This is a genomic window from Hymenobacter rigui, assembly GCF_003944715.1.
Classification (GTDB): Bacteria; Bacteroidota; Bacteroidia; order Cytophagales; family Hymenobacteraceae; genus Hymenobacter; species Hymenobacter rigui.
The window spans coordinates 1-85,804 of record NZ_RWIT01000017.1 but is presented as its reverse complement, the minus strand read 5'-3'; the positions used below and the strand labels follow the sequence as shown (position 1 = coordinate 85,804).

68 protein-coding genes and 1 other RNA gene are annotated in these 85,804 nt (G+C 60.5%); 40 read left to right on the top strand and 29 right to left on the bottom strand.

Features of this window, described 5'->3' with window-relative positions; translation table 11 throughout:
- The first annotated feature begins 14 nt into the window (after positions 1-14).
- The 6 genes from EI291_RS20090 to EI291_RS20065 all read left to right on the top strand — a co-directional run bounded on the left by EI291_RS20090 (position 15) and on the right by EI291_RS20065 (position 6,556).
- Positions 15-155 (top strand): hypothetical protein, encoded by a 141-nt coding sequence (locus EI291_RS20090; RefSeq protein WP_240635616.1) that lies wholly within the window; start codon positions 15-17, stop codon positions 153-155.
- A gap of 19 nt (positions 156-174) precedes the next feature.
- On the top strand, positions 175-2,517 hold the full coding sequence (locus tag EI291_RS20085) for a xanthine dehydrogenase family protein molybdopterin-binding subunit (RefSeq protein ID WP_125424074.1): 2,343 nt from the start codon (positions 175-177) through the stop codon (positions 2,515-2,517).
- Positions 2,518-2,648: 131 nt separating this feature from the next.
- Positions 2,649-3,827 (top strand): XdhC family protein, encoded by a 1,179-nt coding sequence (locus EI291_RS20080; protein WP_170172736.1) that lies wholly within the window; start codon positions 2,649-2,651, stop codon positions 3,825-3,827.
- A 12-nt stretch (positions 3,828-3,839) separates the two neighbouring features.
- Positions 3,840-4,430, top strand: coding sequence for a nucleotidyltransferase family protein (locus tag EI291_RS20075; RefSeq protein ID WP_125424072.1), 591 nt, complete (start codon positions 3,840-3,842; stop codon positions 4,428-4,430).
- Between the two features lie 86 nt (positions 4,431-4,516).
- Positions 4,517-5,950: an MFS transporter gene (locus tag EI291_RS20070; protein ID WP_125424071.1), complete on the top strand. Its 1,434-nt coding sequence runs from the start codon at positions 4,517-4,519 to the stop codon at positions 5,948-5,950.
- 90 nt (positions 5,951-6,040) lie between these two features.
- Positions 6,041-6,556: a DinB family protein gene (locus EI291_RS20065; protein WP_125424070.1), complete on the top strand. Its 516-nt coding sequence runs from the start codon at positions 6,041-6,043 to the stop codon at positions 6,554-6,556.
- 106 nt (positions 6,557-6,662) lie between these two features.
- On the opposite strand, the gene EI291_RS20060 is transcribed toward EI291_RS20065, so the two are convergent.
- The 3 genes from EI291_RS20060 to EI291_RS20050 all read right to left on the bottom strand — a co-directional run bounded on the left by EI291_RS20060 (position 6,663) and on the right by EI291_RS20050 (position 9,665).
- Positions 6,663-8,345 carry an amidohydrolase gene (locus tag EI291_RS20060; protein WP_317127674.1) on the bottom strand — a complete coding sequence of 561 codons (1,683 nt, stop codon included), beginning with the start codon at positions 8,343-8,345 and terminating at the stop codon, positions 6,663-6,665.
- Positions 8,346-8,373: 28 nt separating this feature from the next.
- Positions 8,374-8,817, bottom strand: coding sequence for a hypothetical protein (locus EI291_RS20055; protein ID WP_125424069.1), 444 nt, complete (start codon positions 8,815-8,817; stop codon positions 8,374-8,376).
- Between the two features lie 74 nt (positions 8,818-8,891).
- Positions 8,892-9,665, bottom strand: coding sequence for an AMP nucleosidase (locus tag EI291_RS20050; RefSeq protein ID WP_125424068.1), 774 nt, complete (start codon positions 9,663-9,665; stop codon positions 8,892-8,894).
- Between the two features lie 245 nt (positions 9,666-9,910).
- On the opposite strand from EI291_RS20050, the gene EI291_RS20045 reads away from it, so the two are divergent.
- The 3 genes from EI291_RS20045 to EI291_RS20035 all read left to right on the top strand — a co-directional run bounded on the left by EI291_RS20045 (position 9,911) and on the right by EI291_RS20035 (position 12,668).
- Complete coding sequence (locus EI291_RS20045) at positions 9,911-10,309, top strand: type I restriction enzyme HsdR N-terminal domain-containing protein (protein WP_317127673.1); 399 nt, start codon at positions 9,911-9,913, stop codon at positions 10,307-10,309.
- A 108-nt stretch (positions 10,310-10,417) separates the two neighbouring features.
- Positions 10,418-12,250, top strand: a complete 1,833-nt coding sequence (locus EI291_RS20040) for a PAS domain-containing sensor histidine kinase (RefSeq protein WP_125424066.1) — start codon at positions 10,418-10,420, stop codon at positions 12,248-12,250.
- A 10-nt stretch (positions 12,251-12,260) separates the two neighbouring features.
- Positions 12,261-12,668 (top strand): response regulator, encoded by a 408-nt coding sequence (locus EI291_RS20035; RefSeq protein ID WP_170172735.1) that lies wholly within the window; start codon positions 12,261-12,263, stop codon positions 12,666-12,668.
- Here the strand turns inward: EI291_RS20035 and EI291_RS20030 are convergent, their stop codons facing one another.
- The 4 genes from EI291_RS20030 to EI291_RS20015 form a co-directional block, all read right to left on the bottom strand.
- Positions 12,669-14,567: an LTA synthase family protein gene (locus EI291_RS20030; RefSeq protein ID WP_125424064.1), complete on the bottom strand. Its 1,899-nt coding sequence runs from the start codon at positions 14,565-14,567 to the stop codon at positions 12,669-12,671. It abuts the gene before it with no gap.
- 72 nt (positions 14,568-14,639) lie between these two features.
- Positions 14,640-15,239, bottom strand: coding sequence for an SMI1/KNR4 family protein (locus EI291_RS20025; RefSeq protein WP_125424063.1), 600 nt, complete (start codon positions 15,237-15,239; stop codon positions 14,640-14,642).
- Positions 15,240-15,388: 149 nt separating this feature from the next.
- A complete protein-coding gene (gene ald, locus EI291_RS20020; RefSeq protein ID WP_125424062.1) occupies positions 15,389-16,519 on the bottom strand; it encodes an alanine dehydrogenase in 1,131 nt (376 codons plus the stop codon).
- A gap of 167 nt (positions 16,520-16,686) precedes the next feature.
- Positions 16,687-17,460 (bottom strand): DUF1573 domain-containing protein, encoded by a 774-nt coding sequence (locus EI291_RS20015; protein ID WP_125424061.1) that lies wholly within the window; start codon positions 17,458-17,460, stop codon positions 16,687-16,689.
- A 287-nt stretch (positions 17,461-17,747) separates the two neighbouring features.
- Between EI291_RS20015 and EI291_RS20010 the strand changes: the two genes are divergently transcribed.
- On the top strand, positions 17,748-20,171 hold the full coding sequence (locus tag EI291_RS20010) for a thiamine pyrophosphate-dependent enzyme (protein WP_125424060.1): 2,424 nt from the start codon (positions 17,748-17,750) through the stop codon (positions 20,169-20,171).
- Between the two features lie 99 nt (positions 20,172-20,270).
- Here the strand turns inward: EI291_RS20010 and EI291_RS20005 are convergent, their stop codons facing one another.
- Entirely contained in the window at positions 20,271-20,834 is a 564-nt protein-coding gene (locus tag EI291_RS20005) for a hypothetical protein (protein ID WP_125424059.1), read from the bottom strand.
- A gap of 117 nt (positions 20,835-20,951) precedes the next feature.
- On the opposite strand from EI291_RS20005, the gene EI291_RS20000 reads away from it, so the two are divergent.
- Positions 20,952-21,953 carry a long-chain-fatty-acid--protein ligase gene (locus EI291_RS20000; protein ID WP_125424058.1) on the top strand — a complete coding sequence of 334 codons (1,002 nt, stop codon included), beginning with the start codon at positions 20,952-20,954 and terminating at the stop codon, positions 21,951-21,953.
- 271 nt (positions 21,954-22,224) lie between these two features.
- Here EI291_RS20000 and EI291_RS19995 read toward each other — a convergent pair whose 3' ends face one another.
- From EI291_RS19995 to EI291_RS19955, 9 genes are all read right to left on the bottom strand, one after another.
- Positions 22,225-22,725, bottom strand: a complete 501-nt coding sequence (locus EI291_RS19995) for a YetF domain-containing protein (RefSeq protein ID WP_125424057.1) — start codon at positions 22,723-22,725, stop codon at positions 22,225-22,227.
- Positions 22,726-22,794: 69 nt separating this feature from the next.
- Positions 22,795-23,973 (bottom strand): sigma-54-dependent transcriptional regulator, encoded by a 1,179-nt coding sequence (locus EI291_RS19990; protein WP_125424056.1) that lies wholly within the window; start codon positions 23,971-23,973, stop codon positions 22,795-22,797.
- Between the two features lie 243 nt (positions 23,974-24,216).
- Positions 24,217-26,850 (bottom strand): glycoside hydrolase family 5 protein, encoded by a 2,634-nt coding sequence (locus EI291_RS19985; RefSeq protein ID WP_125424055.1) that lies wholly within the window; start codon positions 26,848-26,850, stop codon positions 24,217-24,219.
- 186 nt (positions 26,851-27,036) lie between these two features.
- Positions 27,037-27,492: RNase P RNA component class A (rnpB, locus tag EI291_RS19980), an RNA gene on the bottom strand.
- 524 nt (positions 27,493-28,016) lie between these two features.
- Complete coding sequence (locus tag EI291_RS19975; protein WP_125424054.1) at positions 28,017-29,873, bottom strand: M1 family metallopeptidase; 1,857 nt, start codon at positions 29,871-29,873, stop codon at positions 28,017-28,019.
- A 190-nt stretch (positions 29,874-30,063) separates the two neighbouring features.
- A complete protein-coding gene (locus EI291_RS19970) occupies positions 30,064-30,456 on the bottom strand; it encodes a RidA family protein (protein ID WP_125424053.1) in 393 nt (130 codons plus the stop codon).
- 76 nt (positions 30,457-30,532) lie between these two features.
- Positions 30,533-31,507 carry a helix-turn-helix transcriptional regulator gene (locus EI291_RS19965; protein WP_125424052.1) on the bottom strand — a complete coding sequence of 325 codons (975 nt, stop codon included), beginning with the start codon at positions 31,505-31,507 and terminating at the stop codon, positions 30,533-30,535.
- Between the two features lie 108 nt (positions 31,508-31,615).
- On the bottom strand, positions 31,616-32,731 hold the full coding sequence (locus EI291_RS19960; RefSeq protein WP_125424051.1) for a Smr/MutS family protein: 1,116 nt from the start codon (positions 32,729-32,731) through the stop codon (positions 31,616-31,618).
- Positions 32,732-32,836: 105 nt separating this feature from the next.
- Positions 32,837-33,796, bottom strand: coding sequence for a YfiM family protein (locus EI291_RS19955; RefSeq protein WP_240635614.1), 960 nt, complete (start codon positions 33,794-33,796; stop codon positions 32,837-32,839).
- A gap of 189 nt (positions 33,797-33,985) precedes the next feature.
- On the opposite strand from EI291_RS19955, the gene EI291_RS19950 reads away from it, so the two are divergent.
- Positions 33,986-36,811, top strand: coding sequence for a DUF4961 domain-containing protein (locus tag EI291_RS19950; RefSeq protein WP_170172734.1), 2,826 nt, complete (start codon positions 33,986-33,988; stop codon positions 36,809-36,811).
- Positions 36,812-36,913: 102 nt separating this feature from the next.
- On the opposite strand, the gene EI291_RS19945 is transcribed toward EI291_RS19950, so the two are convergent.
- Entirely contained in the window at positions 36,914-37,762 is an 849-nt protein-coding gene (locus tag EI291_RS19945; RefSeq protein ID WP_125424050.1) for an N-acetylglucosamine kinase, read from the bottom strand.
- Between the two features lie 361 nt (positions 37,763-38,123).
- Here EI291_RS19945 and EI291_RS19940 point away from each other — a divergent pair, with 361 nt between their 5' ends.
- Entirely contained in the window at positions 38,124-39,215 is a 1,092-nt protein-coding gene (locus tag EI291_RS19940; protein WP_125424049.1) for a T9SS type A sorting domain-containing protein, read from the top strand.
- Between the two features lie 77 nt (positions 39,216-39,292).
- Here EI291_RS19940 and EI291_RS19935 read toward each other — a convergent pair whose 3' ends face one another.
- The 3 genes from EI291_RS19935 to EI291_RS19925 form a co-directional block, all read right to left on the bottom strand.
- A complete protein-coding gene (locus EI291_RS19935; protein WP_125424048.1) occupies positions 39,293-40,369 on the bottom strand; it encodes a SusE domain-containing protein in 1,077 nt (358 codons plus the stop codon).
- A 91-nt stretch (positions 40,370-40,460) separates the two neighbouring features.
- A complete protein-coding gene (locus EI291_RS19930; RefSeq protein ID WP_125424047.1) occupies positions 40,461-42,062 on the bottom strand; it encodes a RagB/SusD family nutrient uptake outer membrane protein in 1,602 nt (533 codons plus the stop codon).
- Positions 42,063-42,074: 12 nt separating this feature from the next.
- Positions 42,075-45,092, bottom strand: a complete 3,018-nt coding sequence (locus EI291_RS19925; RefSeq protein WP_125424046.1) for a SusC/RagA family TonB-linked outer membrane protein — start codon at positions 45,090-45,092, stop codon at positions 42,075-42,077.
- 947 nt (positions 45,093-46,039) lie between these two features.
- Here EI291_RS19925 and EI291_RS19920 point away from each other — a divergent pair.
- The 15 genes from EI291_RS19920 (at position 46,040) to phhA (ending at position 62,108) form a co-directional block, all read left to right on the top strand.
- Positions 46,040-47,461, top strand: coding sequence for an alpha/beta hydrolase-fold protein (locus EI291_RS19920; protein ID WP_125424045.1), 1,422 nt, complete (start codon positions 46,040-46,042; stop codon positions 47,459-47,461).
- 322 nt (positions 47,462-47,783) lie between these two features.
- Positions 47,784-49,199: an anthranilate synthase component I family protein gene (locus tag EI291_RS19915; protein WP_125424044.1), complete on the top strand. Its 1,416-nt coding sequence runs from the start codon at positions 47,784-47,786 to the stop codon at positions 49,197-49,199.
- A 116-nt stretch (positions 49,200-49,315) separates the two neighbouring features.
- The gene (locus EI291_RS19910) at positions 49,316-49,882 is read left to right on the top strand and encodes an anthranilate synthase component II (protein WP_125424043.1); all 567 of its coding nucleotides are present in this window, start codon (positions 49,316-49,318) and stop codon (positions 49,880-49,882) included.
- Positions 49,883-50,046: 164 nt separating this feature from the next.
- Positions 50,047-51,039, top strand: a complete 993-nt coding sequence (trpD, locus tag EI291_RS19905; protein ID WP_125424042.1) for an anthranilate phosphoribosyltransferase — start codon at positions 50,047-50,049, stop codon at positions 51,037-51,039.
- Positions 51,040-51,212: 173 nt separating this feature from the next.
- Positions 51,213-52,025, top strand: coding sequence for an indole-3-glycerol phosphate synthase TrpC (trpC, locus tag EI291_RS19900; RefSeq protein ID WP_125424041.1), 813 nt, complete (start codon positions 51,213-51,215; stop codon positions 52,023-52,025).
- Between the two features lie 158 nt (positions 52,026-52,183).
- The gene (locus EI291_RS19895) at positions 52,184-52,831 is read left to right on the top strand and encodes a phosphoribosylanthranilate isomerase (RefSeq protein WP_240635613.1); all 648 of its coding nucleotides are present in this window, start codon (positions 52,184-52,186) and stop codon (positions 52,829-52,831) included.
- 53 nt (positions 52,832-52,884) lie between these two features.
- Positions 52,885-53,793 carry an ABC transporter substrate-binding protein gene (locus EI291_RS19890; protein WP_125424040.1) on the top strand — a complete coding sequence of 303 codons (909 nt, stop codon included), beginning with the start codon at positions 52,885-52,887 and terminating at the stop codon, positions 53,791-53,793.
- Positions 53,794-53,877: 84 nt separating this feature from the next.
- Entirely contained in the window at positions 53,878-55,074 is a 1,197-nt protein-coding gene (gene trpB, locus EI291_RS19885; RefSeq protein ID WP_125424039.1) for a tryptophan synthase subunit beta, read from the top strand.
- Positions 55,075-55,195: 121 nt separating this feature from the next.
- A complete protein-coding gene (gene trpA / locus EI291_RS19880; protein ID WP_125424038.1) occupies positions 55,196-55,975 on the top strand; it encodes a tryptophan synthase subunit alpha in 780 nt (259 codons plus the stop codon).
- 171 nt (positions 55,976-56,146) lie between these two features.
- Positions 56,147-57,160 carry a 3-deoxy-7-phosphoheptulonate synthase gene (gene aroF, locus EI291_RS19875; protein ID WP_125424037.1) on the top strand — a complete coding sequence of 338 codons (1,014 nt, stop codon included), beginning with the start codon at positions 56,147-56,149 and terminating at the stop codon, positions 57,158-57,160.
- A gap of 194 nt (positions 57,161-57,354) precedes the next feature.
- Positions 57,355-58,716, top strand: coding sequence for a helix-turn-helix domain-containing protein (locus EI291_RS19870; RefSeq protein ID WP_125424036.1), 1,362 nt, complete (start codon positions 57,355-57,357; stop codon positions 58,714-58,716).
- A gap of 267 nt (positions 58,717-58,983) precedes the next feature.
- Entirely contained in the window at positions 58,984-59,370 is a 387-nt protein-coding gene (locus tag EI291_RS19865) for a hypothetical protein (protein ID WP_125424035.1), read from the top strand.
- 30 nt (positions 59,371-59,400) lie between these two features.
- A complete protein-coding gene (locus EI291_RS19860) occupies positions 59,401-59,934 on the top strand; it encodes a hypothetical protein (protein ID WP_125424034.1) in 534 nt (177 codons plus the stop codon).
- A 368-nt stretch (positions 59,935-60,302) separates the two neighbouring features.
- Positions 60,303-61,037, top strand: a complete 735-nt coding sequence (locus EI291_RS19855) for a phenylalanine 4-monooxygenase (RefSeq protein WP_125424033.1) — start codon at positions 60,303-60,305, stop codon at positions 61,035-61,037.
- A gap of 321 nt (positions 61,038-61,358) precedes the next feature.
- Positions 61,359-62,108: a phenylalanine 4-monooxygenase gene (phhA, locus tag EI291_RS19850; protein WP_125424032.1), complete on the top strand. Its 750-nt coding sequence runs from the start codon at positions 61,359-61,361 to the stop codon at positions 62,106-62,108.
- A 191-nt stretch (positions 62,109-62,299) separates the two neighbouring features.
- On the opposite strand, the gene EI291_RS19845 is transcribed toward phhA, so the two are convergent.
- The 6 genes from EI291_RS19845 to EI291_RS19820 all read right to left on the bottom strand — a co-directional run bounded on the left by EI291_RS19845 (position 62,300) and on the right by EI291_RS19820 (position 68,461).
- Positions 62,300-62,785 (bottom strand): Mpo1 family 2-hydroxy fatty acid dioxygenase, encoded by a 486-nt coding sequence (locus EI291_RS19845; protein WP_125424031.1) that lies wholly within the window; start codon positions 62,783-62,785, stop codon positions 62,300-62,302.
- A 347-nt stretch (positions 62,786-63,132) separates the two neighbouring features.
- The gene (locus EI291_RS19840; protein WP_170172733.1) at positions 63,133-63,996 is read right to left on the bottom strand and encodes a dienelactone hydrolase family protein; all 864 of its coding nucleotides are present in this window, start codon (positions 63,994-63,996) and stop codon (positions 63,133-63,135) included.
- A 120-nt stretch (positions 63,997-64,116) separates the two neighbouring features.
- Positions 64,117-65,433, bottom strand: coding sequence for an ABC1 kinase family protein (locus EI291_RS19835; RefSeq protein ID WP_125424030.1), 1,317 nt, complete (start codon positions 65,431-65,433; stop codon positions 64,117-64,119).
- Between the two features lie 139 nt (positions 65,434-65,572).
- Positions 65,573-66,241: a TetR family transcriptional regulator C-terminal domain-containing protein gene (locus EI291_RS19830; protein ID WP_125424029.1), complete on the bottom strand. Its 669-nt coding sequence runs from the start codon at positions 66,239-66,241 to the stop codon at positions 65,573-65,575.
- A 57-nt stretch (positions 66,242-66,298) separates the two neighbouring features.
- Positions 66,299-67,606: a cryptochrome/photolyase family protein gene (locus EI291_RS19825; protein WP_125424028.1), complete on the bottom strand. Its 1,308-nt coding sequence runs from the start codon at positions 67,604-67,606 to the stop codon at positions 66,299-66,301.
- A 141-nt stretch (positions 67,607-67,747) separates the two neighbouring features.
- Positions 67,748-68,461 carry an SDR family NAD(P)-dependent oxidoreductase gene (locus tag EI291_RS19820; protein ID WP_125424027.1) on the bottom strand — a complete coding sequence of 238 codons (714 nt, stop codon included), beginning with the start codon at positions 68,459-68,461 and terminating at the stop codon, positions 67,748-67,750.
- Positions 68,462-68,621: 160 nt separating this feature from the next.
- Here EI291_RS19820 and rhuM point away from each other — a divergent pair, with 160 nt between their 5' ends.
- The 3 genes from rhuM to EI291_RS19805 all read left to right on the top strand — a co-directional run bounded on the left by rhuM (position 68,622) and on the right by EI291_RS19805 (position 74,169).
- A complete protein-coding gene (gene rhuM / locus EI291_RS19815) occupies positions 68,622-69,536 on the top strand; it encodes a virulence protein RhuM/Fic/DOC family protein (protein WP_170172732.1) in 915 nt (304 codons plus the stop codon).
- Between the two features lie 394 nt (positions 69,537-69,930).
- On the top strand, positions 69,931-73,380 hold the full coding sequence (locus tag EI291_RS19810; RefSeq protein WP_125424026.1) for a pyruvate carboxylase: 3,450 nt from the start codon (positions 69,931-69,933) through the stop codon (positions 73,378-73,380).
- An 81-nt stretch (positions 73,381-73,461) separates the two neighbouring features.
- On the top strand, positions 73,462-74,169 hold the full coding sequence (locus EI291_RS19805; RefSeq protein ID WP_125424025.1) for a hypothetical protein: 708 nt from the start codon (positions 73,462-73,464) through the stop codon (positions 74,167-74,169).
- A gap of 70 nt (positions 74,170-74,239) precedes the next feature.
- On the opposite strand, the gene EI291_RS19800 is transcribed toward EI291_RS19805, so the two are convergent.
- Positions 74,240-74,689 carry an META domain-containing protein gene (locus EI291_RS19800; protein WP_125424024.1) on the bottom strand — a complete coding sequence of 150 codons (450 nt, stop codon included), beginning with the start codon at positions 74,687-74,689 and terminating at the stop codon, positions 74,240-74,242.
- Between the two features lie 247 nt (positions 74,690-74,936).
- On the opposite strand from EI291_RS19800, the gene EI291_RS19795 reads away from it, so the two are divergent.
- The 9 genes from EI291_RS19795 (at position 74,937) to EI291_RS19750 (ending at position 85,509) form a co-directional block, all read left to right on the top strand.
- Positions 74,937-76,130 carry a M20/M25/M40 family metallo-hydrolase gene (locus tag EI291_RS19795; RefSeq protein WP_170172731.1) on the top strand — a complete coding sequence of 398 codons (1,194 nt, stop codon included), beginning with the start codon at positions 74,937-74,939 and terminating at the stop codon, positions 76,128-76,130.
- A 490-nt stretch (positions 76,131-76,620) separates the two neighbouring features.
- Complete coding sequence (locus tag EI291_RS19785) at positions 76,621-79,167, top strand: type IA DNA topoisomerase (RefSeq protein ID WP_125424021.1); 2,547 nt, start codon at positions 76,621-76,623, stop codon at positions 79,165-79,167.
- 55 nt (positions 79,168-79,222) lie between these two features.
- Positions 79,223-80,116: a hypothetical protein gene (locus EI291_RS19780; protein ID WP_125424020.1), complete on the top strand. Its 894-nt coding sequence runs from the start codon at positions 79,223-79,225 to the stop codon at positions 80,114-80,116.
- A 29-nt stretch (positions 80,117-80,145) separates the two neighbouring features.
- The gene (locus tag EI291_RS19775) at positions 80,146-80,355 is read left to right on the top strand and encodes a DUF2905 family protein (protein ID WP_240635612.1); all 210 of its coding nucleotides are present in this window, start codon (positions 80,146-80,148) and stop codon (positions 80,353-80,355) included.
- Positions 80,356-80,824: 469 nt separating this feature from the next.
- The gene (locus EI291_RS19770; protein WP_125424019.1) at positions 80,825-81,808 is read left to right on the top strand and encodes an aspartate carbamoyltransferase catalytic subunit; all 984 of its coding nucleotides are present in this window, start codon (positions 80,825-80,827) and stop codon (positions 81,806-81,808) included.
- 82 nt (positions 81,809-81,890) lie between these two features.
- Positions 81,891-83,189, top strand: coding sequence for a dihydroorotase (locus EI291_RS19765; protein ID WP_125424018.1), 1,299 nt, complete (start codon positions 81,891-81,893; stop codon positions 83,187-83,189).
- 83 nt (positions 83,190-83,272) lie between these two features.
- Entirely contained in the window at positions 83,273-83,689 is a 417-nt protein-coding gene (locus tag EI291_RS23580; protein ID WP_125424017.1) for an Imm50 family immunity protein, read from the top strand.
- A gap of 60 nt (positions 83,690-83,749) precedes the next feature.
- Complete coding sequence (gene purE / locus EI291_RS19755; RefSeq protein ID WP_125424016.1) at positions 83,750-84,271, top strand: 5-(carboxyamino)imidazole ribonucleotide mutase; 522 nt, start codon at positions 83,750-83,752, stop codon at positions 84,269-84,271.
- 23 nt (positions 84,272-84,294) lie between these two features.
- Positions 84,295-85,509, top strand: a complete 1,215-nt coding sequence (locus EI291_RS19750; RefSeq protein WP_205701639.1) for a 5-(carboxyamino)imidazole ribonucleotide synthase — start codon at positions 84,295-84,297, stop codon at positions 85,507-85,509.
- Between the two features lie 17 nt (positions 85,510-85,526).
- On the opposite strand, the gene EI291_RS23065 is transcribed toward EI291_RS19750, so the two are convergent.
- Positions 85,527-85,804: hypothetical protein (locus EI291_RS23065; protein WP_205701638.1), on the bottom strand; the 278-nt coding region annotated here is incomplete at its 5' end.

The following is an 85,804-nucleotide window of genomic DNA, read 5'->3' as shown; positions in this document are numbered from 1 at the left end:
CCGAAAAAGCCCTGGTGGGCCAGCCCGCCACGGAGGCTACCTTCCGGGCCGCCGCTGCCGCTGCCTTACGCGGGGCCCAGCCCCGGGAGCATAACCGCTTCAAGGTGGAGCTGGCCCAAAATACGCTAGTGCAAGCCCTGCTGAAAGTAGCCTGATCCTGACCCTACCTGTACTATGGACTTCTCAGAACCAACATTTTTTGAAACCAACCCCAAACCGGGAGTGGTAGGGCAACCGCTGGACCGCGTGGATGGTCGGGCCAAGGTGATGGGCCAGGCCAGATACGCCGCCGAGTTCAACAACCTGCCCGGTTTAGCCCATGCCGTGCTGCGTACCAGCGACGTAGCCAAAGGCCGCATTCAAAGCATTGATGCCAGCGCCGCCCTGAAGCAGCCGGGCGTGCTGGCCGTGCTCACGCACCAGAATGCCCCCAAGCTGGCCAAAACCCCCAACGATGCCGAAGGCAAAAAAGCTATTGGCGCGCCCATGGGCTTCCTGCCCCTCACCACCGACCAGATTCACTACGCCGGGCAGCCGGTGGCCGTGGTAGTGGCCGATACGCTGGAGCGGGCCCAGTACGCCGCCACGCTGCTGAAAATTCAGCTGGCAGCGGAAGCGCCGGTGGCTTCCTACGAAGACAAAAAGGCGCAGCTGTTCGACCCTGAGAAGGTGCAGGACGGTAAAACCAAGGGCCACACGGTGCGCGGCAACCCCCAGGAGGCGTTTGCGGCCGCCCCCGTGCAGCTTACCCACAAGTACACCCACGCCATCAACCACCACAACCCCATGGAGCCCGGGGCGACTACCGCCCACTGGGAAGCCCCCGACCGCCTGACGGTGTACGAATCCACGCAGGGGGTGTCGCGCACGCAAAAGTCGCTAAGCACGATGCTGGGCTTGTCGGCGGAGCAGGTGCGGGTGGTGACAAAATTTCTGGGCGGCGGTTTCGGCTGTAAGGGCTCTACCTGGCCGCACACCGTGCTTACGGTGCAGGCTGCCAAAGCTGTGGGCCGGCCGGTAAAGCTGGCCCTTACGCGCCCCCAGATGTTCACCAGCATGGGCCACCGCGAAGACCAGACCCAGACGCTGAAAATTGGGGCTACCAAGGATGGAAAGCTTACGGCCCTGATCCACGAGAAGACCTCCACCACGTCGCCCTGGGACAATTACGCCGAGCCTAACAGTAAGATCATCAACCTGCTGTACGAGTGCCCCAACTTTGAAGCCTCCTACCAGCTGGCCCGCGCCAACGTGATGACCTCCACGTTTATGCGGGCTCCGGGAGAGGCTCCGGGCTCGTTTGCCATTGAGTGCAGCATGGATGATCTGGCCTATCAGCTGGGTATTGATCCGCTGGAAATCCGGCTGCGCAACTACGCCGAGAAAGACCCCAGCACCGGCCAGGCCTGGAGCAGCAAAAGTCTGAAAGAGTGCTATAGCCGCGGTGCCGAGCTGTTTGGGTGGAGCAAGCGCAACCCCAAAGCCGGTGCCACCCGCGACGGCAAGCTGCTGGTAGGGTGGGGCATGGCTACGGCCAGCTACCCGGTGCACAACTCCCAGGGCACGGCCCGCGCCCGCCTCTACGCCGACGGCCACGCCGTGGTGCAGGCCGGCGCTACCGACCTGGGTACCGGCACCTACACGGTAATGACGCAGGTAGCGGCCGATGCGCTGGGCCTGCCCGTGGAGAAAGTACGCTTCGAACTGGGCGACACCAAGCTGCCCACGGCTCCCAACTCGGGTGGCTCAGTGGCGGCCGGTACGGTGTCGTCGTCGGTGTACATGGCCGTGCAGGATGTGTGGCAGAAGCTCACCAAAGTGGCTGTGCTGGATAAAAAGTCGCCCCTGTACCGCGCCAAACCCACCGATGTGGAAGTGAAACAGGGCCGGCTGCAGCTGAAATCGAACCCGCAGAAGGGGGAGAGTTACGCTGATCTGATGAAGCGCGCCGAAATGCAGGACGTGGAAGGCAACGGTCAGGGTCGCTACGGCAGCGGTTACGAAGATGCCCAGTCGGCCGCCAACGCCGACCCTACTAAAAAGGACGAAGCCGGGCACCACTCCATGCACTCCTTCGGGGCGCACTTCTGCGAGGTGAAGGTGGACCCCGAGCTGGGCACCGTGCGCGTTACGCGCTGGGTGAGCGTGCACGGCGCGGGCCGCATCCTCAACGCCAAAACGGCCCGTTCCCAGATTATCGGGGGCAGCATTTTTGGCATCGGTTCGGCGCTGATGGAGCAAACCGTGCGCGACCCGCGCATGGCCCGTTACACCAACGCCTCCCTGGCCGATTACCACATTCCCGTAAATGCCGACATTCCGGACATGACGGTGGAGTTCATCGATGAGAAGGACCCCTATATCAATGCCATGGGTGTGAAGGGCATCGGGGAAATTTCGATGGTGGGCGTGGCGGCGGCCGTGGCCAATGCCGTGTTCCACGCCACCGGCAAGCGCATCCGCAGCCTGCCCATCACTCCGGATAAAGTGCTGGAAACAAAATCGGTGCAGGCGTAAATAACCCCATCATTCCGGGCAAAGTGAGGATGCAGGTATAACCTTCAGGTTGTACTTCTACATTCCCTGCTTTGTCCGGAATGTTAGTTTCAGGCCAACGCCGCCGCATCCTCGTCCGTACTGCCTTTATCATGACTGAACTACAACGTCTGCTGACTGCCTATGATGCGCACCGCGCTGCTGGTCGGGCTTGTGCCCTGGCCTCGGTGGTAGATGTGGCTGGCTCGGCTTATCGTCGGCCTGGTGCCCGCATGCTCGTTACGGATGAAGGCCAGCTGACCGGAGCTATCAGCGGGGGCTGCCTGGAAGGCGACGCACGCCAGCGGGCCCGCCGTACCATTCAGCAGGGCCGCCCCACCGTGGTTACCTACGACTCTACGGACCCCGACGATGACCTACAGTTCGGAGCCGCACTGGGCTGCCAGGGCATCGTGCAAATTCTGTTGGAGCCCCTGGATTTTCAGGACCCCAATAATCCCATTGAACTGCTGCGCCGCTGGGCGGAACAGGCTGCTACCCCCGCCGTTATTGCTACCGTCTTTGCCACGGCAGGCACGGCTTCTGAGGTAGTGGTTGGTCAACGGCTGGCGCTGTTGCCCAGTGGTGCTTTCGAGGGAACCATACCCGCGCAGGCCGAACTGTATCCGCAACTGCTAACGGCGTGCCAGGAGGCCTTGAGGGCCGGGCAACCGGCTACGCATCATTACGGTGCTATTCGGGTAAGCCTGGAAATATTGCGCCCCCCGGTGCGTCTCACGGTGTACGGGGCCGGCAATGATGTGCAGCCGCTGGTGCGACTGGCGGCCGGTCTTGGCTGGCAGGTGCGGGTAGCCGATGGCCGCCCGGCTCAGGCCCAGGCCACCCGTTTCCCCGATGCTGCCACTGTGGAAGTGCTACCCCTGACGCAGGTGAAAGAGCAGCCGTACGACGGCAGCCTGACCCTGCTTATGACGCACAACTACTACTACGACCTGGAAGTACTGCGCCATCTGCTGCCAGACGCTTCCACCCGCTACATTGGCTTGCTGGGGCCCCGCAAGAAGTACGAGCGGCTGCTGGAAGACCTGCATAAGGACACACCCGATGCCGCCGCGCAATTGCAGGGGCGCATTCACAGTCCCGTGGGCCTGAATCTGGGAGCCGAAACCCCGGAGGAAATTGCCCTGTCCATCATTGCCGAAATTCAGGCGGTGCTGACAGGCCGGCCCGCCGGCTTCCTGCGCGACTCGCCCCACCCGATTCATCCGCCCCTGCGTGCTACTGCGCCGCTGGTGCCGGAAGGCAGGGTGGATGCGGTGTGCGGCCTGTAACGCCCGGTTCTGATGCCTGCCATTATTCTGCTGGCCGCCGGGTCTTCTTCCCGGCTCGGGGAGCCCAAGCAGTTGGTGCCGTTTCGAGGGCAGACCTTGTTACGCCGGGCCGCTGAAACGGCAGTGGCTGCCGCGGCTGGTGCGCCGGTGGTAGTGGTTACCGGCGCGCTGCATCAGCAGTTGCTACCCGAACTTGCCGGCTTACCCGTGCATAGCGTGCGTTGCGCGCAGTGGGAGCGGGGCATGGGAGCGTCGTTGAAAACCGGTCTGCAGCAGCTTGGGCAACTTATTTCTTCCCCAACTGATGTCATCATTCTACTCTGCGACCAGCCCTTTGTAACGCCAGAGTTGCTGCTCCAGCTGGAAACCACGCATCAGCAAACTGATCAGCCCATTGTGGCCTGCACCTATGCAGATACGCGCGGAGTACCGGTGTTTTTTGCGGCGGCCATGATGCCCGCTTTGCTGGCCCTGCCCGATGGCAGCGGAGCCGGGTACCTGCTGAAACAGCACGCCGCGCAGGTCATGGAAGTGTCTTTTCCGGCTGGGGTACTGGATGTAGATACGCCGGAGCAGGTAGCGGCTTTGCGGGCGTTGGAGTAGTGAGGAGCGGCTCGAAATAGCGGCGGGCTAACCCCAACCGCTAAATCCCGTTAACTTGCTCGCAACCTACCTCAACCATTGCTTCTATGAGCGACGCTACCGCCGCCCCTGATCTGTACCACGTGCCGAAAGACGACAAGCGCATTACCACCGGTTGGACATTCTATGACTGGGCTAACTCGGTGTATCCGCTGGTAATCACCTCTAGTATTTTTCCCATTTACTGGGGCTCGATGGTAAAGGCCGTTACCAACACCGACAGCGGCAAAACTCCGGTTGAGTTTCTGGGAATGCACATCCCGGGTACTTCTTTACAGAATTATTCGGTATCGGCGGCTTTTCTGATCATTGCCCTGATAAGTCCGCTGCTTACCTCACTGGCTGATTTCTCCGGCCGTAAGAAGCTGTTTCTGCAGATCTTCTGCTACATCGGGGCGTTGTCCTGTGCCGGGCTGTATTTCTTCGAACCCAGCACGTTCACTATCAGCGTATTTGTGTTCATAATGGCTACGGTAGGCTTTTCGGGGTCTATTGTTTTCTACAACTCCTACCTGCCTGATATTTCGTCGGAGGAGAAGTTTGATTCGCTGTCGGCCCGGGGGTTTTCCATGGGCTATATCGGGTCCGTACTGCTGCTGATCCTGTGCCTGATGCTCATTCAGGGACCCACGCTTTCCGGCACGCCTATGTTCGGGCTCACGGCGGGCGAAGCTACGCGGTATAGCTTCCTTCTCACGGGCATCTGGTGGGCTGGTTTCGCCCAAATTCCCTTCTTCACGCTGCCTGCCGACCCCGGCCGTCCTGCCGGCGCGGCCTCCGATTCGGGCTGGCTGCTGAACGGCTTCCGGGAACTGGGCAAGGTGTGGGAAGAAACCAAGCAGCAGCCGAATCTGAAACGCTTCCTACTGGCCTACTTCACTTACAACATGGGGGTGCAGACGGTGATGTACGTGGCCACCCTGTTTGGCGACGAAGAACTGCACCTGGACAGCAAGTCGCTCATCATCACTATTCTGCTGCTGCAGATTGTGGGTATTCTTGGAGCGTACCTATTCGCTAAGCTCTCGGAGCGCATCGGCAATACCCGCGCCTTAAGTTGGGCGGTATTCATCTGGATGCTGATTTGTATTGCCGGTTATTTCGTGCAGGCCGGCTGGAGCTTCTATGCGCTGGCGGCTGTAATCGGCCTCACGATGGGGGCAGTGCAGAGCCTGTCGCGGAGTACATACTCCAAAATTATTCCAGCCAATACCCCAAACTCCGCTGCTTATTTCAGCTTCTTCGATGTCACGGAGAAGGTAGGTATTGTGGTTGGCCTAGTGGTATTCGGTGGTATCTCGCAGTTGACCGGCGGGAATATGCGCTACAGCATTCTGGCGCTGATTGTGTTCTTTATTCTGGGGCTGATATTCCTGCTTCAGCTGCGGGGTAAGAAGCTGCGGGAGGATAACAATACCACCACTGAGGAAATACCTGGCCCGCCGTCGGCTACACCCAACGTGGCAGTACCGGCCCGCTAAACATATTGCCCGGTATTGGTTACTTGCACGAGCATCGGGATGCGTCCCGGTGCTCGTGTACCTTTTCCCCCAACCTAACCCCAGCTGTGCATGCATACTTCCTCTTTCCAGCAGAATATCCTGGCTGAGCTCGACCACGAGCTGGCTACCACCCGCAAGCTCCTGGAGCGCGTGCCTTACGATAAGGCCGACTTCCAGCCCCACCCCAAAAGCATGAAGCTGTGGCAGCTGGCTTCGCACATTGTAAACCTGCTGGCCTTCAAGCAGCTATTCGTGCAGGCTGATTCCCGCGACTTCCTTGACCCCAACGGCCCCAAGCCCGGCCCCACGCCCAGCAGCTCCGAGGAACTGCTGGCTCGCTTCGACCAGTATAGTGCCAGTCTGCGCCAAGCCCTACAGGACTCCGACGACGAGCAGCTGACCGGCAGCTTCCGCCTGCACCGCGGTGAGCAAACCATAATGGAACGTCCGAAAGCCGCCGCCATCCGCATTATGGGCCTCAATCACAGCATCCACCACCGCGGCCAGCTGTCGGTGTACCTACGCCTGCTCGACATCCCGCTGCCCGCCATGTACGGCCCCTCCGCCGACGAGCAGGGGTGGTAATTTTAGAGAACTGAGATACTAGAAATGAGAAGTGAGACTTTCGTTCCGGAGCCTAACTAGGCCATCAGAACGAAAGTCTCACTTCTCATTTCTAGTATCTCAGCTCTCAGTTCTTAAGTAGAAACACCCGCTCTCCGGCAATCCAGGTTTGTTGTACCTGGGCGGTGCGCAGGGTTTCTTTGGGGGCTTTCAGCAAATCAATGGGTAGCAGCACGAAGTCGGCGGCCATGCCGGGGCGGATGCTGCCTTTCTGCTTGTCCTCAAAGGCGGCGTGGGCGGCCCAGGTAGTCATTCCCCGCAGGGCATCCTCCCGGCTCAGGGCGTTTTCCATCTGGAAGCCGCCGGCCGGGTAGTTTTTGGCATCCTGCCGGGCCACGGCCGAGTGGAACCCGAACAGCGGGTTGATGTCTTCAACCGGGAAGTCGGAGCCCAGGGCTACCTGGCCATACTGCTTGCGCAGGTCGTTATAGGCGTAGGCAGTTTTGAGGCGCTCGGCCCCCAGCCGCTCCCCGGCCCAGTACATATCGGAAGTGGCGTGGGTGGGCTGCACCGAGGGCACAATGCCGTACTGGCCAAACTTGGGTATATCCGTTTTGCTGACCACTTGGGCGTGCTCAATGCGCCAGCGCCGGTCCTTCTGGCCCTTGAGGGCTTCGCCGTAAATGTCCAGCAGCAGGCGGTTGGATGAATCCCCAATGGCATGGGTGTTCATCTGAAACTTGCTGGCAGCCAGTTCTTTTGCCAGGTTGCGGAAATCGGCCACCGATGAAAGCAAAAAGCCGATTTCCCGGGGCCGGTCGGCGTACGGATGAATCAGGCAGGCCCCCCGAGAGCCCAAAGCCCCATCGGCGTACACTTTAAAGGAGCACACCGTGAGGCGGTCTTTGAAAACAGGGCCGTTTTTGAGGTAGAAATCCTTGTTTTCCTTGGTCGGGGCCAGCATGGCGTACAGGCGCAGCTTCAGCTTGCCCGCGTCCTGCATGGCCGCCATCCGGTCGATGTTGCCTTTGTCGAGGCCGGCATCGGCGAGGCTGGTGAGGCCCACGGCCACGCACCGTTTCTGGGCTTCCAGCAGGGCGGTTTCAGCCTCGGCCGCCGTGGGTTCCGGAATTTTACCGGCCACCAGCCGCACGGCGTTATCTACCAGCAAACCCGTGAGCCGGCCGTTGGCATCCTTGGTGATGGTGCCGCCGCTGATGGGCGTACGGGCCGTAACGCCCGCCAGATCCAGGGCTTTCTGATTTACCAAGGCCGCGTGCCCATCTACCCGAATGATGAAGACGGGTATATTCGGAAACAGTGCATCCAGCGTGTCCTTGGTGGGAAACTGCTTATTGGACCAGTCGTTCTGGTCCCAGCCCCGGCCCGTAAGCCAGGTAGCCTGCGGATACTGCTGACGCTGCTGCTGCAGCTTCTGCACTACCTCGCGCCACGAGCCGGTGCCCACCAGATCGGCGTCGCGCAGGCCCAAAGCGTAGCGGTAGAAGTGGCAATGCGCATCGTAAAAGCCGGGATAAATGAACTGCCCTTTGGCATCTACTTCCTGTTTGGCCTGGAATTTTGCCTTGATTTCCTCAGCGGTGCCAACGGCCACGAACCTGCCATCCTTCACGGCAAAAGCCTGCGCCGTACTAAACGCCGAATCGACGGTGTAGATGGTGGCGTTGTACACCAGCAGGTCGGCGGGCTGGCGGGAATTGCTTTGACAGGCACCGAGCAGCGTGGCGGCGGCCAAAGCCGGCAGCATACCGGCCGCGGCTTGCCGCAAAAAGGAGTAGGAAGGCATCATGCCACGAATGTACGTAGCCCGCTGTCAGTTACCGCACCTGTTGCGACCGGGCTATGCGGGCACATTTGCGCAGCCAGAGGCGGGCCGCGGCCTCATCGGTAAAACGTTGCAGGTAATACGCTAGATTCTGGCCATCGGGCAGGGGCGGAATGGCCGGAGTGGCCAGCACGCCCGCCAGCTGGTTAGGCGCCATCAGAAAAGCCAGGTAAGTAGTGCCGCCGAGACGCGGAGCCAGCTGCGGGAAAAACACATCCAGCATCCAGAACACGTCAGTCGCATCGATGCCGGCGGCGCGACGGGTGGTGTCAATCAGCCAATAGTGGCAGTCGTACTGCTGAGCTGCATCGAGCAGGCAGGCGTAGCCCTGGTGCATCTCGAAAGGCATCACGGAGCGCTGCCACTGGCCCAGTAGCGTGCGGCGGCGGCCTTCGTAATTGACATGCAAATAGGGAGGGGAGGCAACCAGGGGCATAAGTGGGTAGGCTGAAAAAGAGCGGGGCCTGCGCTTCAGCAAGCACAGGCCCCGCAAATAGCAGCTTTTTTCGGTTATTCAAAGCGCATGTGCTTCACCGACTCGCCGGAGTTTTTCAGCTCCAGCAACGATTCAATGCCAATCTGCAGGTGGGCATTTACGAAGTCGGTGGTTACTTTTTTGTCGCTCTCCGAGGTTTTCACACCTTCCGGCGTCATCGGGTTATCCGATACCAGCAGCAGGGCACCATGGGGAATTTCGTTCACGAAGCCCACCGTGAAGATGGTAGCCGTTTCCATATCCACGGCCATGGCCCGGATCTGGCGCAGGTATTCCTTGAAGTTCTCGTCATGCTCCCACACGCGGCGGTTGGTGGTGTACACGGTGCCGGTCCAGTAATCTTTCTCGTGCTTCTTGATCATGCTGCTCACGGCCCGCTGCAAACGGAACGACGGCAGGGCCGGAATTTCGGCCGGCAGGTAGTCATCCGAAGTACCCTCGCCCCGAATAGCGGCAATGGGCAGGATCAGGTCGCCGAGCTTGGTTTTGTTTTTCAACCCGCCGCACTTGCCCAGGAACAGGGCCGCCTTAGGCTTCACGGCCGAGAGCAGGTCCATAACGGTAGCGGCCATGGGAGAGCCCATGCCGAAGTTGATGATGGTGATGCCGTTGGCCGTGGCCGTTTGCATTGGCTTGTCCAGGCCGCGTACTTCGGTGCCGAACTGCTCGGCAAACATGTGTACGTAGTTGATAAAGTTGGTCAGCAGAATGTACTGCCCAAACTCGTTCAGGGCCACGCCGGTGTAGCGGGGCAACCAGTTCTCGACGATGTCGGATTTAGTTTTCATAAGCGAAATATAGGGTTGTTGCTTGGAGAAAGGCTGCGAGCTGGCCGGTTGCGGCCTACTGCCGTAACCCCGAGCCCTCAGCCGGAAAATTTCAGGTACAAAAAAACCGTCGGAACCCAGCGGATGGGGTGCGACGGTACGGGGCGAAAAGCGGGAGTTGACTGCCCAGGGCCGTACCTTTGGAGGTGATGCAAGAATTGAACCTGCCGCCTTTCGACTGCAAAGTTATACAATCCGGCGAAAATTTGCTAATCTGGGACGTGCTGCGCCGCCGCAATGTGGTGCTGACTCCCGAGGAGTGGGTGCGCCAGCACGTGGTGCATTACCTGATGGCGCACCGCGGTTACCCCAAGGGCCTGCTGAGTCTGGAGCGAGGCCACCGCTACAACCAGCGCCAGAAACGCACCGACCTGATTGCCCTGGACGCCGCGGGGCAGCCGCTGCTGCTGGTGGAATGCAAACGGCCCACCGTGCCCATCACGGCTGCCGTGGCCATGCAGGCCGCCACCTACAACCAAACCATTGGGGCCCCACTGCTACTGCTCACCAACGGGCTGCAGCATTTTTGCTGGCGCGTTGATTTCGAGCAGCGCACCAACGAGCAGCTGGCCGAGGTGCCGTGGTATTCCGGCACTAACCAATAGGAAATTACCTGTGTCGGTGGTAGGCGCGGAGTTGCGGTAATTTGCTTTCTTTAGGTTTGGTTCTGCCTACGGGCCCGGCCGGCCCGGCTGGGGCATTGTTTTTTGCCCATGATACCTACTGCCACACTACCCGAGCAAGCTCAGTTTCACATGAATCCGCGGGCCGTGGTGGTGCTGGACGCGGATGGCAACCTGCTGCGGGTTACGGCCGGCTTTGCCGGCCTGGTGCAACGGCCGGCCAGCGAGTTGCTGCACACTAACCTGGCTGAACTACTTCCCGGCCCGGAAACCCGCCTGCTGCCTCAGCTACTACGGGAGGCCTTGTCCGGCCGGCCTGTTGATTTTACGGCTGAGCTGCCGCTGCAACGCGGGACTATTACCGTGCTGCTGCTGCCCCGGCCGGCCGCTGCCGGGCAGCCGGCCGGGCTCTACGGTGTGGCCCAACCGGTTGGGCCGGAGGCCGCTACCCAATTGCTGCTGGAGCGGCAGCGGCAGCTGGCTACCATTCTGGATACTACTGCCGACGTGGTGTTTGTGCTGGGGGTAGATGACGGGCAGTATCGGTTTCTGTATGTAAACCACGCCTTCGAAACTACTACCGGCCTGCCCACCGGGCAGGTGGTGGGGCGACTGGTGACGGAAATCATTCCGGAGCCGGCCTTGGGAGAGGTTGTGCAGTATTACCAGCAAGCCGTTGCAACCCGCCAAACCGTTACCTGGCAGGAAACCTCCGAGTACCCGAATGGCCGCAAAACGGGCGAGGTGAGTGTTACACCCGTATTCGGGGCCGACGGGAGCTGCCAGCTGGTAGGTACCGTGCACGACCTCACCCGGCAGAAGGAAGCGGAGGCCCGGCTGGAAGCCAGCAACGAGCGGTTTCACTACGCCCTCAAAGCCACCACCGATGCCGTATACGACTGGAATATTGCGGCCGATACGCTGTATTGGGGCGAGGGATTCGAAGCCCTGTTCGGCCACCGGCTGGCCCAGAACCCTGCGCCTTTCCATAAGTGGGGTGATTATGTGGCCCCGGCCGAATATGCCCGCGTGGTGGCCGGGCTGCGGCACGCGGCCTTCGAAACTTCCAATGTGTTCTGGCAGGAGCGTTACTGCTTTCAGCGGGCTGATGGCTCCTGGGCCGCCGTGTTCGATAGGGGCTATATCCTGCGGGATGAGCAGGGGCGGGCCTTCCGTATGATTGGGGCCATGCAGGATGTATCGGTGCAGAAGGAGGCCGAGGAGCAGCAACGGCTGTTGCTGAAGCGGCTGGAAAAACAGAACGCCGACCTGCAGCAGTTCACCTACATCGTGTCGCATAACCTGCGGGCACCGCTGGCCAACTCCCTCGGGTACGCCACGCTGTTGGGGAAGGTAGATAAGAACTCGTCCGTGTTTGAAGAGTCGCTTCGGCACCTGCACACCAGCCTGCAACTGCTGGACGCAGTAGTGGCCGATGTAAGCAGCATCCTGTCGGTGCGCGACCAGCAGGGCAGCCTGCGGCCCGAGTCGGTAGTGCTGGCCGAAGTATGCCAGCAGGCCCTGCAAAGCCTGGAAACTCAGTTGGCGGCCTGCGGCGGGCAGGTGTTATGCTACATCCCCGAGCATCTTGCAGTAATGGGCAGCCGGGCATATTTTCACAGCATTTTTCACAATCTGCTCTCCAATGCCATCAAGTACCGCGCCGACGCCCGGCCCCTGCGCATAAACATAGACGCCACCCGGCAGCCGGATGGGCGGATGCAGATCAGAGTAGAGGATAACGGGCAGGGCTTCGACCCGGAGCGGGGCGACGTGTTTCAGCTGTACCGGCGCTTTCACCCTGATACGCCGGGCCGGGGCATTGGCCTCTATTTAGTGAAAACCCACGTAGAATCCATGAACGGGCACATCAGCGTCCGGAGTGCGGTGGATGCCGGTACTCAGTTTACGCTTCTGTTCTAGCTTTATGCTCGTGAAAACCTACCTCATCGATGATGATACGCTCAGCATCTACCTGACGGAGCAGCTGCTGCGGGCGGAAGAATTTTCCACCTCTATTAGCACGTTTCACTCGGCGCAGCAAGCACTGGGTCGACTGGTACAGGATACGGCCGGTACGCCGCCGCAGGTAGTATTTCTGGATCTGAATATGCCTCTGATGAATGGCTGGCAGTTTCTGGATGCTTTGCAACCCTATCGGCAGGAATTGCTCGGGCGCTGCCACATCTACATCCTCACTTCCTCACTGGCCCTCACTGACCTGGAAAAAGCCCGGGAATACGATTTGGTTTCGGGTCTAATTCACAAGCCCATTGATACTGAGGAAATCCGGGCCATTCAGGCCAGTCTGGAAAGCCCGGACATACCCGAGCCGATGTAGCTAGCGGTACAGCCGGTTATCCAGCAAACCATCGGAAAAATATTGAGTGGCTGCTTTCAGCTCATTACCGTACTGCCGGAGCAGGCGCGGGTCGGGGGTAGAAAGTGCCGCGTCGGGCAGCTGGTGGGTGCGGTAGGGGTAGAGGCGCACGGCGTTGTCGGCCGTCAGCTCCGTCACGAAGTCCCGGTGCACCAGAAACAAAGAGCCCCCGCTCAGAAACAGCGCCCGGCCCGAAGTGCGGGAGTCGAACACCGAATACCCAAACGGCAGCAGCTGCCGCCCGGCGGGCACGTTCAGAAAGTCGAGCACCGTGGCGGGTACATCGGCCTGCTGGGTGATGCGGTGCACATCGGCCGGGGGCAGCGGCCGGCCCGGGTGAAACAGCAGCAAAGGCGTCTTGTAGTTGCCCAGCGTGTTCTGGTAGTCCGGCCGGTCTGATTGAGAGGTGTGGTCGGCCAGCAGAATGAACAGGGTGTGGCGGTACCAGGGCTGGCGGCTGGCCGTTTTGAAGAACTGCCGCAGCGCATAATCGGTGTACCCGATTACCCGGTGAATGGGCTGCGTACCCGCCGGAAACCGGCCGGCGTACTGCCGGGGCACCTCAAACGGCTCGTGGGAACTGAGCGTGAACAGGGTGCTGAAAAACGGCTGCCGCTGCTGGCTCAGCTGCCGCGCGAAGTACTGTAGGTAGGGCTCATCCGCAATGCCCCAGTGCCCGTCGAAATCGGGGCTTTTCTCGGCGCCGGGGTATTCGTTCAGCCCAAAATACTGCTGCACCCCGGCAATGCCGCTGAAGGTATTGAAGCCCATGGTGCCATTCTGCGCCCCATGAAACATGGAAGTAGCATAGCCTTCCCGGCCCAGAATTTCGCCCAGCCCATGCAGCTCGTCCGTCTGGAAAGGGGAGGTGATGAAGGGGTGCTCGTTCAAGGAAGGCAAACCCGCCAGCACGGCCGGCAACGACTCAATGGAGCGGCGGCCGTTGGCGTAATGCTCCCGGAAAAACAGCCCCTGCGTCGCCAGCGAATCAAAAAAAGGCGTGTAGCCCCGGCCATTGTTCTCAATGCCGGTGTACTCGGAGGCGAAGCTTTCCAGCAGCAGCACTACCACATTGTCGCGGGGGGCACCGGGGCGGGGCCGGGGTGGCAGCGGGGCCAGGGCCTGCTGCACCGAATCGGGGGAAGTGAAGAACTCCCGCCGCTCCAGCGTTTGAGCGCCCAGGCTTTTGAGGAAGGTGAAGGTACTGTTCAGGGCCACGTGGCCCAGCACCGGGGGCGTCTGCATGAAGGCGTGGCCGGTGCGCAGGGGCTTGAGCTGCACGCCGCCCCGAATTCCCAGCACCACCAGCCCGCCCAGCACCAGCACCTGCCCCAGGTAGCGCAGGGCCGCCGTGGTGCGGCTGGTTGGTACCGCTGGCGCGGGCGGCGCGGTGGCCGGCCGGGGCATCGGGTACAGATACCACAGCGCCGCCAGCAGCAGCCCGAACGGCACTAGCAGAAACCAATACTGCAGCAGCAACTGCCCGGCCTGCCGGCGCACATCGTCGCCAATGGTAAATAGTTCGTTGCTGGTGCGCCGCCCGATAAACCGGAAATACTCCACGTCAATCAGGTTGAGCGCCACGCCCAGGCTGTTGAGCAGCAGCCACACCACCCGCAGCATCCGCTGCCACAGCCGGTGGCGGCTGGGCACCAGGCTCAGCACCAGCCACGGCAGATTCAGCAGCAGCAGGCCCGCAATATCAAACCGGAAACCGTGCCAGAAGGCCAGCGCCACCTGGCCGGGAGTGGCCTGAAAGGCTGCCTGATTTAGCAGATAGAAGCCCAGGCGCAGGAGCAGGTACACGCCCAGCAGCAGGGAAAACCGACGAACCAGCAGGCGCAGAAACTCGGAAGGCATACGGCAGACACAAGAGGCAACGCCCCCAACAGATGCAGAGCGGGAAAAGAAACGGCGGAAAGACGCGGCCGACTACAAGGGCTGCAGCCGAACCTGTTGCCCGTCGGGCAAGTCCTTGATCTGCCGGTGAAACTCGGCCAGCCACGCCAGCCGCTCCGTTACGGATACGGCTTTGGCGCTGGGTTTGGATTGGCCCTTGGTGGCAATGCACAGGGGCGGATACAGGCTCAGCAGCTGGCCAGGCTGCAGTATGCCGCCCGCCTGCTGAAACGCCCGCAGTGGCTCCATGCCTAGGGCATCGAGCGGAAATTTCTCCACCCCAAACAGGAAGTGCTTGAAGTCCACTTCCAGGTCGGCCAGCTCCCCGGTTTCAGTGTCCAGCCACAGCACGGCGTCTCCGCGCAGCAGAAACTGGTTGCCGGCACAGTCCTGCGCAAACGGAATGTCGGCTTTCTGGACTTCGGCATACGTGCGCCATAAGGCCCGCTCGCCCTGCCACACGCTGGCCAGGGAGTGCCAGCTGGGGGCCGATACGCAGCCCCGGATGTGCAGCCCGCCGAAGTAGGCTACCACGCCATTCTGCTCGCGCAAAAACGCCTGCAGGTAGCCTGGCAGCTTGGCAAACGTCACCAAATCCGTCAGCTCGCCGCCGGTATAGAGGATGCCTTTCATGGTCAATTAAAAATTGAGAATTAAAAATTAAAAGCGGCAAGGATGACGCAAAACGGAAGGTCCCGCTGCCATTAGGCGGGCACTATTAAAAATGGAGCGTTCCGGCGGGCTGCCAGAACGCTCCATTTTTAATTTTTAATTGTCAATTTTTAATTGGCAACAGCGGCTTCCATTACCGATTCAACCGATTCCAGGGGCAAACCCCAGGCGTCGGCTACGCCTTTGTACACCACTTTGCCGTGCACCACGTTCAGGCCGAGGCGCAGGGCCTCGTCGCGGCGGCAGGCTTCCTGCCAGCCTAGGTTGGCCAGCTTCACGGCGTAGGGCAGCGTGGCGTTGGTCAGGGCCAGGGTAGAGGTGTACGGCACGGCACCCGGCATGTTGGCCACGCAGTAGTGCACAATGTCGTCGATGATGAAGGTGGGGTTTTCGTGGGTGGTGGGCTTGCAGGTTTCAATGCAGCCACCCTGGTCCACAGCCACGTCTACCAGCACGGTGCCGGGACGCATGGTCTTCAGCATGTCGCGGGTGATGAGGTGGGGAGCCTTGGCACCCGGAATCAGCACTGCGCCAATGATGAGGTCGGCGGTTTTGATGGCTTCGCGGATGTTGTACTCGTTGGAGTACTGGGTTACCACGTTTTTGGGCATGAAGTCGTCCAGCTCGCGCAGACGGTTCAGGCTGATGTCCATTACGGTTACTTTGGCACCCAGACCAGCGGCAATTTTGGCCGCCTGAGTACCCACGATGCCGGCACCGAGTACCAGCACTTCGGCGGGCTTTACGCCGGGCACGCCGCCCAGCAGAATGCCGCGGCCTTTCAGGGGTTTCTCCAGGTATTTGGCGCCTTCCTGCGGGGCCATGCGGCCGGCTACTTCGCTCATCGGAATGAGCAGGGGCAGCGCGCGGGTGGGCAGCTCCACGGTTTCGTAGGCCAGGCACACGGCTTTGCGCTCAATCATGGCGTGGGTCAGTTCCTCGCCCGAGGCAAAGTGGAAGTAGGTAAACAGCAGCTGGTTTTCCTTGATGAGAGGGTACTCCGAGGCAATCGGCTCCTTCACCTTCACAATCATTTCCGCCTTGGCGTACACGTCCTCGATGGTGGGGAGCACCGTGGCGCCCGCCTGCTCGTACTCGGCATCCGAGAAGCCGCTGCCGTTGCCGGCGGTGGCCTGCACGTACACCTCGTGGCCGTGCTTACGGAATTCAGCTACGCCGGCCGGGGTCAGGCCAACGCGGTTTTCGTTGTTCTTAATTTCTTTCGGTACGCCGATTAGCATGGCTCGAAGCGGGTGTGAAAATGGGGTGGATGAGGATTGCCCGGAAAAGGCGGGGCAAAGATACGCAGCCGAGCGAAGTCAGCCAGAAAAAGTAAAAAGTCAACGTGCTTCCACAGCCCCGTTGCAGGCTACAGAAGCACGTTGACTTTTTACTTTTTCTCGCCGGTTTACTTAAATGGTACCGAAGCGCCGCTTTCCTTCACCATGCTGTTGGCATTCAAATCCTGCACAATCAGGGCTTTCAGCGTGAGTTTGGCGTCGCCGGTAATGTCGTTGCTGGTAATTACCACGGGCTCATTCTGGTTGCCCAGTTTGCGCTGGCTGTACACCAATTCCACCACGGCGCTCTGGCCGGGTTTGATGGGCGAAGGCACGTTTTTGTAGCCCACGCAGTAGCACTGCGAGGTGATGGCACCCAGCACCAGATCCTGCTTACCGGTATTCTTTACCGTGAACTTGGTGGAGGCCGTCTGGCCGGCTTCCATTTTGCCAAAATTATGCACCGTGCGGTCCAGCGTCAGGCGCGGCGACTGAGCCAGCTGAGCCGGAGTAAGCGAGGATTTCATCTGCTCCTTGTTCAGCACGTTGCCTTTGATGGTGAGCACCGTGCTGGGCGTGGTGGCGTTGCTGGTTACCGTAACGGTTTTGTTGAAGATGCCGGGGCGGCCGGCACTGCTGTACACGGCTTTCACAATGCCGGTTTTACCGGGCAGCACGGGCGTCTTGGTCCAGTCGGGGGTGGTGCAGCCGCAGCTGGCCTGTACGTTGGCAATGATAACGGGCTGGTTGCCGGTGTTCTTGAACCGGAACTCATGCGTAGCCATGGTGCCTTCGGGCACGCTACCGAAGTCGTGCAGCTCTTTTTCGAAGGTGAGCACACCCTGAGCCTGAGCGGCCACGGTTACCAGCGCGGTCAGCAGAAGGGAGAAAAGGTATTTCATGCTTGAAAGAAAGTTGAAAAGTCAAAATCTGTCATCCTGAGCTTGCGAAGGACCTTCCTACGCCAACTCAGCAACCAGCAGGTAGTACTCCTGACGTAATAAGGTCCTTCGCAAGCTCAGGATGACGGACGGGCTGGTTCTACTACTCCCAAAGATAGCCACAAACCGGCTACCACCGCATCGGCGGCAAATCCGTACTTTTGGGAGCCCGTTAACCGGTTGGGCTGCTTTCCCACCCTTTTCTGTACTACCGGTTCCACCCACCACCCGCTACTACTCCGCATTTTATGTCCACTGCCGAAACCGCCGCCGACGTGCAGACCAGCGTCGCCTCCCTCAGCAAAGAAGACCTGCTCCGCGACTACCGCCTGGGCTGGGAAAGCCGCCACGCCTCCCTGGCCGGCCGTAAGGAAGTATTCATGGGCAAAGCCAAGTTCGGCATCTTCGGCGACGGCAAGGAAGTGCCCCAGCTGGCCATGGCCCGCGCCTTCCGGGCCGGCGACTGGCGCGCGGGCTACTACCGCGACCAGACGTTTATGCTGGCCATCGGGGAGCTGACGCTGCAGCAGTATTTCGCCCAGCTCTACGCCCACGCCGATGTGGAGGCCGAGCCCAGCACCGCCGGCCGCGCCATGAACGGGCACTTCGGCACCCGCCACCTCGACGAGGACGGCAACTTCAAGAACCTGGCCGAGAGCAAAAACTCCTCGGCCGATATTTCGCCCACCGGTGGCCAGATGCCCCGCCTCGTAGGGCTGGCCTACGCCTCCAAGCTCTACCGCCAGAACCCCGAGCTGCACCAGTTCTCGCAGTTTTCGGTGAATGGCAACGAGGTGGCGTTTGGCACCATCGGCAACGCCAGCACCTCGGAGGGCATGTTCTTTGAGGCTATCAACGCCGCCGGCGTATTGCAGATTCCGCTGCTGGTGAGCGTGTGGGATGACCACTACGGCATTTCGGTGCCTGCCGAGTACCAGACCACCAAACAGAACATCAGCGAAATCCTGAAGGGCTTCCAGCGCGAAGGCGAGGGCCAGGATGGCTTCGAGATTTTCCGGGTGCGCGGCTGGGACTACCCGGCCCTGGTTGATACATACCAGCGCGCCACGGAGGTGTGCCGCACCCAGCACGTGCCCGTGCTGATTCACGTGCAGGAAGTAACCCAGCCGCAGGGCCACAGCACCAGCGGCTCGCACGAGCGGTACAAGAGCAAGGACCGCCTGAGCTGGGAAGAGGAGCACGACTGCCTGCGCAAGCTGCGCGAGTGGCTGCTGGTGGAAGGCCACGCCTCGGAGCAGGAGCTCGACCAGATTGAAGCCGAAGCCAAAGAAACCGTGAAGCAGGCGCGCACTGCCGCCTGGAACGAGTTTTTTAACCCCATCAAGCGGGAAGCCGCTGAGGTGGTGGAGCTGCTGAACCGGTTGGTGAAGGACAACGGGGCCGAAAATCAGCTTCATGAGCTGGTAGAATCCCTGGCTCACAACCCGGCCCCCATCCGCGCCGATTTGGTGCGTACCGTGCGCCGCGCCCTGCGCCAGGTGCGCGGGCAGCGCAGCGGAGCCCGCCGCGAGCTGCAGAACTGGCTGGAGCAGGCCCTGGCCGAAAACGCCGACCGGTACAACTCTTACCTGTTCAGCCAGAGCGAGGAAGCCATTGGCAACATTGAAGAAGTGAAAGCCGTGTTTGCCGCCGATGCCCCGCAAGTGGACGGCCGCGAGGTGCTGCAGGCCTGCTTCGACGCCAACTTCCAGCGCGACCCGCGCATCTTCGCCATTGGCGAGGACGTGGGCCGCATCGGCGACGTGAACCAGGCCTTTGCCGGCCTGCAGGAAAAGTTTGGGGAGCTGCGCGTGACGGATACCGGTATCCGGGAGTGCACCATTGTGGGGCAGGGCATTGGCGCGGCCATGCGCGGCCTGCGGCCCATCACCGAAATCCAGTACCTCGATTACCTGCTCTACGCCATTCAGATTCTGAGTGATGACGTAGCCTGCCTGCAGTACCGCACCAAGGGCGGCCAGAAGGCTCCGCTGATTGTGCGCACCCGCGGCCACCGCCTCGAAGGCATCTGGCACTCGGGCTCGCCCATTCAGATGATTCTGGGCTCCATCCGGGGCATGCACCTGTGCGTGCCGCGCAATATGACGCAGGCCGCCGGCTTCTACAACACCCTGCTGCGCTCCGATGAACCGGCCATTGTGATTGAGTGCCTGAACGGCTACCGCCTCAAGGAGCGGATTCCGCAGAACGTGGGGGAGTTTACGCTGCCCCTGGGCCAGCCCGAAACCCTGAAAAAGGGCGACGACCTGACCATCGTGACCTACGGCTCGATGTGCCGCATTGTGCTGGACGCCGCCAAGCAGCTGGAGGAAGCAGGCATCAACGTGGAAGTAATCGACGTGCAGACCCTGCTGCCCTTCGACGTAGACCACGTTATTGCCGACTCGCTGCAGCGCACCAACCGCGTGTTGTTTGCCGATGAGGACGTACCCGGTGGGGCCACGGCCTACATGATGCAGCAGGTGCTGGACGAGCAGCAGGCCTACCGCTTCCTCGACTCCCAGCCGCGCTGCCTGGCTGCCCAGCCCCACCGCCCGCCCTACGGCTCCGATGGTGACTACTTCAGCAAGCCCAACGCGGAGGACGTATTCGACGCCGTGTACGAAATCATGCAGGAGGCCGACCCCAAGCGGTTCCCGGCCATCTACTAAAATGGGGCTATAACGGACTGTGGGCCGCCGCCTACGAGGAAAGCATTGCTTCTCGTAGGCGGCGGCCCACAGCGTCCTTACCACTTGCGGCTACTGGTATCAGGGCTGGAGGGTGAGGGCATCGGTGACCACCTCATTGCTGACGTGCAGCGCCCGGTCCTTGATTTTGATTTTGAAGCGGAGTACGGTACCCGTCCTGAGTACTGAGTTCTTGAACAGCTGCAGCGAGTAGTCGATGTCGCCTTTCAGGGGTGCTTTCCGGTCGCCTTGCTCATCCGGCGTAAGGCGGGGGTAGCGGCCATCGTAACCAGGGTCATTGGGCGAGAAGACAATATCCTGAAAGTTACCGCCGGCATCCCGCACCTGCAGCCGGCAAATGTAATTGTAGCCGTCGGGGTTGAGGGTGTTGTCGGGCTTCGTGACGTTGAAAGGCGGATCTGTGTCGGTGGAGCGCAGGCCCAGGTCACCGTCGCCATCTTTGTAGCTGACGGTAATCACCACTTTATCGTAGGTGCCGGTGGCATCCGTAATGCGCTCCTGTGTGATACGCTTGAACTCAATTTCCGGCGTATCGGAGTATTCCGGGGGACTGATGCAGGAACCCACCACGAGTGCCGTGGCTGCCAGTAACAGAGTAGTGCGAAGCGTACGAAGTAAGATCATACAAAAGCTGAAAAACGGCCAGGAAACACGCCCCTGCCGGGTGGGAAGGTACAACATCTGAACGAACGAAGCGCCGCCCACATTGTTCTATTATTCCGCTAACCCTAAGCTCGCCGAATGAGTTTCCGCGAAGATTACCTGCGTCAGTTGCCCACTGTAACCTCCGCCACGGCTCCGGCCGCCGCTCTGGCTCTGTTCCGGTACCAGGCACAGCACTGCGCACCTTACGCGGCCTATCTGCAGGCGTTGGGCTGCCGGCCGGAGCAGGTGCAGCGGCCGGAGGATATTCCGTTTCTGCCCATCGAGTTCTTTAAAACCCAGGATGTGCGCACCGATGCCGCCGACTGGGAGCCGCAGGAAACCTTCCTGAGCAGCGGCACCACCCGCCAGAGCCGCAGCCAGCACTTCGTGCGCGAGCCGCTGCTTTACCGCCAGCACGCCGCCCGCATCTTCGAGCAGTTCTACGGCCCGCTTACCGGCTGGACGTTTCTGGCCCTGCTGCCCTCGTACCTGGAGCAGGGCAATTCCTCGCTAGTGGCCATGGTGGAGTACTTTGCTCAGGCCTCGGGTCAGACGCAGCCCGCCTTTTTCCTGCGCGACCATGAGGCGCTGCTGGCCGCTTTGGCTGAGGCCAAGCAGGAGCCTAACCGCAAGGTGCTGCTGCTAGGCGTGAGCTACGCGCTGCTGGATTTTGCCGCCGCCTATGCCGGCCGGCCCGAACTGCACGGCCTCACGGTTCTGGAAACCGGGGGCATGAAAGGCCGCCGCCGCGAGATGATCCGGGAAGAACTGCACCAGGAGCTACAACAAGCCTTCGGGCCGGTCGGTATCCACTCCGAGTACGGCATGACGGAACTGCTGGGCCAGGCCTATAGCTTCGGTGACGGCCGTTTTCATGCGCCACCCCAGCTGCGCGTCCTGCTACGTGACCCTTCCGACCCATTCTCCGTATCGGCTGACCGCGCCGCCGGGGCCCTCAACGTCATCGACCTGGCCAACGTGGACAGCTGCGCCTTCATCGAAACCAAGGACCTAGCCCGGATGCACCCCGATGGATCGTTTGAAGTGCTGGGCCGCTTGGATAACTCCGACGTGCGCGGCTGCAATCAAATGGTGTAAGATCAAAAAATGATATCTAATTATGGCGGTGCTAAAAATCAAGAATAGCAGTTATGGTCAAGCAGATTCTTTTTGGAATAGCAGCTGCTCTGCTTGGGGCTTGGGTGTGTACGTCTCTCAGTTTTTATAGCAACGGAGGGACTTCTTTATTCGAGGATATCGGGTGGGCATTGGTAGGGGCACTATTAGGCTTGATTGGCGGCGTATAGCTCGCCAGAAAAAGAGTCAGAAGCTAAGCGCTTTCTTCCGAAAGCGCTTGTTTTCCAGATATTCAAGTCTTCTTCACCACCGTAATCACGCCGTCGTGCTCCAGGCGTACTTTTTCCAGGGTGCTGAGGTCGTCGGTGTTGGCGGCGGCCCGGATGCCGGCGCGTAATTCCGGCTCGCTCACACTGGCCCGACGTAGCTCGTGCTGGTGAATGGTGGTGCCCTCGGCCAATACGGAATCGGAGCCTTTCACCAGCCGGCGCAGGGTGGGCGAGAAGTATAGCGCGTAGGCCAGCGCCCGGTGTACTGCCACCAGTGCCGCGGCGGCCACGAAGGTGATGCCCATAGGCGCATCGGCAATAATAACGCGGCTGAGCAAGGCCCCGAACATGAACTTCACCACCATATCCAGGGCGCTGTTGCCGCCGAAGGTGCGCCGGCCTGAGAGCCGTAGCAGCACCAGCGCCACCAAAAACACCAGCACCGCCCGGGCGCAGGTCTGGGCCACGGTGATGGTATCGGCCGTGGCCTGCATACCGAGTAGTTGATCGAAAAAGGCTTCCATAGATACGTAAAATGCCGGCCCGGGCGGGTCGGCATTTTACGTACGCAGGTGGCGGTGGTAGTGGCTGAATTACTTGCCGGCAAAGGCGCGGGCGTCGGCTTCCGTGATGGTGTCGTCGCTCATAATCACCAGGCGCTCTACCACGTTGCGCAGCTCCCGGATGTTGCCGCGCCAGTCGAGGCTCTGCAGGTACTTCAGGGCCGCGGCATCCACTTTCTTGGGCTTGTTGCCGTAGTCCTGGGCAATGTCCTTGAGGAATTTCTCGATGAGGGCCGGGATGTCGTCGCGCCGGTCGTTAAGGGCGGGCACCTGAATCAGGATGACGGACAGGCGGTGGTAGAGGTCCTCGCGGAAGTTTTTGTCGGCAATTTCCTGCAGTAGGTTTTTGTTGGTGGCGGCCAGCACGCGTACGTTCACCGAAATTTCCTTTTCACCGCCCACGCGGGTAATCTTGCTTTCCTGTAGGGCGCGCAGCACCTTGGCCTGTGCCGAAAGGCTCATGTCGCCGATTTCGTCCAGAAACAGCGTGCCACCATCGGCCTGCTCAAACTTGCCGATGCGCTGCTTCACGGCCGAGGTGAACGAGCCCTTCTCGTGCCCGAACAGCTCCGACTCAATCAGTTCCGACGGAATGGCGGCGCAGTTCACCTCCACCAGCGGGCCGCCGGCGCGGTTGCTGAGCTCGTGCAGCTGCCGGGCCACCATTTCCTTGCCCGCGCCGTTGGGCCCGGTGATGAGCACGCGGGCATCGGTGGGGGCTACCTTCTCAATGGCCTTGCGCACGGCCGACAGTGCCTCGGAGTCGCCAATCATTTCCGAGTTCTTGGCCAGCTTTTTCTTGAGCGTTTTGTTCTCAGTGCTGAGCTTGGTGGTTTCGGTGGCGAGCTTGCTGTGGTCGAGGGCGTTACGCACGGTTACCAGCAGACGGTTGAGGTCTGGCGGCTTTTGCAGGAAATCGTAGGCGCCCTTCTTGGTGGCGTCCACGGCCATTTCCACGTTGCCGTGGGCCGATACCATGATGAACGTGGCCCCGGGGGCCAGAATGCGGGCCCGCTCCAGCACCTCAATGCCGTCCATCTTGGGCATTTTCACGTCGCAGAGCACCACGTCGTACTTGTCGCGGATGAGCATGTCGAGGCCGGTGGGGCCGTCCTCGGCCTGGTCTACCTGGTAGCTTTCGTATTCCAGAATTTCCTTCAGCGTGTGCCGAATGGCCTTTTCGTCGTCGATAATGAGAATGCGGGGCATAGAAAAAGGAAGGGTGTAGGATGCGAAAGGTACAAAACGCGCCGCCGAATTGCAGGGTTTAGTAAGCCTGAAACATGCACGGAGCGCCCTGTTACTCCGGTCCGACGGCGGAGCCGTCCGACCGGTTGCCATTCGCGCCGTTTCCAACGTCATTGTTCTGGCATCAGCACGCAACCAACCGGTCGGACGGCTACGCCGTCGGACCGGAGGCGTGTCCGCAACAGTTCCTTGCTCAGTCCAGAGCTACCGCAACTCTACCGATTCAATATCCAGATACGGCCGCTCTGAGGTGGCTGACGCGGCGGCGGGGGCCAGCAGAATCTGTAGCACTTCGGCCTGGGCCAGCGGCAGGGCAGCGGGGCCGTCGGCACGGAACGTCATCGGCAGGAAGCTGGGATAGGGGCGCGGCAACAGCACCTGCTGGGCCGGCTGGAACGCCGTCAGCGGCACCCTGATTTCCTGCAGCTCCGGGCCCACGGCCACTTCCGTGGCGTAGGCCGCGGCGTCGCGGGTGGTGAGCACCAGCCGCACCGGGCCGGCTCCGCCACCGCACCGGGCCCGCAGCACCAGTTCCCGGAAAGTGCCGGTTTCGGCGGCGCGGGCGGTTAGCCGGTCGCTAAAATAGGCGCGCAGAAAGGCCACTGGGGCCTGCGGATCGAAGAAGGCGGGCGGACTGGCCGGGGTGGGGGCCTGGAGCAGGCGCAGTGCCAGCTGGCCGCTGCCGGTGGTTATGTAATCGGCCCAGCCGCCTCCGTTGACGCCGCCGGTTTCCACCCGGTTCTGGTCCTGGGCGGCTCGGAACAGCGGGAGCGAAGCGCCGGTGGGCACAATGGAGGATTCCCAATGGTCCTGGGGAGCATAATCCCAGCTGAGGGGGCTGCCGGCAAAGCCACCGGGGAAGGTGGTGGTTTGCCGGTTCCGCTTCACCACCACCCAACAGCGTAGCTGACCGGGGTAGAGCAGCTCGGCCGGCACGGTGGCTTCGGCGGTAGTGAGGGTGGGGCGGCGCATCAGAATCGTGCGCGTCGGGCCGTAGAAATGCTGGGCAATCAGCAGCACCGAATCGGTCGGCTCCGCCCCAGCCACGGTAGCACGCACCAGGGCCGGCTGACCGGCGGGCAGTTGAGCCGGAGCCTCGTGCAGCACCTGCACCGGACCCGGAGTAGGAGCCGGGGCCACAAACTCGCCCAGCCGGATAGCGCCCAGCGGGGTTTGCGCCGAGTACGCCGCCGTGCTTTTGCCCCGGGCCGCCACCACGTACACGCCGGGTTGCAGGGCTACCGTACCGTCGTTGGCCTGGCCCTGAAACGTGTTGCCCTCATTCAACCCGCGCACCGTGAAATCAGCGCCCACGCCCGGCAGCGCAAGGCGCAGGGGCTGGGTATTCCATGCAATGCGCGTGACGGGCTGGCGCAACGAGGTTTTGGCGAATGGGTCTCGCACCTGAATGGCATCGGGCATTACCTCCAGCCGCCATACGCCGGGGACCAGCCGGTCAAGGAAGTACGCACCCGTGCCCTGGTACTGCACCACCGGTGAGGAACCCGTACCGGCTACGCGGCGCAGCGCGGTGGGCTGGCGCGGGGCTGTGGTGGTGGTGCTGGTGTAGTAGAACTCTGCGGGCGTGTTCAGCTCGCTCAGGCTGTTGCGGTAGCTCACCCGGAAACCGTCGAAAGTGGAATCCTGGGGGTACGTGGCAAATTGCTGGTTGCGCTTCACCTGCCGGAATACCCGGCCTGCAATCAGCAGGCTGATGGCTTTGGCGGGTGTGTAGGCCAGGTTCAGGTAGTGCGTCTGGTATTCGGTGTTGGCGTGGGCTAGGGCCAGCGGGTCGTAGGCGAACTGGGTGGCCCACTGGAAGCCAGCGCTGCGGAAGCTGCGGGCCATCAGCGGGTACATCACCGGCTGCAGAATATCGGCCGATTCAAACTCGTACACCAACCGGGGCTTGCCGGCAAAGCGCGGGTCCCGGGCGTACGGAATCGGGTACTGCTGCACCAGCGGCAGCAGGTTGCCGCGCAGCGTGTGTCCGTTCACCAGCGCCGAGGGGTACCACTGAAACGTGAAGCCCTGCACCGGACTGCCCAGAATGGCGTTAGCCACGGCCGGGCTTTCGGCCAGGTTGTAGAAGATGGGCTTGCGGTAGCCGGTGGAGCGCATGGCGGCCACCATCCGCTGCACAAACTCGCTTACCTCGGCCTCGGGCTGGCGGTAGTGGGGTTCGTTGCACACCTCGAAGGCGATGATATCGGGGTCTTCGCGGTTGAGCAGGCCGGTGTATTGGTTGCGGTGGTTGAGGAACTGCCGCAGGTAGTTTTCCTGGGCCCGGATGGCGCGCGGATGGTTGTAGGCGCGGGCCTTGGGGTAGATGGCCGAGAAGCCAGTCTGGGCCGTGTCGGGCTCAGGGTAGCCGTTGCCCCAGTAGGCAATGGGCGTCAGCACCGTTTTAATGCCGCGCTGCTTGAGTCGCTGCAACAGGTAATCGAGCAGGCGCAGGTGCTCATTCGCCAGCACGTTGCCCAGCGTGTCACTTATTTCCACGTCCCAGACGTGCACCCGAAACGCGGTGATGCCCAGCCGGGACAGGTGGTACACATCTTGGTCAATACCCTGCTCGGGCGACACGCCCAGGCGGCGGTGCGCCCGGTAGGAGTGGGCAAAGGGCGTGGTATAGTTGACGCCGAACAGGGCCACTTCCTCCTTCGAGCCCTGCCAGCGCAGCACCCCGGCCGCATCCACGTACACGTTGGCCGGTTTGGGCGGGTTTTTCTGAGCGAAGGCGGGCAGGAAGGTCAGCAGCGCCAGCAGCCCGCTAAGGCTCAGCGGCATCCAGAACCAGCGGCAGCGACGAGCCACCAGGGAAATCAAATCAGGCATTATGCAAACGATTGTGTATGCGAAATAACACTAATTGCCCCGATTTTCCGGGATACTATAAACTAAAGCTAGGTTTAGTTCCCCTCCTTTCTAAGGAGGGGAACTAAACCTAGCTTTAGTCTACAACCAGCGGTAGGCAGCAACCAAAACGGCCGCCGCACCCGAAGATGCGGCGGCCGTTTGAAGTGGCGTGATGAGTCTGTAAGCCGGGTTTTGTCCGCCCGCCCGAAAGCACGCGGCCCCACCATTTATCTAGGCCCGAACTTGCGCGCGGGCTCCATCAACCTACCCGCCAGCGCCGGACGAGCCGCCCGGTGCGCCCCCGAAGGGCCGCGTACTGGCTTATTTGGTCTTTCAACCCCTGAGGTTTACCCAGCCGGACTGGTCACCCAGCCGCTGGTGCGCTCTTACCGCACCTTTTCACCCTTACCAAAAGTGAGATGGTGAAATGGTGAGATTGTGAAATTCACAACTTCACCTTTCACAACTTCACCGCCTGGCGGTACTTTTCTGTGGCACTGGCTGTCCTGAGAAGCTTTACGCCGCCCAGTCCTTCCCGTTAGGAAGCAGGGTGCTCTGCGTTGCCCGGACTTTCCTCGTCGCCATTCTTGCGTTTGGCGCCGCGGTGGGGCGACCCATCACTGCGGGCAAAGGTAGGGGGTTATTCAAAGAGAAAAATTTCTTTTATTTCTTCAGTCATCTTCGTCCTCTGAATCATCTGGATTTGGGTATTGGGAGAGCTTAATTCCCAAGCCAATTTTACCTGCTAACCGGATGAGTTCAGTGGGAAATAGATTACTCTGAGTTACTTGGTTGAACATCTTAGTCCAGATACCAAAATCAAGGTGGAAATTGCTGTTATCTAGGTCCCGACATTTGTTGCCTAAAAGCTCCAAGTCTTTCTGGTAGCGTTTGAGGAATAGTATCGTATCTGCAACTCTGCAACCTGTTCTTCAAATTGATGAAAGTCGCCTTCACCAGCGACAATTCCGAACCCAGAACTATTCCAAATTCGCTTGCCCGACTCAGATAGTGTGCCTTGTTTATGCACACTAGTATCGTCGATTTCAAGGTTAAGGCTGGTTTCTGTAAGGGAAGCTATAAGTGACTCGATGTCAAAATTTTGCGCTGAAAAGCGTAGAATACAAGCCATTGTGGTTATCTCTTTACTTCCCCTCCCACACATTATCCTTCGGGTAGCTGTCGGGCACGAGGGTGGCGCCTAGCTTCACCTGCTTCACGGCTTTGGTGGTAGTCAGGGGTACGGTTACGGTTTTCGCGCCCTGTTCCCACACGCCGATGGTGCGGTGCAGCTTCTCGGTGGAGTTGTCCTGGTAAGTTACGGTGAGGTCCACGGGTACGGGCTTGGTGCCTTTGGCTTCCACTACCACATCGTAGCCCGCCGATGTTTTGGTCACCTGCTGGATGGCCAGGTCGGGGTAGCCGCCGTCGAAGAACCAGCGCTGCCAGAACCAGTTGAGGTTGCGGCCGGCCCCGGCGTTCATCGAGTTGAAGAAGTCGTAGGGCATGGGGTGCTTGCCGTTCCACTGGCGGATGTAGGTGTGCAGGGCCTTCGTGAACAGCTCGTCGCCCAGCAAATCCTTCACGTAGAGGTAGCCCAGGCCCGGCTTGGGGTAGGAGTTGAGGAAGAACGGCGTGCCCGTCTGCTGGGTGCTGAGCGTGACGATGGGCAGGTCCACCTCGGTATCAGCGGCGGCGGCGTAGGGGGCAATGCCGTAGTCATCGTCGAGCTTGGGGTCGATGATGCCCGAAATCAGCCACTCGCCAATGGTGGCCCAGCCCTCATCCATCCAGCCGTACTTGGTTTCGTTGATGCCCATGTAAAACGGGAACATCGTGTGGAAGATTTCGTGGTCGGTGAGGGTAATGGCGTCTTCGCGGGTGCTGGTGGGGTTGTCGTTCACCATCATTGGGTACTCCATCTGGTCCAGCCCGTCAAAAATGGTTTCGTGCGGGTAGGGGAAGGGCCACTTGGGGAAGGTGTAGCTCATGGCCTCAACCGTTTTGCGGGCGAAGTGAATTACCTCCTCGTAATCCTTGTGCTCGGGGTTGTACACGGCATCCACGCGGGTGCGGCGCTTAATGGCGGGGTCCACTACCAGGCTGCTGGCCTGCCACACGTAATGGTCGGCGGTGGCAAACACAAAGTCCGTCACGTTTTTCGCCTCGAAGTGCCAACTGGTTTGGGCCGTGGTAATGTCCTTTGCCTTGAGGTCGGCGGCGGTGATGATGCTGGTGATGCCGTCTTTGGTTTCGGCCTCGCGCAGGCGCTGGGCGTATTTCTTGTTCAGCACTTTGTCGGCGTTGGTCAGGTCGCCGGTGGCCCACACCACAAAGTTGCGGGGCACGGTCACGTCCACCGAGAAGTTGGCGAAGTCGTTGTAGAACTCCTGGCTGCCGATGTAGGGGTTGCGGTTCCAGCCGTCAATGTCGTCGTACACGGCCACGCGGGGGAAGAAGTAGGCCACGAAATCAGCCCCCGGCTCCACCTCGCCGGTGCGCATGTGCGAGCTTTTGTTGAGCGTGTACGAGTACGTAACGGAAATCTGGGCCGTTTGCTTCGTTCCAATTGCCCGCCGAACCGGCACCGCCAGATTGGTAAAGTCTGCCTTGAGCTTGGCTACATCCACTGCCTGACCGTTGATGGTCAGCTTTTCAATCTTCATACCCTCGCCTTCGTCCTCGGGCTTGATGCCACCGGCCCGGGGCGCGCCCTTCTGGTAATAGTTGGGGTAGAGCTTGAACCACAGCTGCCGCAGTGAGTCGGGGCTTTGGTTGTGGTAGGCAATATCGGCGGTACCTAATACGTGACGGGTACCGGGGTCGAAGCTCACCTTCAGCTTATAGTCGGCCGAGTTCTGCCAGTAGTTGGGGCCGGGCTGGCCGGTTTCCGAGCGGGTGCCTTTGGCATATGTGGCCTTCAGGTTGCGCGGTACGGGCAGCTGCTGAGCGGCCAGCGTGAGGGGGAGGAGAGAAGCGGCGAGAAGCGCGGGGAATTTCATAAAGCGGACTGGTTTCAGCCGCAAAGTAACCAGATGCCCTCGGAGAGTTGCGCACAAAACTATCTGGCTGAACAAAGCACAGAAGCTGACGCCCTTTTGCGGTGATAAGTGTTCCTCGCTTTGCCTGGTACCACAAACACAAAAGGCCCGACAAACTGCCGGGCCCCGGAATGAAATAGTGGTAAGAGACTTATTTCACCACGGTAGCTTCAAGCTCTACCGTTAGCGAAGCAAACAAGCCTTTTACCTCCAGCAGAGTAGTCGCCTGCTTGATGCCGTGCTTGGCAATCCAGTTCTGATACACGTCCGAGCACGAGGTAAAAAACTCCATGGTGGAGGTGGTGAATACATTTAGCCGAACAATGTTGCGCGGCTCGTAGCCCGCCTCTCCAATTAGCTGCTCCAGGTTCTGAATAGTTTGGAGCAGCTGACTGCGCATGTCGGCGGTGCTGGGTGCTCCATGCTCATCGATGGCTACCTGCCCGGAGCAGTACAGCGTGCCCTCGGCCTGCTTGATTTCGACGGCCTGCACCGAGTTGGTTCTCTCGCCCCATTTCCACGGGTCAACGGTTCGCTTTTCCATTTTTCTGCCTTTTTAGGTTGGGTGAAAACGTGTTGGTCATTTGACACCACAAACCTCGGGTCCTCTCCTGACAGCCCTATGTCAGCATGTTTTCGGGCGGGCAAAAAAAAGTATACGCCCGCTGCGCCAGCTCGCGCAGGTGTTCCTGCAATGCGGGGGGCTCCACAACCGTAACGGCCCCCGCGTACGGAAGTAGCCAGGCCGCCACGTACGGCAACGAACCGATAAACAGAGTTATTTCCAGGCGGCCATCGGGCAATGGCTGCTCATGCGCCCAGCCGTACTGGTGTTTGGTGTCGTGGAGCTGTTGGGCCAGGGCGGGCAGCACGGTACTAGCCTGGAAGTGAAGGACTACTTTTTCCCTGCTGCGGCGGGAAGCCTCCGCGGCCCAGTATTGCTCCAGGGTTTCGGGGCGGGCGGTAAAGGTTTCAGGGCCGAGCGTGGCCTGCTGCACCCGGTCGAGGCGAAAGTTGCGGAACTCCTGCCGCAGCCGGCAGTACGCCACCACGTGCCAGTGCCGACTCAGATACAGCCCAATAGGCTCAATGTCGCGGGTGCTGGTTTGCCCCGTTTCGGCCGCCTGATACGCCAGATGCACCACCCGCTGGGTTGCCACAGCGGTTACCAGCAGCTGGTGGAGGCTGGCCTGCGTGAGCGGGTGCTCCCGCCGTAGCACCTGAATGTGGGGAGCCAGTGTTTCGAGGTAGTCCCGGTCGGGGCGGCGCAGCACGGCCCGCAGTTTATCCATGGCCGAGGCGCTGAGCCGGGCCGTTGGGGTATCCGTGAGACGGGCGGCCAGCTTCTCGGCCGTAAGTAGGGCCGTGGCCTCTTCGCGCGTGAACATGACGGGCGGCAGCCGGTAGCCATCCACCAACGAGTAGCCCACGCCCGGTTCGCCCAGCAGCGGTACGCCCGCCTGTTCCAGCGTGCGCAGGTCGCGGTAAATGGTGCGCAGGCTCACGCTGAATTGTTCTGCCAGCGCCGGCCCGCTGACCACGCGTTTTGCCTGGAGCTGAATGAGAATGGCCGTAACCCGGTCAAATCGGTTCATTAGTGAGTAAAAAGGACTGCCGGGCCAGCGCGTTCAGCACCCATCCGGACATACCAAAGCCCCCATTATACCCCTACATGAGTAGGCACAACGGAGGCTTCGATGTAGTTATTTCAGGCGCACCAGCGTGGCACCATAGCCGAACTTCTCTTTCTTGGAGTCCTCGAAGAACTTGATGTCCCGGTTGCGGCTGAGCAGCTTGTGTAGCTCTTTGCGCAGAGTGCCGTTGCCGGAGCCGTGGATGAAGATGATTTCGTGCATGTTGGTGGCCAGGGCGCGGCTCAGGGTGTCCTCGAAGGCTTCGAGCTGCAGCTTGAGGATGGCCGTGTTGCTCAGGCCCTCGGCTCCTTCCGGCATCAGGGCTTCCAGGTGCAGGTCTACCTCGTGGGGCGGGGCTACTAGGGCTTTGGCGGGCTCGGGGGCCGGGGCCACGGCGGCGGGCTTGGCGGGGGCGTTGCCGCTGAGCTGGGCTTTTAGCGTTTCGGCCAGTTTCTCGGGGGCAATAACTGCCGGGGCAGCGGGCTTCTCATCCAGCTGAAATAGGTAGGCTTCACGCTGCAGCACCGGCACGTTGGGCTGGCGGCTGGTGTAGAAGCTGGCGGCCTTGAATTGCAGCCGCTTGGTGAGCAGCTCGTAGGCCTCGGTGCCGTTGAACTGGTAGGGCAACAGCTGCACCACGGCCGCCGGCCACTGGTCGAAATCCTTGAGGTGCCAGTGGCCCAGGGCCGGGCTGGCGGCTTTGGCTTCCAGCTTTTCGGCCTTCAGGGCGCGGTACTTGCCCTGGCGCTCCTCCCCGAAAGTGTAGAGCACGTCCCGGTCGGTGTGGTTAACCAGGTGCAGCGCCAGCAGCTCCGGCGACTGGTGGGTGAGAGCCAGATACAGGCCCTTCTGCACCGGCGGGGCCACGGTTTTGTCGGCTTTCACCGGGGCGGGGCCTTCCGTTTTGACGGGGGCGGGACTGGGGGCCAGCTTGCCCGAGGCTTTGGCGGCCCGCGCGGCGTGGGCCGCACCGGTAGCAGCCGCTTTCTTCTCGGAAGCTACGGCGGCGGCGCTCTGGCCGAAGGCTTTGGTTTCCTCGGCGGCTACTACCACCACTTCGCGGCGCAGTACCGGAATGGTGAAATCGTTATCAATGGCTACTTCCACCAGCTCGTCGCTGAGCAGGCGGGTAACAATGCCTTCTTCGCGCCCGGTGAGCAGGCGTACACGGTCTCCAACGTTCATATCAACTAACTAAAAAAATGCGGGTGGAAAGGGAAGTAAAGGTAGCGGGCAAAACGGGCCCGCGCTGAAACAGGCTGTACGGGGTTTCGCGGCGGCCGGATTAGGTTAGTAATACAACCCGTGCGCCACCAGGCCGCGCCGGGCGTTCCATTCCAGGGCGGGGGCGGGCAGGTGGAAAATGCTGGCTACGTAAAATACCCGCTTCAGCAGCTTGCTACGGGTCGGAATCCGGCGCAGATCCACGTCGAAACTCAGGTAGTACTGGCGGTAGGGGCGCAGGCCGAGGGCCGCGTTGGCATCGGCGTCGTTGTACACCATTTGCTGGGCACCGTAGCCCACGGCCGGCTGCAGCCAGCGGGGCCAGCGCGAGGTACTGGGCAGCCACGCGCCTACGTCGGCGCAGAGCCAGTACGTCTGGCCGTTGTAGTCCTTCAGGTACTGCTCTCCCAAACTCTTGCCCAGCACGTTGGGCCGCAGTCGGGCGTAGCGGGTAGTATGAAAGGAGTATTTCGGCATGATGCGTACCTCATTCCAGGCCAGTTGCTGCCCAATCAATCCTGCCGAACCCAGGAAGTTGGCCGCCAAGTCGGTGGCCGAAGCCCCGTACTCCGGGTCCCGGCCGTCGAGCAGCTCAATGGGGCTCTGGAGCAGAAATCCCACGAAGCCCCCGTACCAGGTGGCCCGCCGGTCGGGTACACCGGCCCAGCGCAGCATGTCTACCGCGCCCCGGCTTTCATGAAACGCGCCCCAGAAGTGGCCGGCTTTATCCATCTGCTTCCACTCGGGCAGGTCGTTGAACCAGTGAAAGCGCGTCCGCTCGCCGGTGTACCAGCCCTGACCCAGCAGATACATGGTAGCCGAGTATGACACCACCAGTCCGCCCGCCAGAATGGGCAGGCGCTGGCTCAGGCGGCCGGCAGGAGGCACCGTCAGGGTATCGGGAGACGGGAGAGGGGCGCGGGGCACCTGAGCCAGGGCCGGGCCGCTGCCCAGCAGCAGCGCCAGCAGCCCGGCCCGGCCACGGACCCGGAAAGTGCCGGAAAACAAGCTGAACGGTGAAGACACGGGCGGCAGAAATGAGAAATTAAAAAGCGCTTAAAGCTACAAGAAAAGCCGCTGTTGACTTGGTGGTGTGTGAGTGGTTACCTTATCTTTAATGCCCCCTTGCGCCGGTTTGGTTGAATTGCGAACTGATAAGGTCAATGGGGAATCAAAGATGAGCATCCATTTTCCAAATTCCCAACTCCTTTTTTCATGAAAGCACTTCGACTTGTACTGAGTCTGGTGGCAATGCTGGCCGCAATGCCGGTTTTGCGGGCGCAGGTGGTGACTACCCAGCCCACCTTCTTCCGCGACACCGATGCGGTAACCATTACCTTCGACGCTACCCAGGGCAATGCAGCACTAGCCAACTTCACCGGCGACGTGTACGCGCACACCGGCGTTATCACCAACCTGAGCACGACCAACTCCGACTGGAAGCACGTGAAGTTTACCAACTTCAACGCTCCTGACCCCTCGGTAAAGCTCACGCGCAGCGCCACCAACGCTAACATCTACACCCTCGCCATTACGCCAAGCGTGCGGGACTGGTATAATGTACCGGCCGGCGAAACCATCCAGAAAATTGCCATTCTGTTCCGCAACGGCACCGGTACCATCGTGGGCCGCACGGCCACCGGTGGCGACATCTTTATTGATGTAGCACAAGGGGGCCTCACGGCCCGCATTACTTCACCTGCCGTAACGGGCGCACAGTTTGTGGCGGCCGGCACGCAGGTGAGCCTCACGGGCCAGGCCTCGGCCTCGGCAGATCTGAAGTTTGCGCTGAACGGCACTACGCTGGCCCAGCAGACCGGCACGACGCTCAGCACCACCGCTACTATTTCGCAGACGGGCCGCAACGTGGTGCGTTTCTCGGCTACCAGCGCCGGTGTTACGGCCACCGACTCGGTCGTGTACGTCGTGCGTCCGGCCGTGACGGTGGCGGCGCTGCCTGCCGGTACCAAAGACGGTGTAACGTACCTGAACGGCGGTACTTCCGTTATTCTGAACCTGACCGCGCCGGGCAAACAGTTCGTGTACGCCATTGGGGAGTTCAACAATTGGCAGCCCGACAACGCCGCCTTCCTCAACAAAACCCCCGACGGCAACAACTGGTGGGTGCAGATCAATGGTCTGACGCCCGGCCGCGAATACGCCTATCAGTATTTGGTGGATGGCAGCCTGAAAGTGGCCGACCCGTACTCGGAAAAGGTGCTGGACCCCAACAACGACTCGTTTATTCCGGCCGTAACGTACCCTGGCCTGAAAGCCTACCCAACCGGTAAAACCACCGGCATTGTATCGGTGCTGCAAACCAACCAGAGCACCTACGCCTGGCAGGTAACCAACTTCCAGAAGCCCAAGCGCACCGACCTCGTGATTTACGAGCTGCATCTGCGCGACTTCATTGCCCGCCACGACTACCAGACCCTGCGCGATACGCTGGGCTACTTGCAGCGCCTGGGTGTGAACTGCATCGAGCTGATGCCCGTGAATGAGTTTGAAGGCAATGAAAGCTGGGGCTACAACCCGTCCTTCCATTTTGCCCCCGATAAATACTACGGCCCCAAGGATGAGCTGAAGCGCTTTATTGATGCCGCCCACCGCCGCGGTATTGCCGTGGTGCTGGATATGGTGCTCAACCACGCTTTCGGCCAGAACCCGATGGTGCAGATGTACTTCGATGCCGCCGCCGGTAAGCCCACGGCCAACTCGCCCTGGTTTAACGTGGATGCCACCCACCCCTTCAACGTGGGCTACGATTTCAACCACGAAAGTCCCTTCACGCGCTATTATTCCAAGCGGGTAATGGAGCACTGGCTGCGCGAGTACCACGTGGATGGCTACCGCTTCGACCTGAGCAAAGGCTTCACCCAGCGCAACAACCCCTCCGATGTAGGGGCCTGGGGCCAGTTCGACCAGTCGCGCATCAACATCTGGCAGGACTACTACAACACCATGGTGGCCGTTGACCCCACCATGTACCCGATTCTGGAGCACTTCGCTGATAACTCGGAAGAAATTGCGCTGTCGAACATCGGCCTGATGCTGTGGGGCAACATGAACTACAACTACAATGAGGCCACCATGGGCTTCCTCGCCAACTCCAACTTCAGCGGCGGCTACTACGGCGCCCGGGGTTGGGCACAGCCGAACCTGGTGACCTATATGGAAAGCCACGATGAGGAGCGCCTGATGTTCAAGAACCTGCAGTACGGTAACGCGTCGGGCGCTTACTCGGTGAAAAACCTGAACACCGCCCTGGCCCGTCAGGAGTTGGCCGCTGCCTTCTTCTTCACGGTACCCGGTCCCAAAATGGTATGGCAATTCGGCGAGTTGGGCTACGACATCAGCATCGACCAGAACGGCCGCGTGGGCAACAAGCCTATCCTGTGGAATTACCAGACGGTGCCCGCCCGCGCCAAGCTGTACAACACGTACCGCTACCTCATTGCGCTGAAGAAGATTGACCCGGTGTTCGAAAACCCCACCAGCTTCACGCAAAGCCTGAACGGGGCCGGCAAAACCATTCACCTGAGCAACGCCACCCAAAACGTAACCGTGGTTGGCAACTTCGACGTGACGAGCACCAGCGTGACGCCCGACTTCCAGCGCACCGGTAAGTGGTACAACTACCTCACCGGCGACTCCATCAACGTAACCAGCACCACGGCTCCGCTCACGCTGCAGCCCGGCGAATACGCGGTGTACACCACCACGCGCCTGAAAAAGGAGCAGCTGGTACTGGGTACGCGTCAGCAGCAGGCCGCTGCGGCGGTACTGCAGCTGGCTGCCTGGCCAAACCCGGCCGGCACCACGGCTCAGCTCAGCTACCAGCTGCCCCAGGCTACTACCGTGCAGGTTTCCATCCTGAACCTGCTGGGTGCTACCGTGAAAACCCTGCCCGCTACCCGCCAGACGGCCGGCGCGAAAGTGCAGGATCTCCCGCTGGATAACCTCAGCAACGGGGTGTACATGGTGCGTCTGAATACCGGTCAGCAGCAGCAAACCATCCGGTTGGTTGTACAACACTAACCGCTTCACACGGTTGCCTGGGCTCACGGCTCAGGCAACCCGCGTAAACAAAAAACCCCGCCACAATTGTGGCGGGGCTTTTTGTTTACGCGGGTATTTCACTTACGCGCCTTCGTGATACGACACCAGGTCGTCGATAGGGGAGCGGATGATTTTGCCGACTTCCATTCCGTTTTCGTGGGCCACCTGCGTCAGAGCGTCGCGGAAGTTGTAGCCCACCGATCCGATGCAGTTGAACGTGTAGTCCTGGTAGTTGGGGTAATGCGTAACCAGGTTGCGGAAGAAGGCCTGGAAGCTTTCCACCACCAGCTGGCGGCAGTAGCTGCTGTTGTTGTGGTCGTAGGCGAACTTGGCAAAGCTGGCCAGGAAACGGTTGGGCAGCGGCTGGTTGTAGAGGCGGTCCAGCACATCCTCGCGGGTGCCGGCTTTGTACTCGTCGCGCATGGCTTCCAGCAGCTCCGCCGGCATTTGGCCGCGCAGGTAGTCGCGCAGCAGCATTTTGCCCAGGAAGGCACCGCTGCCCTCGTCACCGAGGAAATAGGCCAGGGAGTCCACATTGTAAATGATTTTCTCGCCGTCGTAGAGGCAGGAGTTGGTGCCAGTACCCAGAATGGCAGCAAAGCCGGCCGAGCGGCCCAGCAGGGCACGGGCGGCAGCCAGCAGGTCCTCGGTTACTTCGACGCGCTTGGCATTGGGGAAAACCTCCCGCATAGCTGCCGCAATTACCTCGGCCTTGTCCGGGCCTGAAACGCCGGCACCGTAGAAATACACTTCCTGAACATCGGCGCGGGGCAGGTCATCCGGCAGGTTTTTATTCATCGAAGCCACAATGCCGGGCGTATCGATAAAGTACGGGTTGTAGCCTTCGGTATTGAAATACACGCGCTGCCCGGAGTCGGTCAGTTGGCACCAGTTGGTTTTGGTGGAGCCGCCGTCGGCAATCAGAATCATATCGAACGGAAAAAAATGAGGAAAAGGAAATGGCCCAGCCCACTTGGCAGGTCAGACGGCCCGCAAGTTCGCACTTACAAATAGCGAAACACGGAAAAGATTTTGGCACAAAAAAATACGAACTGCCCTGAAAATACCGCTAAAAATGCGCGCTAACGCGGCCGCGCGCTTTAGAACAGAGCGGATATTCGCTAAAATCGTCAAATACGCTTATATACTGTGAGTGAGTGGTTAGTAACAGGTTAATCTTAAACGGTTTAAGTTCGTATAATGGAGGAGTTTACGGTTTCAAGCTCAGCCATCAGATTCTGTATGGTGCCAGAGTGCGGCCGGTATTATTCAACCCAATTTTTTTCAACGCATGAAAAAACAGCTTACCCTCGCCGCATTTGCTTTTCTGGCTGCGGCCAGCCTGCCTGCTCAGGCTCAATTTACCGTTGATGGCACTGCCTCAGCGGCTGAAATTGGTACCGGTATCGGCAAGTACCAGCTGGCGTCTTCGTACACCGGTACCCACTCCGATGCCGACCGGGGAATCAAGGCCCTATATGTCGGCTACACGGCTACCACTCTTAATCTGATGCTGGTTGGCTCCGGTGAGGCAGCCACTTCGGGGCCCTATAAAGCCTTTGTGATGTACCTGAACGTGCCCGGCCGGACGGGCGTAGCGGCTGGTACCCAACTGCCCGGCAGCGGCGACGGATTCTCACCCCTCAAACACAAGCCCACCATGGATATGGAGGTGGATTTTGGCCTGCGCGTATCCATCGGCCCGGGGGCCGGCGACGTGTACTTCAGTCGTGCCAGCTACGTGGGCACTTCCCCCAGCGATACGTATTTGGGGCAAGGCAGTAAAACCGGCACAGCAGTTACCGCTGCCGCTACCACCGACTTCTCCGGAGCCAAGTTGGCCTACAATAACACCGCCAGCCTGGCTGCCAACACTACCAATACGGGCTGGGAGGTGGAAATTCCGCTTTCCGTGTTGGGTACGCTTACTTCACCCGTGACGGTTGGCTCCCGGGTTGATTTATTTGCCGCCTACACGGACGGTGACGGAGTTTTTACTTCCGATGTTATTCCGCCCATCAGTGGGCAGACCACCGCTCTGGGAGCTGACCCGAACTTCCGGAACATAGCCGGTACACAGGCGCTCGGCTACGTAATAGGAACTGGTCTGGTGGCAAATAGAGAAGCTGCTGAACTGCTGAAGTTTGCCGTATATCCGAACCCCAGCGCAGGTGCAGCCCAGATTACGTACCTGGTGCCAACCGGTCAGCAGAACGTAGTGCTGGAGGTATTCAACTCGCTGGGACAGCGGGTGCAGAACCTGTCGTTGGGCCGCCGGAGTGGTCCGCAAACCCAGCCGCTAAATAACCTGCAGGCCGGCTCGTATTTCGTAAAGCTGCAGGTAGGAGACCAGGTTACGGCCCGGCAACTGGCTGTGTATTAGCCTGAGTAATATGACACATAAAAAAGACCCCGACAGTTACTGTCGGGGTCTTTTTTATGTATGAGCGCAGGTTACGATTACTTCACCGAGTAAGCGTAGTTACCAGGCTTGCTCAGGTCAAGCGTTATGGTGTAGGTACCGGCCGTCGTAATGGCCAGGTTGTCTCCACCGTAATCCAGAACACCATCAGGAGCAACTTTGGGGTTGGAGCCGTTGAAGCCGTCCCCGAAGTTAATCGTCCAGTCGTTGTTCGCACGGAATTTGATTTCGCCAACCGTCAGAGCAACACGGGCGCTCCATACGCCGGTAGTAGCATCGAAGGTGAGTGGGGTATCGGAGTTCCAGCCGTTGGGCGTGGCCGAGCCGATAACGCCCCAGGTAGTTTTCGTGGCCGACCAGGTCAAAGCACCAACGTCAGCTTTCAGCAGGTAGTAACCGGTGGTCGGAACCGTCAGGTTGCCGGCACCGCCATCCGTAGAGAGCTTGCCGCCATTGCCGTTGCCGTAGTTGGTACCGCTCCAGGCCGGAACGGAGGTAAACTTGAACTCGGGCGAAGCAGTGCCGAAGTTCACATAGCCTTCGTACAGCTGGTTGTTATTGCTGTTGAACGCACCAACTGTGGGAGCAGTGGCTGGGTTCCAGCCCTGGTGGTTACCAGGAACGTACAGCGAAGGATAGTTGATAACTACTTTGTAGGGGGTAACCTTCAGGTTCACCGGAGCCGAGAAAGGCGCATTTACCTTGGAGCTCAATACCGTCTTAACGCGTACTACCACGTCGGAGCTGGTGCCGGTGGTCGGCAGGCCCAGCTGGAGCAATAGCGTGTTCAGCTCGGCACCCGTGAAGGTCTTGCTGGTAGCGGTGCCCACGTTTACTTCCTGCATTTTCGAGCCAGTGAAATTACCGGCTTTCGTATCGAACTGCAGAATATAAGAAGGCGCCGCTGCGTAACCGTAGGAAGCCGGGGCCCAGCTGATAGTGGTTACATTGGAGGCAGAGTTACCATCGTTCAGCACCAGGGTGCTGGCCGTAGAAGCAACAGTGGTATTGCCGCTTTGCTGCATAACTACCTGGTCGCCTTCCTTTTCGCAAGAAGTGAGCAGTACGGCAGCTGTCAGGCAAAGCCCGGAAACGCGAGTAAGCCAGTGTGACATAGTAAAAGTGAAGAAGAGGTGGGGTTAAGGGGATTCTGCAAAACTGAACCGGAAACCACAGGTGGAAAATTCCGGTTCAGTTTTCAGCAGATTAATAACCAGCGTTTTGCTGCAGGTTGGGGTTGGCCGTCAGATCCGTGGTTGGGATGGGGAACAGGGCCCGGGTAGCGGGTACGTCAGCACCCACCCGTACACCACCTTTGAAGGGCCAGTTGTAGCCCGTGGTGTACTTGCCGAAACGAATCAGGTCAGTACGACGGTGACCTTCCCAGTACAGCTCACGGCCCCGCTCGTCCAGAATCAGGTTCAGGTTCAGATCAGCCGCCGTGATGTTGCCCGAAGCATTACCATAAGCCCGCTGACGCAGCGCGTTGATGTAGCTAACTGCCGTAGCCGTGCTGCCACCGGTGCCACCCCGTACTACTGCCTCAGCGTACATCAGCTGTACGTCGGCCAGACGGAACATGGGGAAGTCAGTATCCGGGAACGTGGGGTTTGAGCCGGGCGCGTTGGTGGAAGAAACGTTCTTGAACTTCGAAATGGCGTAACCATCTGTGAACGTCGCTACGTCGTTGATTTCCAGCGTCTGACCGGCCGTGTAGAACATAGCACGCTTGTCGGGGCTAGTGCCGGTAGCGGCATTGGGGAACAGGTCCACCAGGTTTTTCTTGGTGCGGGTACCACCCCAGCCGCCGTCAATACCGAAGTCAGAAGCCGGCATGGAGCCACCCACTGCTGCATGGATGATGAACGTCATGCCGCCGTACGACTTGGTGTGCACACCATCGAAACGAACCGGGAAAATGATTTCCGAGGCCGAGGTAGTGTTGTTGTCGGCTTTGAACAGGTTGGCGTAGATCGGAGCCAGCGTGTAGCCACCACCCAGTACCTTGTTAGCGTAGGTAATAGCATCGGTGTCACGGGCAGTACCGGTGTACACTTTGGAGTTCAGGTACAGCTTGGTCAGCAGCGTCCAGGCAGCGCCTTGGTCGGCCCGGCCGAACTCGTTAGTGCGCGGAGCCGCCAGGTCACCTTCGATGGCTTTCAACTCACTCTCGATGTAGTTGAACAGCGCGGCACGCTCAATACGCTGCGGCTTGTCTTTACCAACCGAGGAAGTTTCAGTAGCGAAGGGCACGTTACCGAACATATCCAGCGCATGGTAGTAACTCAGAGCGCGCAGGAAGCGGGCTTCGGCGCGGTACTGCTTTACGTTGGTCTGCTCGGCACTGCTGTAACCGTAGTCACCCAGCTTGGAATCCGTGGTTTGGCGCACAAATTCGTTGCAGAGAGCAATCTGGTAGAAGATACGGTCGTAGATGGCCCGTACAAACTCGTTGTTGGCGTTCCAGGTCAGCTTGTTGTAGTCGGGCAGGTTACCATCGGCCCAGCCAATGATGGCTTCATCGGTGGTGAGTTCCTGCGCCATCCAGTACTGACGGATGTAGTTCGAGAATCCCTCGTCGATACCGGAAATATCGGGCTGGCCGGCCGGGCCCGTCTGGCCGCTAACGGCCAGCGTGGCGTACAAACGAGCCAGTACCTCTTTCACACGGGCCGGATCTTTATACACGTTATCCGTGGTCAGCTCGTAGGAAGGAGTCTGATCCAGGTCCTTTATGCACGAGCTGAACGGGAGCAGGCTTACCGCAAACAGGGCAGTAGCCAGGGTGCGAGTGAATTTGTTTTTCATGGGGGTGGGATGTTAGAAGCCGATGTTCAGACCGAGCGTAATGGTGCGCGGGCGCGGATAAATATTGTTATCGAGGCCACTGAACACCTCCGGATCAAGACCTTTGTATTTGGTAATCACAAACAGGTTTTGAGCTGCCAGTGACAAACGCAGGTTGGCCTTGTCGTTGTAGATGTTCCCGAAGTTGTAGCCAAGCGTCAGGTTTTCCATGCGCAGGAACGAGGCATTTTCCACATAGTAATCCGAGAAGTACTGTGGCGTGGTGAAGCCCGTGGTCAGGAAGTCACGGTTCAGGTTGCTAACAACCCCGTTGGAACCACCGGCCGGGAAGAAGGCCTGCGAACGAACGTTGTTATACACGTAGTTGCCAATGTTGGAGCGCAAAGTGAAGGCCAAGCTGGCCTTGCCGTAGGTCAGGTTCGAACCGAAGCCCAGGCTAGCCGTAGGGGTCCGGGATTTATACCGATACAAGTCTTTCGAATCAACAGTTCCGTCGCCGTTCCGGTCAACATATACACCTTCCAGCGGCTTGCCATCCGAGCCATATACCTGCTGGTACACGTAATAGCTGAAGGGCGTATAGCCAACCGTATTGATCTGTACTTTGTTGCCGGTACCGCCCGAAATAGCATCACCAGTCAAGTCACCCACGTACTCGGGGTTCGTGGCGTTGCTGAGCTGCGTAATTTTGATGCGGTACGCCGTTACGTTGGCGTTCAGCGTCCAGTTGAATTTCTCCGAGCGGGCCACGTCTACATTCAGCGAAGCTTCTACCCCCTTGTTCTCCAGCGAGCCGACGTTGGTCGTCAGTACGTTGGAAAGGTTGGCCAGCGCCGGCAGAGGTACGGTGTTCAGCAGGTCAGTGGTTTTCCGCTTGTACACATCCACGGCACCGTAGATGCGGCCATCGAGGAAACCGTAGTCCAGACCGGCGTTATACGTAGCCGTCGTTTCCCACTTAATGTTTTCATCGTAGGCAGCGGCGCGCAGCGTGTTCGAGTAGTTGCCGCCAATCTGATACTGGGCCGTATTCTCCGAGTAGGTGTAGCGGGCCAGATAGGGATACAGGTCGCCAATGTCCTGCTGACCGGTCTGGCCGTAGCCCAGACGCAGTTTCAGTTCGGAAATAGCAGTACTGTTTTTCAGGAAATCCTCACCCTTGATACGCCACGCGGCCGAGGCCGAGGGGAAATAACCCCAGCGGTTATCCTTGGAGAAGCGCGAAGAACCGTCTGCCCGGAACGTAGCCGTCAGCAGGTACTTGTCGTTGATGTTATAGTTGGCCCGGCCGAAGAACGAAACCAGCACGTAGCGGGGGTCCCGGTAGTTCTCGTTGTTCAGCAGCGACGAGGCAGCCGTCAGGATGGTGCCATCAGCCAGGTTATCCGAGAAAACGTAGTTCTTGTCGCGGAAGCTCTGGTAGGAGTGACCTGCCACCAAGTTGAGGCGGCCGATGCCCAGCTGACGGTCGTAGGCGAGGTACACCTCCATCAGCTTGTTGATCTTGTCCTGCGCGTACTGGTTGTTGAGGCCACCCCGGTAGGTGGTGGTACCTATCTGTATCTGACGGAAGTAGTCGGAAGCAGCGTAGTTGGGCACGAATACGGTGCCACGGCCCTGCTGCAGGTCAGCACCCAGGTTCAGGTTGGCACGAAGGCCTTCCACGAAGGGCAGCTTGTAGTCGAGCTGAATGTTACCCAGGCCCCGCTTCACGGTGCTCCGGTCGCGGCGCTGGTTGATGAGGCCCAGCGGGTTACGAACACCCAGGGTGTTCAGCTGACCCGAGCCGTCGGTAGCCAGTACTTCGGTGTAGCCGCCGAAGGGGCTGCCGTTGAATACCGGCAGGGTGGGGTTGGCGCTGGCAGCGGAGCCGATAGCACCCTGGCCCGAGAAGTTGTTGTCAACCCAGGAGCCCTTCACGTTCACGTCCACCTTCAGGTTGCCGTTCAGCAGCACCGGCGTCAGGCTCAGCGAAGAAGTGTAGCGCTTCAGGTCGTTCTTGAGCAGCAGACCTTCCTGGTCCAGGTAACCACCCGACAGGCGGTAGGGAACAGTGCCAATAGAGCCGGTCAGGCTCACGTTGTTGTCCGTGGTCTGGGCGGTGCGGTAAATTTCGCGCTGCCAGTCGGTGCTGGTGTTGCCCAGCAGAGCCTTCTGGCTGGCGTTGCCGATACCGTTCACCACGGCGCGGAACTCAGCGCCATTGAGCACGTCCACGTAGTTGCGGGCTTCCGAAACCGAGTTCTGCGAGCTTACATTCACGTGAAGCTTGTCGCCCTGCAGACCTTTCTTGGTAGTTACCAGAATAACGCCGTTCGAAGCGCGCGAACCGTAAATAGCCGTCGACGAAGCGTCTTTCAGCACGGTTACGCTCTCAATATCGTTGGGGTTAATCAACGACAGTGGGTTGGAAGTACCCGACAGGCCCCGGTTATCCACCGGTACGCCGTCAATTACAATCAGCGGGTCGTTGGAGGCATTCAGCGAAGCACCACCGCGAATCCGGATGTTGGAGCCGGCGCCGGGGGCACCGCTGTTGGTAGTAATCTGCAAGCCGGCTACCTTACCCTGCACCAGCTGCTCGGGGTTGGTAATCTGGCCCTGTACGAACTGTTTGGTCGATACCTGCTCTACGGCACCGGTTACGTCCTGCTTGCGCTGGGTACCGTAACCGATAACTACTGCTTCGTTCAGCAGCGTGGTGTTTTCCGACAGCGTGAGGCTGCTTACGGCCGTGTTCTGACCGGCGGTTACGGAGATGCTCTGACGCTGCGTGGTATAACCTACGAACGACATTACCAGCGTGTGTGGGCCGGACGGAACATTCTGAATAGAGAAGGAACCATCAGAATTGGTTGAGCCACCCAGATTGGTGCCTTCAATAATAACGGTAACGCCGGGCATGCCTTCGCCTTTCTCGTCCAGCACGCGGCCGCTCACCGTTCCAATTCCCTGCGCGTATGCGCTGCTCACGCTAACACCTGCGCAGAGGAGGGGCAGCGCCAGTTTCGCTAGATAGGGGTGTTTCATTGAAAAAGAGTTAGGGGGTTGAAATGGATTTTTCCGGACAAACCGGAGTGGGAATTTAGTGGTCCTAAGCAGCGGAAAACGGGTGACGAACCGGGTGAGTGACCCATTCTATACTACCTGCTTCGTCCGAGTTCAACATCACCAAATCGTTAAGAAACAGCGCAAGTTAAAGGGTTCGGCCGAACAAAAACAATGAGTGCAAACCCATAAGTCGGTTTCGTTATAATTGGACTTTGCGACGGATATCTATTGAAAAGTTGTCGGGGCAACATTTTGACAGTAGTAAATGTCTTTCGAATCGACCTCTTACGGGTGGCTATAAGGCATAATATCGGTACCTGAGGTTACAAACGGGCACTTACAGCCGGTCCTTTCGAAGCACGCGCATATTGACTCGCGACAATGCTACATTGACAGTGGGGTTGTTAATCAGCCAGACGAATGATAGAATTTCACCAAATCGACGGTTTTCACCAAACCAGTCGGAATTGATAGTGTGTTGATGCGTCAGGGGCCAAATAGCGGTAAATCAGGCTGTTTTCGGATGGGTGAAGCTAGGTGAAAAAGCAAGTAGAAGAAATAAGGGTGTGCAAACAGAGCAACATCTAGAGTCAATAAAGTATCGGGTCAATGGTGTGAAATTGATCAATAGGGTGCTGGTTTTTTTGTATATATTCTAGGGCTGAGAATGGCAGTGTACCTTGCTGGCCAAGCGGAGTTTCGGTGCAGGCGAAAAGTTCCTCGCTGTTGCTCACCGTAAGGGCTTACTTACCACTCAGTACAGAAAATTGCTTTGTCGGTTTTCTGCATTTTCCCGGAAAAATACAGGTTGTCTTTATCCACTACTCAAGGGGACGCTACCTCTTATTGGGAAAATGGTGTGAGCGGGAGATACGCCAGCAGAATTGTTGGTAGCTTGCTATATCCTTTCTGCCCACCTTTTTCCTATGAAGTATTTTTTGCTTGGCTGCGCTGTAGCCCTTGCGAGTACCAACGTACAGGCACAAACCACTTTCCGCCTCACGGCAGTGCCCGCTGCCACCCCGGCCAGCGCTACGCTGTACATGGCGGGCTCCTTTAACAACTGGAACCCCGGCAATGCGCCGCACGCGCTGACTAAGGCTGCCGACGGCAGCTACCAGCTCACGTTGCCGGCCTCCGTGACGGGTACAGTAGAATTTAAATTTACCCGGGGCTCCTGGGGTACGGTTGAGTCGGATGCCCAGAACAACGACATCAGCAACCGGAGCTACACGATTAGTGGCGGTCCGGCTACCGTCAATCTGCAGGTAGTGAACTGGAAAGATCTGGGCGCGGGTGGTGGCACCTGTCAGAGCACGGCGCTGCAACCCAACGTACAAATCATCAGCACGGCGTTTCAGATGCCACAGTTGGGGCGCACGCGCCGCATCTGGATATACCTGCCCAACGACTACGGTACGGCTACTGCCAAGCGCTACCCCGTGCTGTACATGCACGATGGGCAGAATGTGTTTGATGCCTGCACCAGCTTCTCGGGCGAGTGGGGCGTGGATGAAACCCTGAGCCAGCTGCAGCAGCAGGGCCTGGATGCTACCGGCTCTATTGTAGTGGCTGTGGATAACGGCGGCAGTGAGCGGCTGAACGAGCTTTCTCCCTGGAATAACCCCCAGTATGGCGGCGGCCAGGGTGACCAGTACGTGGATTTCATGGTTCAGACGCTTAAGCCTTACATCGACCAGAACTATCGTACCCTCACCGGGCGGGAGTTTACTGGCATTGCCGGGAGCAGCATGGGCGGCCTGATTTCCACCTATGCAGCCCTGAAGTACCCGCAGGTATACAGCAAAGTGGGCGTGTTTTCGCCGGCGTTCTGGTTTGCCCAGCAGCCGTTGTTTCAGTACCTGCGGCAGCACCCGGCCAACCCGGCTACGCGCTTCTACTTCGTGAGTGGAGCTACCGAAAGCCAGACCATGGTGCCCCTGATGCAGGCCATGCGCGACTCGTTGGCGCGGGGCGGCGTACCGGCTGCCAACCTGAGCTTCAGCGCCCCCGCTGATGGGCAGCACGCCGAGTGGTTCTGGAAGCGGGAGTTTTCGGCGGCCTATCAGTGGCTGAGCCGGCCTGCCGTAGTTACCGGTACCCGCAACGCCGCCGTGCTGGCCTTCAGTGCGTATCCCAACCCGGCCAAAGACCGGCTGATGCTGCAGCTGCCCACCGATGCCCGCGACGCCCGCGTGGAAGTGCTGGACCAGAGCGGCCGGGTGGTAGTGAAAGACAAGCTTAAAGCTGGCGGCGCGCTTAACGTGAGCGGTCTGGCCAAAGGCCTGTATCAGTTGCGCGTAACTACCAGTAAGCAGCAGGGTACGCAGGCATTTATTAAAGAGTAGCTGTTCTGCCACTGCCTGCAATGCTTTATAACCAGGAATGAGGGTGAAAGCCGCTGGTAAAAAAAACCGGCCTTTTCTTGCGCCGCACTGAACCCGGCGTACCTTTGCACCGTTCAACGCCTAACCAACTTTTTGGCAATGACTATTTCGATGAACCTGCAAGCATGGTGGTGGCCCTACGGAGAATCCGGACGGGACAGCCTGTGCGTGCGTTAAGGTATCGAACTACTTTTTTCGCAACGACTCAAAAGCCCGGCCGACCAGCCGGGCTTTTTTTGTGCCCGGCGCTGGCCCACCTCTACCAACACAACCAGCCCCGCTCATGCAAACCTACCAGCTCACTACCCGCCACCTGCGCGTTCTGGCCGATACCGTCACCCCCGTGGGCCTCTACCTGCGCCTGCGCGACCGGTACGACAACTGCCTGCTGCTGGAAAGCTCCGACTACCACGGCCAGCAGAACGCGTTCAGCTACCTGGCCTTCGATCCGCTGGCCCGCTTTGAGCTGCGCGGCCGGGAGCTGACCCTCACGCTACCCGACGATACCACCGAAACCGAAACGCTCGACTCGCCCCGCACGGCCCTGGCCCGCCTGCAGGCCTTTGCGGCCAGCTTCCAGACCGAGGATACCGGCCACGACTTCATCACGGGCGGGCTGTTCGGGTACCTGGGCTACGAGGCGGTGCAGGCCTTTGAGGACCTCACGCTGAACCCCGACAAGCAGCCCGCCGGCCAGATTCCGGATATCCTGTACGGCACCTACCGCTACGTCATTGCCATCAACCACTTCCGCAACGAGCTGTACGTGTTCGAGCACACGTTGCAGGGGCAGGAGGTGGACGAGGACGGGCTGACGAAGCTGGTAAACTTGATCCGCAACCCCTCGCTGCCCGATTTCAAGTTCCGGACGGAAGGGGAGGAGCAGACCAACCAGACCGACGAGGAGTTTCTCAAGGTGCTGGCCCAGGGCCAGCAGCACTGCCTGCGGGGCGACGTGTTTCAGATTGTGCTGTCACGCCGGTTTCAGCAGGGCTTCTCGGGCGACGAGTTCAACGTGTACCGGGCGCTGCGCTCCATCAACCCCTCGCCCTACCTGTTCTACTTCGATTACGGCTCCTTCAAGATTTTCGGGTCGTCGCCGGAGGCGCAGGTGCGCATTCAGGGCCGCGAGGCCAGTCTGTTCCCCATTGCAGGCACCTTCCGCCGCACCGGCCACGACGCCGAGGATGCCGCTCTGGCCCAAAAGCTGGCCGACGACCCCAAGGAAAACGCCGAGCACGTGATGCTGGTGGACCTGGCCCGCAACGACCTAGCCCGCCACGGCGACAACGTGCGGGTGAAAACCTTCCGCGAAATCCAGTTCTACTCGCACGTGATTCACTTGGTGAGCGAGGTGAATGCCACCCTGGCCGCCGGCACTAACTCGCTGCAGGTGGTGGCCGATACCTTCCCGGCCGGCACGCTCTCGGGCGCGCCCAAACACCGCGCCATGCAGCTCATTGATGGCCTGGAACCGACAGCCCGCGGGTACTACGGCGGCGCCATCGGCCACCTGGGCTTCAACGGCGACTTCAACCACGCCATCATGATCCGCTCGCTTCTGAGCACCGCCGGCCAGCTCTACTTCCAGGCTGGGGCCGGCGTGGTAGCCGCCTCCGACATCAACTCCGAACTCAACGAAGTGCACCACAAGCTGGCCGCCCTACGCAAGGCGCTGCAGGCCGCTGAGCAGGTGTAGCATCGGCGGCAGCCGTCCCAGGGCTGAAGCCCTGGGCTACGGAGCACTCCTTATAGAAGTCACTCACTAGCCCAGGGCTTCAGCCCTGGGACCATCAGGCCAAACGGCCGAACTCAATGAACATCCTCGTTCTCGACAACTACGACTCCTTTACCTATAACCTCGTGCAGGTGCTGCGGGAGCTGGGGCATACGGACAACGTTACCGTGATTCGCAACGACAAGCTGGCCGTGGACAACGTGGCCGCCTACGACGCGGTGCTGCTGTCGCCCGGTCCCGGCGTGCCGTCGGAAGCGGGCCTGATGCCCGAAATCATCCGTCGCTACGCACCTTCCAAGCGGATTCTGGGCGTGTGTCTGGGCCACCAGGGCTTGGCGGAAAGCTTCGGCGGGGAGCTGTACAACCTACCCCAGGTGCTCCACGGCCTAGCCACCGACGCCCACCTCACGGCCGCCGACAAGCTGTTCGACGGCCTGCCCGATACCTTTAAAGTAGGCCGCTACCACAGCTGGAGCGTGCGCCCCGAGAGCGTGCCCGCCGAGCTGGAAGTCACCGCCCTCGACGCCGACGGTCAGGTGTTGGCCTTCCGCCACCGGGACTATGATGTGCGCGGCGTGCAGTTCCACCCCGAATCCATTCTCACCGAGCACGGCCACCAGATGCTGCGCAACTGGCTGAGCTGAACAGGCTGAATGTAGAGACGCAGTAGTTGGAGTCTCGTCGTTGAACGATAATAGTAGCGTGGAGCTAACAACATCAGCACGCGGGGAGACGCAAAATATTGCGTCTCTACCTCCGGTAATTACCCACCCAATTCCCCCAAACCCGCCTTCGTGGCGGTCTGATTGTGAAACAGATTCTCAATAAACTATTCGACCAGCAGCTGCTGACTCACCCCGAGGCGCTGGAAGCCATGCTGCGCATTGGGCAGGGCGAGGCCAACGCGGCGGAAATGGCGGCCTTTATGAGCGTGTACCGGATGCGGCCCATCTCGGTGCCGGAGCTGGCGGGCTTCCGCGAGGCCCTGCTGAGCCTCAGCCGCGACCCGGAGCTGGGCACCCGCGACACGGTGGACATTGTGGGCACCGGCGGCGACGGCAAGGACACGCTCAACATCAGTACGCTGGCCTGCTTTGTGGTGGCTGGGGCCGGCTACAAGGTCACCAAGCATGGCAACATCGGCGTGTCGTCGGTGTGCGGGTCGTCGGATGTGCTGCAGCAGCTGGGCGTGGAGTTTGGGGTGGGCAACGACGTGCTGCAGCGGCAGCTGGAACGGGCCGGCATCTGCTTTCTGCACGCTCCGGCCTTCCACCCGGCCATGCGCCACGCCGGACCGGTGCGCCGGGAGCTGGGCGTGCGCACGTTCTTCAACATCCTGGGCCCGCTGGTGAACCCCGCGCGGCCGAAGTTTCAGGTGGCCGGCACCTTCAGCCTGGAGCTGCTGCGCCTCTACCACTACCTGCTCCAGCAAACCGACACCCGCTATGCCGTGGTCCACGCCCTGGATGGCTACGACGAACTCTCGCTGACGGCCGCCGCCAAGCTGGCCACATCAGAAGGCGAGCGGGTGGTTTCGGCCGCCGACCTGGGCCTGACCCTGAACCAGCCCGAGGAGTTGGCCGGCGGCCGTACCGCTGCCGAATCAGCCACCATCTTTGTGGATGTGCTGGAAGGCCGTGCCACCCGCGCCCAGCGCGACGTGGTAACGGCCAACGCGGCCCTGGCCATCGGCTGCCTGGAGCCCACCTTCAGCTTCGCCGACAGCCTGGCCGCCGCCCGCGAGTCGCTGGATTCCGGCCGCGCCCGCCAAGCGCTGCGGGAGCTGGTGGCAGCTATCTGAGCCCAGTAAACAGGTCCTGTCATTCTGAGCGGAGCGAAGGACCTTATCAAACCAGAACGACTGTTGTTGTTACGCTTCGTGCGAATGGCACAAGGTCCTTCGCTCTGCTCAGGATGACACACGATTTTCGAAACAGCTATCAGCCAACAGCTAGTAGCTAACAGCTCAAAACAATGACCATTCTCGATACCATCATTGCCCATAAGCGCCAGGAAGTAGCCACCCGCCAGAGCCTGGTGCCGGTGAAGCTGCTGGAGCAAAGCTTCTACATGCCGGCCCAGCCGCTGAGTTTGCGCCGCTACCTGCTGCGCGACGATCTGAGCGGCATCATTGCCGAGTTCAAGCGCAAGTCGCCCAGCAAGGGCATCATCAACGCCCACGCGCCGGTGGAGCGCACCACGTTGGGCTACATGCAGGCCGGCGCTTCGGCGCTGTCGGTGCTGACGGATACGGAGTTTTTCGGCGGCAAGAACGAGGACCTGACCACGGCCCGGCGCTTCAATTTCTGCCCCATCCTGCGCAAGGATTTCGTAGTGGACGAGTACCAGATCATCGAAGCCAAGAGCCTCGGGGCTGATGCCGTGCTGCTGATTGCGGCCGTGCTCAGCGGTGAGGAAGTGCTGCGCCTGGGCCGGCTGGCCAAAAGCCTGGGCATGGAAGTGCTGCTCGAAATCCACAACGCCGAGGAGCTCGACAAAACCCTGCACCCCGACGCCGTGAGCCTGGTAGGCGTGAACAACCGCAACCTGCACGACTTCTCCGTGAGCCTCGACACCTCGGGCGAGTTGGCCCAGCGCATTCCCGACGAGTACGTGAAGGTGACGGAAAGCGGCCTAACCACCGCCGCCGACATTGAAGCCCTGCGCGCCGTAGGCTACCGCGGCTTCCTGATGGGCGAAACCTTCATGCGCCACTCCCGCCCCGAAAAAGCCTGCGCCGCCCTGGTGCAGCAGCTCCGCGCCACCGAGGCGGTGACGTTGCTGTAAGGGTCAGAAAGCTAGAGCTAGCTCCCCTCCTTGGAAAGGAGGGGTTGGGGGTGGTTGACCATCGTCAGAACAACAGCTAGCTCTAGCTTCTAACTCTAAAAATCAACCACCCCCAGCCCCTCCTTTCCAAGGAGGGGAGCTAGCTTTAGCCCCCACACATGCCAACCAACACCCACCACATGCCCCACCTCAAAATCTGCGGGATGGCTGATGCCGACAGCCTGCGGGCGGTGGCGGCGCTGCGGCCCGATTTTCTGGGGTTCATCTTCTATCCGCAGTCGAAGCGGTACGTGGGGGAGCGGCTGCCGGCGGCGGCGGTGCGGGCCTTGCCGGCCGCCATCCGCAAGGTGGGCGTGTTCGTGGATGACGACGCGGCTACGGTGCTGGCGCGGGTGCGGGAGTATGATTTGCAACTGGCCCAGCTTCACGGACACGAAACGCCCGAAACCTGCGCCGCGGTGCGGGCCGGCGGCGTGCCGGTGGTGAAGGCGTTTGCGGTGGGCGAGGGGTTCGACTTTGCGCAGCTCCAGCCCTACGTGGACTGCGTTGATTACTTCCTCTTCGACACGGCCGGCCCCCAGCCCGGCGGCAACGGCACCGCCTTCGACTGGACGCTGCTACAGGACTACAACCTGCCGGTGCCGTACTTTCTGGCCGGCGGCATCGGGCCGGAACACGCGGCGGCGCTGCGCAACCTTCGGCTGCCCGGCCTGTTTGCCCTGGACCTGAACAGCCGCTTCGAAACCGCCCCGGGCACCAAGGACGCCGGCCGGCTGGAGGCTTTTTTTCAAGAGTTGAAAGCATAACAAGCCAGCAGCATACACAGGCAGATTGCGCTAAAGACGGATACACAAAAGCTATGAGCGAAATAAAGATTGCGCTGGACTGGACGGTAAACACCAACCACACGGGCTTTGTGGTGGCCCAGGAGCTGGGCTGGTACGCACAGCACGGACTGGAGGTGGAGCTGCTGACCCCGGAGGCCGACGACTACGCCCTGACTCCAGCCAAGAAGGTAGAGCTGGGGCAGGCCGATTTTGCGCTTTGCCCGCTGGAAAGCATCATCAGCTACCGCACCAAGGCCCGGCCGTTCGATGCCATAGCCGTGGCCGCCCTGCTGACGGAAGACCTGAGCAGCATCGTCACGCTCAAGCGTCCGGATATTCAGTCGCCCAAAGATTTGGCCGGAAAAATCTACGCCTCGTACCAAGCCCGCTACGAGGACCAGATAGTGGCGAAGATGCTGGAAAACGACGGTGCTACCGATCCGCTGACCATCACCTACCCCGAGAAGCTAGGCATCTGGAACACGTTGCTGCAACAGCAGGCCGACGCCACCTGGATTTTCGATAACTGGGAAGGCGTGCAGGCCCGGCAGCAGGGCGTGGAGCTGACCAGCTTCCGCCTAGCCGAGTATGGTATTCCGTACGGCTATTCGCCCGTCATCATGGCGTCGGAAAAGCGGGTGCTGGAAAACGGGGAGGCCTACCGGAAGTTCCTGCGGGTGTCCGGACAGGGCTTCCTGCACGCCAAAGACCATCCGGAGGAGGCGGTAGCACTGCTGCAAAAGCTGGTACCGGCCGCCGACCGCAACCCCGTTTTCCTGCTCGAAAGCCAGCAGTACACGGCCGAATACTACGGCAGCGGCCCCGGCTGGGGCCACATGAGCCCCGCCAGGGTGCAGCGCTACCTGGACTGGCTGGCCGAGCATGGCCTGGAAACCCGGAAGCTGCCGTTGTCGGAAGTCATGACCAACGACCTGTTATAAGAACCCTTTTTTGCGTCTGATTTCGCGGGGTAAGCCACTGCGAGACCCTGCGCCACCCACCCCGAGACTCTGCGAAAAACCATCATGAAACCAACCTACCAACAACCCACGGAGCGCGGCTACTACGGCCAGTTCGGGGGCGCGTTCATTCCCGAAATGCTCTATCCCAACGTGGAGGAGCTGCGCCAGCAATACCTGAGCATTATGGCCGAGCCGGAGTTCCAGCAGGAATACCAGCAGCTGCTGCGCGACTACGTGGGTCGGCCCACGCCGCTGTTCGAGGCCAAACGGCTGTCGGCGAAGTACAACACCCGCATCTACCTCAAGCGCGAGGACCTCTGCCATACCGGCGCCCACAAGGTAAACAACACCGTAGGGCAGATTCTGCTGGCCAAGCGCCTGGGCAAAACGCGCATCATTGCCGAAACCGGTGCCGGCCAGCACGGCGTGGCCACCGCCACGGTGTGCGCCCTGATGGGCATGGAGTGCATCGTGTACATGGGCGAAATCGACATGGAGCGGCAGAAGCCCAACGTGTACCGCATGCGCCTGCTGGGGGCTGAGGTGCGGGCGGCCATGAGCGGCAGCCGTACCCTTAAGGACGCCACCAACGAGGCCATCCGCGACTGGATCAGCAACCCCGTCGACACGCACTATATCATCGGCTCGGTGGTGGGCCCGCACCCGTACCCCGATCTGGTGGCACGCCTGCAGGCCGTTATCAGCGAGGAAATGCGCAAGCAGTTGCTGGAAAAAACCGGCTCCGAGCTGCCCAACTACGTGGTGGCCTGCGTGGGCGGCGGCTCCAACGCGGCCGGCGCGTTCTACCACTTCCTGGAAGAGCCTTCGGTGCAGCTGGTAGCCGTGGAAGCCGCCGGCCACGGCGTGCACTCAGGCCATTCGGCCGCCACGTCGGTGCTGGGTACGCCGGGCATCATCCACGGCAGCCGCACGCTGCTGATGCAGGATGAGGACGGCCAGATTACCGAGCCCTACTCCATTTCCGCCGGCCTCGATTACCCCGGCATCGGGCCGCTGCACGCCTTCCTGGCCGATTCCAAGCGCGCCCGCTTCATCAGCATCGAAGACGAAGCGGCCCTGAAAGCCGTGGCCGAATGCAGCCGCCTCGAAGGCATCATCCCGGCCCTAGAAACCGCCCACGCCCTAGCCGCCCTCGACCAGCTCGGCGCCGGCCCCGACGACGTGGTGGTCATCAACCTCTCCGGCCGCGGCGACAAGGACCTGGAAACCTACATCAAGTACGCTGACGCTATTATGTAATGCCAAACCACCTGTCATCCTGAGCGAAGCGAAGGACCTTATCACGTCTGGCTTACCAGTGAACGACTTGTTCAAGCGTGATAAGGTCCTTCGCTCCGCTCAGGATGACAGGGCCGCTGATATGAACCGAATCAAAGACGCCTTCGACAAAAAGCAGAAAAACCTGCTCAACATCTACTTCACGGCCGGCTACCCCAGCCTGCACGACACCGTACCGCTGATCAAAGCCCTGAGCGAAGCCGGGGCCGACCTCATCGAAATCGGAATGCCGTTTTCGGACCCGCTGGCTGATGGGCCGGTGATTCAGGCCAGCAGCACCGTGGCCCTAGCCAACGGCATGAACCTGCGGGTGCTGTTCGAGCAGCTGAAAGACATCCGGGAGAGCGTACCCGAAACGCCAATTCTGCTCATGGGCTACCTCAACCCGGTAATGCAGTTCGGGGTAGACAACTTCTGCCGCGAAGCCGCCGCCGCCGGCGCCGACGGCATCATCCTGCCCGACCTGCCCCTCGACGACTACGTGGCCGAGTACCAGGAAATCTTCCGCCGTCACAACCTGCGGCCGGTGTTCCTCATCACCCCGCAAACCGCCCCGGAACGCATCCGCCGCATCGACGAGCTGACCGATTCGTTCCTGTACCTGGTGTCGGGCCCCGGCACCACGGGCGGGGCCAACACCCAGGCCGAGGGCGTGCAGGAAGCCTATTTCCAGCGTATCGAGGCCATGAACCTGCGCAACCCCCGCCTCATCGGCTTCGGCATCGGCGACAAAGCCTCGTTCCAGAACGCCTGCCAGTACGCCGAGGGCGCCATCATCGGCTCCGCATTGATTCGCGCCTTGGACGGCGTGGACGACGCCCCGGCCGCCGCTAAGCGGTTTGTTTCTTCTGTACTCAACTAAGTAGCTTCCGAAAAGCTGTCATCCTACCTGCTCAATCATCCTGAGCGCAGCGAAGGACCTTATCACATCAGAACGTATTCGTTCAGACGGTCATTTCAACGTGATAAGGTCCTTCGCTCCGCTCAGGATGACAGGGGAGCAGTAATGCAGCTGATTCTCCCTCCCCAGAACATGATCATCCAACTCGACCCCCATATCACCGCCGCCGATAAAGCCGCCATTGAAGCCCGCATTCAGGAGCTGAAATACAAGGCTACGGAGGTGAAAACCCAACGTGCCCACTACCTGGTGGCCATCGGCAAGGCCGATGTGGATCTGCGCGCCATCGGCCAGTTGCCTGGCATTCTCGACATCCACCGCGTGTCGGACGATTACAAGCTGGTGAGCCGCAAGTGGCGCGTGCGCCCCACGGTGCTCGACCTCGGCGACGGGGTGCGCATCGGGGAAGGCTCGCTCACGCTGGCCGCCGGTCCGTGCAGCATCGAGAGCGAAAAGCAGATGGAGTTAATCATGCAGCACCTCGTGGACAACGACGTGCGCATCATGCGCGGGGGCGTGTTCAAGCCCCGCTCGTCGCCGTACGCGTTCCGCGGGCTGGGCATGGAAGGCCTGAAGGATTTCCACCGCATGGCCCGGGAACGGGGCATCAAAATCGTGACGGAGGTGATGCAGGTGTCGCAGGTGGAGGAGATGCACGACTACGTGGACGTGTTCCAGGTGGGCGCGCGCAACACCCAGAACTTCAACCTGCTCGACGCCCTAGGCGGCGTGGATAAGCCCGTGATGATCAAGCGCGGCATTTCCGGCACCATCGAGGAGCTACTGTCGTCGGCCGAGTACGTGTTTTCGGGCGGCAACGAGAAGCTGATTCTCTGCGAACGGGGCATTCGGACCTTCGAAACCGCCTCGCGCAACACTCTCGACCTGAACGCCGTGCCCATCCTGAAGGAGAAAACCCACCTGCCCGTCATCGTGGACCCCTCGCACGGCATCGGCATCCGCGAGTACGTGCCCACCATGGCCCTGGCCGGCGTGATGGCCGGAGCCGACGGCATCATCTACGAAGCCCACGAGAAGCCCGAGGAAGCCGCCTCCGACGGCGCCCAGACCCTGAATTTCGCCGAGTCGGAGCGCCTGATCCGCAACCTGCGCAAAGTGTACGCCCTGCGCCAGGAGTTGGAGTAGAAGGTAAACTAAAAGCTAGTTCCCCTCCTTGGAAAGGAGGGGTTAGGGGTGGTTGATGAACGCTGGAACGATGCTAGAGCTAGTTCTAAAAACCGTTCTACTGCAAGGTCAACCACCCCTAGCCCCTCCTTTCTAAGGAGGGGAACTAGCTTTTTGAACATAGTAGAAGTCCGATCTACTGTTACCTTGCCGGTATGTTCTTCGGCTTCAACCTCTACAGCGGCCTGCTGCTGCCGTTTTTCCTGCAAGGCGTAATCGTGGCGGCGGTGCTGTGGGCGCGGCGGCGGCGCGAGGATACGGCGGCCGACGGCTGGCTGGCGCTGCTGCTGCTGCTGTTTGCGGTGCGGCTGGCCCAGTGGATGCTGGGCTTTGCCGGCTGGTACGACTCGCACGACGCTCGCACGACGTTCATGTTCTACTGGCCGTTCAGCAACTGGCTGGCGGTGGGGCCCGCGCTATACTTCTACTTCCGCAGCCTTACCAACCAGGAGTTCCGGCTGAAGCGGCGGCACTGGTGGCACTTCGCACCCGTCCTAGTGATGCTGACGTGGCTGCTGGTGGTATTTGGCCACGATATCGGCTGGTGGCACGGGGTGCAAGGCCAGCCTCTGCCCGCCCACTTCGGCACTAAAGGCCCCCTGGCCAGCTGGGCCGACTACCAGCCCATCGGGCTGCTGGCCGATACGCTGGGCTACCTCTCGGTGCTGGCCTACGCGGTGCACACCCTGCGCGCCTACCGCGCCTACGCCCGCTACCTCAACGACAACTTCTCCGACACCGAGCAGCTCCGGTTTCGGTGGCTGCGTAACGTGCTAGTGGCCGTAGTGGTGGGCACCGGCGTCACGCTAGTGTTCGGCGCGGTCAATTTCTTCATCACGCCCCTCAACTACGTGCAGAACTGGTACGACTACCTGTTCACCGGCCTGCTGATCTACTACCTTAGCATCTCGGGCCTGCTGACGGGTTACCGCCTGGCCGCCCTACGCTTCCAGTTGTCGGCTGAAGCAGCTCCACCAGTGGCCCCGTTACCAACGATAGAAGCTGCCGACGAAGCGCCTGGCATCGTTGTACCGGCGGTAGACAAAAGAACTGTTGCCGATGCGGTACCCGATCTGCCTGAAATACCTGTTTCGGCTGCTACTGCGGCTGCCAGCGTACCGTTGGTAGCTGATGCCACCGTTGAAGAGCCAACTGAAACGGCCGCCGAACCCGACGCGGAGCTGGCCCGCTGGACGGCCCGGCTGCTGGCCCACATGCAGGCGGCCCGGCCCTACCTGGAGCCCGAGCTAACGCTGGGCGAGCTGGCCACCCAACTGCGCACCAATACATCCTGGCTCTCCAAAGTCATCAACTCCGGCTGCGGCCAGAACTTCAACGACTTCGTGAACGAGTACCGGGTGCGCGAGGCCGAGCGCCGCCTCCGCGACCCGCAGTTCCGGCACTACACCCTGCTGGCCGTGGCCCTGGAGGCAGGCTTCAACTCCAAGTCCACGTTCAACCGCGTCTTCAAAAAGCTCCGCGGCCAGACACCCAGCGAAGCCGCCCGGCAGCTGTAGAGACGCATACTTGCGCCTCATTGTTGAACGGCCGGCCCTGTACCAACAGCACATTGTAGAGACGCGACACCTCGCGTCTCATCGTTGAACGACCCGGAACTGCGCCAATCAAACAGCTTCAGCAACAGCAAGATGCGAAGTATTGCGTCTCTACGCCTGCCCAGTGTCAAACTATAAATTGAGGCGTCCCAGGCTGTAAACTGGGGCGTTTGGCGGCGGCGGGGGCAGTTCCTTTGGGACATCGTTTCACTTCAACCCCCCATTGCCATGCGTACTTTCCTGCCTTTCCGTTCGGCCACTGTTGCCACTTTCGCCGCCCTGCTACTGCTCGTTACGGCCTGCTGGGCGGGTATCACTTCCAATCTGCTCATTGAGCCGGGCAAGCAGTTTGTGCTGGGCGGTGGCCAGCTGGGCGGCTTCAAAGTAGAGGCCCACAACGTAGGCAAAGTATCCGTCGAGTTCAAGGAGCGGCCCCGGGGCGGCGGCATCTTCGGCAAAACCACGCTGGCTCCCGGCGAGCGGGGCACGTTGCGGTTCATGGCCGGCTCCACGGCGCTGCTGCTCAACCCCTCAGCCCAGCAAGCCAAAGTAGACCTTAAAATCACCGGCGACACCCGACTGAGCATGACCTACGAGCCCAACGGCAAGCTGTAGGCGGCACCATCACTGCTAAAAGGCTTCGTCATGAAAAAGCAAATTCTCAGGTTCGCGCTGGCCCTGGCCAGCTTGGTTACGCTGGTGGTGGAGCGCGGCAATGGTCAGGCTGATGCTCTCCGCCTGACCATGCAGGAGCTACAGCTCCTAACGCAGCAGTGGGTGCAAGGCCAGCTCACGTATGCCAATGAGGCTTCGGCCCGACCCGATGCCATTCGTAGTGGTCTGAACGGCATGAGCCCCGGCCCCAACGCCATTGTCCTCGATTACATCTACCAGCAGCCCGAGGGTGGTATGGTAAAGGAGTTCGACAAGCTCTGGCTGGCCCGCGATGGTCGTTCCGTCCGTTGGGACAATGCGCAACTGCAACTCCGGTCCAAAATCCGCCTGCCCGATGGCCGCCTTCAGGCAGTGTTTGAGGGGTCGGGCCGGGAGATGGGCCAGCCGTGCGAGCTGCGCCGCGTACTTACGCTGGGCTCCCAGAAGCTGGAAATCAGCAAAGAAGTACGTCGGGCTAATACAACTACCTTCGTCGCCCTAGCCCGTTACGAGTTTACACAATGAAAATGGCTTATTTGACAAATAGAGCCCTAAAATTATAAGGTAGTTAATCATAAACAGTGTCAAATACTTGCTGATGGCCCCTTGTACAAGGGTGCTTAGATGAAATAAATGCGCCGATTCATGTAATAGGCCTTTTAAAATAAACTGTCCTGAAATCTTGTTTATTCTGGAAGTCTTCTATATTTGCATCATCATGCTGAACCTATCCGCGAAATGCTTTATGACTATTAATCGTCCTGTCCAGGACGAGGTCGGGCGCTTTTGCGGGTACGAAAGGTAGAACACAGCATGCTTCTCCTTCTCTGAAATCCACTTAAGAGCCCGACTCCTCCCCAGGAGCCGGGCTTTTTTTCTGCCCTGTACGCGCTATGATACAGCAACACTACGACCGGTATACCACGCAGGATCAGCTGGTTTGGAAGGTATTGTTCGACCGCCAGACGGCCCTGCTGCACAAGCGTGCCTGCTCGGCGTTTGGCCGGGGGCTGGAGGCCGTGGGCTTCCACCGCAACGCCATTCCCGACTTCCAAGAAGTAAGCCAGCGCCTGCACAAGGCCACCGGCTGGCAGCTGGAGCCGGTGCAGGGTATGCTCAATGATGCCGAGTTCTTCGGGTTGCTGGCCCAGCGCAAGTTCCCGGCCACCGTCTGGATCCGGAGCATGGCGCAGTTCGACTTCATCGAGGAGCCGGATCTGTTCCATGGTGTATTCGGCCACGTGCCGCTGCTCATGGACCAAGCCTTTGCCGATTTCCTGCACTTCTTGGGGCAGGTAGCCGCCCAGCACCTTGACGATGCCGTGGCTCTGGCCCGCCTCGAGCGGCTCTACGGCTTCACGGTGCAGTTTGGGCTGGTGGAGGAGCATGGCCAGACGCGCATGTACGGGGCCGGTCTGCTGTCGTCGTCGGGCGAAATCCACCACTGCATCGGCGACGTTTCGCGCCGCTTTCCCTTCGACCTAGCCACCGTGCTGCACACGCCCTACAGCGAAGCGCACCTGCAAGACCAGTACTTCGTGCTCACGAGCTGGGAGCAACTCACCGAAAGCGTAGCCGAGCTGGCCGCGCTGCTGTCCTCGGGCTGGGAGCTGCAGCCGGTGGAGTAGCCAAGCTGTCATCCTGAGCGGAGCGAAGGACCTTATCACGTCTGAACGGCTCATTGGACATGATAAGGTCCTTCGCTCCGCTCAGGATGACAGAGTGAAATCTACTTAATCCAAAATCTCTCGTACATTTGCTGCACATGCTGCTGTTCACGTCCCGCTATTATTACGCTGCTACCTATTACGCTCCCCTCCGGAGCGGAGCGGCCGCGGCGTACGCGAGGACCTGAGACTAGCACATCATCCTCCCCAACGTCTTTTCAAGCCTGCTTCCGCTCTCTGCGGAGGCAGGCTTTTTCTTTTTCCATCATTTCCGTTTTCGTTATGCAGTCTGTTTCTGCCTCCCCCGTTGCCCTGCCGCTGCTCACCCAGGTATACGCCGATTACACCGCCGCCGACCAGCACGTGTGGCAGCTGCTCTTTGACCGCCAGATGGCCCTACTGCCCGGCCGCGCCGCCGAGGCATTTCTGGAAGGCGTGCGGCGGGTAGGCTTCACCCGCGACGCCATTCCCGATTTCCGGGAGGTGAACCCGCGCCTGCAGGAGCTGACCGGCTGGGAACTGGTGGTAGTGCCGGGCATCGTGGACGATGCCGTGTTCTTCCAGTTGTTGGCCGACCGCAAGTTTCCCGCCACCACCTGGCTGCGCACCCTCGAGCAGCTCGATTACCTGGAGGAGCCCGACATGTTCCACGACGTATTCGGCCACGTGCCGCTGCTGACGGATGCCGGCTTTGCCGATTTTCTGCAAACGCTGGGTGCGGCCGCCGTGCACCACGGCCAACGCTGGCTCGGCACCCTGGAGCAGTTCACGCGTCTGTACTGGTTCACGGCCGAGTTCGGCCTGATTCAGCAGCCCGACGGTCTGCGCATCTACGGGGCCGGGCTGCTGTCGTCGCACGGCGAGGTGAAGTTCAGCCTCAGCGACGCGCCCACCCGCCTGCCCTTCACCCTCGACGGTGTGCTGGATACGCCTTTCGAGAAGGACAAATTCCAGGACCTCTACTTCGTACTCACCGACATGCAGCAACTCCCCGAAAGTCTGGCTCAACTTCAGGCGCGGCTGTTGGAATAAGCTGCAGTTGATAAACAACGCTGAACGTCATGCAGAGGCGTAGCCGAAGCATCTCGCGTGCTGACATTGCTTCACTAATCCAGGGTTTAAACCCTGGGCTATGGAGCGGTTATCGTTCGACGATTGGATAACATCAGCACGCGAGATTCCTCGCAGGCTCGGAATGACGTTCTATTTTGTCCAGCACCTTATCAATACCGCCAGCCCAGCCGGCGGTAGATGAAATGGAGCAGCCACAGCGGGCCGATGAGCAGAAACTGCAGGTCTTTGAGGAAGCTGGGTTTCTTGCCTTCCACCTTGTGGCCCCAGAACTGCCCAACCCAGGCCAGCACGAAAATAATCAGGCATACGGCCCATAGGGGCAGGGCCGCCCCGGCATCTACCACGCGCAGTCCCAGCGCCATAGCCGCCCACACCAGCACCATCCCCACCGCCAGCCGTCCCGAGAGGCGGACGTAATACGCCACGGCCAGCACCATCACCACAGTAGCCCAGTTCAGCCAGGGGCTGATGTTTCGCACCGCCGCCGGCACCGGCACCGACCAGAGTAACCCCAGAATGGCGAACATAATCAGCGGTACGCATACCCAGTGCACCAGCTTGTTGGTAGGGTTCTGGTGGCTTTCGGCGTACTCGTTCAGCAGCCGCTGAACCGGAGAAACGAGGGCGGTAGACATGGTGCAGGGCGTTGGTGGGAGCTAAAAGGTAGCAGATTCCCCGCAGTCTGGAAAACCCTACATGACTGTAGAGACGCGACACTTCGCGTCCCGGCGCGTGCTGATGTTGTTCAGGGAGTGCGGTGCTGGTTGTCCGGGTAATACACATCAAAACCGTGCTGGCGTTGTGCCGGTGGCGCGGTTCCGGTTGTTCTGGCGGGAGACGTGAAGTGTGGTGTCTCTGCAACCGTACAGGCTGATACAAAAAAAGGCTGCCCAAGCGGGCAGCCTTTTTTACGCATTGCGGGAAAACCACCGGCTGCTGGAACGAATCCGTGCAATCCGATGAATCCGGCTAAATTCGTGATTTATTTCACCTTCAGGTTTTTCTTCAGGTAGGCAACCGAGGCGGCGTGGGCGTCGGCAGCGAAGTCCTTGCTGTACTTGGGGTTGGATGGGTTGGCGAAGGCGTGGTCGGCGTCGTAGGTTTTCACCGTGAGGCCTTTTTTGGCGGCGGTCATATCCTTGCGGAACTGGTCTACCACCTCCTGGTTGATCCACTTATCCTGCTTGGCGAAGACGAACACCACGTCGGTGTTCAGCGTCTTGAGCTTGGCTACGTCCTTCTCGGGCATGCCGTAGTAGGCCACGCAGGCTTTGGCTTTGGGGCCGGCCAGCAAAGCCGTCTGGATGCTCCAGCCGCCACCAAAGCACCAGCCGATGCTGCTGATCTGGGCTTTGGGGCCGGCGTAAGCCAGGGCGCCGTTGATGATGGCCTGGGCGCGTTCGGTTTTCACGCCCTGCATCAGCTTGCCAGCTTGGTCGGCGTCGGTTGCAATCTGGCCGTCGTAGAGGTCAAGGGCAATGACGTTGACGCCGGGCAGCTCCTCGGCGAAACGACCGGCTTCCTGCTTGATGTAGTCGTTCAGGCCCCACCACTCGTGAATCACGAACAGGTACTTGTCCGACTTAGTCTTGCTCTTGATTTCGAAGGCTTTGCCGGTCTGGCCGTCGGTGGTTTTGAACTCAATCATGCTGCCTTCGCCGGCGTAGGTGAAGGGCAGGGGAGCATCGTGGCCGCCGGAGAAGTCCTCGTTAGAAGCCAGCATGGCGAATACTTCGGTAGCAGCCTGACCAGCGGCGGGCTTGGTGCAGCAGTTCATCGTCGATTGGGCCGAGGCCACCGATACCACGCTCAGCAGCGCGGCGCAAAGGGTCCAGAGTTTTTTCATGGAAAAGGGGAGGTGAAGATGGAGAGAGAAAAAAAGTATCCCGGAGCCATTCGTGTAAGTACACGAGTTGCTCCGGGATGCTTAAACTAGGGTGTGCCAGTTTAGTTTGGAAACCCTCGATTATTCGGCAGGATTGGTGCGAATAGAGGCGCGTAATTCCGTGAGCAGGGCGTAGAGGCCCACGTAGGTGCGGTTGAGGTAGATGAAGTGCTCGGAGCCCCGGGGCTCGCGCTGCTGGCGCAGTTCGGGCTGCTGCATCAGGTCGTCGCCGAGGGCATAGAGGCTCTGTATGTAGGCCGGGTCGCCGAAATCGAAGGAGGGCTGGCGGAAGGGGCGGCCCACCAGCTCCAGCGAGGCGCGCATGGTATCCACGTAGAAGGCGCGGCGGGCGACCGGGTCGTCGGGGCGGAGCACGCCGGCCTGGGTGAGCAGCTGGGTGAGGCGGGCAGGATCGATGAGGGTTTCGGGGGCCAGCAGGGCCGTGAACAGGTGGTGCACGTCGGCCGGCACTTCCTTCACGCAACCAAAATCCAACACGCCCACGGTGCCGCCGTCAGTGGCCGTGAGCAGAAAGTTGCCGGGGTGCGGGTCGGCGTGCACCTGGCGCAGCTCATTCAGCTGAAACATGTAGAAGTCCCAGAGGGCCTGACCCAGCTGGTTGCGCACCTGCTGGCCGGGGTTGGTGGCCAGAAACTCCTTGAGGTGCTGGCCGGGCAGCCAGTCCATGGTCAGGATGCGGGCGGCCGATAGCTCGGGGTAATACTGGGCGAACTGCAAATGGGCCAAACCGGCCGAGGTGGCGGCAATGTGCTGGCCGCGGCGCAGCTCCAGAGCATAGTCGGTTTCCTCGAGCAGGCGGGTTTCCACTTCCTGCATGTAGGGGCGCACGGTGGCTTCATCGAGGCCTAATACGCGCAGGGCAATGGGTTTTACCAGCCGGATATCGGAGCGGATGCTGTCGGCCACGCCGGGGTACTGCACCTTCACGGCCAGCGCCCGGCCGTCTTTGCGCGCCGCGTGCACCTGCCCGATGCTGGCCGCCTGCCGCGCCTCAATGTCGAACTCATCGAACACCTCAAACGGCGACTTGCCAAACGCCTCCCGAAACGTCTTCACCACCAGCGGGCCCGACAGGGGCGGGGTCTGGTACTGGGCCTGGGCAAACTGGTCGGCGTAGGCAGTGGGCAGCAGGTTTTTTTCCATGGCCAGCATCTGGGCCACTTTCAGCACCGAGCCTTTCATCTCGCTGAGCGTGCCGTACAGCTCGGCCGCATTGGCCGCGTGCAGGTCTTCGGTGGGGCTATCGGCGCCCACGGCCCGCTTGGCATAGTGCTTCACGTAGTTGGCCCCCACGTTGAGGCCGGTTTTGGCGAACCGCGCCGCCCGGGCCACTTTGGTGGTGGGCAGGGAAGTAAGCGACTTGGGGGTATCGTCCATGAGGATGTATTATAAACCAAAGACGGTCATGCTGAGCTTGCCGAAGTATCTCTACCGCACTGTTGCCTTACTACAACAACGAAGCGGCAGAGATGCTTCGGCAAGCTCAGCATGACCGTTCCGATACAACTGAAAAACCTTACCGGCGCACCAGGAACCGCACGAAATCGGCGGCGGAATCCAGGGTATTGCGGCCTACTAGGTCGAAGCTCAGCGTTACGGCTTTTTCGATGGCGGCGTCGGTGCGCTCGAAGTTGACGGTGTCGTCTTTGGCGAAAAAACCGAGCACGAACAACTGCTGCTGCCAGAAGAAGCGCGGGTAGCCGTGCTGCACCAGCTGGCGGCTGGCCACTTCCTCGGTGCGGCGGCCTTCGCGCAGCAAGTCCTCCACGAAGGCCTCAAAATCCTGCCGGAAATCGTCGAGCACGCGTGGCGTGATGCCGGGCATTTTGGAGAGCGAGCGGCGCAGGCTTTGCAGGGCGTAGCTGCGGTTGTGCTTGAGAATCTCGATGAGCGTGTAGTAGTAGCCCAGCAGCTTTTCGCGGGCACCGTACTGCTCCCACACTGGCTCACGGGCGGCCGTGGCGCGGGCCTCGCGGCCAAAGTCAGCCCAGATTTCCCGGTCGATGGCGTCGAAATTGGCGTAGCTGGCGTAGAATTCCTGCTCGGGCAAGCCTAGCTTCTGGGTCAGCTTGAACACCGAAATCGGCGGCTTGCCTTTGCGTAGCACGTAGTCGAGGTAGGCTTGCTTGATCCGTTCTTTGGGCGAGAAAGCCGCTTCGGGAGCGGGCGTGGGTTGCTGTTTCATAGTAGCAAGATAACCGCGTCAGCGGCTGAAAGTTGTGAGAAACCTGGCCGGATTTGGCTAAGCGTGCAGGTCGCGGGAGGCGCGGTAGGCGGCCAGGGCCCGGTCGCGGGTGGCGGGGTGCTCCACCATAGGCTTGGGGTAGCGCGACGTGCCGAACTCGGGCACCCATTGCTTCACGTAGGCGTGCTGCTTATCGAACTTGGCCAGCTGCGAATCGGGGCTGAAAATGCGGAACCAGGGCTGCGAATCGGCGCCGGTGCCGGCCACCCACTGCCAGTTGCCCACGTTGGAGGCCATTTCGTAGTCGAGCAGCTTCTCGGCGAAGTAGGCTTCGCCCCATTTCCAGTCGATAAGCAGGTTTTTGATGAGGAAGCTGGCCGTGGCCATCCGCACGCGGTTGTGCATGAAGCCGGTGGCGTTGAGCTGGCGCATGCCCGCATCGATGAGCGGATAGCCAGTGCGGCCCTCGCACCAGGCCCGGAACTCGGCCTCGTTGTTGCGCCACTGGATGTCGCGCAGCTTGGGGTCGTAGCTTTCGTGGGCAGTGTAGGGGAAGTGCCAGAGCAGCTGCATGAAGAAGTCGCGCCAGATCAGCTCACTCAGCCACACCTCGGCCTTGGCCTCCAGAGCCCGCTGCACCAGGTGGCGGATGCTCACGGTGCCGAAGCGCAGGTGCAGGCCCATCCGGCTGGTGGAGTCGCGGGCGGGCAGGTCGCGGGTGTCGGCGTACTGCTCCAGGGTGCGGGTGGCCAGTCGCCGGCCCGGAATGGGCTCGGGGCTGCGCTCAAAGCCCATGTCGGCCAAGGTGGGGCGGGGGCCGGCCGGCACGCGGGCCAGCTTGCTGAGGTGGTCGGCGGAAGGGTGGGGGCGGTAGTCAGCCTCGGTGAGGCGGGCCAGCCAAGCGCGCTTGTAGGGGCCGTAAATCTTGTAGGGCTGGCCGGTTTTGGTCTGCACCTCGTCCTTCTCGAAGACGACCTGATCCTTATAGGTGTGCAGCGGAATCTGGTGCTTGGCCAGCAGCTCGGTCACGGCCTGGTCGCGGGTGGCGGCGTAGGGCTCGTAGTCGTGGTTGGTGTGCACGGCGGCCACGTCCAGCTCCTTGAGCAGCTCGGCAAATATCTTTTCCGGCTTGCCGTAGCGCACCAGCATCGTACCGCCGGCTTCCTTCGCTTCGGCAACGAGCTGCTGCACCTCGTCAAAGATGAACATAACGCGGGCATCCTGGCGGTTTTCCAGCTTGTCGAGGATTTCGGGGTCGAAGATGAACAGCGGCACCACCGGCTGCTCGCCCTGCAGCGCGGCAGCCAGCCCGGCATTATCCTGAAAACGCAAGTCGCGCCGGTGCCAGAACAGGGATACTTTCATAGTAGAGAAGTGGGAGAGGATAAAATGTCCTGTCATCCTGAGCGGAGCGAAGGACCTTATCACGCGTGAACGAGTCATTGATGCGACAACCGTTCTGACGTGGTAAGGTCCTTCGCTCCGCTCAGGATGACAGACGACTCGCTACTTCAACCGGCCCATGCCGCCATCTACGGGCAGTACCTGGCCAGTGATGAAGGAGCCGTGGTCGGAGAGGAGGAAGGAAGCCATGTAGGCCAGATCCTCGGGCTCCCCGATGCGCTGCAGCGGATGGCGCTTGGCGCTGGCTTCGGCTTTTTCGGGCGTGTTGAGCAGGGCGGCGGCCAGCGGGGTGTTGGTGAGCGACGGGGCCACGGCGTTTACCCGCACGCCGCTGGCGGCGTACTCGGCGGCCAGCGCGCGGGTGAGGCCCTCCACGGCGGCCTTGGAGGTGGCAATGCTGGCGTGGAACGCCATGCCCGTATCGGCCGCTACGGTGCTGAACAGCACCACCGAGGCTCCGCCGGCCTTCTTCAGCCGCTTCATGCTGGCCTGCAGCACCTGCACCGCGCCCAGCACGTTCAGCTCAAAATCACCGCGGAAATCCTCCACCGGAATCCGCTCGAAGGGCCGCAGCTTGATGTTGCCGGGGCAGTACACCACGCCGTGCAGTACCTCGGGCAGGGCATCCAGCGCCGTGCCGAAGGGCTGCGTCACGTCGAGGGGCAAAAAGGTGGTGCTGAGCTCGGCCAGCTCGGCCGACTGATGGCGGGAGGCGGTGTAGAGACTGGCACCCAGGCCGTGCAGCAGCCGGGCCGTAGCCAGCCCGATGCCTGAGGAAGCGCCCACGATAAGGATGTTCTTGCCGGAGAATTGCATGCGGATAAAGTCAGAGGTAGGGAAGTGGGTTCAGAACTGAACCATGGCAGGAAAGTTTTGGACGCTGGCTTTCGTAGCCGCGGTGGCTGCCGGCTTGGCTTCCCGCCGCTGATTCTGCATATTGCTGAGTTGCTGCCTGTTTTACGTTCGTATCCTCGCTATGGAGCCCACTCCGGATATCCTCCTCTATCAATCGGCCGACGGCCACGCCCGGCTGGAAGTGCACTTGCAGAACGAAACCGTCTGGCTCACCCAGGCCCAGATGGCGGAGTTGTTTGGCCGGGAGCGAAGTGTGATTACCAAGCACTTGCGCACTGTTTTTCAGACCGGTGAACTGGATGAAGAAAGCAATGTGCAAAAAATGCACATTGCTTTTTCCGACAAGCCCGTGACCTACTATAACCTCGACGTTATCATCTCTGTCGGGTACCGGGTGAACTCCCGGCAGGGCACGCAGTTCCGGCAGTGGGCCACGCAGGTGCTGCGGCAGTACTTAGTGCAGGGCTTCGTGCTGAACGAGAAGCGGCTGCGCGAAAACGTCCGCCAGCTCACCGAACTCAAACGGCTGCTGCGGCTGCAGGGCGAGCTGCTGGAAAACCAGGAACTCACGCCTGACCAGACCACAGCCCTGCTCCGGGTGCTCAGCGACTACGCCCGGGCCCTCGACGTGCTCGACCAGTACGACCACCAGCGCCTGCGCATCACGGCCACCTCGCCCGACACGCCGTTTGAGCTGACTTACGAAGCCGCCCTGCAGGCCGTGGATGGCCTGTGCCAGCAGTTCGGGGGCAGCGTGCTGTTCGGGCGGGAGAAGGATGAGTCGTTCCAGAGCTCCGTGCGCACGATTTACCAGAGTTTTGACGGTGTAGAGCTGTACCCCAGCGTGGAGGAAAAAGCGGCCCACCTGCTCTATTTTGTGGTGAAAAACCATTCCTTTTCCGATGGCAATAAGCGCATTGCGGCCTTTAGCTCCGCTGACCTCCGGTTCTGTTCGTGTGGTTCATGGATAAGAACCACTGCCTCTACAAACCCGACGGCTCCCGCCGCCTCGCCGACAATGCCCTGGTGGCCCTGACCCTGCTCATTGCCGAACCGAAGGTCTGCGAAGCTAAAGCAAGCCGGAGGACAAGGATGTAATGGTGAAGCTGGTGGTCAACCTCATCAACCAAGAGAACTGAGTGTAGAGACGCGACACTTCGCGTCTCCCCATTGAACAGCTTTGCCTGGACATCCCTTCGTGCGCCGTCGCTACTCCTTCCGACGAGAAAGGCTAATCTGCTCTGCGTAAACAATATCAGCAACGATGAGACGCGAAGTGTCGCGTCTCTACAACCGCCCTGTATGCAACCTCCCACTGTCTTTGTTTTCTGCGAAAAATAAACTTTCAGCAAAAATTCGCTAACGAATCCCGCCCCGTTGCGTAGCTTGCACCGCTTCCCTGTTCCACCTTTCACCTTCTCCTGAAATCGATGAACATCCGCAAACTGCTGGTCGCCAACCGGGGCGAAATTGCCATTCGCGTGCTGCGCGCCGCCACCGAGCTGGGCATCCAGACCGTTGCCATCTACACCTACGAGGACCGCTACTCTTTGCACCGCTACAAGGCTGATGAGGCCTACCAGGTAGGCCGCGACGATGAGCCGCTCAAGCCCTACCTCGATATTGAGGCCATCCTGCGCGTGGCCAAGGAGAATGGGGCCGATGCCATTCACCCCGGCTACGGTTTCCTGAGCGAAAACGCCACCCTGGCCCGGCGCTGCCGCGAGGAAGGCATCATCTTCGTGGGCCCGCGGCCGGAAGTCATGGAAGCCCTCGGCGACAAAGTGGCCGCCAAGAGGGTGGCCGTGGAGTGCCAGGTGCCCATCATCGAAAGCAGCGAGCAGGACCTGACCGACCTCGACGTGGCTCTGGCGGAAGCCCACCGCATTGGCTACCCCGTAATGCTGAAAGCGGCCAGCGGGGGCGGGGGCCGGGGCATGCGCGTAATCCGCGACGATGAGCAACTGGAAAAAGGATTCTTCGAGGCCCGCAACGAGGCCCTGAAAGCCTTCGGCGACGATACCGTGTTTCTGGAGAAGTTTGTGGAGCGGCCCAAGCACATTGAGGTGCAGCTGGTGGCCGACAACTTCGGCGGCCTGACGCACCTGTATGAGCGCGACTGCTCGGTGCAGCGCCGCTATCAGAAAGTGGTGGAAGTGGCCCCGTCGCTGCACCTACCTGACCACCTGCGCCACCTGCTGTACGAGTACGCGCTGCGCCTGGGCCGGGCCGTGAACTACAACAACGTGGGCACCGTGGAATTCCTGGTGAACCCCGAGCAGGACCGCATCTACTTCATCGAGGTGAACCCGCGCATTCAGGTGGAGCACACTGTGACGGAGATGATAACCGGCGTGGACCTCATCAAAACCCAGCTCTACATTGCCGACGGCCGCCGCCTCACCGACGCCGAAATTGGGCTGGGGCCGGATATTACGCCCCTGAAGATGGGCTACGCCATCCAGTGCCGCATCACCACCGAGGACCCCGAGCAGGATTTCAAGCCCGACTACGGCACCATCACGGCCTACCGCTCGGCGGGCGGCTTCGGTATCCGCCTCGACCAGGGCTCGGTGTACCAAGGCGTGAAGGTGTCGCCGTTCTTTGACTCCTTGCTGGTAAAGGTGTCGGCCCACGCGCCCACGCTGGCCGGGGCAGCCCAGAAGATGGCCCGCTCCCTCGACGAGTTCCGGGTGCGGGGGGTGAGCACCAACATCCAGTTTCTGCAGAATATCATTGCCCACCCCGTGTTCATGGCGGGCGAGGCTAACGTGGACTTCATCAAGGACCACCAGGAGCTGTTCAAGTTCAAAACCCGCCAGGACCGCGCCACCAAGGTGCTCAGCTTCCTCGGCGACGTAATCGTGAACGGCAACCCCGACGTGCGCGGCCTCGTGGACCCCAAGCGCGACCTGCGCAAACCCCGCCTGCCGCACTACGACCCCGCCGCTCCGCTGCAGCCCGGGACCAAGGACAAGCTCACCGAGTTGGGCCCCGACGAGTTTGCCAAGTGGCTGCGGGCCGAGCGCCAGATTCACTACACCGACACCACCCTGCGCGACGCCCACCAGAGCCTGCTGGCCACCCGCATGCGCACCTTCGATATGCTGAAGGTGGCCGAGCGCTACGCCCGCCAGCACCCGCAAACCTTCTCCCTGGAATGCTGGGGCGGGGCCACGTTTGATGTGGCCCTGCGCTTCCTGCACGAAGACCCCTGGGAGCGGCTGGCCAAGCTGCGCGCCGCCGTGCCCAACATCCTGCTGCAAATGCTCATCCGCGGGGCCAACGGCGTGGGCTACAAAGCCTACCCCGACAACCTGACGGAGCGCTTTGTGGAGCAGGCCGCCGAAACCGGCATCGACGTGTTCCGCATCTTCGACTCCCTGAACTGGATGAAGGGCATGGAGGCCTGCATCGGGTTCGTGCGCAACCGCACCGACCGGCTGGCCGAAGCCTGCATCTGCTACACCGGCGACATTCTGGACCCCCGGCGCAACCAGAAGTACAACCTCGACTACTACCTGCGCCTGGCCCGGCAGATTGAGGATGCCGGGGCCCACATCCTGTGCATCAAGGACATGGCCGGGCTGCTGAAGCCCTACGCCGCCACCGAGCTGATTACGGCCCTGCGCGACACCGTGAGCCTGCCCATTCACCTGCACACCCACGACACCAGCTCCCTGCAGCCCGCCACCTACCTGAAGGCCGTGGAAGCGGGCGTGGACGTGATTGACGTGGCCCTGGGCGCGCTGTCGGGCCTCACCTCGCAGCCCAACTTCAACGCCGTGGTGGAGATGCTGCGCGGCCAGGAGCGCCACCGGGAGTTCGACCAGGAGTCGCTCAACGAGTTCAGCAACTACTGGGAAACCGTGCGCGAGTATTATTACCCCTTCGAGTCGGGGCTGAAGGCGGGCACCTCGGAGGTGTTCCAGCACGAAATTCCGGGCGGGCAGTACTCCAACCTGAGGCCCCAGGCGGCTTCGCTGGGCCTGCTGGACAAGTTCGAAACCGTGAAAACCACCTTTGCGGAGGTGAACCAGCTGTTCGGGGATATTGTGAAGGTGACGCCTTCCTCGAAAGTAGTCGGCGACATGGCCCTGTTCCTGGTCAGCAACAACCTCACCACCCGCGACGTGCTGGAAAAGGGCCACACCCTCAACTTCCCCGAGTCGGTGCGCGACCTGTTCCGCGGCGACATCGGGCAGCCCGAGGGCGGCTGGCCCCGCGAGGTGCAGCAGGCGATTCTCAAAGACGAGCAGCCTTTCACCGACCGCCCCAACGAGCACTTGGCCCCCATTGATTTCGGGGCCGAGGAAGCCCGGTTCGCCGAGAAATTCGGCCGCCGCGGCAAGTTCACCGATGTGCTGTCGTGGCTGCTGTACCCGAAGGTGTTTGAGCAGTACTGGCAGCACCGCGAGGAGTATGGCGACGTAGCCGTAGTGCCCACGCGGGTATTCTACTACGGCCTGCAGCCCGGCGAGGAAACCATCATCGACATTGCCAGGGGCAAAAGCATTATTGTGGGCCTGCAGAGCATTGGGCCGGTAAACGAGGACGGATGCCGCACCATCTTCTTCACCCTCAACGGCCAGACGCGCAACCTCGAAATCCGGGACACCTCGGTGGAAGTGAAGCGCGTGCAGAACCCCAAGGCCGACAAGGGCAACCCCCGCCAACTGGGTGCGCCACTACAGGGTCTGCTGAGCCGGGTGCTGGTGGCAAGCGGCCAGCCCGTGCGCAAAAACGAGCCGCTGTTCATCATCGAAGCCATGAAAATGGAAACCACCATTACGGCCCCCGCCGATACCACCGTGCAGGCCGTGAGCCTCTCCGAAGGCAGTCTGGTAAATGCCGACGATTTGGTGCTGACGCTGGGGTAGATGGCCGTCAAATGGATGAAAAATGATAGTTTAGACCGGAAACTACTTTTCAGCGTGATGACTATTCGTATTTCATTAAGTATGCTGGCTGTATTGCTGGCCGCCACTGCGCAGGCACAGCAAACTCCCATTGGGCAGGTTGGAGCCGCTGCCCAGGCCAATCTGGATGCGCTTACCAACGGTTCGGCCACGGTAGTGCCGCGGGGGGGCGCGTACGGCACCATCGGTACTCCTTACCTGGACAAGCGGTGGCTGCCAGGGCGGTTGCAGATGACCAACGGAGTACCCATGGCCCCGGTACCATTGAAATACGACGTGCTGAACCATCGGCTGATGATGCGGCCCTTCAACCGCCGCGACTCGCTGCTGCTGGATGACCGGAAACTGGCCAGTTTTCAGCTGGAGGAGCCCGCCATTAATGCCAACGGGCTGCGGCTGCGCACGTTCCGACGGTTCGTGGAAGCACCGGAGGCCGCGCTACGTTCAGAATATGTGGAGGTACTGCACAGCGGTAAATACTCGTTGCTGAAGCGTCACATCAAGTTATTACACAAAGCCAACTACCAGGGGCCCTATAACAGCGGAGAGCAGTACGACCAGATAGAGGATAAGAGCAATTATTTTCTACTTCGTCCGGATGCCAAGCTGATACCGGTAAAACTAAATCTGAAAGCCCTGCAGGCGGCGGCTCCTGAATTGGCTACTGCCCTCAAAAATGCACCCGGTGCGGCCGCTGCCAAATCAGACGACGAATGGGCGGCAATACTGGCTGGTGTCGACCCAAAATAATATCTGTATATCAGCCTCAATGGGCCGCTACCTCAGGGCAGCGGCCCATTGTCATTACGGTCTGCTTATGTTATTGACCCCGGTGCAGCTCGGCGGAGGGCCTGGTAGTGGCTTCTGCATAGAGGCGTAGCGTATCGCCACTGATGCGGTAGGTGCGCGTGGTGTTCAGCGCATTCATAAATCCGTTTTCTATCGGCAGGTCGGGGCAGGCCATTTTGGTAGCCATCAATGGGCCAAAGCGTAGCTGATTGGGTGCTGCTGGCTCAACCGGTCCGCGAAACCGGTTGCAGCCTGCCTGGCCTTCCGCCTGCGCCTCAGTGGCCGAAAGCAGCAGATAAATTTCCTTGCCATCAGCAGAGGTGACGGGTTGCCCGTTGAGCGAGTGAAGCAGCCATTTGGTGCCTCGCAGTTCAGCAGCGGGGGCGGCAGTGGCTGGTGCGGGGGTACTGGTGGTTTCGGTGGCCGGTGCAGTGGTTTGGCAAGCCGTCAGCAGTAAAAAGGCCGGAAAAAAGTAGCGCATAAGCAAGTCAGAGTGAGTAGAAGAAAAACTCCTGTAAAATCAGGAGCTGAACATACACGCAAATTGTACCGGGTAAAGAACAAAATGGTTATTTTGCGGTATGCGAAAATTCCCCCCCTTCGTTCTAGTACTCGCGCTGTTTGCTACTCAGGTCTTTGCTCAAAAAAAGTCTGCAACTGTTCCCGCAACCTCCAGTGTACCTCAAGCTACCGTTGAACGTATTATCAGTGCACTGGCGGCCGATGACATGCAGGGCCGTGCCACCGGCAAGCCCGGCAGCGTAAAGGCTGCTGAGTTTTTGGCTGCTGAATTCCAGCGTATCGGCCTGGAGCAATTGCCCGGCCTGACGAACTTTATGCAGACGTTTCCAGCCTATGAGGCCCGCACCGCTGCCGCTTTCGTCACCATCAACGGCGCAAAAGTAGCGCCGGATAAAATGGTGCTGATTTCGGGCCAGCCCCACCTGAACTGGACCGAGGCTGATGAGCCAGCGCCCCGCGTTGTGACGGTAGGCCCGCAGGATAACCTGATGAAGGAAGTCCGTCCCTTGCTGGACCCCAAGGAAAACACCATCGTCTTTATCGATCCTACGCAGCTGGCGGCTTTCAACCGCGTGGCCGGCTACGTGAAGCGCGGCGGTTTGCGGCCCGAGAAACCGGCTCCGTTTACCACCCTGCTGGTGTTGGCCCCGCCAGCGGCTACGCCCCTGAAGTTTCAGGTGGCGGCCACCACCACCATCCGCACCGTGGAGCTGCGCAACGTGGTGGGCGTGCTGCCCGGTAAGGATGCCGCCCGCGCCACCGAGCAGGTAGTGTTCAGCGGCCATTATGACCACCTGGGCTTCCTGCCCGCCGTGGCCGGCGACTCTATTGCCAATGGGGCCGACGACGATGCCAGCGGCACCACCGCCGTGGTAGCCCTGGCCGAGTACTTCAAGAAGAAAAACGACAACGCACGCCCGCTGGTGTTTGTGGCCTTCACAGCCGAGGAAATCGGGGGCTTCGGGGCGCGGTACTTCTCCAAGCAACTCGATCCGAAGAACGTGGTGGCCATGTTCAACATCGAAATGATTGGCAAGCAGGCCAAGTTCGGCCCCAACACGGCCTTTATTACCGGCTTCGACCGGTCCGATTTCGGCAAAATGCTGCAGGATAACGCCAAGGGCACCGTGTTCCGCTTCGAGCCCGACCCGTACCCCGAGCAAAACCTGTTCTACCGCTCCGATAACGCCACCCTGGCTCGCCTGGGTGTACCGGCCCACACCATCAGCACCGACCAGATTCCGACCGATAAGAAGTACCACTCGGTAGACGATGAAGTGGAAAGCCTGGACCTGCCCAACATGACAGCCGTTATTACCGCCATTGGCCGCGCCGCCGGTGGCATCATCAGCGGCCAGCAAACCCCCACCCGCATTGCGCCGGAAACGGTGAAGCAGTAAGTCTTTTGCTAGGAGATAGAGAACTATGATAACGCTTGAAAAGTATCGTCGGCTCCTAGTTACTAACAGTTGCTTATTTATTCTGTGTGGCGCTTTATGTGGCTGGGTTTATACAAGATATGCTCCCAATGATGGGATTGATGAAGAGTTTTTGATCATATTATTGATTGTCCTTCTGATTTTTCTTGTCGGAACATTGATTAATATGGCCTTCTCCTTGCGCGAAATAGCCGTAAGCAAAGAGTATAAGGTAGGTATAGCCTATTTGGTGTTCACTTTTCTTTGGGGATGTCCTCTTTATACTTACGGCGGTGTGGCACTGCAATTAGGCAGCCGCTAATAGCAGCGGATAAGCAGAGAACAGAGCTTTTTGATTATATAGATAGCCTGAAAACGGGGAGAAGAGTCCAGTGCACCGGACTTTTCTCCCCGTTATCTTTGTTGATTCCCTGCTGGCCCCGGCCGGCGTATTTCAACCAATCTGCTACGAGTGAAAGTTTGCATTGCCGAAAAGCCCAGCGTGGCCCGCGAAATTGCCCAGGTGCTGGGGGCCAACCGCAAAATGGACGGCTACTTCGAGGGCAACGGCTACCAGGTTACCTGGACGTTTGGCCACTTCTGCCAGCTGCGCGAGCCCGAGGACTACCGCCCCGAGTGGAAGCGCTGGAGCATTCATGATTTGCCCATGCTGCCCGAGCAGTTCGGCATCAAGCTCATGCGCCGCGACGACGGCGTGGTGCGGCAGTTCAACGTGATTAAAAACCTGCTGGCCTCCGCCGAGGAAGTCATCAACTGCGGCGACGCCGGGCAGGAAGGGGAGGTGATTCAGCGCTGGGTGCTGCTGGAGGCCAAGTACCGCAAGCCCACCAAGCGCCTCTGGATTTCCTCGCTCACCGAAGAAGCCATCCGCCAGGGCTTCCAGAACCTGCGCGAGGGTTCGGAATTCGACTCGCTCTACCAGGCCGGCAAGAGCCGCGCCGTGGGCGACTGGCTGCTGGGCCTGAACGCCACCCGGTTGTTCACGCTTAAATACGCGCCCGGGCAGCGGCAGGTGCTCAGCATCGGGCGGGTGCAGACGCCCACGCTGGCCCTGCTGGTCGACCGGCACCACGAAATCCAGAACTTCCGGCCCGAGCCGTACTGGGTGCTGCGTACCGAGTATCGGAGCACCATGTTCAGCCACGTAGCCGTGGCGAAAAAGGGCAAGGACGACGACGAGCCCGACGAAAAGGCCCGCCTGAAAGCCCGCGGCTACTTCGTGACCCAGGAGGAAGCCGACGCGGCCCTGGCCCAGGTAACCGGCCAGCTCCTCACGGTAACCAACGTGGAAATCAAGAAGGCCCTGGAATCCCCGCCCGCGCTGTTCGACCTGACCTCCTTGCAGGTGCAGTGCAACAACCAGCTGGGCCTCTCGGCCGAGGACACGCTCAAGACGGTGCAGGGCCTTTACGAGAAGAAAGTGGTGAGCTACCCCCGCGTGGATACCACCTACCTGCCCGACGACCAGTATCCCAAAATTCCCGGCATCCTGCGCGGGCTGGGCGGGCAGCACGCGGCCCTGGCGGCCCCGCTGCTGGCGGGCGGTAAAATCCGCAAGAGCACCAAGGTGTTCAACAACCAGAAGGTAACGGACCACCACGCCATCATCCCGACCGGAGCCAGCGCAAACAGCCTCCACGGCACCGAGCAGCAGGTGTATGACATCATCACGCGCCGCTTTCTGGCCGTGTTTTACCCTGATTGCGAAGTATCGAACACCACGGTAACGGCCGACGTAGCCGGGCGCACCTTCCGGGTGCGGGGCCGCCAGATCCTGAGCCCTGGCTGGCGCGAGGTGTACGGTGACCCGGAGAAGCAGCAGGCTCCCTCGGCCCCAAAGGCGGCCGGCGAAGGCGACGACGACGTGGTGAGCACCGTGCTGCCCAGCTTCCAGAAGGACGAAACCGGCCCCCACAAGCCCCGCCTCGACGCCAAGCAAACCCAGCCCCCGCGCGAGTACACCGAAGCCATGCTGCTGCGCGGCATGGAAACCGCCGGCCGCAACGTGGACGATGACGAGCTGCGCCAGGCCATGAAAGAAAACGGCATCGGCCGCCCCTCCACCCGCGCCGCCATCATCGAAACCCTGTTCAAGCGCGGCTACATCCGCCGCGACCGGAAAAAAATTGTGCCCACGCCCACCGGCGTGGAACTGATTGGCCTGATCCGCAACCCCACCCTCAAATCGGCGGAGCTGACGGGGCAGTGGGAGCGGAAGCTGCGGCAGATTGAAGGCGGCCAGCTCGACCAGGAGCAGTTTCTGGGCGAGCTGAAACAGCTGGTGCGCGAAATGGTGCTGGAAGTAAAGCACGACGGCTCCGGCCGCGCCGTGACGGTAGCCAATGCCGCGCAAGCCGCGCCTGCCGCTGGTAAATCGGCGGCTGCTACTCGCCCGACCACAGCAGTGGCTACGCCCGCTGTGCCCGGGGCACTGGGGCCATGTCCGGCCTGTGGTGGTGGGCACGTGCTGCGTGGGAAGTCGGCGTTTGGCTGCTCACGGTGGAAGGAGGGTTGCCATTTCCGGCTGCCAGTGGAGTTTGAGGGCAAGAAGTTCACCGATAAGCAGGTGGGCGACCTGCTAAAAAAAGGCCGTACCCAGGTCATGCAGGGTTTCCTGGACGATGCCGGCAACAAATTCGGAGCCGCCATCCGCCTCACGCCCGAGCGGACGCTGGAACTGGTGCGCGCCGCCGAAAGCAAGCCCACCACCACCCAGGACCCTGGCCAGATACCCTGCCCGGTGTGCCGCCTGGGCCAGATGCTGAAGGGCAAAAGCGCCTGGGGCTGCTCCCGATTCCGCGAGGACTGCCAGTTCCGGGCTCCGTTCGAGTGGGGCGGCAAAACCCTCACCGACGCCCAGATGAACCAACTCCTGCGCAAAGGCAAAACCGGCGTCATCCGCGGCTTCATCTCCAGCAAAACCGGCAACCGCTACGAAGCCGCTCTGCAGGTAGGGGCCGATGGACGTATTGAGCCAGTGTTTGATAACAAGGGGTAAGCCTTATGCTATGCTGAAAACGTGCTGCGTATTTATACTACTACTGGTTTCTACTGTGACTGTCTTAGCTCAGGCCCAAGGGAAATTAGCCAAATTGAACTCAGATGCTGCCGTGCAGCAAGTAGTAAGGTCGTTGGATGCTTACTACAAGAATTTCAAAGTAGATTCCCGCCTTCGGTTCGAGGATAAGCGGGTACAAAAAATCTATCAACGAGAAAAAATCAAGGCGTGGGAAAAAGCAGATGTTGATGGAAATGGCCTGATTGATCTGCTGATAACCGGCACCCACTACGATGACGAAAGCAAAGTCATCTGCGTGTTGGACATGGGTGACAGTCTGGTACTGGAGGATTTTGGCCGACAGTTTTATCGGTATTGTCCGGTAGCACGCATCATTCACCAAGATGCTCAGCCGCTGATTACATATGCAGACTATGACAAGCCCATTTTAATCACGCAACCGTTAGAAAAAGAGGGTCGTCAAGAGTTTCTGCTGACTTATCGTTTTGGAGGATTGGTTGAGTATAATTCTGCTCCTGCAAGCGCCCGAATCGATAGTTTACTATATACTTCCGACTTCGCTTACCATGAGGTCGAGGAAATAGCAATAGGCATTGGACCTCAGGACAATGTTACCTATCATTCCTGTGAGTATCCGGTATTGGATGAGACCAAAAAGCAGTGTGAGAACCTCACCGCTAAGCTCAACAGCCGCGCACAACAACAGTTGAGTGAGTTGGTAAATTACCTGCAACCAGATAAGCTGAAAAGAACCTATCGGATTGGCCACAACCACGTGCCATACATTGTGCTACGTATTAAGTACGCTGATGGCCGCCGTTTGCAAGTAGATGATAATGGCGGCATAGCCTCATTTGGCTTAACTCGTCTATACACGCTACTGGAGTCGCTGCGCAAAACACAGAACTGGGAACCACCCAAGAAATGATGATTACCATGCCTCCCCACTTCGGTAAAATGCTGTTCCTGCTCGGCCTGGGCCTGATGGTGCTGGGGGCGCTGCTGTGGCTGGGCGGCGGTAGCCTACTCAGTTGGTTCGGGCGGCTGCCGGGCGACGTGCGGGTGGAGCGGCCGGGCTTCCGGCTGTACGTGCCGTGGGTATCGATGCTGCTGGTGAGCCTGTTGCTTAGTCTGGTGCTGTGGCTGATACGGCGGCTGGGGGAATAAGTGCAAGCCGTGGTTTGTGCCGGTACTGACCCGATAACAACCGGGAAAGTCGATGCGCTGCTGCTTTTGAAACGAAGGCTGCGGCGGGCAGGATGAAAAAAATTACGCCGCACGATGCGCTACTAGGCGTAACAATGCCGTAGTTTTGCATCATGCTTCAACCAAAAAATCTGTTGATGAAGCGTGGAACCCTGCCCGGCAAGGACCCGCGAGTAGACCAGAAGGTCTTCGCCGCTGTCGGTTTTTTCGATTTTGCCACCGCTGGTTCTGTTATTTTTTCTGCCTGTTGCCCCGCCGCCGTTTCGGATTCCGAAACGGTTTTTTTGTGCCCGTTGAGTTCGTGGGTCGCCGCTCGGCCCCGCGTGCGCCGGCTAGTGCCCGCAGCCTGGCTCTCCGGTCCGGAGCATAGCCGATACGACTTTTGATTGCCCGTTTTAGCCTGAAAACCTCACTTTTCCTCCACCCCGGTATGGCACGTAAAGACCTCCTCGACATTGCATCCCTTCACCGCGAGGAAATCGAGTTTCTGCTCGACCGCACCACGAGCTGCAAGGACCAGTTCACCCACTCCGTCAGGAAGACGACTGCCCTGAAGGGTAAATCGGTGCTGATGCTGTTCTACGAGCCCAGCACCCGTACGCACACGTCGTTTGAAGTGGCCGCCAAGCGCCTCTCGGCCGAGGTAACGAACTTCAACGTGGCGCAGTCCTCTATCACCAAAGGCGAGTCGATTCGGGAGACGATTGAGACGCTGCAGGCCATGCACACCGACTACATTGTGGTGCGCCACGGCCGCTCGGGCCTGCCCGGCATGATTGCCCGCCAGACCAAAGCCTCGGTTATCAACGCCGGCGACGGGGCCCACGCCCATCCCACCCAGGCTCTGCTCGACGCGTTTACCATCAAGGAGAAGTTCCCCGACCCCACGGGCAAGAAAGTCCTCATCATCGGCGACATTCTGCACTCCCGCGTAGCTCGCTCCACCAGCACTGTGCTCAAGAAGCTGGGCGTGGAAGTGGCCTACCTGGGGCCCGGCACGCTGGTGCCCAAGCAGGGCCCGGAAAACATCCGGCTCTTCACCAATTACGAGGCGGCCATGGCCTGGGCCCCCGACGTGGTGTATCTGCTGCGCGTGCAGATGGAGCGCCAGGACGTGCAGTTTTTCCCGAGCCTACGCGAGTACCACCGCATCTACGGCATCACCAGCGCCCGGCTGGAGGAAATCCGCCAGCGCGGGCTCTACATTATGCACCCCGGCCCGGTAAACCGCGGCGTGGAACTCTGCGACGCCGTGATGGACTACGAGCGGAGCCTGATGAACAACCAGGTGGAAAATGGCATTGCCGTGCGCATGGCCGTGCTCGACTGGCTCACCCCGGGCGGCGACTATCCCCGGCCCGAATCCACCTACGCCAGCCACCTCAACACGGGCTCCACGCTGGTGCTGCCCTAGCCGGCCGGCTGGCAGCTAAGGCCGCCGGTTAGTAGTTCAGTAGTTTTTTACCTCTTTGCCTCTTCATTTCCCATCTCCACCCATGCTCCTGATTCAAAACGCCCGCATTGCCTCCGAACACTCGCCCGAACTCACGGAAGGGGATGTGCTGCTAGTCGACGGAATCATTCAGCAGATTGGCCCGGGCCTAGCCGCGCCCGAAGGTGCCCGCGTACTTGATGCGCGCGGCCGGGTGCTTATGCCGGCCATGTTCGACGCCCACGTACACTTCCGCGCCCCCGGCTTCGAAAACAAGGAAACCATTACTACTGGCAGCGAGGCGGCCATCAACGGTGGCGTTACCGGGGTAGTGATGATGCCCAACACCCAGCCGGCCATCGACTCGGCGGCGGTGGTGTCGGCGGTGCTGGAGAGTGCCGCCAGCAAGGCCCGCATTCCGGTGTACACCTCCGGCTGCGTCACCAAGAACCGCGCGGGCAAGGATCTGGCCGAAATTGACGGCATGCGCCTGCTGGGCGTGAAAATGCTCACCGACGACGGCGACACCACCAACGACCCGGCCGTGCTGCTGCGGGCTATGCAGTACGCCACCGAGTTCGGCATGTTCTTCGCCAGCCACTGCGAGGTACCGGAGCTGGCCGGTCCCCGCGCCCTCAACGAGGGCGTGATGAGCTACCGCCTGGGCATAAAAGGCTCGCCGGCCATTGCCGAGGAAATCATCATTGACCGGGACATCCGGCTGGCCCGGGCCGCCGGGGCGCACATCCACATTCAGCACGTATCCAGCAAGCTGGGCATGGAAACGATTAAGTGGTGGAAGTCGCGCGGCGACGTGAAGGTGACGGCTGAGGTGGCCCCACACCACCTGCTGTTCACCGACGAGCACATCGGCGACTACGACACCAACTACAAGATGAACCCGCCCCTGCGCACCCAGGCCGACTGCGACGCGCTGCTGGAAGGGCTCAAAGAAGGCGTGTTCGACCTGATTGCCACCGACCACGCCCCCCACACCCCCTTCGAAAAAGCCCAGGACTTCATCAGCGCCCCCAACGGCATCACCGGTCTGGAAACAGCTTTGGTGTCGCTCTACCACTACTTCGTGCGGCCCGAGAAGTTCGGCTGGGATTTGGTGGTGAAGCGCTACTCGGCCGAGCCCCGCCGCCTGATGGGCCTGCCCGTGCCCACCATTGAAGTGGGCCAGCCGGCCGAGTTTCTGCTGTTCGACACCGAAGCCGAAACCACGTTCACCAAGGAGTTCATGAAGTCCAAGTCCCAGAACACGCCCTTCATCAACCAGACCCTGCAGGGCCGGGTAGACCTGGTGGTGCTGGGCACGGAAATCCTGCTGGAGCGTGAAGCCACGGTGGCCGTTGGTTAGCTGGACACAATACAGAACGTCATGCTGAGCGCAGCCGAAGCATCTCTACCGCTTCGTTGGCACGGCCGCAAACGTTGAACTTGATGAGCACTTACTCAAGATGGGTTGAGCATGTCTTGAACCCCAAGACCATAACGAGTATCTACTCGAAGGAGCCACCATCATTGGCGCAAGTGAAGTTATATGAGGTATCCATCGTTTGTGGCGGAGACCTGCAATGCAAGCTCCGTTTCGACTTGAAGGATTTCCCTGCTAACGCGCCAGTAAAATGGATACAGCGGCAATGCAACGCCGTTCAAATGAGCTTGAATCTGATGCAAACCGAGCTGATCCAGTGCGCTATTCCCAGTGGAAACAGTATTGGAGATTTGAGCATCATGCACGATGGGGCCCGCTTTCAGGTCACATTTTCCACCCAGTCACAAGGAATTGTTTTTCAGGCAATAGCCACTTGGATACACGTCGATAACCTAGCGGGCTACCAGAAAGAACTTCGTTGACCGCTCCACGAAGCGGTAGAGATACTTCGGTTGCGCTCAGCATGACACAAACCTTTTTAAATGAGTAATCCTTCCACTTCCGACACTCCCGCCACCGCCAAGCCCCTGATTGGGGTAGTCATGGGTTCCAGCAGCGACTGGGACACCATGCAGCACGCCGTACAGATTCTCGCGGATTTTGGCGTGGCCCACGAGGCCCGGGTGGTGTCGGCCCACCGCATGCCCGACGACCTGTTTGCCTACGCTGAGCAGGCCGGGCCGCGGGGGCTGCAGGCCATTATTGCCGGGGCGGGCGGCGCCGCCCACCTGCCGGGCATGCTGGCCGCCAAAACCACCGTGCCCGTGCTGGGCGTGCCCGTAGCCAGCCGCCACCTGCAGGGTGTCGACTCGCTGCACAGCATTGTACAGATGCCCAAGGGCGTGCCGGTGGCCACGTTTGCCATCGGCACGGCCGGCGCGGCCAACGCCGCGTTGTTTGCCGTGAGCCAACTGGCGTTGCACGATACTGAACTGGCCGCCAAACTCCAGGCCTTCCGCGTGGCCCAGACCGAGGCCGCCCGCGCCATGACGCTGCCGCTATGAACCAGGAAGCTACTATGAGTACGATGACACCGATTTTTCCGGGCAGCACGGACGCCGCCGGCCGGCCGGCCACGCTGGGCGTGCTGGGCGGGGGCCAGTTGGGGCGCATGTTCGTGCACGCGGCCCAGCGCCTGGGCTACTTCACGGCCGTGCTGGAGCCCGACGCCCACAGCCCCGCCGGGCTGGTCAGCCACCACCACATCCAGACTGCCTACGACGACCCCACCGGGCTGGCCCAACTGGCCGACCTCTGCCAGGCCATTACCACCGAGTTTGAAAACGTGCCCGCCGACGCGCTGCGCACCCTGGCCCAGAGCCGCCCGGTAGCACCCGGCGCGGCCGTAGTAGCCATTGCCCAGGACCGTCGGGAGGAAAAAGCGCACTTTACCGCCTGCGCCGACGTATCGAGGGTAACCTGCGCGCCCTACGCGGTACTGGAAACGCCGGAGCAGCTACGGGCTGTGCCGGCCGACCTGCTGCCCGGCATCCTGAAAACCGCCCGCATGGGCTACGACGGCAAGGGCCAGGTACGCGTGAAAACCACCGATGAGCTGGCTGCGGCCTGGACGGAGCTGGGCGGCGTGGCCTGCGTGCTGGAAAAGATGCTGCCGCTCACGGCCGAGTGCTCGGTGCTGGTGGCCCGCGGCTGGGATGGTCAGGTGGTGAGCTTCGCCCCGCAGCGCAACGTGCACGAGGGCGGCATTCTGGCCGTGACACATGCCTACGACGGCGCGCTACCCTCCGCACTGGCCGACCGGGCCCGCGCCGCCGCTGTGGCCATTGCCCGGCACCTGAGCTACGTGGGCGTGCTGTGCGTAGAGTTTTTCGTGGTGGACGACGGCAGCGAGTTTGGTGGGCTGGTGGTCAACGAAATGGCCCCGCGCCCCCATAACAGCGGCCACTACACCATTGATGCCTGCGACGCCTCGCAGTTCGATTTGCAGGTGCACGCTATGGCGGGCCTGCCGCTGCCGCAGCCGCGCCAGCACTCCCCAGCCATCATGCTCAACCTGCTCGGCGATGTGTGGCTGAATGCCGGCGGGCAACTGCGGGAGCCTGACTGGGCGGCTGTGCTGCGCCTGCCGGGCACGCACCTGCACCTGTACGGCAAGGTAGAGGCACGCGCCGGCCGCAAAATGGGGCACCTGACCATCACTGGTCCGGACGTCTCGAGCGTCAGAGCCGTGGCGCAACGCGCGGCGGAAGTGCTGGGCTTGCCGGGACTGGATGCTATTTAGCCGTTACGATAGGGGCATTAACAAAAACAGACGGTATTAGCTCCTTCAGACCGGCATGCTGAGCTTGCCGAAGCATCTCTATCGACCGAGGTTGGGTAACCAAAACGGTAGAGATGCTTCGACAAGCTCAGCATGCCGGTCTTTTTACTTGCTGTCCACACAATGTAATATAGCAGATTCGTGAACAGTTCGTCCTGGCTCCGTGCAGCTGCGTAGAATGGAATATGAAACCGTATTCGCTTGATTTGCGCAGCCGCGTGGCGGCCGCCTGCCGCGAGCCTGGGGCGAGCAAGGC

Excerpts from the sequence above, each read along its gene's own strand:
- EI291_RS20085 (WP_125424074.1), top strand. The coding sequence starts at position 175 with ATGGACTTCTCAGAACCAACATTTTTTGAAACCAACCCCAAACCGGGA.
- EI291_RS20080 (WP_170172736.1), top strand. The coding sequence starts at position 2,649 with ATGACTGAACTACAACGTCTGCTGACTGCCTATGATGCGCACCGCGCT.
- EI291_RS20075 (WP_125424072.1), top strand. The coding sequence starts at position 3,840 with ATGCCTGCCATTATTCTGCTGGCCGCCGGGTCTTCTTCCCGGCTCGGG.
- EI291_RS20070 (WP_125424071.1), top strand. The coding sequence starts at position 4,517 with ATGAGCGACGCTACCGCCGCCCCTGATCTGTACCACGTGCCGAAAGAC.
- EI291_RS20065 (WP_125424070.1), top strand. The coding sequence starts at position 6,041 with ATGCATACTTCCTCTTTCCAGCAGAATATCCTGGCTGAGCTCGACCAC.
- EI291_RS20060 (WP_317127674.1), bottom strand. The coding sequence starts at position 8,345 with ATGATGCCTTCCTACTCCTTTTTGCGGCAAGCCGCGGCCGGTATGCTG.
- EI291_RS20055 (WP_125424069.1), bottom strand. The coding sequence starts at position 8,817 with ATGCCCCTGGTTGCCTCCCCTCCCTATTTGCATGTCAATTACGAAGGC.
- EI291_RS20050 (WP_125424068.1), bottom strand. The coding sequence starts at position 9,665 with ATGAAAACTAAATCCGACATCGTCGAGAACTGGTTGCCCCGCTACACC.
- EI291_RS20040 (WP_125424066.1), top strand. The coding sequence starts at position 10,418 with ATGATACCTACTGCCACACTACCCGAGCAAGCTCAGTTTCACATGAAT.
- EI291_RS20030 (WP_125424064.1), bottom strand. The coding sequence starts at position 14,567 with ATGCCTTCCGAGTTTCTGCGCCTGCTGGTTCGTCGGTTTTCCCTGCTG.
- EI291_RS20025 (WP_125424063.1), bottom strand. The coding sequence starts at position 15,239 with ATGAAAGGCATCCTCTATACCGGCGGCGAGCTGACGGATTTGGTGACG.
- ald (WP_125424062.1), bottom strand. The coding sequence starts at position 16,519 with ATGCTAATCGGCGTACCGAAAGAAATTAAGAACAACGAAAACCGCGTT.
- EI291_RS20015 (WP_125424061.1), bottom strand. The coding sequence starts at position 17,460 with ATGAAATACCTTTTCTCCCTTCTGCTGACCGCGCTGGTAACCGTGGCC.
- EI291_RS20010 (WP_125424060.1), top strand. The coding sequence starts at position 17,748 with ATGTCCACTGCCGAAACCGCCGCCGACGTGCAGACCAGCGTCGCCTCC.
- EI291_RS20005 (WP_125424059.1), bottom strand. The coding sequence starts at position 20,834 with ATGATCTTACTTCGTACGCTTCGCACTACTCTGTTACTGGCAGCCACG.
- EI291_RS20000 (WP_125424058.1), top strand. The coding sequence starts at position 20,952 with ATGAGTTTCCGCGAAGATTACCTGCGTCAGTTGCCCACTGTAACCTCC.
- EI291_RS19995 (WP_125424057.1), bottom strand. The coding sequence starts at position 22,725 with ATGGAAGCCTTTTTCGATCAACTACTCGGTATGCAGGCCACGGCCGAT.
- EI291_RS19990 (WP_125424056.1), bottom strand. The coding sequence starts at position 23,973 with ATGCCCCGCATTCTCATTATCGACGACGAAAAGGCCATTCGGCACACG.
- EI291_RS19985 (WP_125424055.1), bottom strand. The coding sequence starts at position 26,850 with ATGCCTGATTTGATTTCCCTGGTGGCTCGTCGCTGCCGCTGGTTCTGG.
- EI291_RS19975 (WP_125424054.1), bottom strand. The coding sequence starts at position 29,873 with ATGAAATTCCCCGCGCTTCTCGCCGCTTCTCTCCTCCCCCTCACGCTG.
- EI291_RS19970 (WP_125424053.1), bottom strand. The coding sequence starts at position 30,456 with ATGGAAAAGCGAACCGTTGACCCGTGGAAATGGGGCGAGAGAACCAAC.
- EI291_RS19965 (WP_125424052.1), bottom strand. The coding sequence starts at position 31,507 with ATGAACCGATTTGACCGGGTTACGGCCATTCTCATTCAGCTCCAGGCA.
- EI291_RS19960 (WP_125424051.1), bottom strand. The coding sequence starts at position 32,731 with ATGAACGTTGGAGACCGTGTACGCCTGCTCACCGGGCGCGAAGAAGGC.
- EI291_RS19950 (WP_170172734.1), top strand. The coding sequence starts at position 33,986 with ATGAAAGCACTTCGACTTGTACTGAGTCTGGTGGCAATGCTGGCCGCA.
- EI291_RS19945 (WP_125424050.1), bottom strand. The coding sequence starts at position 37,762 with ATGATTCTGATTGCCGACGGCGGCTCCACCAAAACCAACTGGTGCCAA.
- EI291_RS19940 (WP_125424049.1), top strand. The coding sequence starts at position 38,124 with ATGAAAAAACAGCTTACCCTCGCCGCATTTGCTTTTCTGGCTGCGGCC.
- EI291_RS19935 (WP_125424048.1), bottom strand. The coding sequence starts at position 40,369 with ATGTCACACTGGCTTACTCGCGTTTCCGGGCTTTGCCTGACAGCTGCC.
- EI291_RS19930 (WP_125424047.1), bottom strand. The coding sequence starts at position 42,062 with ATGAAAAACAAATTCACTCGCACCCTGGCTACTGCCCTGTTTGCGGTA.
- EI291_RS19925 (WP_125424046.1), bottom strand. The coding sequence starts at position 45,092 with ATGAAACACCCCTATCTAGCGAAACTGGCGCTGCCCCTCCTCTGCGCA.
- EI291_RS19920 (WP_125424045.1), top strand. The coding sequence starts at position 46,040 with ATGAAGTATTTTTTGCTTGGCTGCGCTGTAGCCCTTGCGAGTACCAAC.
- EI291_RS19915 (WP_125424044.1), top strand. The coding sequence starts at position 47,784 with ATGCAAACCTACCAGCTCACTACCCGCCACCTGCGCGTTCTGGCCGAT.
- EI291_RS19910 (WP_125424043.1), top strand. The coding sequence starts at position 49,316 with ATGAACATCCTCGTTCTCGACAACTACGACTCCTTTACCTATAACCTC.
- trpC (WP_125424041.1), top strand. The coding sequence starts at position 51,213 with ATGACCATTCTCGATACCATCATTGCCCATAAGCGCCAGGAAGTAGCC.
- EI291_RS19895 (WP_240635613.1), top strand. The coding sequence starts at position 52,184 with ATGCCAACCAACACCCACCACATGCCCCACCTCAAAATCTGCGGGATG.
- EI291_RS19890 (WP_125424040.1), top strand. The coding sequence starts at position 52,885 with ATGAGCGAAATAAAGATTGCGCTGGACTGGACGGTAAACACCAACCAC.
- trpB (WP_125424039.1), top strand. The coding sequence starts at position 53,878 with ATGAAACCAACCTACCAACAACCCACGGAGCGCGGCTACTACGGCCAG.
- trpA (WP_125424038.1), top strand. The coding sequence starts at position 55,196 with ATGAACCGAATCAAAGACGCCTTCGACAAAAAGCAGAAAAACCTGCTC.
- aroF (WP_125424037.1), top strand. The coding sequence starts at position 56,147 with ATGATCATCCAACTCGACCCCCATATCACCGCCGCCGATAAAGCCGCC.
- EI291_RS19870 (WP_125424036.1), top strand. The coding sequence starts at position 57,355 with ATGTTCTTCGGCTTCAACCTCTACAGCGGCCTGCTGCTGCCGTTTTTC.
- EI291_RS19865 (WP_125424035.1), top strand. The coding sequence starts at position 58,984 with ATGCGTACTTTCCTGCCTTTCCGTTCGGCCACTGTTGCCACTTTCGCC.
- EI291_RS19860 (WP_125424034.1), top strand. The coding sequence starts at position 59,401 with ATGAAAAAGCAAATTCTCAGGTTCGCGCTGGCCCTGGCCAGCTTGGTT.
- EI291_RS19855 (WP_125424033.1), top strand. The coding sequence starts at position 60,303 with ATGATACAGCAACACTACGACCGGTATACCACGCAGGATCAGCTGGTT.
- phhA (WP_125424032.1), top strand. The coding sequence starts at position 61,359 with ATGCAGTCTGTTTCTGCCTCCCCCGTTGCCCTGCCGCTGCTCACCCAG.
- EI291_RS19845 (WP_125424031.1), bottom strand. The coding sequence starts at position 62,785 with ATGTCTACCGCCCTCGTTTCTCCGGTTCAGCGGCTGCTGAACGAGTAC.
- EI291_RS19840 (WP_170172733.1), bottom strand. The coding sequence starts at position 63,996 with ATGAAAAAACTCTGGACCCTTTGCGCCGCGCTGCTGAGCGTGGTATCG.
- EI291_RS19835 (WP_125424030.1), bottom strand. The coding sequence starts at position 65,433 with ATGGACGATACCCCCAAGTCGCTTACTTCCCTGCCCACCACCAAAGTG.
- EI291_RS19830 (WP_125424029.1), bottom strand. The coding sequence starts at position 66,241 with ATGAAACAGCAACCCACGCCCGCTCCCGAAGCGGCTTTCTCGCCCAAA.
- EI291_RS19825 (WP_125424028.1), bottom strand. The coding sequence starts at position 67,606 with ATGAAAGTATCCCTGTTCTGGCACCGGCGCGACTTGCGTTTTCAGGAT.
- EI291_RS19820 (WP_125424027.1), bottom strand. The coding sequence starts at position 68,461 with ATGCAATTCTCCGGCAAGAACATCCTTATCGTGGGCGCTTCCTCAGGC.
- rhuM (WP_170172732.1), top strand. The coding sequence starts at position 68,622 with ATGGAGCCCACTCCGGATATCCTCCTCTATCAATCGGCCGACGGCCAC.
- EI291_RS19810 (WP_125424026.1), top strand. The coding sequence starts at position 69,931 with ATGAACATCCGCAAACTGCTGGTCGCCAACCGGGGCGAAATTGCCATT.
- EI291_RS19805 (WP_125424025.1), top strand. The coding sequence starts at position 73,462 with ATGCTGGCTGTATTGCTGGCCGCCACTGCGCAGGCACAGCAAACTCCC.
- EI291_RS19800 (WP_125424024.1), bottom strand. The coding sequence starts at position 74,689 with ATGCGCTACTTTTTTCCGGCCTTTTTACTGCTGACGGCTTGCCAAACC.
- EI291_RS19795 (WP_170172731.1), top strand. The coding sequence starts at position 74,937 with ATGCAGGGCCGTGCCACCGGCAAGCCCGGCAGCGTAAAGGCTGCTGAG.
- EI291_RS19775 (WP_240635612.1), top strand. The coding sequence starts at position 80,146 with ATGCTGTTCCTGCTCGGCCTGGGCCTGATGGTGCTGGGGGCGCTGCTG.
- EI291_RS19770 (WP_125424019.1), top strand. The coding sequence starts at position 80,825 with ATGGCACGTAAAGACCTCCTCGACATTGCATCCCTTCACCGCGAGGAA.
- EI291_RS19765 (WP_125424018.1), top strand. The coding sequence starts at position 81,891 with ATGCTCCTGATTCAAAACGCCCGCATTGCCTCCGAACACTCGCCCGAA.
- EI291_RS23580 (WP_125424017.1), top strand. The coding sequence starts at position 83,273 with ATGAGCACTTACTCAAGATGGGTTGAGCATGTCTTGAACCCCAAGACC.
- purE (WP_125424016.1), top strand. The coding sequence starts at position 83,750 with ATGAGTAATCCTTCCACTTCCGACACTCCCGCCACCGCCAAGCCCCTG.
- EI291_RS19750 (WP_205701639.1), top strand. The coding sequence starts at position 84,295 with ATGACACCGATTTTTCCGGGCAGCACGGACGCCGCCGGCCGGCCGGCC.